The organism is Streptomyces sp. NPDC048600 (genome assembly GCF_055587025.1).
In genome coordinates, this window is sequence record NZ_JBVJGZ010000006.1 from 140,161 (window position 1) to 254,579 (window position 114,419).

Here is a 114,419-nt window from a genome sequence, read left to right on the forward strand (position 1 = left end):
GCCCGGGAGGGGAGACACCGTCCGGGCCCCGCACGTGCGCCGTTCCTCCTATGGACCTACGGAAGGTGACCGCGCGGGGCGGACGGCGGTTACCGGTGCGGGGTGCACACGGCACCCCGAACCGGACGAGGAGAGCGCGATGGTCGTTGGTGTCGGCGGAGTGGCGGTCGGGGCGGAGCAGGGTCCCGCGAGACGGGCGAGCGGAACCCGACGCGACATGCTGCGCGGGCTGGCCGCGTCGGCGGGCGCGCTGGCGCTCGCGCCGGTGGTCGCCGCCTCCCGGCCGGTGCGCGCTGAGCCGGCCGACGGCCGCCCGGGCGAGGAGGCGTTCGACGAGGTCTACCTGGGCCACCACATCCGCGGGATCAAGACGCTGCCGGGCCGCACCTTCGGCGACGGCGAGTGGCACGTCACCGTCGACGGCCGGCCGCTCCAGCTGATGCGGCGCGCCGACGGCACCTGGCTGACCATGGTCGACCACTACGCCTCCTACGCCACCCCGCTGGAGGCGGCCCGCGCCGCCGTCGAGGAACTCGGCCCGGCCCAGAAGCTGCGGGAGACGACCCGCCACCACCATCACGACACACAGCAGGGGGGACACGGCCATGGCGTACGTCCGTAAGGACGTCAGCACCCTGACGAGCGCCGAGCGGCGCCGGTTCGTCAAGGCGATGCTGGAGCTCAAACGGCGCGGCGAGTACGACGAGTTCGTACGGATGCACATCGAGTACTACGTCGCCGACGGGGAGGGCGGTCTGCGCACCGCCCACATGGCCCCGTCCTTCCTGCCCTGGCACCGGCAGTTCCTGCTGGACCTGGAGAGGGCGCTGCGGCGCGTCGACCCGTCCGTGACGCTGCCGTACTGGGACTGGACGCGCAACCGTGCCGCGAACTCCGTGCCGTGGACGTCGGACCTGCTCGGCGGCAACGGGCGCAGCTGGGACCGGCAGGTGACCACGGGGCCGTTCGCGTACCGGACGGGCGCGTGGACGCTCAAGGAGGGGGTGACGGACGCGGAGTTCCTCACCCGGGACCTGGGCCGGGCCCGCGCCCCGATCGCGCTGCCGACGGCGAGCGACGTGGAGTGGGCGGTGAAGGACCCGGTGTACGACGTGGCGCCCTGGAACTCCACGTCCGCCCGGGGCTTCCGCAACAAGCTGGAGGGCTGGGGGACCGGCTCCGGCAGCGCGGCCTGGCGCAACCACAACCGGGTACACCGCTGGGTCGGCGGGGTGATGGTCGGCGGGGCCTCGGTGAACGACCCGGTCTTCTGGCTGCACCACGCCTTCATCGACCTGCTGTGGCAGCGCTGGCAGCGGCGGCACAGTGTGCACCGCTATCTGCCCGCCCGTCCGCCGGGCCCGGGCGATCCGCAGCGGGGCCGGGTCGTGGCGCGGCTGGAGAAGCTGCCGCCGTGGGAGGTGACACCGGACCGGCTGGAGGACGTCAGCCGGATCTACCGCTACGCCTGAGCGGCGGTGACGTCCTCCGCGGGACAGGTGAGAGCCCCGGCGCTCGGAGTGCCGGGGCTCTCGTGTGCGGTCGCGGACGAACCGTCAGCCGCCGTAGCCGTAGTCGCCCTCGGCCTCGGGGCCGTCGACGTTGGCGCAGGTGTTGCCGAACGCGGGGTTCAGCAGACCGACCACGTCGATCGTGTTGCCGCACACGTTGACCGGCACATGGACGGGGACCTGGACGAGGTTGCCCGAGAGCACGCCGGGCGACCCGACGGCCTCGCCGGCGGCGCCGGCGTCCGCCAGGGCCAGGCCGGCCCCGCCGATGGCCATGGCACCCGTGCCGAGGGCCACCACGGCCGCCTTCGCGATGCGAGACATCACGTTCTCCTTCTTGCTCGACTGAAGAGGGCGACGGCAGGTCTCGCCGCCGCACTTCCCCTTCAACGCGGGGGGTGGGGGCGGGTCACGGTGGAGACGGCCGGATCACTCTTTCCGAACAGTGCGGACCGTTCCGTGCGAGCGGACGCGCAGGGCTCCGCGCGGGGTGGGCTGCGCGGAACGCCTCCTTCGGGCGGACGCTTCGGGCGGACGCGGGAGCGGGCGTCACGCCCCCGCGTGGCCCCGGTAATTCACCTCCGGCCCGGCGGCGGCCTGCACTAGCCTCGCGGGATGACGACGAGCGCGCGGACGGCGCAGGACGCGACAGCGGGCCCCGGACCCGGCACCGGCCTTCCCGGGGAACGTTCCCCCGAACGGCTGATCGGGCTGTTCGCCGAGGAGAGCCGGGTACGGGCCTTCGCGGCGGTGGCCCTCGGGGCGGCGAGTCCCGCGGAGGTGGCCGAGCGGGCCGGACTGACCGCCAGGGGCGCGGCCACGGCCCTGGCGCGGCTGCGGGAGCACGGCGCGGTGACCGGCGGACCCGACGGGGAGCTGGGCGTCGCGTACGACGTCTTCCGCGACCTGGCCCGCGCGGGACGGCCCAGGCCCGCCGACGGCCCCGGCACGGGGGACACGCGCACCGACATGGTCCTGCGCACCTTCGTCCGCGAGGGCCGGCTGGTACGGCTCCCGGCCCGCTGGAACCGCCGGGAGCTCGTCCTGCGGCACATCGCCGAGCAGAGCTTCGTGCCGGGCGTCGCCTATCCGGAGCGCGTGGTGGACGAGAAGCTGCGCGCCTGGTGCGAGGACGGCGAGGTCGACCATGTGACCCTGCGGCGATATCTGGTCGATCTGCGGCAGCTGAGCCGCAGCGAGGGCGTGTACAGGCGCTTGGCCTGACAACGTTGTGCCTTGCCCCGTACCAGCGAGAAGACCGGCGTTTTCGCTGGTCGAAGGGAACTTGCGCCCCCGGCAGGACTCGAACCTGCGGCCAAGCGCTTAGAAGGCGCCTGCTCTATCCACTGAGCTACGGGGGCCGGGTGTGGCCTCGGTCGTGGGTGCCCGGGTGCGGGCTGAACCCTGACGTCGCCGGGGACAAGGATAGGGCTCCCCGATCCGTGTCCCTGCCGCCTCTCCTCCGTGGCTCGATGTGGAGGTTCGGTGAAGCGGTCCTGATAATCGCAGGCAGTGACGAATCGTGCATCGCTTTTGACGTCTCGGACCACGGGTGTTGTGCACTCGTTATGCCTGGACTCGACCGGTGTCCCGGACGTCCCTTCCGCCCCTTCTGTCCTGTCGGCACGCAGAGATGCCTATATGCTTCAGAATTCCCCTGAAATTGGGCATTCTTCGCATGTGGTGACCTTGGACGTACGGCCTCAGCTGCTCGACGCACTCTCCGCCCTGCGCGACCGTGTCGCCGCCGCACGCTTTCCGCTGCCCCTGGCGGGGGCTCCACGCGCGCGTGCCAACCGCGACGAACTGCTCGCGCAACTGGACGACTATCTGGTGCCCAGGCTCAGAGACCCTGAAGCACCCCTGCTCGCGGTCGTGGGCGGATCCACCGGGGCGGGCAAGTCCACCCTGGTCAACTCCCTCGTGGGACGGCGGGTCAGCGAGGCGGGCGTGCTGCGGCCGACGACCCGGACACCGGTGCTGGTGTGCCACCCGGAGGACCATCACTGGTTCAGCGGCATGCGGGTGCTGCCCGACCTCACCCGCGTCTGGGTGCCCCACCAGGAGCCGGAGGACCTGCTGCTGCCCGGCGAGCATCCCGCGCGCGTGCTGCGCATCGAGACCGCCGACACCCTCCCGCGCGGCCTCGCCCTCCTCGACGCCCCCGACATCGACTCCCTCGTCGCCGACAACCGGTGCCTGGCCGCCGAGCTGATCTGCGCCGCCGACATCTGGATCATGGTCACCACCGCCGCCCGCTACGCCGACGCCGTGCCCTGGCATCTGCTGCGCACCGCCAAGGAGTACAAGGCGACCCTGGTGACCGTCCTCGACCGGGTTCCCCACCAGGTCGTCTCCGAGGTGTCCCGGCAGTACGGCGCCCTGCTCACCAAGGCCGGCCTCGGCGAGGTGCCCCGGTTCACCGTGCCCGAACTGCCCGAGTCCGCCTGGGGCGGCGGTCTGCTGCCCGCCAGCGCGGTGGCCCAGCTGCGCACCTGGCTGGTGCACCAGGCCCAGGACCCGGGCGCCCGCCAGTACGCCATGGCCCGCACGGCGTACGGCATCCTCGACTCGCTCAAGGCCCGGATGCCCGAGCTGGCCGGTGCCGCCGCCGCGCAGTACGCCGCCGCCCTGCGGCTCACCGCCGCCGTCGACTCCGCCTACGACAGCGAGCACACACGCGTGCGCAGCCGGCTCCAGGCCGGAGCCGTGCTCGCCGGAGGCGCCCTCAAACGCTGGCGGGCCTTCCCCCTCGACTGCACCGCCGCCGAACTGCTCGACGCGCTCGTGGACAGCCTCGGCGCCCTGCTGCTGTGCGCCGTCACCGCCGCCGACGAGCGTTCCGACGACGCCTGGCGCCGCGAGCCCGCCTCGGGCGCCCCGGAGCTGCTCGCCGCCCGCGAGCCGCAGGCGGAGAGCGCCGAGCACCGCATCGGGATGGCCGTACGGCGGTGGCGGCGCGAGCTGGAGGAGTTCGCCGAGGAGGAGATCCGGGGCGTCGAGCGGAGCCAGGCCCCCGACCCCGAGGCGATCGCGGCGCTGGTCGCCACCGCGCTGCTCGGCGGACGCCGGGCGCGCTCCGCGGGCGAACGGCTCGCCGAGCGGCTCGGGGCGCACGGGGCGCTGCGGCTGCGAGACCGGGGCGGACGGCTGCTCGCCGAGCACGTCGACCGCGTTCTGCACACCGAGCGCGAGCGGCGCCTCGCCCCTCTCGACGGCCTCGACGTCCACCCCGAGCCGCAGGCCGAGCTCATTGCCGCGCTGTCCGTACTTCAGAAGGAGAGGTGACCGGTGACCGCCGTAGCTGACCAGGACCACACGGATCACTCGGATCGCTCGGATCGCTCGGACCGGACGGGCCGCGCGGAGCACGACGCTCCCACCGGCGGCCCCGGCGAGTCCGCCGACGGTGACCGGGGCGGTCACGGCCGGGACACCGCGGGGGAGGCCCCGCGCGAGCCGGCCGCCGAGGAGACCGCACAGGCGCCCGGCGAGGTGCCTCGGAAGGCTGCGGACGGCGCCCACGCGCGCGTGCCCGAAGAGGAGACCGCGGGGGCGGGTCCCGCCCGGCGTACGAACGACCCACGGGGTGCCGACGGCGGTGAGGCGCGGCCCGATGAAGGCGCGGGCGGCTGGGACGACGGGCTGATCGCGCGGCGCGTCAACGAGGACGAGCAGGCGGCCGCCGCGGCGGAGAGCAGGGTGTCCGTACCGCTGACCTCGGCCCCGCTGGCGTACGACGGCGCGCTGCGGTCCCGTCTCGACGCCCTGCGCGAGCTGGTGGGGCTCTCCCGCACCCGGCTGGACAGCCGCACGCTCGCCGAGGCCGGCCGCGTGCTCGACGAGGCGGCCGCGCGGCGCAGGCTCTCCGGGCAGCACACGGTCGTCGCCGTCGCGGGCGCCACCGGCAGCGGCAAGTCGCAGCTGTTCAACGCGCTCGCCGGGGTGGCGATCTCGGAGACCGGCGTACGACGGCCCACCACGGCCCTGCCGATCGCCTGCACCTGGAGCGACGGGGCGGCGGCCCTCATCGACCGGATCGGCATCCCGGGCCGGCTGCGCCGGCGGCCGGTGCAGAGCGCGGAGGCGGAGGAGCAGTTGCGCGGGCTGGTCCTGGTCGACCTGCCCGACCTCGACTCTGCCGCCGTACAGCACCGCGAGCACGCGGAACGGGTGCTCGCGCTGGTCGACGCGGTGATCTGGGTCGTGGACCCGGAGAAGTACGCCGACGCCGTGCTGCACGAGCGCTATCTGCGGCCGATGGCCGGGCACGCGGAGGTGATGTTCGTCGTCCTCAACCAGGTCGACCGGCTGCCCGGGGAGGCCGCCGAACAGGTCCTCGACGATCTGCGCAGACTGCTCGACGAGGACGGGATCGCGCTCGGCGAGTACGGCGAACCCGGCGCGCACGTGCTCGCGCTGTCCGCGCTCACCGGGGACGGAGTCGGTGAACTGCGCGAGGCCCTCGGCCAGTTCCTGGCCGAGCGGGGTGCCCCGGCGCGGCGGATCGCCGCCGATCTGGACTCCGCCGCCGTGGGACTGCGGCCCGTGTACGCGACCGGGCTGCGGACGGGGCTGAGCGAGGAGGCGCGCGACGAGTTCGCCGCCCGGCTCGCGGACGCCGTGGGCGCGACCGCTGCCGGCGAGGCCGCCGAACGGGCCTGGCTGCGCAACGCCAACCGGGCCTGCGGGACGCCGTGGCTGCGGCTGTGGCGCTGGTACCAGGACCGGTACGACCCGGTGACCGGGCGGCTGGCGCAGCGTTCCCCGGCGGACGAGGAGGCGACCGCGCGGCAGCGGGTGGAGCAGGCCGTGCGGATCGTCGCCGAGCGGGCGGCCGTCGGGATGCCCGCGCCCTGGGCGCAGGCGGTCCGGGAGGCGGCGGCGCGCGGCGCCCACGGACTGCCCGAGGCGCTGGACGAGCTGGCGGCCCGTGCGGGGCTGCCGTCCGGGAAGCCGCCGCGGCCGGGCTGGTGGCCGGTGGCCGTGCTGTCCCAGGCGGCGATGACGATCCTTCAGGTGGTCGGCGGGCTGTGGCTGGTCGCGCAGATCGTCGGAGTCATGTCGCCGAACCTGGGTGTGCCGGTGCTGCTGATGGTCCTCGGGATCGTCGGCGGACCGCTGGTCGAGTGGGGCTGCCGGATGGCCGCGAGGGGGCCCGCCCGGCGCTACGGGCAGGAGGCCGAGCGCAGACTGCGGGAGGCGGCCGCGGGGTGCGGGAGGGCGCGGGTGCTGGATCCGGTGGCGGCCGAGCTGCTGCGGTACCGGGAGGTGCGGGAGCAGTACGGGAGGGTTGTGGGGGTGGGGTGAGGGCTTGAGGCCTGAGGGCTCGGGAGTCTGCGGGGGCGTGGGTCACCCGGACGGGTGGCGGGGTTGTCCACAGGCCGGGGACGGGTCCACAGGGCGCGGCGGGCCTCGTGCGGGGCGGGCAGTCTGGCATCGCAGCCGTACGGGAGCGGCCCGTACGGGAGTCCGCCCGGCGGAAGACGACCGGGCGCGGGAGGGGTTCGCGATGAACGAGACGATGATCTGCGCGGTCGGCCGGGTGGCCACTCAGCCGGTGTACCGGGAGCCGGCGACGGGGCCGTCGGCGCGGTTCCGGCTGGCGGTGACCGCGCGGTACTGGGACCGCGAGAAGAGCGTGTGGACCGACGGGCACACCAACTTCTTCACGGTGTGGGCCAGGCGCCAGCTGGCCACCAACGCGGCGGCGTCGCTGAACGTCGGCGATCCGGTGCTGGTACAGGGCCGGCTGAAGGTGCGCCAGGACGTGCGCGAGGGACAGAACTGGACCTCGGCCGACATCGACGCGGTGGCGATCGGCCACGACCTGGGGTGGGGCACGTCGGCCTTCCGGCGGGGCGGCGCGAAGGCGGAGGCGGGCGAGGAGGGCGCGGCGGGGCGGCCCGAGCCCAACTGGGAGACGCCGGTGGCGGATTCGGTGCGGGGGCCGGACGAGCCGGACCCGGCAGACGGGCCGGAGACCGGGGACCCCTCCCACTCGGCCCAACGGACACCCGAACCGGCAGCGGTGACATGACGTCAGCCGCCTGAGACGGACCCGGCCCGAACCCCGGCCCACCGGCCGGAACGCCGTGCGCCGTGCCGGACGTGACACCGGACGTGACGCCGAACGCGCGGTCGGCGCGCGGTGAACGAACCGGTGGATTTGTCGATAAGCCCTGCTCGCGGGCCGGTTCCGGCGATAACGATTGCGAGTCGGATCACCGGTCCGACGATATGACGGGGCGGAGCGGGCGCGCGGCCTACCTAGGATGCCGAGAGTAGCTCTCGGGGCTGCTGATGCTGCTGGTGGGACCCGGGGCCGGTGCGACCGCCGGCCCAACCGGCCCCGCGAGAAGGGGAATCGCGTGATCTCTTCGCTCACCGCGCCGGTCGCGGTGTCCGTGCGCGGGCGGGGCGCGGTGCGCCTGGCCGCCGCGACGCTGGTGTCCGGGCTCGTCGCCGCCGGTGCGCTGGCCGCCGCGCAGCCGGCCGCCGCGGACGAGGCGCCGCAGCGAGGGCAGGGCGGGGCCGTCGCCACCATGGGCGGCATGGAGACCTACGGCACGGCGGTCATCCACGGCGAGGCCGGGGACCAGGAGGTCCCGGCGGGCCTGTTCGAGATGTCCGTCGAGGGCGGCGGCACGCTGCGCACGTACTGCGTGGACCTCTACCACCCGACGCAGCGGGAGGCGAAGTACCGCGAGGCGTCCTGGAGCGGGACCTCGCTGGGGGCCAACAGGAACGCGGGCAAGATCCGCTGGATTCTCCAGAACTCCTATCCGCAGGTGAACGATCTCGCGGAGCTGGCCCGGCAGGCGGGCATCGGCGGCGGCCTGACCGAGCAGGACGCGGCGGCCGGCACCCAGGTGGCGATCTGGCGCTGGTCCGACGGCGCCGACGTGGTGGCCCTCGACCCGCAGGCGGAGCGGCTGGCCGACCATCTGGAGAAGAGCGCCCGTTCCCTGGCGGAGCCGAACGCCTCGCTGACGCTGGACCCGCCCGCGGTGTCCGGGCGGCCCGGGGGGCTGCTCGGCCCGGTGACCGTGCACACCAACGCACGGAGCGTGACACTGACGCCGCCCGCGGACTCGGTGGCCGGCGGGGTGCGGATCGTCGGCAAGGACGGCGAGCCCGTCACCACCGCGCGCAACGGCAGCCAACTGTTCTTCGAGGTGCCCGAGGACACCGCGCCCGGCTCGGCCGAGCTGACCGTGCAGGCCTCCACCACCGTGCCGGTCGGCCGGGTCTTCGCCGCCGAGAGCCGCAGCCAGACGCAGATCCTGGCCGGTTCCAGCGAGTCGACCGTCTCGGCCACGGCCAGCGCGACCTGGGCGGACAGCGGGGCGATACCCGCCCTGTCGGCCCGTGAGAACTGCGCCGAGGGCGGGGTCGACCTCACCGCCGCCAACACCGGCGACAAGCCGTTCACCTTCGAGCTGATGGGCATCGAGCACACCATCCCGGCCGGGACCACACGCACGGTGACCGTCCCGCTCCAGGAGGACCAGGCCTACGACTTCACGATCACCGGCCCGGACGGCCACGCCAAGCGCTTCAGCGGCGTCCTCGACTGCCGTACCCAGGGCGACACCACCACCGACGAACGCACCCAGCTGATGACCGAGCCGAGCCCGGCCACGGTCGGCGGTACCCCCGCCGACGTCAACCTCGCCAGCACCGGCAGCACCGACGCCACCCCCCTCATCGGCGGCACGGCCATCGCCCTCGTCCTCATCGGCGGCGCGGTCCTCGTCCTCCTCCGCGGCCGCCAGCCGGACCCGGACGCCTGACCCGGGCCCCCGGGAGCCGGCACCCCGGGGCGAGAGCGGCCCGCGGCGACCCGGCGACCGGCGGGAAAGCCCAGGTCAGAGGGTCACAGGGTTACGTATTTCCGCCCGAGGGTGGCCGTCGGGCAAGATGGGGTGTATCTGCCCACTGCCAGATTTCAAGCTGCCGGACGGTTTCTCTTGGCTGAGTACATCTACACCATGCGCAAGACGCGCAAGGCACACGGCGACAAGGTCATCCTTGACGACGTAACGCTGAGCTTCCTGCCCGGCGCGAAGATCGGTGTGGTCGGGCCGAACGGTGCCGGTAAGTCCACCGTTCTGAAGATCATGGCGGGGCTCGAGCACCCCTCCAACGGTGACGCGTTCCTGTCGCCCGGCTACAGCGTCGGCATGCTGCTCCAGGAGCCGCCGCTCGACGAGTCCAAGACCGTTCTGGAGAACGTGCAGGACGGCGCCGCCGAGGTCATGACCAAGCTCAAGCGCTTCAACGAGGTCGCCGAGCTGATGGCGACCGACTACTCGGACGCGCTGCTCGACGAGATGGGCAAGCTCCAGGAGGACCTCGACCACGCGAACGCGTGGGACCTGGACACGCAGCTGGAGCAGGCCATGGACGCCCTGGGCTGCCCGCCCGGCGACTGGCCCGTCACCAACCTCTCCGGTGGTGAGCGCCGCCGCGTCGCGCTGTGCAAGCTGCTGCTCGAGGCCCCCGACCTGCTGCTCCTCGACGAGCCCACCAACCACCTGGACGCCGAGTCCGTGCAGTGGCTGGAGCAGCACCTCGCGAAGTACCCCGGCACCGTCGTCGCCGTCACCCACGACCGGTACTTCCTCGACAACGTCGCCGAGTGGATCCTCGAGCTGGACCGCGGCCGCGCCCACCCCTACGAGGGCAACTACTCCACCTACCTCGACACCAAGGCCACCCGCCTCAAGGTCGAGGGGCAGAAGGACGCCAAGCGCGCCAAGCGGCTCAAGGAAGAGCTGGAGTGGGTGCGGTCCAACGCCAAGGGACGCCAGGCCAAGTCCAAGGCCCGCCTCGCCCGCTACGAGGAGATGGCCGCCGAGGCCGACAAGATGCGGAAGCTGGACTTCGAGGAGATCCAGATCCCGCCGGGCCCGCGTCTGGGCAGCATCGTCGTCGAGGTCAGCAACCTCTCGAAGTCCTTCGGCGAGAAGGTCCTCATCGACGACCTCAGCTTCACGCTCCCGCGCAACGGCATCGTCGGCGTCATCGGCCCGAACGGCGCCGGCAAGACCACGCTCTTCAAGATGATCCAGGGCCTCGAGACCCCGGACTCCGGCGCGATCAAGGTCGGCGAGACCGTCAAGATCTCGTACGTCGACCAGAGCCGCGAGAACATCGACCCGAAGAAGACGCTGTGGGCCGTCGTCTCCGACGAGCTCGACTACATCAACGTCGGCCAGGTCGAGATGCCGTCCCGCGCCTACGTCTCCGCCTTCGGCTTCAAGGGTCCCGACCAGCAGAAGCCGGCCGGCGTGCTCTCCGGCGGTGAGCGCAACCGCCTCAACCTGGCGCTCACCCTCAAGCAGGGCGGCAACCTGCTGCTCCTCGACGAGCCGACCAACGACCTCGACGTCGAGACCCTCAGCAGCCTGGAGAACGCGCTGCTGGAGTTCCCCGGCTGCGCCGTCGTCGTCTCCCACGACCGCTGGTTCCTCGACCGGGTCGCCACGCACATCCTCGCCTACGAGGGCGAGTCCAAGTGGTTCTGGTTCGAGGGCAACTTCGAGTCGTACGAGAAGAACAAGATCGAGCGGCTCGGCCCGGACGCGGCGCGTCCGCACCGTGCCACCTACAAGAAGCTGACCCGGGGCTGATCTCTTGCGCCACCTCTACCGCTGCCCGCTGCGCTGGGCGGACATGGACGCGTACGGCCACGTCAACAACGTGGTGTTCCTTCGCTATCTGGAGGAAGCCCGGATCGACTTCCTGTTCCGTCCGGAGAAGGACTTCCAGCAGGGGTCCGTGGTGGCGCGCCACGAGATCGACTACAAACGGCAGCTCGTCCACCGGCACAGCCCCGTGGACATCGAGCTGTGGGTCACGCAGATACGGGCGGCGTCCTTCACCCTCACCTACGAGGTGAAGGACGACGACCAGGTGTACGTGCGGGCCTCGACGGTCATCGTGCCGTTCGACTTCGAGGCTCAGCGGCCGCGCCGGATCACCGCGGAGGAGCGGGAGTTCCTCGAGGAGTACACGGACGACGACGCCTCGGCGGACGCCGTCCCCGTCGGCTCCGGTTCCGGTGACAAGGAGGAGGCCGTCGCCGCATGACGGTGCTCCATCCCGCCGACGAGGGGGAGGCGGCGGATCTCGCGGCCTTCCTCTCGCGGCTGCTGCACTACGACCGTGCCGCCGCGGTGCGTCTTCAGGCCGCGGGCACGGCACTTGCCGTCTTCGGGCGGCCGCCGTCCTTCGAGGTGCTGGCGATCCGCGCGGTGCGGCTGGCCAAGCCGTACGAGAACGGGCTCGACATCACGCTCGACGTGACCGTCTCCGTGGGTGAACTCCTGGAGGGGGTCGACGAGTCGGCCGCCACCGTGACCGTGCCGGGGGCGGTGACCGGGCCCGCCTGGGCCGGGGTGCTGCCGCCCCGGGGCGGGTGGGAGCCGGTGAGCGGGCTGCCGGCGGCCGACGCGCTGCGGGGGTTGGTGGCGGCGGGGGTCGCCGAGTTCCGTTCCCGGAGTGATGAGTTGGGCGCGGAGGGGCGTACGCGGGGGGAACTCGACCGGATCGGGCGGGAGATCTGGTCGCGGACCGTGGGCGACACGGGGTTGCCTGTGCGGGTGGTGCATGCCGCGCAGGCGCTTGGGTTTTTGCGGGGCGGCGATCCCGTGCTGTTCTCCTCCGGGGGGTGGCTTCGGTTGCGTACGCCGTACGGGTCGGTGGCTCTGCGGAGGGGTGGGGTCGGGGTGCTCGGTGTGAGCGTGCGGTAGCGCGCCTGCGGGGGGTTCGGGTTCCGGGGTCCGGTTTTTCGGGGTTCCAGGGGCTTGGCTCGGTGGGTGGGTGCGGGTGCGTCGTGGCTTGTCGCGCAGTTCCTCGCGCCCCTTGGGCCGTGCCGGGTTCTGTGTGTGGCGTGGTGCGGGTTCGCTGTGGTTGTTCGCGCAGTTCCCCGCGGCCCTTGGGGGCGTGCCTGGTTCTGCGCGCGTGTCATGGTGCGGGTTGGCTGTGATGTCTCGCGCAGTTCCCCGCGCCCCTTCCCGGAAGTGTTTGCGCAGTTCCCCGCGCCCCTTTAAGGGGGGTCAGGGGGTTTCGGTTTCTGGCCAGATGGAGACGTGGTCTTCTTCCAGTTCCAGGGCTACTCGGTCTCGCATGTCGAGGGCCTTGGTGTATTCGGCGGGGAGTTGGAGGCGGCCGGCTCGGTCGAGCATGGCGTACTCGCGGGCGACGACCGTCTCGTGGCCGGTCTCCTCGTCGATGCGGCTGCGGCGCAGGACCTCCGTGGAGGTGCGGCCGTCGCGGATGGCGACCGTGCGGCGGACTTCGTCGGCGACGGTCTGGTCGTGGGTGACGATGACGACGGTCGTGCCGAGCTGCTCGTTCGCGGTGCGGAAGGCGCTGAAGACCTGCTCGGCGGTGTGGGTGTCGAGCTCGCCGGTGGGCTCGTCGGCGAGCAGTACGGCCGGGTTGTTGGCGAGGGCGACCGCGATCGCGCAGCGCTGCTGCTGACCGCCGGACATCTGGTGCGGGCGGCGGTCGCGCAGCTCGGCGATCTGAAGCAGCTCCAGCAGTTCCAGGGCACTCCGGCTCTGCGCGCGGCGGCCTCGGAGCGAGCCGGACAACCGCATGGGCAGCAGGACGTTCTGCGCGGCCGTGAGATACGGCAGGAGGTTGCGGGAGGTCTGCTGCCAGACGAAGCCGACCACCTCGCGGCGGTAGGCGAGCCGGTCCCCGGCGGTCATGGCGAGCAGGTCACGGCCCGCGACCCGGGCGGCTCCGGCGGTGGGGGTGTCCAGGCCCGCCAGGATGTTCATCAGCGTCGACTTGCCGCTGCCGGACGCGCCCACCAGTGCCATCAACTCGCCCTCGCGGACCAGCAGATCGAGACCTTGGAGGGCCTGCACCTCGACGCCGTCCGCGGTGAAGACCCGCACCAGCCGGTCGCAGGTGATCAGTGCGTCGTGGCCGTAGGCGGGGGTCTCGCGGGCTGCCGTGACCCGCTGGGCCAGGTCGGCGAGGGTGGGGTTGGTCGTCATCGTCGCCCTCCTGGGGAGCCTTCGGATCTTCCCGGACGTCCCGGGCCCGGCGGGCTCGCCGGTCTTCCGGGACTTCCCTGACGTCCGGGACCTTCTGCACGTCGGCCGCTCATCGCGCGTCCCCCGCCCTCAGTTCCGTCACCGAACCGCGGCGGCCCGTCCACCAGGCCTGGACCGCCGCCACGCCCACCGTCACCAGCAGTACCGCCAGCGCCGGTACGGCGAGGGAGACCGGGTCGGTGCGCAGTTCGGCCGGGACCGGCACGGCGCCGGCGGTGGGTAGGGCGAGGTCCGTCAGGTCGACACCCGGGGCGAGGAGCCGGATCGTGGCCCAGCCGGTGAGGACACCGCCGAGTGCGGCGAGGCCCGCCTGGGGCAGGGACTCCAGGACCAGCAGCCGGCGCCCCTGGGCCCGGGTGAGGCCCATCGTGCGCAACCGGGCGAGCAGCGCGCGGCGTTCGGGCGCCGTGCGCATCAGGGACAGCAGCAGGGTGAGGACGGCGTACCCGGCACCGGCGGCGACCGCGGCGGCGTAGACCCGCTCGGCGCCGGACTGGAGGGGCGAGTCGACGTTCGCACGCCGTTCCTCCGTCCGCAGCCGGACGTCGATCGCCGGCCCGGCCGCCTTGCGCAGCGCGGCCCCGTCGACGCCCCGCCCGGTGATCAGCACCATGGTCGGCCGGGCGGCCTCGCGGCTGAGGCCCGCACGGTCCACCAGCAGGAAGTCGGTGCCGGACAGGGCCGGGGTGCGGTCCCGCACGAGGACGATCCGGACGGTGATCCGGGTGCCGTCCTGCATCCGGACCGGGAAGGGCCCGGTGCCGTAGGTCGCGGCGGCGGCGGGGGAGGCGACGGCGGGCAGCGGGCCGCCGGCGGCGGGCGCGCGCAGGGTCCGCGCGGGGAAGGCGCCGATGCCGGTCGCGTCGGCGAGCTCGGCGTACGGGGCCGGGTCGACGCCCACGACGGGCAGGCTCTGCCGGTCGTGCGGGCGGGCCTGGTAGGCGATGCTCAGGTCGGTCGTCCCGCGCACCCCGGGCACCCTTCGGGCCTGGCCGGGCAGCCGGTCCGGCAGGGCCTCGACCGACTCGACGCGGGCGTCGGCGCCGACGGAGAGCAGGGCGGCCTCGTCCCGGGCCTCGGCCACCCCGGCCAGGACCGAGCCGCCGAACGCGGCCGTGGTCAGCGCGGTCGACAGCGCCAGCAGCGGCAGTACCGCGGAGACCGTGGTACGGCCCGCACGGGCGAGGGACAGATGGCCGATCGCGCCCCGCAGCCGCGCGGCGGGACGGGCGAGACCGCGCAGCGGCAGCGGATAGAGACGGACCAGGACCAGGGCGGCGATCACGGCGACCAGCACCGGCGCGGCCGACATCAGCCGGTCCCCGGTGCCGCTGTCGCCCGCCGTGCCGCGTCGGCGCAGGGTCTCCACCGCGCCTGCCGCCAGCACCAGCAGGGTGAGTTCGGCGACCGTGCGGCGCCGGGAGGGCCGTACGGAGGTCAGGTCGGTGCGGGCGGTGTGCACGCCCACGGTGAGATGGGCGGCGGCCGCGCGCAGCGGCAGGGCGAGACAGCCGACCGCGAGGACGGTGAGCGCGGCGAGGGCCGCGGGGGCGAGGCGGGCCCCGGGCAGGGCGAGCACGGCCGCGGCCAGGCCGGCGGCCGCGGCGGGCACGGCGACGGCGGACGTCTCGCCGAGCAGCCGGACGGCCAGGCCGGCCACGGAGGCGCCGCGGGCGCGCAGCAGAGCGAGTTCGGCGCGGCGCCGGTCCGCGGCGAGGCCGCCCGCCATGACCAGGACGACCGCGGCGACCGTGCCCGCGCCGACGGCCGCCACCGAGATCAGCGGTGCGATGCTGTCGCGCTGACGCTCGAAGGACCGGAGGACGTCGTCGAGGCCGGAGGTGGCCTCGGTGCGGGGGTCGGTGTAGCCGCGGGAGTCGCGCAGGGCGGGGCCGGACTCCAGCGAGGCGATCGCGGACTTCAGGCCGGACAGGTCGTGGCTGTGCAGGGCGTCCGGTTCCGGGGCCAGGTTCCAGTAGCGGGCCGGGGTGCCGGGGGTGCCGAGGAGGACCGGGCCGGCCGCGGGGTGCAGCAGCAGGGCGCCGAGCCAGTAGGCGTTGTGGTCGGGGTCGTTGGGCAGGTAGACGAGGGTGGGGGTGCGCAGCAGCGGCACGGTCGACCAGTAGGCGCCGGACGGCTCGCGCGGGGTGACGATGCCGGTGATCCGGACGGCCACGGGGTCGCGTTGCAGGCCGGGCACGTGGATCACCGAACCGACGCGGATGTGCAGGCTCCGGGCGGTGGCGACGGTCACGGCGGCCTCGACCTCGGCGGTCGCGGAGGTCGTCGCGCGGGCCCGCGGCAGCCGGCCCTCGGCCGGGCGCGTGTGGGCGGCCAGACCGTTCTGGGCGTTCAGTGTGACCCGCGCGGGCAGTCCGCTCGGGCGGGCCAGGAAGCGGTCGGGGACCTCCATGGGGGTGTCGGTGCGCACCCCGTGGGAGGACTGGGCGGGGTCGACGGCCAGGGGCGCGCGGACGGTGCCGAGCACGGCGTCGAACTGCGCGTCCAGTTGCTCGGGCCGCATCGCCTCTTCCTGGTGGGCGGTGGGCTGGTCCGTCCAGGGCTGCGGGGCGGAGAGCTGGACCGTGGTGCGGTCGGGCCGGGCTTCGGCGACGGCCCGGCGCAGGCCGGCGTCCTCCTGGCGGTCCAGGGCGCGCGGGAACGCGGCCGCCAGGCACGCGGTCAGCGCCACCAGCGCCGCCAGTGCCCAGGCGGCGCCCGGCGCGGCCCGCAGCCGGGTCCGCACCCAGGGCGCCACGAGGGACTCGCCCCCGGGCACCGTGGCCCCGCCCGGCTCTTCCTCGGCCTCCGGCCGTCCGGGTCCCTCCGTACGCACCCTCACTCACCCCCCTGCCGCAGCGCGGTCGCCGGATCGGCCCGGCGCAGCGCGAGTACGGCCGTCACCAGCAGCGGGGTGACGATCACCGCCGCGAGCAGGAGCGCCACCCGGCCGGGCGGCAGCTCCACCAGCAGTCCGGGGACCGGGCGCGTGGCCTGCGAGGTCAGCACGATCAGCGGGACCACGGCCCGGGTCAGGACCGTGCCGAGTGCCGTGCCCACGAGCAGGGCGAGCCCGACCAGGACGCCCTGTTCGACGGCGATCGTGCGGGCCAGCCGGCGGCGGCCCGCTCCCAGCGCCCGCAGCACCGCGAACTCGGCGTCCCGCTCCCGCAGCGATCCGGCCGCGCTCACCGCGAAGCCCACCGCGGCGAGGGCGGCCGCCACCAGGGCCGCGGCCGCGAACGCGGCGCCGGGGCCCGCGCCGAACGGGTCGTCGCGCAACTGCTCGGCGATCTCGTCGCGCACCAGCACCTGGGTGGGGTCGATGTCGGGCCGGGCGCGCAGCTCCGCCGCCGCGGCCCCGGGGTCGGCCGTCGTCAGCCACCACTCGGTCGGTTCGACGCCGGTGGCGTAGCGGGCTTGGAGGACCCGGTTGGCCGACCGGAGGTCGACGAGGATCGCGCCGCCGGTGCTGTCCTCGGGCGTGGTCGGCAGGGCGCGCACGGCGGCGACGATCCGGACCGTCAGTCTCTCGACGCCCAGGGCGATGTCGACGCGGTCGCCGGTGTGCGCGCCGACGGATTCGAGGTAGCGGTCGGTGGCGACGGCGGTGAGCTGGGGCGTGTGCGGCTGCCGGACCTCCAGCCGCACGCTCAGCGTCGCGGGGAACACGTAGCCGTCCATCGGCAGATGCCCGTGCCGTAGGAGACGCTCAGGTCCGGCCGGGTGGTCAGCCTCGGCCTGGTCGGGTTGGCGAGGGAGTCGGGCAGGAGGTCGGGGTTGTCCGTGCGGACGGTCGCGCGCCAGTCGGCCGACGTCGCGACACGCCGTACGGTGCCGTCCGCGGACTCGGCGGTCAGCTCGCGCACGGTGAGACGGTGGTTCTCGTCGACGGCGTAGGGCTGGGGCAGGGTCATCTGCACGGCGGTGAGCCGCACTTCGGCGGTCGCGGGGAGGTCCAGGGTGAAGGTGCGGGGCCTGCCGTCGGCGGGGAGGGAGCCGGCCTGGAACTCGTACGGTGTGCCGTAGAGGTCCTCCACGGAGACCGTGACGTCGCCCGCCTCGCGGGAGCGCGGGCTCGCGGCCAGGACGGCCGTCAGACGCAGCCGGGTCGTGCCGACGGGGACCTGCACGCCGTTGCGGGCGCCGTCGGGCGCGAGGCCCGACAGCAGCGGGCGCACCGGCTCGGACGCCAGGTCCGGGCGCAGCAGCATCGACTTCGACGCCTGGGCGGTGTCCAGGGCCAGTACGGTCGCGATGCGGTCGCCGGACAGGGACTGGGTGGTACGGACGGCCGGGGCGAGCGCGGCGACGTGGGGGAGGGTCGCGTACTCCTCGGCGCGGCCGAGCCCCGCGTCCCCGGCGGCCAGCACGCGCACCGGGGCCCCGGCGCGGAAGTCGGCCTGGTCGTCCTGCGAGCGGTCCCACGAGGCGCCCTGGCCGATGGCGAGCATGCCGAGGGCGATGGCGAGCACCAGCAGCAGCACGGGGCCCGCGCCGCGCATCGGGCGGCGGCTGAGCTGCCAGCCCGCGAGGGCGGCCGCCAGGCCCCGGCCGCCGGCCGCCCGGTGCTCGGCGAGCCGGGCCATCGGCGGCAGCAGGCGCAGGGTGAGCACGGTTCCGGCGAGCAGGGCGAGGGCGGGCGCGGCGACCAGCAGGGGGTCGACGCCGAGGGTGCCGGAGGAGTCGCCGGTGACCGCGCCGGACTCCTGGTGGTCGAGCTGCCAGTAGGCGACGGCGGCGACCACCAGCAGGCCGAGGTCCGCGCCTGCGCGCAGCGGGGCGGGCAGGGCGGCGGCCCGGCCCGCCCGGAAGCCCTGCGCGGTCAGCGCGGGCAGGGTGACCGCCAGGGCGCAGCCGAGTGCGGTGCCGCCGGCCACCAGCCAGACGCCGAGCCGGTCACCGGCGGGGCTGTCCAGACGCAGCCCGATCCGGGCCAGCTCGCCCTGTCCGGCGAGCAGCCCGGTCAGCCGCGGGGCGAGCAGCGGTCCGACGACCACCGCGGGCAGCGCGAGGAGCAGGGCCTCCAGGGCGGCGTGGCCGGCGATCCGGGTGCGGGAGGCGCCGCGGGCCCGCAGCACGCGGGTCTCGCCCGCGCGCTCGGTGCTCAGCAGGCGGGCCACCAGCAGCAGCGCGTACAGGGCGAGCAGGACCAGTTGGAGGGCGATGATCAGCAGGGTGGAGCGGGAGACGAGCTGCGAGCGTTCGACGTCGTCCAGGACGGCGGGCAGTTCGGTGGTGGCGGCGGTGGTGCCGCGCAGCGCGGTGCCTCTGCGCAGGGCGTCGCTGCCGGTCTCGGCGGACGCGCGCAGGGCGTCGATCCCGCCGGTGGTCAGGGTGCGGAAGTCGGCGGAGGCGACCCAGGCGGAGGGCCCATCGACGAGCTTCCCGCCGGCCAGGGTCCCGGGGGCGGCCAGCAGCGGGCCGTAGGTGACGAAGCCGCCCTTCTTCACGCCGCGTCCGCCGAGGTCGTCCAGCTCCCAGTACGGGTCGGTGGCCGTCGCGGGGCGGTAGACGCCGGTGATGTGGAGCCGGACGTCCGGGCCGCGGAGCCGGGAGGTGAGGGTGAGCCGGACACCGGGCCGCAGCCCGAGGCGTTCGGCGGCGGTCTGCGGCACGGCCGCCTCGACGCTCCCGTCGCCGCCGGGAGGACCGGGCAGTCGTCCGGACACCAGCCGTACCGCCGCCGGGTCCAGGGCCGCGAAGTAGGTCAGGTCCGGCTCGGTCTCCTCGTCGTCGGCGCCGGGCAGCGCGTAGGAGCCGGAGCGGGTCATCGTGCGCACGGTGACCGGGTAGCCGTCGAAGGTGCGGCGCGCGGCCTCGCGTACGGCGGTGTCGGCGGCGGCGCGGTCCTCGCGCGGCACGTCCGCCTTGACGACGAGGGCGACGTCGGCGGCGTTGCGCGGGTCGCGCAGGGAGTGCCGCAGGGCGGCGTCGCCGATCGCGCCCGAGTACGCGGTGAGGGTGGCCAGTACGGCCGTGGTCAGCAGGACGGTGAGCAGTGCGGCGGCGAGCAGCAGCCGATGAGCGCGGGCGCGCAGCAGCACGAAACCCGCAGCCCCCGTGAACCCCGTCACCCGGCCCCCCGCCGTTCGCGTCCCCGTTGCGGTCCGTTTCCAGACCTTCGGGCGATGCTGGCAGAGGTTGGGCGGCGGGGGTAAGCGGTTGTGGATCAGGCTTGACCTGATCGTGACCGGAATTCGACGTCCGGCGACCGGAATCCGGGCTTCGGCGCACGCGCCTGGGCGCCGGGTGGGGCCTGGGCTTCGATGCGCGGGCCGGGATGCCGGGTGGGCTCCAGGCTGCGGCGCGCGGCGGACCGTCGGCCGGGGCGGGCCGGTCGGCGGGGGTCAGTCCGCGGTGTTGACCATCGAGGCGGCCGCGTACTCCAGGTAGTTCCAGAGCGTGTGCTCGTGCTCCTCGGAGAGGCCGAGCTCGTCCACGGCGACGCGCATGTGCCTCAGCCAGGCGTCGTGCGCCGCGCGGTCCACGGTGAAGGGGGCGTGGCGCATCCGCAGCCGGGGGTGGCCGCGGTTCTCGCTGTATGTGGTCGGCCCGCCCCAGTACTGCATGAGGAACAGCGCCAGGCGCTCCTCGGCCGGGCCCAGGTCCTCCTCGGGGTACATCGGCCGCAGGAGCGGGTCCTCGGCGACCCCCTCGTAGAACCGGTGCACCAGACGGCGGAAGGTCTCCTCCCCGCCGACCTGCTCGTAGAAGGTCTGCTCCTGAAGCGTGCCGCGCCGAATCTCTCTCACGCCCCCATGCTCTCAGACAGGGGGACGGAGGACTCAAGGCCTAGGACCGGCCCGGAAAGGCCCGGGTCGCGGCTCCCTCCGGCGGGTGCCCGGCCCGGAGGGACCCCGGACCCGGGCCCCTCCGGCGGAACTCCGGTCAGCCCCGGCGGACCGTGATCGTCGTCCACGCCCCCACGTGGACCCGGTCGCCGTCCTGGAGCGGGATCGGGACGAACGGCTGGATCGGCTCCTCCGAGCCGTTGACCGTCGTGCCGTTGGTGGAGTTCTGGTCGACGATCGCCCAGTTGCCGTCGGGCTGCTGGACCAGCACCGCGTGCTGGTGCGAGACGCCCGGGTCCTCCGGCGGCACCGACAGGTCGATGTCGGGGGTCTCGCCGGTGGAGTGGCGGCGGCGGCCGATGGTGACCTGGTTGCCGGTCAGCGTGCGCTGCTGCTCCGGCGAGTACGCGGGCAGGTTCAGCCCCGCGGCCTCGGGGCCGGAGCGGTGCATCATCGCCATGAAGTACTCGCGGTCCGGGCCGACCGTCGCCGTCCAGATCGCCGGGCGCGGGGGCGCGGGCGGAGCGCCCTGTCCGGGGCCGCCGGGCTGCGGGTAGCCGTAGCCGCCAGGCATGCCGGGAGCGCCGTGGCCACCGGGACCGGGCATGCCCGGACCGCCGTGGCCGCCGGGACCGCCCGGGGCGCCGGCCGACGGCGGCGAGAGCACCCAGTCGTCGTCACCGCCGGTCGCCGGGCCCTGCGGGTACCCGGGGGCGGGCGGGGGCGGGGCCGGCTGCTGGAACGCCTGCGGGGCGCCGGGCACACCGGGGCCGCCGGGACCCATGCCGGGCATGCCCGGGGTCGGCCCCGGCGGGGGCGGCACCGGGCGGGACGGATCGGCGCCGTAGGGCGGGCTCGGCGGGATCGGCTCGGCGGGGCGGTTCATCTGGGACGGCCGCGAGTCGCGGTAGTCGAAGGAGTCCGTGCCGCCGAACGACGGCCCCGCGGGCGGCCGCTGGTACGGCGCGCCCTGCCCGCCGGCCGGCGGACGCGGGGCGGCCGGGGTGTACGAGGTCGCCGTGTTGGTCAGGAAGTTCCACCGGCACTCCTCGCAGAACGGCGCGCCGCCCTCACGGGGCGTACGGCACTGCGGGCACAGCTCCGGCTGCCGGTCCGGTACGCCGGACAGGTGCGGTGCACCCGGGCCGCCGGGCGCAGGGGGCGGTGACGGGAAGCCGTAGCCGCCGGGCGCCGGGGGCGGCGGGGGCGGCGGCGGAGGTACGGCACCGGCCATGCGGTGACCGCACACCTCGCACCAGTCGTCGGAACCCGACTGGTGTCCGTTCGGGCAGGTCGGCATGTCGGCGCGTCCCCCTTTCCTTCACAGTCCTGCAGCGGTCGTACTGCGTCACTTCTTGACACGAACGGTCTTGGTGGACCGGGTTTCGAGAGTCATCTCGTCGGCCTCCGCGACCTTCGCCTTCAGTCGCACAGTACCCGCCGCCGCGTCGACCACGTCCACCACCTTCGCAAGCAGTTTCGCAGTATCGGCATTTCCGGAGGCGCTCGCGAGCTGAACGGCACGGCCCAGTTTGGCCGTTGCTCCGTCCATATCGCCCACTTTGCGTGCGTCCAGTCCCTGTTGGATGACCTGTGCCAGTTCGGCCTGGCCGGTGTAGTGGGCGACCTGAGGGTTGATCGACGTGGAGGCGGCCATGTCGTCGGTCCACACGGCCCGCACCAGACCCTGCGCGCCGAGGTTGCGGACACTGCCGTCGGGCTCCGGGATCACCAGCGAGACCCGTGCGGCCAGCATCTCCTGGCCGACGTTCGCGGCCGGGACCTCGACGCAGACGTGGTAGTCACGGGACTCGTCGCCCCAGGAACCGGTGGGGTAGTCGCCCGCGCGCGGGCCCGCCTCGGTGCGCCGGCCCGTCAACTCCTCGACGGTCGGCGCGACCTGCTTGACGAACCGGATCGTCGTGCCGACCGGCGTCCACAGCCGCAGGGCCACATCGGCGACTTCCTTGCCCATCGCCGTCTCCATCATCCCCGTGAAGTCGGCGGCGAGCGCGGCCGGGTCGGCGACGATGTCGGCGGTGCCGAGCAGCGCCGAGGCGATCCCTGTGACTTCTTTCACTTCCCAGTCGGTGCCCACGCCCCGCGCGTCACAGGTGAACCGGCCGGCGCAGTCGTCCAGCGCGGCGCGCAGATCCTCGGGTGACTCGTGTTCATTGCGGCCGTCGGTGAGCAGGATGCCGTGCCGGATGGCGACGTCCGCCGAGGACAGCAGCCGGTCGGCGAGCCGGAGCCAGGTACCGATCGCGGTGCCGCCGCCCGCGCTCAGCCGGCGCAGCGCCTCCTTGGCCTCGGCGCGGGTGCCGGCGTCGGCGACCGCGAGCCGCCCGCCGCCCGGGTAGACCTCCTTGGCGACGTGCGTGCCGCCGATCACCGCGAAGTGCACGCCGTCGCGCAGGGTGTCGACCGCGGCGGCGGTGGCGTCGCGGGCGTTGCGCATCTTGGCCGGCGGGTAGTCCATCGAGCCCGAGCAGTCGACCATGACCGCCACCGCGGCCGACGGGCCCTGGCCGGGCGTGTAGACGTGCGGTGCGGTGACCGCGCTGCCGATGGTGCCGCCGCCGGTGGCGGTGACGGTGACGATCGCGTTGACCTCACGGCCACCCTGGGGCAGGTACTCGTTCTGGTACACGTCCACCGAGAACTGCGGCACGTTCGGTTTCGAGAAAATGGCCATGCCTGTCACATCCCCCTCGACGACCCCGCCGCGGCGGGGCGATGACTGTGGGCGGACCGGTCCCCTCCGGCCCGCCTCGCTTCCCCGATGTGTCCGGCCGTGTGCGGCCTTGTGCGCTGTCGTGTGCCCGGCCGTGTTCCGGCCTCAGGCCGATCCTGCCCCCTGGGGCGGTGCCGGGAACGGCACGACGGCCACTGTTACGTTGTCGTGGCCCCCGCCGTCCAGGGCGTGACCGACCAGGACCCGGGCACTGTGCAGCGGGCGTACGGCGGCGTCGAGCGGGACGGCGGCGGCCATCTCCTCGGCCGCCTCGGCGTAGTTCCACAGGCCGTCGGTGCACACGATGACCACGCCGGGCCGGTCCGGCTTGAACGAGGCGGTGTGCGGCTCCAGTTCGTAGGCGTCGGCGCCGAGCCACCCGGTGATCGCGTGGGCGCGCTCGTCGGCGTACGCCTCGGCCTCGTTCATCAGGCCCGCCGCGACCATCTGCGCGGCCCAGGAGTCGTCCTCGGTGAGCCGGGCCGCGGGCGCGGAGCGATCCACCGGCACCCAGTAGGCGCGGCTGTCGCCGACCCAGCCGACGACCAGCAGACCGGCCGTCACCACGGAGCCGACCAGGGTGCAGGCCGGGGCGTTCTGGTGCGGGGCGTGCTCATGGCCCGGCTCGGGCTCGTCGGCGAGGGAGTTGACCGCGCGGGAGGCCGCCAGGATCGCCTCGTGCATCGCGGTCTGCGGGTGCGTGCCGCGCGGCAGGGCCGCCAGCAGGGCCTTGCTCGCCGCCTGCGAGGCGGCCGCCGAGGCCTCGTCGGGGCGGGTGGCCGAGGAGACGCCGTCGCAGACGATCGCCAGCACGGCCGGGGAGCCGTCGGGCAGCGCGGTGGCGGCGACCGCGAAGGCGTCCTCGTTGCGGTGGTGGCGCAGACCGCGGTCGCTCACCGCGGCGAGCGGGCCGCACTCCTGCTCCATGTGGTCGCGCTCGCGCGGCTGCGCGTGCCCGCAGTTCTCGCAGTACCCGTCCCCGTCGACCCGGCCCGCCCGGCACGCCACGCACAGCGTGGGCTCGCCGCCCGGGGCGCCCGGCTCGGCCACCCGGGGGTCGGGGGCCTGCCGGGGGTCGGGGGCCTGGAGGGGGTACTCGTCGGGCTCGGCCCGGTGGTCGAACCGCACACCCTCGGCGGGCGCCGCAGGTGCTGGGGGCGCGGCCGGGGCCGCGGGTGCCGCGGCGGGCACCGGCGGGGCACCCTCCGGGACGTGCGGCGCCGGTACGGCAGGACCGGCGGGACTCCGCGGGCCCGCCGCGACAGGGCCCTGCGGCGCCGGTACGACGGGACTCTCCGGGTGCGGTGCCGGGTGCAGCGGACCGCCGCCCGAGTCGGTGCCCTGGATGTCGGCGGGCACATGCACCCCCGGTGGCGTGTCGGAGGAGCCCGGGGCGGCGGCCGACGGCCAGCCCGGTGCGGCGGCCGGCGCGGCCGGCGCACCGTTCATGGTCAGCGTCGGGTGGTCCTCCGGCCGTTCGGGCACGGCGGACAGGTCGTAACCGCACGCGCCGCAGAAACGGTCACCCGACTCCAGCGGCTCCGCGCAGCTCGGACACGTCGACAACGAGGCCTGCTGGGACATCTGCGACATCAATTACACCCACGTCCGGGGGCGGTAACGGTTGGCACGTTCCACCAGGTCGATCCTCTCCTCGCCGCCCCGCGCCAGCCGGGCCAGCGCGCGGTACGAGCGTTCGAGGCCGAACCTGAGGCCCCGCTCGTCCAGTTCGCTGCCCAGCAGCGTCCGGCCCCCGGCGGCTTGCGGGACGGAACCCTGGCCACCGGAGAGTATCCAGTCCAGGGCGCGACCGAGGACTTCGGCGGACAACTGCTCCCGCCGCGTCGGGTCCAGACCGTAGGCGTCCAGCGCCTCGACCTGCCCCGCGGCGGCCGTCAGATCGTCCAGCGACGGCGTGTCGGCGGCCGTCGCCGTCCGCTGGCGCAGCCGCGCGCGCACGGCCGCGACCCGGGCCGCCGTGTAGTGGATGGACGACTCCGGCACCGACTCCAGCGTGGCCACGGCCGCTCTGCGGTCACCCGTCGCGAGCTGCACCCGGGCCAGCCCGAACGCCGCGCTCACATGGCCCGGGTCGGTCGTCCACACCAGCCGGTAGTACTCGGCGGCGTTGTCCGCCTGCCCCAGCAGCTCCGCGCACAGGCCGAGCGCCAGCTTCGGGGCGGTCTCACCGGGGAAGGCGTCGTACAGCGCGTCGAAGGCCGGGGCCGCGCCCTCCAGGTCGCCGGTCACCAGCGCGGCCACGCCGCGGTACCACACCACCCGCCAGTCGTCGGGCCGTTCCGCCTCCAGCCCGGCGAGGGCGTTCAGCGCGGCCGCCGCGTCGCTGTTCTCCAGCAGGGCGCGGATCTGGCGCAGCCGGGTCTCGATCGACGGGGCCGGAGCGCCCGCCAGCGCCCCCAGCAGTTCCGTGGGCGCCGTCGCCAGCAGACCCGCCAGGAAACCGGCGTTGGGGTCGGCGGGATCGACCCGGGGCACGGGCAGCGCCAGCGCGGCGGCCGGACTGTCGACCGGCTTGACCAGCCCGGTGGCCAGGGCGGGCGAACCGAGGGTGGTGCCGGGCGCCCCGCCGGCGGGGGTGAACGCGGGCGCGGGTGCGACGGCCCGGTCCGGCGCCGCCCGCCGGCCGCGGACGTCCCGTGCCCCGAGCCGCGACACCTCACCCGTCAGCCCGGGCACCAACTCGGTGTCCGTGACGCGCAGTTCCGGCCCGAACAGCGTCGAGAGCGCCGGACGGGCGCGGCCCGTCTGGAGCGAGACGACCTCGCGCAGCACACCGGTCAGCTGCTCGCTCATCTCCTGCGCGGAGGCGAACCGGCGCGCCGGGTCCGGGTCGGTGGCGCGGACCAGCAGCCGGTAGAACGACTCGTACTGCCGGAACACCTCGATGGTGTCCGGGTCGGGCAGCGAGTCGGCGTAGACGCCGGTGTAGCCCTGGAAGTCGAAGGTGAGGACGGCGAGGGTGCGGCCCACGGTGTACAGGTCGCTGGCCACCGACGGGCCGACGTCGGCCACCTCCGGCGCCTGGTAGCCGACCGTGCCGTAGATCGCGGACTCCTCGTCGTCCATGCGGCGCACCGCGCCCATGTCGATCAGCTTGAGCTGGTCCTCGGTCTGGATGGCGTTGTCGACCTTGAAGTCGCAGTACAGCAGATTGCGGCTGTGCAGATGGCCGAGCGCCTCCAGCGCCTCGATGCCGTAGGCGCAGGCCTGCTCCACCGGCAGCGGGTCGCGCCTGCCGTCCGGCGTGCGCCGGGAGTTGGCGATCTCCTTGAGCGCCTTGCCGCCGACGTACTCCATGACGATGTAGCCGTCCAGGGAGCCGGTGCGCTGGTCGAGGTGCTCGACGAAGTTGTAGATCCGCACGATGTTGGCGTGCTCGATCTCCGCGAGGAACCGCCGCTCGGAGATCGCCGCCTCCATCGCGTCCTGGTCGCCCGTGTCCAGCAGGCCCTTGAGCACCACCCAGCGGTCGGAGACCGCCCGGTCCACCGCCAGATAGATCCAGCCGAGACCGCCGTGCGCCAGACAGCCCGCGACCTCGTACTGGCCGTGCACCACGTCCTTGGCCTTCAGCTTCGGCACGAAGGAGTACGGGTGGCCGCACTTGGTGCAGAAGCCCTCCGTACGGCCCGGCCGGTCGCCGCGGGAACGGCCGACCGGCGCCCCGCAGTCCGAACGCGAGCAGAACCGCTTGCGCTCGGGCACCTCGGGATTGTCCAGCACCATCTCGCGCGGGTCCGGCCGCGGGATCTGCGGCACCTGCACCAGGCCCGCGCCCAGCCGCCCCCGGGCCGAGGAGCCCGAGGCCGACCCCGAGCTGCGCACGGACACCGAACGGCCCGTGGACACGCCCGACAGCGAGCGCGACAGCCGCCCCGACACCGAACGCCGGGACTTCGACGACTGCGAGGACGTACGCGAACTGCCCCGGCTGCCGGAGCGGGCGCTCCCGCTGCCCGCCGAGTCCTTGCCGCCGCCCGTCTGCCCGGTCGGCACCGAGCCCGCCCGGCGGCCCGCCGACACCACCGGCGCCAGCCCGCAGGTGTCGCAGTACAGCTCCCCGCCGCCCACGTCCTCGTACGTCCCGTCGCACGCCGGCCGCTGGCAGGTGCGCTGCGCCTGACTCATGACAACCCCCCTCTGCGGTCCTCGGGCCCGCCCTGCCCGGGCACCCTCGGCCCGCCGCCCAGCAGTTCGGCGGCCGCGTGCTGGTAGCGCAGCACGGCCTGTTCGGCGACGCGCAGATCGCACGGGGCGCTCCACAGCATCCGCCGCGCCGCGTCGTAGCGCTCGATCAGCTCCGGGTCCTCCGCCATGCCGTGCCGGGCCACCTTCGCCTTGTACGCGTCCAGCCGGCCGCGCAGCTCCGCGCGCACCGCCAGCGGCGCGGTGACCGCAGTCAACGACTCGCGGGCGCGCAGCAGTTCGTCCTCCGCCTTCTCCTCCAGCGACTCCAGCAGCGGCGACAGCCGGTGCCACTGGGCCTGGCGGCGGTACTCGGCGGCCGCGGCGAGCTGCTCCTGGAGCACGGTCGGCGGGCCGCTGACCACCGGCACCTCGGTCGCCGCGATCTTCGCGAGGACCTCGCCGCGCGCGGTGCGCGCCTCGGCGAGCGTGCGGTCGGCGCGCGAGAGCACGTCCCGCAGCCGGATCAGCCGCTGCTCGGCGTCCTGGCGGACGGTGAGCACCGCGTCGATCTCCCGGCGCACCTCCTCCAGGGCCCGTGCCTCACGGTCGTACACCGTGGTGTCCGGGCGGCCGCCGCCGGGCGCCGAACTGCCCTCGGCCGGCACCCAGTGGCCCAGCGGATCCGACACCACCTGCTCGCGCAGCTCGGTGAGCGTCCGCGTGATGCGCTCCAGGTCGTCGCCGGACGGATGCTCGCCGGGGCGCACCCCCACGGAGTGCGCGAGCTGCCGGGTGCGCTGGAGCTCCGCGGCCAGTAAATCGATCCGGGCGGGCAGCGCCGACCACACCGCGTCGGCGGCCACGACCATGTCCAGGGACCGCGCGTACAGGTCGTTCATCCGCTCCACCAGCGCGGCCAGGGTGAAGCTGTGGCTCAGCCGTCCGGCGCTCTCGGCGCCGGGCGCGACCACGGCGGAGCCCGCGACGGTGACGGACTCGCCGCGCAGCAGCTCGGTCAGCTCCGCGAGGTCCTCCCGGCTGGACCAGCGGCGGCGCGAGCGGATCTCACGCGCGGAGCGCAGCGTGCCGCTGTAGGCGTCGAAGTACGCCCACAGCAGGGTTATCGAGGCCTCCGTGGCCTGCCAGCGCTCCTTGGTCGTGCCGGTGAGCTCCGCGCCTTCGAGGAGTCTGCGGCCCGCGTGGTCCTGGAGGGCGAGGAGCGAGGTCTCGATCGCCTCGTGCTCCGCGCCGAGCCGCGCCAGCGCACGGTCCACATCGTCCCGGTCCAGCACCGGCCCGGTGGGTCCCGCGCCCATCGATCACCTCTCGTCGCTGTCGTGCTTCCGTGTTGTCGTCCGCCGTCCCTCTAGGTCGGCCCGCCGCAGGTCACTTGTACTTCGGCACGGGCGGGGTCGCCGATTCGGAGTCCGCGCCCAGGGTGGGCCCGAGCCATTTGTCGTAGGAGGCCCGCCAGCCGTCCGGGTCGACGCGGTACTGCTCCAGTATCCGGTTGACCCGGCGGACCAGATCGGTGGCCTTGCGGTTCATCGCCACGCCGTAGTACTCGGTCGTGAACCGTTCGCCCTTGAGCTCCACCGTCGGGTCCTGCGCGGCCTGGCTGGCGGCGAGCGCGCCGTCGGTCACCACCGCGTCCACCAGGCCGAGCTGGAGCCGCACCAGGCAGTCCAGCTGGTTGGGCACGGTGGTGGAGATGTCGGCGGAGGCGTCCAGCTCGCCCGACCTGCGGTCCGCGTCCAGCTTGTCGTACGCCGTGGAGCCGGCCGCCGAGCAGACGCGCGTGCCCGCGAGCGTGTCGTCGTACCCCTCGACGGTGGAGCTGACCGGGGCGAGGACCTGCTGCCCGGTGAGGAAGTAGGGGGCGGAGAACGCCACCTGCTCCAGCCGGGAGCAGGTGATGGTCATCGTGCGCACCACCATGTCGACGCGGCCGCTCTGGATCGCCGGGACGCGCTGGTTGGTGGGGATCGCCTTGAAGCGGATCTTGTCGGGGGAGCCGAGCAGGTCGTCGGCTATACGGCGGGCCAGGTCGATGTCGAAGCCCTCCAACTGCACGTCCTTCTCCGTGCTGTTGGGGTTGCGGTAGCCCCAGCGGTAGCTGTTCTGGTCGACGCCGACCGAGAGATAGCCGCGCTTGCGTATCGCCGCGACGGACGCGCCCTCGGCGGCCGACGGGGCGAGGCTCAGGTCCTGGGGGTCCTCGCACTCCTCGGCCCGCACCCGGGTGCCGTCTGCCAGGCCCGGTCCGCCGACGCCGGTGCTGCCGTCGCCGTCCCCCTGGGTGAGCGGCAGCAGCAGCGCGAACAGCGCCGCGAGGGCGCACACGACCGCCATCGCGCCCACACCGCCCCAGCCCCTCAGGCCGGCCCGCAACCGTCGTGCCCGCATCGTCACGCCCCCTCTCACCGGTACTCCGACAGCCTGCGCCCGATGCCCAGGAGCGCGCCGGCCGCGCCCAGCACGGCGAGCACGGCCGCGCCGACCGTCAGCCCGGTCATGGCGCCGAGGCCGTCTCCCGCGGCCTGCCGGAACTCGCCCTGCTCGTGCTTCAGGGCCACGTCCAGGTTGTGGTCGACCGCGTCGAAGCACTCCCCGGTCGGCTTGTCGGCCTTGGCGCCGATGATCCGGTCCAGTGCGGTCTGGTAGTCGCCCGAGTCGTCGGCGTCCCGGGCCTCCTTGTGGCGCTCCTGCCACACCTTCATGTTGCCGCCCGCCGACTCGACGGGCTCCCGGCCCGCCGCGTCGTCGGCGAGGTCCCCGGCCGCGGCCAGACCGGCGGCGAGGTCCTTCATGGAGTCCTTGAAGGCGACGTCGAACTTGTCCTGGAACTGGCCCGGTTCGACCTCGACGGTCTCGGCGCCGCGGTTGACCAGGGTCAGGTTCTCGTTGCCGCGGGCCTTGAGGGAGGCGATCCGGGCGTCGTTGAGGACGTTCAGCGAGCGCACGCCGTGGTCGTACGAGTCGTTCAGGTCCGCGCGCGCCACGCTGTGGCCGATCACCAGCCACAGCAGCACGCACGTGGTGGCGGCCGTGCCGGCGACCAGGCCGTGGTTGAGGACACGGTGGGTGCGCCGGTAGTTGCGGCGCTGGGCCCAGCCGAGGGCGCCGAGCGCGGCCACGCCGACGGCTATGGCGATCCACGGGTAGGGCGTGGCGTCCGCGTAGTCGGCGCGCAGCCGCGCGTTCTGCGAGACGTACAGCTTCTCGGCCGCCGGGAGCATCTTCGTCTGCATGGTGTCGTTCGCGTACCGCAGATAGGCGCCGCCCAGCGGGTAGCCCAGCCGGTTGTTGGCGCGGGCGCGCTCGATCAGGCCCTTGTACTCGGGCAGCAGCTGGTTGAGTTCGGCGATCGTCGCGGCCGCGGAGGAGTCGGGGTCGGAGTTCTCGGCGGCCTGGACCAGGCCGGCCGCGGCGGTGCGGATGTCCTTCTCGTAGCGCTCGCGGGAGGCCCCGGTCTCCTGGCCGCCCGCCAGGAAGCCGCTGGAGGCCGCGGTGTTGGCGTCGGCGAGCGAGCGGTAGATGTCGGCGGCGGCGGAGCTGAGCGGCTGGCTCTCGTGCAGCACGGCGTCGGCGGCGGCCGCGCGGTCGCTGGTCTGCACGGCGGTGACGGCGCCGAACGCGACGACCAGGGCGGCCAGCACCGCGCCGATGATGCGCAGCCGGCCCGGCTCGGTCGTGGCGGCGGCCCGCACCCGGTCGACACCCTCGGCGAACGCGGTCCGCCGCGCCGGACCGGAGCCCGCCGGGGCCGGGGCCGCGCCACCGCCGCCAGGCCCCGCCTGCGGCGGCACGACGGCGGCCGTGACCGTGCCGGGGCGCGCCGGTGGCGCCGCGCTGCTCTTCGGCGGGTGTGTCACTGTGACCTCCCCCTGGTCATCCGTCGCCGCAAGTATCGCTGCCGGGACCGGCATTCGCACCGGCCTTGCTGGATCTTGATCGGATCGCAGCACGGCTCCGATTCCGCACCACCCCCCGCTCATGAATACGCCCCGCGAGCCGGTTCGGTTCCCTCGATGCGGGAGTGCCGTACGCGGCGTTCGCGAGGCGTGGCGCGGGGGGTTCAGCCGAAGTGCGTCCGCAGCCTCACCTGCGCCTCGGCGGTCACTCCGGTGCGGTCCAGGCCCAGCAGGGCCGCGCCGAGGACCGGACGTGCCGTGACGACGTGCGCGACCGCCTTGGGGGCGCGGGCGGCGAGCAGTTCGCGCACCCGGTCGTCCAGCAGGGAGTGCCGGGCGGCCAGGACGCTGCCGCCGAGGACCACGGGCGTCTCCTCGTCGAGGAGTTCCAGCCGGGTCAGCGCCACCGCGGCCATCGCGACGACCTCCTCGGCGAGCCGGTCGACCAGCGAGCGGGCGACCGGGTCGCCGGCGGCCGCGGTCGCGAACAGCACCGGCGCCAGCTCGTGCCGGCGGGCCTGCGCGATGTGCTCCAGATGCAGCGCCTCGATCAGCGCGTACATGCTGTCCAGCCCGAAGTGCGCGGGCAGCGTGGACGCCAGCTCGGTCGGGCCGCCGCGCCCGTCCTCCGCGCGCGCCGCGTGGTACAGGGCCTCCTCCGCGAGACCCCAGCCGCCGCCCCAGTCGCCGGACATCCTGCCGATCGCCGGGAAGCGCGCGGTACGCCCGTCGGGGCGCATCCCGACGCAGTTGATGCCCGCCCCGCACACCACCGCCACCCCGCGCGGCTCCGCCACCCCGGCGCGCAGGATCGCGAAGGTGTCGTTGCGCACCTCGACGGACGCGCCCCAGTCGCGCGCCTGCAGCGCCTGCGCCAGCTCGCGCTCCTCCACGGGGAAGTCGGCGTTCGCCAGGCACGCGGAGACATGCTCCACCCGGTCCACGCCGGCCTCGGCGAAGGCCCGCGCCACCGCCCCGGCGACCTCGTCCACCGCCGCCCGCACCCCCACCACGGGCGGCCGGAAGCCGCCGCCGCGTGCGGTGGCGAGCACCTCCCCCGCGGCGGTCACGACGGAGACATCGGTCTTGCTGTTGCCCGCGTCGACGGCGAGCACGGCCGCTCTCATGCCCACGCGAGGTGCTCCCGGTTGTGCGCGAGCAGCGAGTCGGTGAGCCGCTCGGCGTACTCGTACTGGCCGACCAGCGGATGCGCGAGCAGCGCGCGGAACACCCGCTCGCGGCCGCCGTGCAGGGCCGCCGTCAGCGCGAGGTCCTCGTACGCCGTCATGTTCGCCATCAGGCCCGCGTACAGCGGGTCCACGGGGGCGACCGGCAGCGGTGCCGCGCCCTTGGGTCCGACGGCGGCCTGCACCTCGATCACCGCGTCGTCCGGCAGGAACGGCAGCGTTCCCCGGTTGAGCGTGTTGACCACCTGGTAGGGGCTGCCTCCTCCGCCCAGGAGGGAGGCCGCGAGGTCCACGGCGGCCTCCGAGTAGAAGGCGCCGCCCCGCTTCGCCAGCAGCTCCGGCTTGGTGTCCAGCTGCGGGTCGCCGTACATGGTCAGCAACCGCCGTTCCATCTCGGCGACCTCCGCGGCCCGCGAGGGCTTGGTGCGCAGTTCCTCCACGACCTCGTCGTGCGCGTAGTAGTAGCGCAGGTAGTACGACGGGACGACGCCGAGCCGTTCCAGCAGCGGGCGCGGCAGCCGCAGCTCGGCGGCGACGGTCTCGCCGTGCTCGGCCAGCAGCCGGGGCAGCACGTCCTCGCCCTCGGGCCCGCCGAGGCGCACCCCCGTCTCCCAGGTGAGGTGGTTGAGGCCGACGTGGTCGAGGTGGATGTCGCCGGGCCCGGTGCCCAGGAGCGCGGCGAACTTGCGCTGGAGGCCGATCGCCACGTTGCACAGCCCGACCGCCTTGTGGCCCGCCTGCAGGAGCGCGCGGGTGACGATGCCGACCGGATTGGTGAAGTCGATGATCCAGGCACCGGGGTTGGCGCGGCGCACCCGCTCGGCGATGTCCAGGACGACCGGCACGGTGCGCAGCGCCTTGGCGAGGCCGCCCGCGCCGGTGGTCTCCTGGCCGACGCAGCCGCACTCCAGCGGCCAGGTCTCGTCCCGCTCGCGGGCGGCCTGTCCGCCGACGCGCAGCTGCAGCAGCACGGCGTCCGCGCCGTCCACGCCCGCGTCCAGGTCGGAGGTGGTGACGATCCGGCCGGGGTGGCCCTGCCGGGCGAAGATCCGCGCGGCCAGCCCGCCGACCAGCGCGAGGCGTTCGGTGTCGGGGTCGACCAGCACCAGTTCCTCGACGGGCAGCGTGTCGCGCAGACGGGCGAAGCCGTCGATCAGTTCGGGTGTGTAGGTCGAACCGCCGCCGACCACGGTGAGTTTCACGTGTCTAACCCTTCACTCCGGTGAGCGTGACACCCTCGACGAACGCCTTCTGGGCGAAGAAGAACACGAGGATCACGGGGGCCATGACCAGGACGGTGGCGGCCATGGTGAGATTCCAGTCGGTGTGGTGTGCGCCCTTGAAGGACTCCAGGCCGTAGGACAGCGTCCAGGCGCCGGGGTTCTCGGAGGCGTAGATCTGCGGGCCGAAGTAGTCGTTCCAGGCGTAGAAGAACTGGAACAGCGCCACGGCCGCGATGCCCGGCCTCGCCATCGGCAGCACCACCCGTACCAGCGTGCGCAGTTCGCCGCAGCCGTCCACCCGGGCGGCGTCCAGGTACTCGTCGGGGATGGTCAGCAGGAACTGGCGCAGCAGGAAGATCGAGAACGCGTCCCCGAACGCCATCGGGATCAGCAGCGGCCACAACGTGCCCGACAGATCGAGCTGCTTGGCCCAGAACAGGTACATCGGGATCACCACGACCTGCGGGGGCAGCATCATCATCGCGATGACCAGCATCAGCGACAGATTCCGGCCCCGGAAGCGGAACTTGGCCAGCGCGTAGGCCACCGGGAGGGACGAGGCGACGGTGAGGACCGTGCCGAGGCCGGCGTACAGCAGAGTGTTGCGCCACCAGGTCAGGAAGCCGGGGGTGTCGAGGACCTTCCGGTAGTTGGCCCACTCCCAGGTGTCCGGGACGAGGTCGCGGCTGAGCGCCTGGCTGTCGCTCATCAGCGAGGTCAGCAGCACGAACACGAACGGCAGCGTGAAGAACAGCGCGACCGCCACCCCGAGGGAGTGCACCGCCACCCATTCCAGCGCGGCCCGGCGGCGCGCGACGCGCCCGTCCGCCGCGACGGGCGCCGCGGCGACGGTCTTCTCGAGGACCTGGGTCATCGGTCACCTGCCTGGATCAGACCGCCCCGGCGGCGCATCAGCAGCGCGGTGAACGCCATCGACAGCGCGAACAGCACCAGGGCCACCACGCACGCCGAGCCGTAGTCGAAGCGCTGGAAGCCGAGGTTGTAGACGAGCTGGGGGAGGGTGAGGGTGGACTTGTCGGGGAAGCCGGGCTCGAACTGGGTGCCCGCGCCCTGGATCACTCCGGAGGCGACCTTCCCGGCCACCAGCGGCTGCGTGTAGTACTGCATCGTCTGGATCACGCCCGTGACCACAGCGAACATCACGATCGGGGAGATGTTCGGCAGCGTCACGAACCGGAACCGCTGCCAGGCGGAGGCTCCGTCCAGCTCCGCGGCCTCGTACTGCTCCTTCGGTACGTCGAGCAGGGCGGCCATGAAGATGACCATCAGGTCGCCGACGCCCCACAGCGCCAGCAGGGTCAGGGCGGGTTTGGACCAGTCGGGGTCGCCGAACCAGCCGGGAGCCGGGAGGCCGATGCCCTCCAGAACGGAGTTGACCGGCCCGGTGCCGGGGTTGAGCAGGAAGGCGAAGGCCATCGTGGCCGCGACCGGCGGGGCGAGGTAGGGCAGGTAGAACAGGGTGCGGAAGACGCCTGTGCCGGTCTTGATCCTCGTGATCAGCAGGCCCACGCCCAGCCCGAACACGACCCGCAGAGCCACCATGACCAGCACCAGCCACAGGGTGTTGCGCAGGGCGGGCCAGAACAGCGGGTAGTGCTCGAAGACATAGACCCAGTTCTTGGTGCCGCTCCACACCGGCGGCCGGAAGCCGTCGTAGCGCATGAAGGAGAAGTAGAGAGTGGAGATCATCGGGTAGGCGAAGAACACCGAGAACCCGATGATCCAGGGCGACATGAACGCGGCGGTGCGCAGCGCCGCGCGGCGGCGCCTCGCACCCGGGGTGTACGTGCTCATCCCTTACTGCGCCTGCGCGATGTCCGTGTCGATCTGCTCGGCGGCCTTCCTCAGACCGGCCTTCAGATCGGTGACCTTGCCGCTCTCGTAGTCGTAGCCGAGCTGCTGGACGGTCACCAGGTACACGCCGCCGTTGACGGAGGCGGGTGTGGTGCTGGAGTCCGGGTGCGCGGCGATGTCCAGGAAGGTCTTGAAGCGCGGGTCGTACTTCAGCTTCGGGGACTTCAGCGCCTCCAGGGTGGAGGGCACGTTGTGGATGTTGTTGGAGAAGTCCACCACCGCGTCGGTGTCGGTGGTCATGTACTTCACCAGCTCCCAGGCCGCGTTCTGCTTCCGGCTGGTGGCGGCGATGCCGGCGATGGTGCCGCTGAGGTAGCCCTTGCCGTACTGGTCGGCCTGGTCGTCCGGAACGGGCAGCGGGGCCACCCCGATCTCGAAGCCGGGCTTCGCGTCCAGGGCCATGGCGAGGCGCCACTCGCCGTCGAGCTGCATGGCGACCTGGCCGGTGTGGAAGGGGTGCTTGGGGCCCCACTCGTCGCCGAGGCCGGTGCGGTACTTCTCCAGCTTCGCGAAGCCGCCGAGGTCGTCGACCAGCTTCTTCTGCATCGTGAACCCGGCCTCGAAGGCGGGGTCGCCGGCCAGGTTGGACTTGCCGTCGGCGGTGAAGTAGGTGGGGGAGAACTGCCCGAAGTAGTGCTCGGTGGTCGACTCCCAGCCGTGGTAGTTCGGCATGAAGCCGAGCTGCTTGTACGAGCTGCCCTGAGGGATCGTCAGTTTCTTGGCGACCCGGGCGAATTCGGTCCAGGTCTTCGGCGGCGCGGTGATGCCGGCCTTCTCGAACGCCGTCTTGTTGTAGTAGAGGCCGTAGGCGTCGCCGAGCAGCGGGACCGCGCAGCGGTTGCCCTCGAACTGGGTGTACTCGTTCATGGCCTTCGGGAACGTCGCCGCCGGGTCGATGTCCGACTTCTCGAAGAACGGGTCGAGGTCGACCAGGGCGCCCGAGGAGCAGAACCTGCCCACGTTGTTCGTGGTGAACGACGAGATGACGTCGGGGGCCTTGGAACCCCCCGCCCGCAGCGCCTGGTTGATCTTGTCGTCCGTCATGTTGCCGGTGACCCGCACGTGGATGTCGGGGTGCGCCTTCTCGAAGCCGGCCACCAGGTCCTTGACGGCCTTGACCTCGGACGGCGCGCTCCAGGCGTGCCAGAAGTTGAGGGTGGTCTCCTGCTCGGGGTCGTCGGAGGCGCCCGTGTCCGAGGAACCGGTACAGGCGGTGGCGAGAAGGACGAGGGACGCGGACGCGGCCATCGCGAGCGCGACTCTTCTGGGTATTCCGGGCATGGCGAGGCTCCCATGGGGCGGTCGGGGCAGGGAAGGGGAAGGTGCGGGGAGGGAAGCGGTCGGAAAGGGCGGCCGAGGGGTCAGCGAGAGGTGTCGAAGACCTCGTCGCGGGTGGTCGCGAGCGCGCTCTCCAGCGCGCCGCGCAGAACCGGGTGGTCGGTCACGTCGCCGACGACCAGCCGGGGCCGGGCGGCTGCCAGTTCGGCCAGCTCCGCCTGGACCAGGCCGCGCAGCACCTCGCCGCCCGCGGTCAGACAGGAGCCGCTGAGGACGACGAGCTCGGGGTCGAGGACGGAGACCAGCGAGGCGAGACCGGTCGCGAGCCGGGTCGCGTACGTCTCCAGCAGCCGGCGGTAGGGGCCGCCCGCGTGATCGGCCGCACGGGCGAGAAGCTCCGCGGCGGCGTCGGCGTGCGGCCCGGCGGGGACGTCCTCGATGCCGAGCTCGCGGGCGAGCCGCGGAACGGCCTGGGAACCGGCCAGCTCCTGGTAGCCGCCGCTGTTGGCCTTGGTGACCTGGCGGACCAGGGGGGTGCCCGGCACCGGCAGGAAGCCGACCTCGCCGGCGCCGCCGGTCCAGCCGCGGTGCAGCCGGCCCCCGATCACCAGGGCGGCACCGAGGCCCTCCTGGTTCCACAGCAGCACGAAGTCGCCGTGGCTGCGGGCCGCGCCGCCGCGCTGCTCGGCGACGGCGGCGAGGTTGACGTCGTTCTCGTACTCCAGCGGCATCGGCAGTGCCGCGGCGATCTCGTCGAGCAGCGTGGGGGAGTGCCAGCCGGGCAGATGGGAGGCGTAGCGCAGCCGTCCGGTGGAGGGGTCGAAGGCGCCGGGGGTGCCGATGACCAGCCGGTGGACGTCGTCGCGGGTCAGCCCGGCCGCCTTCACGGCCCCGTCCAGCGCGGCGGTGACCTGCTGGGCGGCGCCCTGGGCGGAGCGGCGGGGGGTGGTCAGTTCGAACTCGCCGACCGTACGGCCGGTGATGTCGGCGACGGCGGCGCGGATGCGTTCGGGGGTGACGTCCAGCCCGGCGGCGTGGGCGGCGGCCGGGTTCACGGCGTACAGCTGGGCATTGGGGCCCGGGCGGCCTTCGCTGGTGCCGGTCACCCGCACCAGCCCGGCGGCCTCCAGCCGGGCCAGCAGCTGCGAGGCGGTCGGCTTCGACAGCCCGGTCAGCTTGCCGATCCGGGTCCGGGTGAGGGGCCCGTGCTCCAGCAGCAGATCCAGGGCGGCCCGGTCGTTCATGGCACGCAGCACGCGCGGAGTGCCCGGCGTACCGGCTGTACCTGCCATGGTCGACACCTGCCTTTCGGGCGCCCAGCCTTTCACGCGGCGCGCTGCCGCGGAAGGTCACTGTTAGGAAGGTTTCCTATCAATGACAGGACCGTATGCCCGGCGTGAAGGGGGCGTCAATAGGGGGGCGGCATTCACGCTGCCGGGTCGTTCCCCGGGGAGGTCAGGGCTCCAGGAATGGGGCCGTGTCCAGGGCGGGGTACGGGGCCGGGAGGGGGAGCGGCCTGCCGAGGCTGACCTTGGTGTCGGTGTCGTAGTAGGCCTCGGTGGGGTCCTGGCCGGGGAGGGTGGGGTTCGAGTAGCAGTGCGCCGAACCGGTGTTGCGGTTGATCAGCACGTAGAGCGGGACGCCTGCGGCCGCGTAGGCGGCGAACTTGGCGCCTGTGTCGATCGCGTGGTTGGTGGACGTGACCTCGCCCACGAGAGCGATCATGTCAGCCGGGTACCGGCCCTTGTGCGCCCCGACGTAGGCCATGTCCAGGTCGGTCGGCTCGCGGTGCAGAACGTAGAAATCGGGTACGACGAGCGCCAGCGTGCTGCCGTCCTTGTAGGCCGCGCGAAAGCCCATGCCCATGCCCGCCAGGTCGAATCCGGCGACGGTGAACTGGACGGTGAGCCGGTAGGCGCCCTTGCTGTGGTGGTAGTTCGGCTGTGGCGGCACGACGACCGTCCCCTCGACGTACTCGGGCCGAATCGGCATCGGTGACGCCTCTTCGATCGCGCTCAACAGGTCGATGGGGTCCATCTGCGTCATGACCGGCTCCGGGATGGGTTCGGCGCTCATCGCTCGTTCTCCTCGCCACGCTGCTGCCAGGCTAAGCCCGCGTCGCGTGCCCCGGTGTGACGATGGGGCACCCGACGCCGGGTCGGCGTCCGATGCCCCGTCTCTTCACTCGAACGAGTGTGCTGAACCGTTCCGCTCCGGTGGCCGCCCTCGCGGCTACTTCGTGGTGCTCGGGGGCGACAGCGGGGACGCCGCCGCCGACTGCGGGGACGAGCTGTTGGCGTAGACCGACGGGGCCGCCATGCCGGCCGTCGGGTCGTCCTCCGACGCGGCCGCGGGCTGGGCCGGCAGACCGCCGACGATACGGATGCCCTCGGCGTCCAGGGCCTGCTTGATCCGCCAGCGCAGCTCGCGCTCGATCTTCAGGGCCTTGCCGGGCATCGTCTTGGCGGAGACCCGCACCACCATGGATTCGAGCAGCACGCTGTCGAGGCCGAGGACCTCCACCGGGCCCCACAGCAGCTCGTTCCAGGGCTCCTCCTTGCTCATCCGGTCGGCGGCCTCGGTGAGCACCGTCTTCACCCGGTCCAGGTCCTCGCTCGGCCGGACCGTGACATCGACACCGGCCGTCGCCCAGCCCTGGGAGAGGTTGCCGACCCGCTTGACCTCGCCGTTGCGGACGTACCAGATCTCGCCGTTGTCGCCGCGCAGCTTCGTCACCCGCAGGCCCACCTCGATGACCTCGCCGGAGGCGACCCCCGCGTCGATCTGGTCGCCCACGCCGTACTGGTCCTCGAGGATCATGAAGACGCCGGAGAGGAAGTCGGTCACCAGGTTCCGCGCGCCGAAACCGATCGCCACACCCGCGACACCCGCCGAGGCCAGCAGCGGGGCCAGGTTGATGTCGAAGGTCGACAGGATCATCAGCGCGGCCGTGCCGAGGATCAGGAAGCTCGCCACCGACCGCAGCACCGAGCCGATCGCCTGCGACCGCTGCCGACGGCGCTCCACGTTGACCAGCAGTCCGCCTATCGCGGTCCCGTCCACCGACTCCGCGGTGCGGCTCATCCGGTCGATCAGCTTGGTGATCGCCCGCCGCACGAACACCCTGAGCACCGCCGCGACCACCAGGATCAGCAGGACGCGCAGCCCGATCGCCAGCCAGGTCGACCAGTTCTGCTCGACCCAGCTCGCGGCCTGGGTCGCGCTCTCCTGGGCGTCCTGGATCGACGGCACCGCGGGCGCGGTCTCCGACGGCGACGGGGACGGGCTCGCGGCGGCGAGCAGGGCGGACAGGGACGTCACGTCGGGTACCTCCAGGTGCAGCGGTCCGCCCCCCGGCCGGCGGTCAAGTATTTCAAGGTCACGAAAGGGTCACCGGAGGGCGGGTTCACCACACTATCGGTGCATCGTGTGTGGATCGTTGCGGTGTTCGAGGGAGAAAAGACACGAACCCGGGGATGAACAGGGGGGATCACGGCTTCGTAATCCCGGGGATGAATGAGATGTGGTCGAAAACACTCCCAGCCCGTTACCGGGACATGGTGGCGCGTTCACCAGGCATGAGGGGAGACTGACTGCAGATCGTCCCGGCGCGAGCCACGCGCCGCCGGCGTACAAGGAGGCATCCGTGCCGCATGTCCTGGTCCTCAACGCGTCGTACGAGCCCCTCGGCGTCGTACCGCTCCGCCGCGCGCTCGTCCTCGTCCTGGAGAACAAGGCCGTATGCCTTGAGGAGTCCGGCGCCTTTCTGCACAGCGCAACCGTCACAGTCCCCGCACCCAGCGTGGTCCGGCTCAAGCGATTCGTCCGGGTTCCCTATCGGGGGCCCGTTCCTCTTACCCGCCGGGCGCTGTTCGCGCGTGACGGGGGCCGGTGCATGTACTGCGGTGGCGTCGCAACCAGCGTCGACCACGTCATCCCGCGCAGCCGCGGGGGCAAACACGTCTGGGACAACGTGGTGGCGTCCTGCCGCCGCTGCAACCACGTGAAGGCCGACCGTCACCTCGGTGAGATCGGCTGGCGGCTGCGCCACAAACCCGCCCCGCCCACCGGACTGGCCTGGCGCATCATCGGCACCGGCCATAGGGACCCGCGCTGGCTGCCGTATCTCCAGCCGTTCGGCGCGGACGACGCTCTGGCCCGGATCGACGGCATCTCAGCCTGACGATCCGGGCCTTCGCATTCCCCGTAGGGGACCGGGGAGACCCCCGTCCACCCCGGTCCCACGGGTGATCCGGCCTGCGCGGCGCGGGCACGGCAGCCCGCTTCGCGCTGCCCGCTTCCGGGCACGGCACTGCTTCACGGCCGTGCCCGGCGAGGGCCTCGGACCTGGCGCGGCCTGCCCTGCCGTACGGACTCAGACGTAGCGCAGCTCGCCCGGCCGGACCGAGCGGCGCAGCAGCGGCAGCGAGGTCGCCGCGGCCGACAGACAGACGGCGTAGACGCCCAGCGGGACCAGCAGCGCCTCCCACGGCACCGACCAGGTATCGGCCAGCACGAGCGCCGAGTACCAGGTGCCGATCGCCAGGCCCCCGGCCCCCGCCAGCAGCAGCGCGGGCGCCAGCGGCAGCGCGGTCTCCAGCAGCAGGGCCCGGCCCAGCACCCGCCGCGGCACCCCGGCGGCGGTCTGCGCGGCCAGGCCCCGGCGCCGCGTGGACAGGGACTCCGCGGTGCCCACGGCCAGCGCGCCCAGCACGATCAGCAGGGCCACCCCGATCGCGGCCGCCGTCAGGTTCAGCCCTGTCGTGTAGAAGGACATGTCCGCCGCCAGCTGCTCGCGGTGCGTCGCCAGATCGTCCAGCAGCCCGCGCCTGACCCCGACGAACCCCGTACCGACGACCGTCACCAGCAGCACCGCCGCATGCGTACGGGCCGCCGCCCAGGGGTCGTCGCGCAGCCGCTCCGCCGCGATCAGCACCGCGGCGTCGCCGGTGCGCGCCGCCAGCAGCCGGCCCAGCAGCCGGGACGCCGCCCCCACCAGCCACAGCGCGCCCACCCCGACCACGACCACCCCGGCCAGCATCGTGAGCGGCCGCTCCGGTCCCGGCTGCGGGCCGTCGGCCGTACGGATCAGCGAGACCACCGCCAGGGCCCCGAACGCCGACACCGCCAGCAGGAACGTCAGCCCCGGCCGGGTCTGGCGCCGCACCCGGCGCACCTCGCCCAGCGGCGAAGCCACCACCCGGCGCAGCGCCAGCACGCTCACCAGCGCCCCCACCACCGGCACCGCGACCGCCACCAGCGCGATGCCCGCCCATGCCAGGCCCGGCGCGGACTCCCAGGCCCGCAGCAGGAACAGCACCGAGAACACGGTGGCCACCGCCGAGCCCACCGCGCACGCCAGCCCCGTCTCCGCCGCCGCGATCCGCCGCACCTGCCAGGGCGAGGCACCGGCCAGCCGCAGCCCCGCCAGCCGCCGGTCCCGGTGCACGGCACCGATCCGCGCGCACTGCCCGAGCAGGCCAAACACCGGCACCAGCAGAAGCAGCAGCGCGACGATCGCCCCGGAGCGCTCGCCGGGCTGGTCGAACAGGCCGTTGCCCACGGACATCCGGACCTGGCCCTCCACCGTGGCCAGCACCGCCGCCGCCAGGGCGAACCCGGTCGCGAGCAGCGCCCCGAACGAGGTCAGCGCGATCCGCCACCACTCATGGCGGTCCGAGCCGCTCACCAGCAGCCGCGCGAGCCGCAGATCGGCCCTGGTCCCGTGCACCACCGCCCTCACCGCCCTCACCGCGTCACCGCCGGTGCCTCCGAGTCCTCCGCCACCGCGCCGTCCCGCAGCGCCACCTCGCGGTCGGCGTACGCCGCCACCCGCGCGTCGTGCGTGATCAGCAGGACGGCGATGCCCGACTCCCGGACCGTGTGCGCGAGGGCCGTCATCACCTGCTCCCCGGCCAGCGAGTCCAGCGCGCCGGTCGGCTCGTCGGCGAAGACCACCTTCGGGCCGGTCACCAGGGCGCGCGCGAGGGCCACCCGCTGCGCCTGGCCGCCGCTCATCTCGCCGGGCCGCAGCTCCTCCTGGCCGCGCACCCCGAACCGCTCCAGCCACTCCGCCGCCACCGTCCGCGCGGCTTTCCGGCCGCTGCCGGCCAGGAGCAGCGGCAGCGCCACGTTGTCCAGCGCCGTCAGCTCCGGGATCAGCTGCCCGAACTGGAACACCACCCCGAACTCCGTGCGCCGCAGCTCGCTCAGCCGGGCCTCGGGCAGCCGGTCGACGCGCTCACCGCCGTACGTCACCTCGCCCCCGTCGGGACGGACGATCCCCGCGAGGCAGTGCAGCAGGGTCGACTTGCCGCTGCCGCTCGGCCCGGTGACGGCGAGGATCTCCCCGGCCGCGAGCCGGACCGAGGCGCCGCGCAGGGCCGTGGTCCGGCCGTGGGTCTTGACCAGGCCGGACGCCGTGAGCAGCGGGTCCGGACTCGTGTCGGTGGTCATACCGTGTCTACCTCCGCGGTGAGGGGGGCGAGCCGGGCGCCGGTCGTCGTCATCCAGCGCAGGTCGGCGTCGAGATGGGTCAGGGCGTAGTCCGCCGACAGGACCGTCGACAGATCCGCGCCGGGGGCGGTCTTCACCGCCGTGAGCTCGCGCATACGGCCCATGTGCGCGGCGCGCTGGTCGCGCAGATACGTCTCGGGGTCGCCGGCCGTCAGGATCGACACGACGACCTTCGCGAAGATCTCGTTGGCCACGAAGGGCGCGGGCGGGGTGACCTCGGCCGCCCAGCGCGTCAGTTCGCGGGCGCCGTCCTCGGTGGCCCGGTACAGGGTGCGTTCCGGTCCGCCCTCGGAGCCGGTGCCGTCGACCTCGGCGAGGCCGTCCCGGACCAGGCGCTGAAGGGTCGTGTAGACCTGCCCGTAGGCGAGCGGACGGGCCTGCGGGAAGCGTTCGTCGTGCCGTCGCTTGAGGTCGTAGCCGTGGCTGGGACCCGTGGCGAGCAGCCCGAGCAGGATGTGGCGGGTGCTCATGGCGATCATTATGTACCGAGTACATGTACTGAGTGAATAGTTGGCGGCGGGAATCTTCGCGCGGCGGATGGGTGCGCTGCCGGAGGCCGGTGATTCACGTGGCGGGAGGGCGCGGGTGGGTTGCCGCCGGAGGCGGCTCGCGTGGTCGGCGGGCCGCCACAGGAGGCCCGGCGGCTCGCCGGAGAATCTTGCGTGTCTGGGCGCGGAGTCGACGGAGATTGTGGCGACACGCGGTATTCGTCTTCCGATACGTCTGCCGCCGTGCCCACTGGGTAGGGCTGTGTTGTCCCGTGCCGGCCGTCCGGCCGTCCCGTCACCGACGAAGGAGCCACCATGGCCGCCTCGACCCGCCCGCTGATCCCCGCCCCCTCCAAACGCCCGGCGGAGCCCACCGCCGAGTGCGTGCGCGTGTGCTCCGCCGAGAGCGCCTACGCCCAGACCCCGCTGACCAGCGAACCCCCGCTGCCGTACGCCGAACCCCTCACCAGCGAGCCGCCGCTCGCCGCCCCGGACGCCGACACGACGAGGCCGTAGATGACCGCACCCCGCCCGGACCGGCCCCCGACCGCGGACCTGGCCCGCCTCGCCGAACTGTATGGCGTCGCCACGTCCTACCGCCCCGCCCCCGACCGCACTGTCACGGCCTCGCCCGTCGCCGTCACCCGCGTCCTGGCCGCCCTCGGCGTCGACGCGAGCACGCCCGGGGCGATCCGCGCAGCCCTCACCGCCCGCGAACGGGAACTCGGCGCACGGCTGCTGCCGCCGACCGTCGTGGCCTGGCAGGGGACCGAGCCGGCCGCGCTCGGCGCACTGCCCGCGGGGACCCGGCTGCACGTCGAGACCGAGCAGGGTGCGACCCGCACCACCGTCGAGGGCCTGCCGCCCGGAGTGCACCGGCTGACCGCGACCGCGCCCGGCGGACGCACCGCCGAGGCCCACCTCGTCGTGGCCCCCGCCCGGCTGCCCGCACCGGCCGGGCGGTCGTACGGCTTCCTCGTCCAGCTCTACTCCCTGCTCTCCCACCGCTCCTGGGGCATGGGCGACCTGGGGGACCTCGGCGAACTGGCCGCCTGGGCCGGCCGGGTGCTCGGCGCCGGGTTCGTCCAGGTCAACCCGCTGCACGCCGCGGTGCCCGGCACACCCACGGACCCCTCGCCCTACCGCCCCTCCTCCCGCCGCTTCCCCGACCCCGTGCATCTGCGCGTGGAGAACGTCCCCGAGTTCGCCCACGTCGAGGACCGTGAGCGCGTCGCCGGACTCCTCGAACGCGCCGCCCGGCTCCGGGAGTCCGTGCTCGACAAGGGCGCCCTCATCGACCGGGACGCCGTATGGGAACTCAAGCGCGAGGCACTGGAACTCGTCCGCGCGGTACCGCTCGGCCCCGGACGCCGCGCGGCCTACGACGACTTCCTCGCCGCCCACGGCAGCGCCCTTCAGGACCACGCCACCTGGAACGCGCTCGCCGAGGCGTACGGCGGCGACGTCGAGCAGTGGCCCGACCCGCTGCGGGACCCCCGGTCGGCCGGGACCGCCCGCGCGCGGGCCGAACTGACGGACCGTGTGGACTTCCACACCTGGCTCGCCTGGCTCACCGACAGCCAGCTCGTCGCCGTGCAGCGCACCGCGCGCGAGGCCGGGATGCCGGTGGGGATCGTCCACGACCTGGCCGTCGGCGTGCACCCCGGCGGCGCCGACGCCTGGGCCGGGCGGGACCACTTCGCCACCGGGATGTCGGTCGGCGCCCCGCCCGACGCCTTCAACGCCCGCGGCCAGGACTGGGGCCTGCCGCCCTGGCGCCCCGACCGGCTCGCCGAGTCCGGTTACGCGCCCTACCGGGCCCTGCTCCAGGCCCTGTTCCGCAGCGCCGGAGCCCTGCGCATCGACCATGTCATGGGGCTGTTCCGGCTCTGGTGGGTCCCGCAGGGCCTGCCGCCCACCGACGGTACCTACGTCCGCCACGACGCCGAGGCCATGCTCGCCGTGCTCGTCCTGGAGGCCTCGCGGGCGGGCGCGATCGTCATCGGGGAGGACCTCGGCACGGTCGAGCCCGGCGTCCGCGAGGCGCTGCGCGAGCGCGGGGTGCTGGGGACGTCGGTGCTGTGGTTCGAACGCGACTGGGACGGGGACGGCCTGCCGCTGCCGCCCGCGGCCTGGCGCCCGGACTGTCTGGCCACGGCCACCACCCACGACCTCCCGCCCACCGCGGCCCGGCTCACCGGCGAGCATGTCGAACTCCGCGACCGGCTGGGCCTGCTGACCCGTCCGCTCGCCGAGGAACGCGCCACGGCCGCCGCCGACACCGCCGAGTGGCTGGCCCTTCTCACCCGGCTGGGACTGCTGGACGGGGCGGGCTTCACCGCGGGGGAGCCGGAGGGGGTGGCTGTGGCCTCTGGTGGGGCCGCGGAGTCCGGAGCGGCCGGGGGCGAGGCTGGGGCCGACGTGGCCGACGTGGCCGACGTGGCCGAGGCGGCGGAGGTGGCCGAGGTCCTCGCCGTCCATCGCTTTCTGCTGCGTACGCCCGCCCGCCTCGTCGGGGCCTGGCTCCCGGACGCGGTCGGCGACCGTCGCCCGCAGAACCTCCCCGGCACCTGGGACGAGTACCCGAACTGGCGTCTGCCCGTCGCCGACGCCGAGGGCCGGCCGGTCACCCTGGAGGAACTGACGTCGTCCGCCAGGCTGCGGGCGCTGGCGGAGGTGCTGCGGGAGGGGACACGGGAGGGTGGCCCCTGAAGGCCGGGTGTCGGGTGCCGTGCGCCGGGCGTCGGGCCGTCGCGCGGCCGCTGGTGGCAGGACCGCCGGCCGGGGATCGGGAAGGGGCGGGGCGGCGGGCCCGCCGGCGCCCGCGAGCGACCCCCGCTGACGTGCCGTATCGCCATAACGGACCCCCGGGCGCGCGGCCCCGACCGGCGTTCGCTACTTTTGCACCGTGGACAAGAAGAACGCCCTGCGCGTCGGCGCCCTGGCCGCCGGTACGACGCTGATGATGCTGCTCATGTCGTCCCCCGCCCTCGCGCTGACCCGCGACGACGGTGACGACCCCGGCACGGGCCTGAGCGTCATCGAGACGCTGGGTCTGTTCGTGCTCGCCCCGATCGCCCTGTTCGCCGTCACCGCAGGTCTGGTGATGGTCCTCGACCGGTCCTCGTACCGGGTGACCAAGCCCAAGGCCAAGGCCGGCGCCTGACGGCCCGAACCCAAGCTGTTCCCCGAGGGCGCCGCTCCCGCCGTACACGGCAGGGAGCGGCGCCCTCGGCGTTTCACCCGGCCCGGCTCAGGGATGCGCGGCCGTCAGATACCGCTGAACCGTCGGCGCCAGCCACGCCACGACCTCCTCCGGCCGCAGCGCCACGGCCGGCGGCAGCCGCAGGACGTACCGGGTGAGGGCCAGCCCCAGCAACTGCGTGGCGCAGAGGGCTGCCCTCGCGGGCACCTGCTCGGCGTCCGGGCACACCGCGCGCGCGACGGGCAGCAACTGGTCGCGGAACACGCCCTGCACCCGCTCCGCCCCCGCCTGGCTCGTGGCACCGACCCGCAGCAGCGCGGTGAGCACCTCGTTCTCCTCCCACATGCCGAGGAAGTGCGTCACCAGGGCCCGGCCGACGTCCTCCCGGGGCAGCGCGCCCACGTCGGGCAGCCGTAGATCGACCGAGACGACCGCCGCGAACAGGCCCTCCTTGTTGCCGTAGTAGCGCATCACCATCGAGGGGTCGATCCGTGCGTCGCGGGCGATGGCGCGGATGGTGGCCCGCTCGTACCCGTCCGTCGCGAAGCGTTCGCGCGCGGCTTCGAGGATCGCGGCGCGGGTGGCGTCGGAGCGGCGGGCGGGCGCGGGGTCGCCGCTACCGCCGCCGGTCGTGGTGGTGTCGGGTGTCTGTGCGGTGCGGTGGTTCATGTCAACGAGCGTAGGCCAACGAGTGTGGGTCTACAAGTGTTGGCCTACGGGTGTTGATGCGGGTGTGCTGGGTGGCCCACGGCTGCTGGCCGCCTCGGTCTGCTGCTGTCTGCGCGTCCGGACCCACGCCTGTTGGCCCACGCCTGTTGGCCCAGGCCCGTTGGCCCGCGCCTGTTGGTCCATGCCCGTTGCCGCCCCTGCGCGCCACCCCGCCCGACGCGTCGGCCCACGCCTGTTTGCCAACACCCGTTGACAATCCCCGCCCCCACTCCCTACCTTTGTCAACAAGCGTTGGTCAACGCACGTTGGCCAACCGGCGTAGGCATCCAGGAGGCCTCTTATGACCGGCACCGGAACCACTGGCCCCATCCGCCCTGTCCGCCCCGCCCGTCACCCGCGCCCCGCCGTGGTCGTCGTCGGCTCCGGCCCCACCGGCCTCCTGCTCGCCGGTGACCTGGCCACCGCCGGCGTCCCCGTCACCCTCCTGGAGAAGCGCCCCGAGAAGATCAGCAATCTGTCGCGGGCGTTCGCGCTGCACGCCCGTTCGCTGGAGCAGCTCGACGCCCGCGGGCTCGCCGACGAGCTGGAGGAGGCCGGGCAGCGGCTGGAGCGGCTGCGGCTGTTCAGCCGGCTGACGCTGGACCTGTCGACGCTGCCCTCGCGGTTCAACCATCTGCTGGTGATCCCGCAGTACGAGGTCGAGACGTCGTTGCGGCGGCGGGCGGAGGAGGCCGGGGTCGACTTCCGGTTCGAGACCGAGGTGACGGGGCTGGAGCAGGACGCGGACGGGGTCACCGTGCGGCTGCGGACGGCCGCGGGGGAGGGGGAGCTGCGGGCGGCGTACGTCGTCGGGACGGACGGGATGCGCAGCGTGGTGCGGGAGGCGGTGGGGCTGCCGTTCCCGGGGCACTCGGTGATCCGTTCCGTGGTGCTCGCGGACGTCAGGCTGGCCGAGCAGCCCGAGACGCTGCTCACCGTCAACACCGCCGGGGACGTCTTCGCCTTCATCGCGCCCTTCGGGGACGGCTACTACCGCGTCATCGGCTGGGACCGCCGGCGCGACGTCCCCGACCACGAGCCGCTGGAGCTGGCGGAGGTCGAGGAGATCACCCGGCTCGCGCTCGGCCGGGACTTCGGGATGCACGACCCCCGCTGGATGTCCCGCTTCCACAGTGACGAGCGCCAGGCTCCCCACTACCGCGTCGGCCGTGTCTTCCTCGCCGGGGACGCCGCCCATGTGCACACCCCGGCCGGCGGTCAGGGCATGAACACCGGCCTCCAGGACGCGGCCAACCTGAGCTGGAAGCTGGCCCAGGTCCTCGCCGGGCGCGCGGGCGACGAACTCCTCGACACCTACGAGGCCGAGCGCCACCCCGTCGGGAAGGCGGTGCTGCGCAGCAGCGGCGGCATCGTCCGGCTCGCCATGGCCAAGCGGCCCTGGACCCTCGCCCTGCGCGCCGGGCTGACCGCCCTCCTCGGCGCGGCCGCCCCGGCCCGCCGCAGGGCCCTCGGGCAGATCACCGGCGTCGGCTACCGCTACGCGGCCCCCAAGGGCGCCCACCGGCTGACCGGCACCCGCGTCCCGGACCTCGCGCTCGCCGACGGCGGCCGGCTGTACGAGGCCCTGCGCGGCGGGCGGTTCGTGCTGGTCGCCCCGGGGTCGTACGAGCCGGGCGCCGGACGCGAGGACCGCCTCACCGCCGCCCGCTGGGCGAGCGACCGGCGCACGACCCTGCTGGTGCGCCCCGACGGCTATGTGGCCTGGGCCGCCGAGAACGCCACCCCCGCCGCGATCGAGGCCGCCCTCGCCGCCCACGTCGGGTGAGCCCGCAACCTGCCCCGGCCCGACCTGCCCCGGCCCGCCCCGACCTGCCCCGGCCCCGCCCGCCTCGGGCCGGTGCCAGACCGCCCGGATCAGCCTCCGGCCGCCCCCGCCGGCTCGCGGACCATGAAGACGTCCACCGGGTCCTCGCTCTCCACCACGAAACCGTGCCGCCCGTAGAGCCGACGGGCGGCACTGCCGTTGAGGACGTTCAGCCGGACCCGGACGCCGTCGGTGTCGCAGCGTTCCAGCAGGGCGGCCAGGACGGACGTGCCGACGCCCCGGCCGTGCAGGGCGGGGTCGAGGTAGAAGTGCTCCAGCCAGTGGGCGTCGTCGGCGGGGCGCAGGGCGACGCAGCCCGCGAAGGCGCCGGCCACCTCGATCACCCAGGTGTGCGCGGGCTCGAACGCGTCGCGCAGGCGCTGCCGGACGCGTCGGTCGTCGTAGCGTCCGAGCCGTTCCAGGTCCGGCCGCATGACGACGGCCCGCAGTTCCGCCACCGCCTCGACGTCTGCCGCCGTGGCCTGCCGTATCTCCCAGTCCGCCATGATCTCCCCTCCCGCTCGCGCGGCCTCAGCGGCCCGGCTCGGACGTGCCCGCGAGCAACTTGCGCAGCAGGTCGGCCAGTTGTCCGGACTGCTCCTCGGTGAGCTCGGACAGGCCGTCGGTCTGGACGGCGACCCCGGCGCCGACCGCCTCGTCGATGAGGGCGAGGCCCTCGTCGGTGAGGGTGACGTGGAGGCCGCGGCGGTCGTGCGGGTCGGGGGAGCGGCGCAGCAGGCCCGCCCGTTCCAGCTTGTCCAGCCGGCCGGTCATGCCGCCGGTGGTGAGCATGAGGGTGGAGGACAGCTGGCGCGGGGAGAGGGTGTACGGCTCGCCGGCGCGGCGCAGGGTCGCGAGGACGTCGAACTCGCCGCGGGAGATCCCGAACCGGCCGTACGTGCGCTCCATCCGGTCGCCCATCGCGCGGGCGAGCCGGTAGATCCGGCCGAAGACCTCCATCGGCAGGGTGTCGAGGTCGGGCCGCACGTCCGCCCACTGGCCGATGATCGCGTCGACCGCGTCCGGACGCTCCTGACCGGCCTGACCGGCCTGACCGCCCTGGCGGTCCCGGGGCTCGGGGTTCGGGTTCATGGCAGGAGTATCCGCTTCCGTTCGGTCGGCCGCAAGAAAGTGGCTTGACGGAAAGTTGCTTAGCGCTAAGCTACTTTCTATCAAGTCACTTCCTGGTGGGTCATCGCCCGTTCCCGGCGAGCCGCCCCACCGGAGGGAAACCGGAAACAGCAGGGGGGCCGCCATGCGTCAGAAGGACCAGCGCGTACCGGGGGAGTGGGCGCTGCCCGTCGCAGCCGCCGTCAACGGCGTGGGCATGGGCATGTACGTCCCGTTCACGCTGGTGTTCTTCCACTACGTCACCGGGCTGTCCTTCGCCGTCGTGGGCGTGGTCCTCACGGTGACCGGGCTCGCCGGACTCGGCGCCCTGCCGGTGGCCGGCACCGCGATCGACCGGTACGGCGCCAAGCGGGTGCTGTACGTGCTGTACGGCGTCCGGGTCGTCGGCTTCGCGCTCTACCCCTTCGCCCAGTCGCTCGCCGCCTTCGCCGCGGTCGCCCTGGTCACGGCGGCCGCCGACCGGGCCTTCCCCGCGGTGAACCAGACGCTGATCGCCGAGGTGGCCCGCGGTGAGGGCCGTGACCGCCTCCAGGCGGCCACCCGCGCCCTCCAGAACGGCGGCAACGGCGCCGGCGCCCTGCTCGCCACCCTGGTCCTCGCCCTCGCCGGACCGGCCGGCTACACCTACGCCGCCTGGGGCAACGCCCTGTCCTTCGCGCTGGCCGCGCTGCTGGTGCGCCCGCTGAAGCCGGTGCGGTCCGCCGAGCCGGGCCCCGCGCGCCGGGCCGGGGCCGGATACCGGCTCGTCCTCGCCGACCGGCCCTTCCTGGTCGTCACCGGCGCCAACTTCCTCAACGCGCTCAGCTACTCCGCGCTGTCGGTGCTGTTCCCGCTGTTCATCGTGCAGTGGCTGGCCGGGCCGGCCGTTCTGACCGGCTCCGCCTTCACCGTCAACACCGTGCTGTGCGCGGTCGCCGGGGTGTACGTCGGCTCCCGCGTCCGGCGGGCCGGGGCCCGGCGCACCCGGGCCGCTGCGCTGGGCGGGGCGCTGTTCGCCGCCGCGTTCGCCGCGCAGATCGTGCTCGGCACGCTCCGGCCGCAGAACGACACCGTGCTGGGCGGCGCCCTGATCGCCGTCGTCGTCCTCTACACCGTCGGCGAGCTGATCCACAGCCCGGCCGCCGAGGTGCTGGCCGTCTCCGCGGCGCCCGAGGCCGTGCGCGGCCGGTACATGGCGGCCTACCAGATGTCCTGGTCACTGGCGAAGGCCGTCGCGCCCTCCCTGTTCACCGGACTGCTCGCCCTCGACGGCCGCGCGCCCTGGGCCGTCCTCATCGTCACCTCCGCCGTCGCGGCCGCCCTGCTGCTCCGTGTCGAGCACCGGCTGCCCGCCGAGGCGGTACGTCCCCTGCCGGTCACCGTCGCCCGCGGCGCCGAGTCCGGCGACGGCGCCCAGTCCGGCGACGGCGCCGAGTCCGCGGAGTCCGCGGAGTCCGCGGAGTCCGCCCAGGCCGTCCCGCCCGCCGCGACCGCCAGGCCCGCCAACGCGGCGGCCTGACCCCGGTGGCCCGCCCCCACGCCTCCTCCCGCCCCCCGCCCCCCGCCCTCCCGACTTCGCGAAAGGCCCGGCCATGAAGCGGTCCGCGACCGTCCTGCTCACCGCCCTCGCCCCGGTCTCCTGGGGCACCACCTACGCCGTCACCACCGAGTTCCTCCCGGCCGACCGGCCGCTGTTCACCGGGCTGATGCGGGCGCTGCCCGCCGGGCTGCTCCTGCTGGCCCTCGCCCGGGTGCTGCCGCGCGGCGCCTGGTGGTGGAAGTCGGCGGTGCTGGGCGCGCTGAACATCGGGGCGTTCTTCCCGCTGCTGTTCCTGTCGGCGTATCGGCTGCCCGGCGGTATGGCCGCGGTGGTGGGCTCGGCGGGCCCGCTGTTCGTGGTCGGGCTGTCGGCGCTGCTGCTGGGGCAGCGGGCCACGCTGCGCTCGGTGCTCGCCGGGATCGCGGCGGCGTTCGGGGTCAGCCTGGTCGTGCTGAAGGCGGCCGGGGCGCTGGACCTCGTCGGGGTGCTGGCGGCCGTCGCCTCCACCGCGTCGATGTCCACGGGCACCGTGCTGACCAAGAAATGGGGCCGCCCCGAGGGGGTCGGCCCGCTCGCCCTGACCGGCTGGCAGCTCACCGCGGGCGGTCTGCTGATCGCCCCGCTCGCCCTGCTGGTCGAGGGCGCGCCGCCCGTCCTGAACGCCCCGGCGGTCGGCGGCTACGTCTACCTCGCGCTCGGCAACACGGCGGTGTCGTACTGGCTGTGGTTCCGCGGTATCGGCCGGCTCTCCGCCACCCAGGTCACCTTCCTCGGTCCGCTCTCCCCGCTCACCGCGGCGGTCATCGGCTGGGCCGCGCTCGGCCAGACGCTGAGCCCGGTCCAACTGGCGGGCATGACGCTGGCGTTCGGCGCGACGGTGGCGGGACAGCTGGGCGCCGGCCGCGGGCCGGAGAAGACCCGGTCGTTCAGGTCCGCCGAAGGGAAGGGGGAGAAGGCATCTGTGGAGGTGACGGGTCCGGCGGTGCGGCGGTAGATCCGCCTCCGCTCAGGCTCTCGACCCCGTCACTTCCCCCGCCCCGCCCGTCTCCCCCGCCACCACGTCCGGGCCCACAGCACGTGCACGCCGCCCAGCGCGAGGGCCACCGCCGTGGCGTCCAGGCGTTCCGCCGGTGAGGCGTCGGGGCGGGTGAGCGCGTCGGCCGCGCGGGCGAGCAGGGTGATGTCCGCGGGCAGGGTCACCGTGGCGAGGAAGGCCAGGCACAGCGCGGTGCCGGTGACGAGGACGACGGCGTAGACCCGGACCGCGCGGCGCTCGTGCGCGGGGAGCGCGCGACTGGGGTCCGTGCCCGCGCGGCCCAGCAGCCTCCGGGCGGTGTGGCGGGCGTAGGCCCTGCCGTCGCCGTACAGGTCGCGGCAGCGCAGCAGGTCCTGGAGGACGAAGTAGACGTCGGTGCGCATGAAGACCATCAGCTGGAACGGCAGCGGCAGCAGCGCGAGGACGGTCAGGGCGGCCAGCAGCCGGTGCGGGGTGCCGTGCAGCGCGCCCGCGGCGAGAGCGGCCGCCGCGGCGACGGCGAGGTTGGTGACGACGCCCGCCAGATACGCCGTCAGACGGTGGCGGCGCGGGGCCAGTTCGATGCCGCTGATGTCGGTCTGCATCACCAGGAACTGCAGCCGGGTGCCCAGCCGCATCCGGGCCGGTACCCCGGTCGCCCGCGCGGTGACCAGATGCGCGCACTCGTGGAGGAACAGCAGCGCCCAGCCCGCGGCCGCCCCGAACACGACGACCAGGCTGCCGTGGCCGCTCCACAGCAGCGTGCGGTAGCCGAGGGCGACATCGGGCCGGGCCAGCAGGGCGGCGCCGATCAGCAGCACGACCAGTACGGGCAGGACCGGGCTGAGCGTGAAGCGCACATGGCGGGGCCGCAGCCGGGCCAGCGTCGGCCTCGGCGGGCCGGGCTCCGGCACCGGGCGGCCGTCCAGCTCGGCGACGAAGCCGAGACCGAGGAGCGCGTCGACGAAGTCCGCCACGTCGAGGTCCTGCCCGGTCTCCGCCAGCAGCCGCCGCGCCGCCTCCTCGCTGTCCAGCCCCTCGCCGAGCAGGTCCAGGGCGCGCTTGCCGGACTCGGGCAGGGCGACGAAGCGGCCGGTGGCCATGCGCCCCACGATCCACTCCGGCCCGTCGGCCCGGGCGGCCAGTTCATGCAGCCGGACCCGGCTCACACGGGCACCTCACCTCTCCGTTCCTCACACTCCGCCGCAGGCCGGACAGTCCGGGCGGCGGGGGTGGCGCTGTACGAGCGGATCGCCGGGGACCATCAGGTTCAGGCCGAAGCGGACGCCCGGCTCGAGCGCCGGCACCCCGGTCAGCAGGGCCAGCGCGGCATGGGCGAGCAGGGCCCCCGACAGGCTCGCGGTGACCGCGGTGGCCGGGTTCCAGGGCATCCGCGGCGAGGCCACCTCCTCGTCCTGACCCGGCGCCAGCCGGAGGTCACGCCGGGCCGCCTCGCCCTCGCGCAGACACTCCCAGCAGGCGCCCCGCCCGGGGGCGTACACCCCGGCCGTCACCAGCGGGCCGCGATAGCCGGCGTCCACCCAGGGCAGGCCCAGCGCGAGACAGCCCCGGTTGGCCCAGCGGCGCAGATCGGCCGGGCGGTCGGCGGCCAGCACCAGCAGATCGGGACGGGCCCGGCCGAGCAGCGCCCGCAGCCCGTCCGGGCCGCGCACCTCGGCGCGCTCGCCCGTCACCGTCACGTCCGAGTTCAGCGCCCGCAGGGTGGCCAGCGCCGCGTCCACCTTGGGCCGGCCGATGTCCGCCTCGCGGAACAGCGGCTGCCGGTTGAGGTTGGACAGCTCTACCACGTCCGGGTCGACGCAGTGCACATGCCCCACCCCGGAGGCGACCAGACACTGCGCCGCGTGCCCGCCGGTGCCGCCCACGCCGAGCAGCAGCACCCGGGCCCGGCCGAGGGCCAGTTGAGCGTCCCAGGCGCTGGCCCGCGGCCCCAGGTCCATCCAGCGCAGCAGTGGCACACCCCGGCTGTAGCGCTCGCGCTCGCGGTCGGACACCGGCACCGGCGCGGCCGCGTCCTCCACGAACCCGGCCGCCTGCAGATCGGCCATCGCCCGGAGCACGTCGTCCCCGCTCACCCCCGGATGCCCGGCCACCACCTCGGCGACCACCCCGGAGGGGTCCCGGGAGCCGTCCATCACCTCCATCAGCCGCCAGATCCAGCCTTGCGGATCGGCGATCTCCGCCCCGATGCCGAACACGACACCGCCGATCCGGACATGGCCGTCGACGGTGCGGTAGGGCCGGTGCTCGGGTTTGACGCGGGGCCGCCGTAAGGACGCCGTCTCGGATGTCACGCGGTCACCACCCCCGTGGTCGTATGCGCCGGACTGGCGTGAACACCTGCCCTTGACACTGTTGTTCACCCGCGTGACTCTTGGCAAGAAGCCCGTGTAGAGGCTTTTGTTCAGCCAAGTCCGTTGTGTCGTGCGCGCGTTGATGGAGGGGAGTCTCACATGGCCGAGAAGATCGTCATCCGCCCGCTGGACAAGAAGGAGACCACGGGGGACAGCAACTCCCAGGGTGCCTGAGCGGAGCCCCGGCGTGCGGACCTCGTCGTATCCCACCGTCGTCGACCTGGAGCGGCAGGCCCGCGCGCTGGCCGCCGCGGCGCCCGGGGCGATCAGCCTGCGGGCGGCCGGAGCGAGCCGCGCCGGCCGCCCCCTGTGGCTGCTGACCGCCGGCCACGGCGACCGGCACATGCTCACCGTCGCGGGCGCGCACGCCAACGAGCCCGTGGGCGGCGCCTCCGCGCTCCGCCTGGCCACCGTGTTCGCGCGCCGGCCCCAGCTGCTGAGACGGCTCGGCTGCGCCTGGCACTTCCTGCTCTGCCTCGACCCCGACGGCGCCCGGCTGAACGAGGGCTGGCAGCCCGAGGAGCCCGCGCCGTCCCTGGAGGAGTGCCATCTGCGGCTGTACCGGCCCGCGTTCGCCCGGCAGCCCGAATCCCTGCCCGCGCTCGGCGAGAGCCGTCCGCCGATGCCCGAGTCGGCGACCCTGGTGCGGCTGCTCGACGAGCTGCGCCCGGCCGCCCAGTTCACGCTGCACGGCATCGAGTTCGGCGGCGCCTTCGCGATGATGACGCGCTCGCTGCCCGGCGCCGGAGAGTCCTTCCGCCGCAGCGCCGCCCTGCTGGACGTGCCCCTGGACGACCACCCCTGCGACGGCCCCGACTGGCGGCCGGACCGGCCGGGCCTGCTGCTGCTGCCCGACGGCCGGGCCGGCAGCGAGCGCGACCCGAGCGGCTTCGTCGCCGAGAGCACCTGGCTGTACCCGCGCCGCCACGGCACCCTCACCACCCTGATCGAGGCACCCGCCTGGGGCGTCGCCGCGGTCGCCGACCCACGCCCCGCCACCGACCCCGAGCGGGCCGTCGCCGGGATCGGCGGGCTCCTGCTGGCCCGCAACCGCGAACTGGCCGCCGTACTGGACGGGCGCGCGGACACCCGGGCCGTGCCGGAGGAACTGGCCCCGCTGCGGGACGCCGCCCTGGAACTGGTCGACGTGGCGCCCTCGGTCGCCGCCACCTGGGCCGCGGAGGAACGCTCCGGGTCCCGGGGCCACTACGCCACCCTCGGCATCGCCGCCCGCCGCATCCCGCTGCGCGCGGCGGCCATGATGCGCCGCGCCCTGGCCGGCACCGACCCCGGCACCGCCGAGGCGCTCGGCGACCTGGTCCGCGAGTGGTGCCGGGAACTCGAGAAGGCCTACAGCCCCCGCTGGGTGCCGGTGTCGGCCCAGACGGGCCTGCATGTGCGCACGATGCTCGACATCGGCCGCCGGGTGTGCGCCGAGCGGCCGTGAGGGCACATGCGTGAGGACATGCGCGAGGGGCGGGCGACCACGTCGGTCGCCCGCCCCTCGGCGGCTGCTGTCCCGCGTGCGTCAGACGGACGCGGCGGCGTCCGCGGCCTGAGCCTTCAGCGCCCGCTCGACACCCGAACGCGACTCCGAGACCAGACGGCGCAGGGCCGCGCCCGGCTCGGCGGAGGCCAGCCAGGCGTCCGTACGGTCCAGGGTGTCCTGCGAGACCTGGAGCGACGGGTAGAGGCCGACCGCGATCTGCTGGGCCATCTCGTGCGAACGGGAGTCCCACACGCCCTTCACCGAGTCGAAGAACCGCTCGGCGTAGGCGGCCAGCAGCTCACGCTGGTCGGTCTGCACGAAGCCGACGATCACGGCCTCCTGAAGGGCGTTGGGCAGCTTGTCGGAGTCCACCACCGACGCCCAGGCCTCCGCCTTGGCCTCCTCGGTCGGGCGCGCCGCCCGCGCGGTCGCGGCGTGCCGCTCACCGGCGGCCGTCCTGTCGCGCTCGTACTCGCCCGCGATCTCCGTCTCGTCGAACCGGCCGACCGCCGCCAGCCGCTGGACGAACGCCCAGCGCAGCTCGGTGTCCACGACCAGGCCCTCGACCGACTGCGAGCCGTCCAGCAGCCCCTCCAGCAGGTCCAGCTGCTCCGGCGTACGGGCCGTCGCCGCGAAGGCCCGCGCCCACGCCAGCTGGTGGTCGCCGCCCGGCTCGGCCGCGCGCAGGTGCGCCAGCGTGGCGTCCGTCCACCGGGTCAGCAGCGCCTCGCGGGCGGCCGGGTCGGCGTACAGGTCGACGGCCAGCTTCACCTGGCGGTGCAGCGACTGCACGACACCGATGTCGGACTCCTTGCCGATGCCGGACAGCACCAGCGACAGGTAGTCCCGGGTGGCCAGCTCGGCGTCGCGGGTCATGTCCCACGCGGACGCCCAGCACAGGGCGCGCGGCAGGGACGCCTCGAAGTCGCCGAGGTGCTCGGTGACGAAGGCCAGCGACTCCTCGTCGAGGCGGACCTTGGCGTAGGACAGGTCGTCGTCGTTGAGCAGCACCACGGTCGGGCGGCGGCGGCCCACCAGGGCCTCGACGTGCGTCAGCTCGCCGTCCACGTCCAGCTCGACGCGGTCGGTGCGCACCAGCTTGCCGGCCTCGGTCAGGTCGTACAGGCCGACCGCGATGCGGTGCGGGCGCAGCACCGGCTCGCCCTGGGCTCCGGCCGGGAGCGCCGGGGCCTGCTGGCGGATGCCGAAGGAGGTGATCACCCCGTCGGCGTCGGTGGTGATCTCCGGGCGCAGGACGTTGATCCCGGCCGTCTCCAGCCACTTCTTCGACCAGGTCTTCAGATCGCGGCCGGAGGTCTCCTCCAGCGCGCTGAGCAGGTCGCTGAGGCGGGTGTTGCCGAACGCGTGACGCTTGAAGTACGCCTGGACGCCCGTGAAGAACTCGTCCATGCCGACGTAGGCGACGAGCTGCTTGAGGACCGAGGCACCCTTGGCGTAGGTGATGCCGTCGAAGTTGACCAGGACGTCGTCCAGGTCACGGATCTCGGCCATGATCGGGTGCGTGGAGGGCAGCTGGTCCTGCCGGTACGCCCAGGTCTTCATCGAGTTCGCGAACGTGGTCCACGAGTGCGGCCACTTCGAGGCGGGGTGGTACGCCTGGCAGGCGATGGAGGTGTAGGTGGCGAACGACTCGTTCAGCCAAAGGTCGTTCCACCACTCCATGGTGACCAGGTCGCCGAACCACATGTGGGCCAGCTCGTGCAGGATGGTCTCCGCGCGCAGCTCGTACGACGCGTCGGTCACCTTGGAGCGGAACACGTACTGGTCGCGGATGGTCACCGCGCCCGCGTTCTCCATCGCGCCCGCGTTGAACTCCGGCACGAACAGCTGGTCGTACTTCGCGAACGGGTAGTCGTAGTCGAACTTCTCCTGGAACCACTCGAAGCCCTGCCGGGTCACCTCGAAGACGGCGTCCGAGTCCAGGTACTCGGCCAGCGACGGCCGGCAGTAGATGCCGAGCGGCACCGACCGGCCGTCCTTCTCGTACACACTGTGCACGGAGTGGTACGGGCCCACGATCAGGGCCGTGATGTACGTCGAGATCCGCGGGGTCGGCTCGAAGACCCAGACGTTGTCCTTGGGCTCCGGGGTCGGCGAGTTCGACACGACCGTCCAGCCCTCGGGCGCCTTCACGGTGAACTGGAAGGTCGCCTTCAGGTCGGGCTGCTCGAACGACGCGAACACCCGCCGGGCGTCCGGCACCTCGAACTGGGTGTACAGGTAGGCCTGGTCGTCGACCGGGTCGACGAACCGGTGCAGGCCCTCACCGGTGTTGGTGTACGCGCAGTCCGCGACCACGCGCAGGATGTTGCGGCCCTCGAGAAGGCCGGGCAGCGCGATCCGGGAGTCGGCGAAGACCTCGGCCGCGTCGAGCGCGTCGCCGTTCAGGGTCACCTCGTGGACGGCCGGCGCCACCAGGTCGATGAAGGACTCCGTGCCCCCGCGGGCCACGTCGAAGCGCACCGTGGTCACGGACCGGTAGGTGCCGCCCTCCTGCGCGCCGGAGAGGTCGAGATCGATCTCGTACGAGTCAACGGTGAGCAGCTCCGCCCGCTGCTGCGCCTCTTCGCGAGTCAGGTTTGTGCCAGGCACGCGGTCATCTCCTCGGTCACCTCGTATGTGTCGGTCCGGTCATCCTTCCATGCGCATGAGCCGATCCGGGCTGGCTGAGGCCCGCCTCGGGCGAGGCGAGGGGAAACCCTCTGCCGGGCGGGGCACCCCGCGGCCGGGGACGCGGGCGGGGACGCGGGCGGGAGCGTGATGTCCGGATTCCGCCGGTGCGGGGGGCGCGGCGGGGCGAGTCTGGGCGCATGACGACCTACATCGCACGACCCGTCGAGGCACCGGTCCTGAAGGAGCTGCGCCACGTCGACGACTCTGGACGCCGGACGTCTCCGTTCACGGACGAGGAGGGCGGCGCCCCGCTGCGCTGCTGTCTGCGCAGGAGCCGGCCGGGGGAGCGGATCGCGCTGGTCGCGTACGCCCCGCTGCGGCGCTGGGCGGCGGCGACGGGCGTGGACCCGGGCGCGTACGACGAGCAGGGCCCGGTCTTCGTGCACGCCGGGGAGTGCCCGGGTTTCGAGGGCGGGAGCCTGCCCTTCACCCAGGCCCGCCGGGTGCTGCGCCGCTACTCCGCCGACGGCCGCATCCTGGGCGGACTGCTGGTGGAGACCGGCTTCGAGGACGCCCTGCGGAAAGCGTTCGACGACCCGGCCGTGGCACTGGTCCACGTCCGGGCCGTCGAGTACGGCTGCTTCCTCTACGAGGTGCGCAGGCCCTGAGGCGCCTACTGGGCCCGGGCGGCCTTCAGCTCGGCCGCCACCAGCTCCGCGATCTGCACCGCGTTCAGCGCGGCGCCCTTGCGGAGGTTGTCGTTGGAGATGAACAGGGCGAGACCGTGCTCGACGGTCTCGTCCCGGCGGATGCGGCCGACGAACGACGGGTCCTTGCCGGCGGCCTGGAGCGGGGTCGGGATGTCGCTGAGCACCACGCCGGGGGCGCCGGCGAGCAGCTCGGTGGCGCGCTCCGCGCTGATCGGGCGGGCGAAGCGGGCGTTGACCTGGAGCGAGTGGCCGGAGAAGACCGGGACGCGCACACAGGTGCCGGAGACCTTCAGGCCCGGGATCTCCAGGATCTTGCGGGACTCGTTGCGGAGCTTCTGCTCCTCGTCGGTCTCGTTCAGGCCGTCGTCCACGATCGAGCCCGCGAGGGGCAGGACGTTGAAGGCGATGGGCCGCTTGTAGACGCCCGGCTCGGGGAAGTCCAGGGCCTCGCCGTCGTGGGTGAGCTTGTCGGCGTCGGCGATCACCTTCTGCGCCTGGCCGTGCAGTTCGGCGACGCCCGCGACGCCCGAGCCGGAGACCGCCTGGTAGGTGGCGACGACCAGCGCCTCGAGGCCGGCCTCGTCGTGCAGCGGCCTGAGGACCGGCATCGCGGCCATCGTGGTGCAGTTCGGGTTGGCGATGATGCCCTTGGGGCGGTCCGCGACGGCGTGCGGGTTGACCTCGGAGACCACCAGGGGCACCTCGGGGTCCTTGCGCCAGGCCGAGGAGTTGTCGATCACGACGGCGCCCTGCGAGGCGACCTTCTCGGCCAGCGCCTTCGAGGTCGCGCCGCCCGCGGAGAACAGCACGATGTCCAGGCCGGAGTAGTCGGCCGTGGCCGCGTCCTCCACCGTCACGCCGTCCAGGACCGTCCCCGCGGAGCGGGCCGAGGCGAACAGTCGCAGCTCGTCCAGGGGGAACTCCCGCTCGGCGAGAATCCTGCGCATGACCGTGCCGACCTGGCCGGTGGCTCCGACGATTCCTACCTTCACGGGGACTCCTCTGCGTGACGTGCCTGTGTGTGCCCATACGGCCGGGACCCTTCCATCATGCGGGTGACCCGGGCGTATGTGTCCAATCGTTTGCCCGATGGGTGGACGCTCACTCCTTTCGGCCGGGTCCCTCGACCGCCCACTCGCCGTCCGAGCGGACCTGGAGGAATGTGCCCGGGACACGGTGCCGGCCGAAAGATGAACCGACCTTGTGCGCCGGGAACAGGTTTTCGTCCAGCGCGAAGATATGCATCAGCGGGCGCGACTCCGGGTCCCCGGAGGGCACGAACCGCATCTCGGTCTCGGGCCCGGTGTGACGTACGACTCCGTATCCGTGACCCTCGGTCCGCTCGCCGAGCACGGGCGCCGCGTCGGACGGAGCCGGTTCCAGCCGCCACGTCGTGTCGTCCTGCGCACGGACGATCAGGAAGCAGGTTCCGCCCGGATCGACCCAGACGGGACCGAGGACGGGCCGGTCGGCGCCCCAGGTGCCGGCCACGATCGCGGACTTTCCGTGCGGGTGGTTGTAGGCCCGCACGGTCATGTTCCAGTCGGAGGGCGACGAGGTCTGCCGCACGGTCATCAGGGTCGGCGGGCCCTGGTAGCGCAGGACCGTGCTGCCCCGGCCCTCCACGGGGCCGGTGAACAGGGGCGCCTCCTCCTCGGGCAGCAGCCGCAGGGACCAGCCGCCCTTGTGCCGGATGCGCAGGTTCTGCCGGTCCTGGCCGGCGCCGAAGAGCACGGCCGTGCCGCCGACGCCGTTGGAGCCGCCGGTGAGCAGGTCGGTGACCTCGTCGACGTCGGTCACCCTGATGGTGTACTGGTCGTCGACGTCGGTGAACTCGTACCGGACCAGCGCCGGGCGGCCGGGCCTGGGGTTGAACAGCGGAAGTTCCCTGCTGCCCCGTCCCTCGTAGTGTCCCGTGCGCCTCATCTCCTCCGGGGCGCGCACGGGCAGCGGGCGGGTGGTGAGCCGCCAGTCGCCGTCGCCCTTGCGCACGAAGAGCAGAAGCGGGCCGTCGGGGACGGCGAGGGTTTGCTCGAACGGGCCGGTGTGCTTGTCCATGAGCCGCTCGGCGCTTTCGCGGTCCCCGAGGAGCCGGGCCTCGTGGCACTCCAGCTCGAACCAGATCTGCTTGCCGTCGGCGAGGTCGAGCCGGACGTCCAGATCGGCGGAGGGGCCCGTGTAGGCGAAGACCTCGGGTCCCTTGCCCGTGACCGTCGCCCCGGCTCCCAGGGGGAGTGCCGCGGACAGCGGCCGGATCGAGACCGTCCACTTCCCCTCGTGGCGGACCTTCAGCCGAAAAGGGCGGTCGGGTCGCGGGTGGAACAGGGCGCGGCCGTGGAACGCGTGCTCGTCGTAGACGTCCAGGACGGTGTCGGGACCGAAGCGGTCCTGTTCGACGGCCTGGACCTCGAACCAGCCGCCTTCCGTGGCCTGCCCTTCCACGATCACGGGCCCCTCCGAGAGCCCCGCGCGCACAGTGAACGTCTGCTCGCCCTTGCCGCGGCGGACGAACGGCTTGAAGTCCTTGCCCCAGGTGAACGGGGCGGCGGGTACGGGGGACGCGGCGGGCACGGGAGACGCGGACGCCCCGGCGGGCACGCCGTCCGGCTTCCCGGCTCCGTGCGGCGGGAGCGGGCCGGTGGGCCCCGGCGCGTCCGCCCGCGTGTCCGTCCGTACCGGCGGGGGCGTCCGTATCGGCGTGGCCGCCCCCGCGGGCGCCGCTCCGGTCTTGGACACGCCGGTCAGCGGCACCGGGCCCGAGGACACCGCCGCCCCGGGGGCCGCCCCGAAGTCGGCTGCGAGCGCGGTCAGGCCCGAGTCGTAGCCCTGTCCCACCGCGCGGAACCTCCACCCGCCCTCACGCCGGTAGAACTCGCCGAGGACGAAGGCCGTCTCGGTGGACGCGTCGGTCACCTCGTAGTGGGCGACGATCGTGAGGTCGGCCGTGATCGCCTGGACGTACAGGCCGGGCACCTGGCCGAAGATGCCGTCGGCGCAGGAGCCCGCGATCACCACGCGCCGCACGTCCGGTTCGACGGACGGCAGGTCCAGCTCCAGCCATTCGGCGAACTGTCCGCCGCCCTGTCCCACGCCCCCGTGCCGCACCGCGCCCGACGGGTGCGCGGGACGGCCGCGCAGGACGAGGTCGGCTTCCCCGCGCACCCGGCCTTCGGCGTCGAGGAGCAGCGCGGAGGCGTTCACGGCAGGGGTGCCCGCGACGGCGGCCCGGCCGACCGCGACCCGCAACGGAGCTGCGGGGACAGGCGTGTTGGCGCCTTTGGTGATGTGGCTCATGCGGCCCATGCTGACAGTGGGACCGTGTGAGGAAAAGATCGACGGATGCACCGGTGCGGGGATCGGTGAAGATCGATGACGGGATTCCGGAAACCGGGCCGAACGTTTCCGCTCCCTCCCGCGTCATAGGGGAAACGCGGCAGGAGAGGGGTGGCTGTGCTGCGCAGAAAGGCCCGCCGCGGCCAGGGGGCGGACCACGCTGTGGACGACCCGCTGGACGCGGCGCAGGAGCGCCGGGTGCGGGCGGTGCTCGCACTCGGCGGGGTGCCGCAGGCGGACTTGCTGGACGGGGTGCAGCAAGTCCGCCTGCGGCTGCTGGAGCGGGCCGCCAGCGGCCGCGAGGCGCCGCGGGACGTGTCCGCGTGGGCGGCCGTGGTCGCCTCCAACCTCGCCATGGACTGGCACCGGTCCAAGCGCCGCCAGGAACGCATCGGGGAGCGGCTGGCCTCCCTGCGGCAGACCGAGCACCCCTCGGGCGAGGACACCAGCGTGCTCTCCCTCGCCGTCGCCCAGGGCCTGGACGAACTGCCCGACGCCCAGCGGCAGGTGCTCGTGCTGCGCTTCTTCGCCGATCTGCCCGTGCGCGGCATAGCGGAGGAGCTCGGCATCCCCGAGGGCACGGTCAAGAGCAGGCTGCACACCGCGGTCCGGGCCCTGCGCGCCCGGCTGCACGAGGACGAGGTGGTGTGACGTGACCGTCGAACACGACAGCTTCGACGGAGGCGAGGGCTTCGACGGCGACCGCCCCGACCCGCTGATGGTGGTGCTCACCGGCGGACCCCTGCCGGACGAGGCCCGCGCGGACGCCGCCTTCATGGCCGAACACCGCTGCGCCGAGGCCGATGTCGCGCTGCTGCGCGAGCAGTTGGGCCTCCTCGGCGAGGCCCTCGCCGGACCCGTCGCCGAACCTCTCGCCGAAGCCCCGAAGCGCCCCGCCCCGCGACCGGCGGTCGTGCCTACGCCCGTGCGCCGGCGTCGGCCCTTCGTCCTCGCGGTGCGTGCCGTGGGAGTGGCCTGCGCGATCGGGGTGTTCTCCGTGACGGGCTGGGCCGTGCTGCGGGCGGGAGGCGGCGTCGGCACGTCGTCCGACGCGGGTAGCAAGGCGGCGGCCTCCGACGAGAAGTCCGCCTCCGAGGCGCAGGCGGACATGAGCGCCCCCGGCTATCTGGCCTGCGCCCGGCTCGTGGCCGAGGGCGACGTCACCGCCGTCGACCCCGTGCCCGGCACCGCCCGGGACCGGGTCACCCTGCGCGTCACCCGCTACCTCAAGCCCGACAAGGGCCGGGCCGTGGTCACCTTCGTGATGGACCGCGACTCCGATCCCCGGCTGCGGGTGGGCGACCACGCGCTGGTCTCGATCCCGAGCGGCTCGGCCGCCCCCGACGTCTGGAGCGTGGGCGACCAGGACGTGGCCCGCAGCCGCGCCTGGATCGACGAGGCGCTCCCGCAGTCGCGCGCGATGGCCTGCCGGTGACGGGAGGGCGGCCGCCCGCACGGTGACAGGCCGAAGGAGCGGGGGTGCCCTCACGGACACCCGCCGCACGGTCAGGGACACCCGCCGCACGGTGACAAGCCGAAGGGGCGGGTGCCCTCACGGACACCCGCCCCTCATGACCCGTTCGGATCGTCAGGCCGTTACGGCGTGACCTTCTCGATCTTCACGTTGCCCAGACCCGCGACCGTGCCGCGGGCGTTGACCAGGGAGACCTGGCCGAAGAACTCGCGGCCCTCGGGGGCCGGAGCGGCGGCGACCACGTCGCCGGAGACGGTCGCCGTGGCGCCCGTGCCGAGCTTGACGCCCGCACCGGCGTCGACGGTCACCGAACCCAGGGCGGCGGAGAAGAACACGTCCAGGTAGTCGTACGCGGTGGAGCCCGCGGGCACCGCGTAACCGGCGACCTCGATCGTGTAGGTGCCGGCCGCCGGGTTCTTGACGGACACGGCCTCCTCCGAGTCACCGTCGGCGGCGGAGCCGACGACCGTGCCGGCCGCGTTCTTGACCGTCAGGTCCAGGTCGGCGGCGGCGTCGGAGACGTTGCCGATCGCGACGTCCAGCGACGCGGCGCCCTCGGGCACCACGACCGTGGAGATCTGCGTGTCGCCCTCGGCGATGGTCGGGCGAGCGGCCTTGGAAGAGCCCAGCGGACCGCCGACCAGCTTGCCGTCGATCGCGGCGAAGTTGTTCTTCACGGTCCAGGACGCGGCGGTCGGAACGCCGACCTTGGCCTCGGCGACGGTCACCGTCTCCGGGTCGAAGGCGGCACCGAGGACGGAGACGTCCAGCTTGAACGGGTTGTTCAGCACCGGCGACGTGCGGCGGGACTCGACCTCGATCTCCCAGACGCCCGGCTGCGGGTCGGCGTAGGAGCGGACGCCGGGCTTGCAGCCGTTGCCGTCCAGGTAGTTGTTGTAGCAGTACGGGGTGCCGGTCGTGTCCGCCGGGACGCCGTAGGGGTGGATGGCGATGAAGCGTGTCTGGCTCTTGTCGGCCAGGTCGCCGATCGCGACCTCCAGGGACTTCGCGCCCTCGGGCACGGTCACGAAGTAGGACTTGTGCGCGTTGCGCTGGACCGAGGACGACGCCGAGTAGCTGAAGCCCAGCGGGGCCGAGACGACGACCGTGGAGAGGACCTGCTTGTCGATGCCCTCGGTGCGCGGGTCGTCCACCTCGAGGATCGCGCTCTTGAGACCGGCGGAGCCCGGGGCGGCCTGGACCTTGACGGTGACCGGCTTGTTCAGCGGCAGACGGACCTCGTCCGAGCCGACGATCCGGAAGGTGCGGTCCGCGTTGTTCTCGAACCACAGCTCGTGACGGATGTCGCGGTCGGCGCCCGTCGTACGGGTGATGGTGACCTCGTACGTCTTCTTCTGGCCGGCCTTCAGGCCGCCCTCACGGTCGTACAGGCCCGTGCCGAAGCCCGGGGTCTTCAGGAACTGGTCGATCGCGGTGTCGACCGGCGCCTTGACCGTGTACTGGTGGGCGGTGGCACCGTCCAGGATCGAGTCCCAGGCGTCCGGGATGTTGATCAGACCGGCACCCTCGGCGTACGCCTGCACACCGGGGATGTGGTCGGCGGTCGAGGTCAGCGCGGTGCGCAGGGTGGCCGGGGTGAGCTCGATGCCCTTGCGCTTGGCGGCGGACAGCAGCAGCGCGGAGGCGCCGGCGGCCTGCGGGGAGGCCATCGAGGTGCCCTGGAGCATGGAGTAGCCGGCCGGCAGCTGGTAGCCCGCCTCGGTCACCGGGCCGCCGGGCAGCCAGGTCTGGGTGGTGTTGATCGAGGCACCCGGGGCGACCAGGGTCGGTGTGAAGCCGCCGTCCTCACGCGGACCGCGCGAGGAGAAGGGCAGCATCGCGTACCTGGACTCCACGGCCGAGCCGTAGTTGGCTGCCCAGGTCTCCTTGGAGATGGACGCGCCGACCGAGATGACCTTGTCGGCGAGGCCGGGGTCACCGATGGTGTTGGCGCCGGGGCCGGAGTTGCCCGCGGAGATCACCAGCTGGACACCGTAGGTGTCGATCAGACGGGTGTAGAGCTCGGCGCGCGCGTTGTTGCCGTCGTTCAGCGCGGGCAGACCGCCGATGGACATGTTGACGATGTCGACGCCGCGGTTGGCGACGAGGTCGATCATGCCCTCGGTGAGCGCGACGTTGGTGCAGCCGCCGGTCCAGGTGCAGGCGCGCGAGGAGACGATCTTCGCGCCGGGGGCCGCGCCGTTCATCCGGCCGCCGAACAGGCCGTTGGCGGCGGTGATGCCCGCGACGTGGGTGCCGTGCTCGGACTCGATGACGCCGATGTTGACGTAGTCGGCCTTGTCGCCCGCCGCGTTGAAGACGACGTCCTTGCGGATCTCGACGACGAACGGCTGGCGCTCGGCGACGTCGGTGGCCGGGTTGTCGGTGCCGAACCAGCCGATCTGGAAGCCGTCCTTGTACGGCTTCATCGCTTCGTCGTCGCCGAAGTCGTTGTTGTTGTTCAGGTCGACCCGGACGGTGCCGGCGGCCGCGTCGTAGAGCACGCCCCAGACATCGGTGGTGTCGCCGTCACGGTTGGCGTCGCCCTTGGCGTCACCGCCCGCGGTGACCGACTCGCGGAAGAGGTTGAACTGGTAGCTGCCCGCGGGGGCCTGCCAGGTGGCGCCCGCGATGGCGAAGGTCGGGCCGCTGACCGGGTTGTTCATCCGCCGCCAGGTCGCGTCGCCGTCGGCGACGGGGTCGGTCGCGGTGACCCAGTCGACGATCTTGCGCTCGCCGGTGGTGGTCTTCTGCAGGGCCGGGTGGCCGAGGTCGACGCCGGAGTCCAGGACACCGATGGTGACCCCGCGGCCGTCGGCCTTCGGGTGGTCCTCGACGAAGTCGACCGCGCCCGTCTCGAAGGACGGGTTGTACGGGTTCTCGGCGGGGGTGTTCTTCCCCGGCGCCGGGTAGCTGCCCGCGGTCGCGGCGGGGGCGCCCTTGGCCCGGTCGGCGGCCGGCGTCGGGTCGTCCAGCGCGATCTCCTGGCGCAGGTCGATGCCGTGCACGGAGGAGAGCTTGGCCGCGGCGGCGATGGCGGCGTCCGCCTTGCCGGTCGGGACGGTGGCCCGGACGTAGCCGAGCTTGTCGTGGGTACGGCCGACCAGGCCGCCCTCGACGGCGTCCAGCTGGTCGGCGACCTGCTCGGTCTGGCCGGGCGCGGTGGCGACCATCAGCGTGACGGTCTTGTCGCCGTCGGCCTTGGCCTCGGCCAGCAGGTCGGCGTCGTCCGAACCGAGCTTGGCCTGGGCGGACTTGACACCGGAGTCGGCGACGAGCGGGCCCGAGTCGTCGGCGAGGGCGACGGGGATCGGCGCGCACAGAGCGGCCACCAGACCGGCGGCCACGGCGATGCGGGCCGTGCGTCTGGTGGCCGATATCGACTCGCGCTGGGGGGTGTTGGTCATCGGCATCCCTTGCACGTAAAGGACAGAGGAGTCCGGAATGCGATCCCGGACGGTCGCTCAGCCTTACGCAAGGGACTGGTCTTTGGGGAGAGTTGACCGAACCGAAATGGATGTGTGGGGAAAACCCGCGATGCGGTGTGCGGCGTTTGATCCCCTTAAGTCCTCTTGTGCTCAGGCGTCCTTGCCGCGCGCGTAGTGGCGGGACGCCTTCGCGCGGTTGCCGCACACGGCCATCGAGCACCAGCGCCGGGTGCCGTTGCGCGAGGTGTCGAAGAAGTGCAGGACGCAGGCCTCGTGCGCGCAGGAGCGGATGCGGTCCGGGGCGGTGGTCAGCAGGCGGAGGTAGTCCCGGGCGGCGAGCCAGGCCGGTCCCCAGGCCGGGTCGGCGAACTCGGGTTGCTCGCCGGGTCCGTCGGCGCCGAGGGTCGGCCGGATCCGGCCGTGCGCGAGGACGGCGTCCACCGCGGCGGCCCCGCGCTCCAGCGAGCCGTCGACCGCGTTCGCCAGCGCGTCCCGCGCCCGCAGGGTGTGCCGCAGGGTCGCCGCGTCGGCGGTGAAGCGCTCCTGGAGCCCGTTCGCCGTGAGCCACACCGTGAGCCCGTCGGCGCCGGTCAGCAGGTCCTGGAGCTCGCCGTCCCGCATCCACCGCGTGTTCAGCAGGTCGAGGGCGAGCGGCTCACCGGTCAGGGGGCGGGGGTCGGCGGACATCGGGGGCTCCCTTCGGGCCGGCCGCTCCTTCGAGCTAACCGCTCAAGAGTACGTGACCGGTTGACACTCCTGGATTCTAACCACTAACGTGATGTTCACAGGTTATAGAAAGTCGACTGAAGGGGAACAGTCATGACCACGAAGATCCTGCGCACCGGCCACATCGGGCTGAGCGTCACCGACCTCGACCGCTCGCTCGCCTTCTACCGGGACGTCCTCGGCTTCACCGTGACCGGCGAGGGCAAGGAGGGCGACAGCCGCTTCGCCTTCCTCGGCGACGGGGAGCGGCTCCTGCTCACCCTCTGGGAGCAGGCCGGCGGGTCCTTCGACCCCTCCCGCGCCGGGCTGCACCACCTGGCCTTCGAGGCCGACTCCGTCGAGCAGGTCCGGGAGTACGAGACGGCCCTGAAGGCCTACGGAGCCGACTTCGCCCACGACGGCCTGGTCGCCCACCGCGAGGGCTCCGCCTCGGGCGGCATCTTCTTCCACGACCCGGACGGCACCCGGCTGGAGATCTCCGTGCCGACCGGCGCCGAAGAGGCCCCCGCGCCCAGCCAGACGGCGCCGACCTGCGGGTTCTTCTAGTCATGGCCGTCTACCACGCGGGCTCGCGCACCCTTCAGGACCGCCTCGGGGTGCGCGAGGCCGCCGACCACGTCGGCCGCTCCGTCGGCTCCGGCATCAAGCCGGTGGCCGCGGCCTTCCTGGAGCTCCAGCCGCTGCTGATCGCCGGGGCTGCCGACCCGGCGACCGGCGAGGTCTGGGCCTCCCCGCTGACCGGTGCGCCCGGTTTCGTCCGGGCCACCGGCCCGCACTCCGTCTCCGTCGCGGGCCGGCCCGCCCCCGCCGACCCGCTCGCCACGGCCCTCACCACAGCCGGCACCGCCGTCGGCACCATCGCCCTCGACCCGCGCACCCGCCGCCGGATGCGCCTCAACGGCCGCGTCACGACCGCGGAACGCGGCCTCGCGATCGAGGCCGACAAGGTCTTCTCCAACTGCCCGAAGTACCTCCAGAAGCGGGACACCTACGAGGTCGTGCCCGGCCGCACCCCCGGCGCCGGCCGGCACGGCGACGCACTGACCGCGGCGCAGCGGGCGTTCGTCGCGGCGGCCGACACCTTCTTCCTGGCCACCGTGCACGAGGACGGCGCCGACGTCAGCCACCGCGGCGGCAACCCCGGCTTCATCGAGGTCGTCTCCCCGCGCGAACTGGCCTGGCCCGACTACCCGGGCAACTCCATGTTCCTCACCCTCGGCAACCTCGCCGCCGACCCCCGCGCCGGGCTGCTCCTCCTGGACTGGACAGACGGCACCGCGCTGCGGCTCACCGGCGAGGCCCGCACCGAGATCGCCGAGGACGGCGGGCGCACGGTCCGCTTCACCCTCACGGAGGTGATCGAGACACCCTCGGCCGTGCCGCTGCGCTGGTCCGCGCCCGCATACTCACCTGCCAATCCCGTTCCGGCGCGCTAACTTCCCCGGATGCGGAGAAAGCTGAGGGTGGCGGCCTACGCCGTATGCGTACGCGACGGACAGCTCCTGCTCGCCCTCTCGCGGAACGACGAGGGCACGCCGGAGTGGGTGCTGCCCGGCGGCGGCACGGAGCACGGCGAGGACCCGTACGACACCGTCCGCCGCGAGGTCACCGAGGAGACCGGCTACCGCATCGAGGTCACCGGTCTCCTCGGCACGCACTCCAACCGCCGCACGCTGCCGCGCCGCGGTCTGCGGCGCGCCGTCGACCACCACGGCGTACGCCTCGTCTACGAGGGCCGGATCAGCGGCGGCGAACTCCGCTTCGAGGAGAACGGCTCCACCGACCTGGCCGCCTGGCACGACCTCGACGCCGTACCCGGACTCACCCGCATCCCGCTCGTCGACATCGCCCTGCGGCTGTGGCGCGAACGCCCGGCCGGGGGACAGGGCAACCACCCCACGAAATGAACTCCGAGTGACCGGTTCCGGGCCGCCGCGCGAGCGGCTCGGGTCCGGCAGGCCGGCGCGTGATCCACGTACGAGATCGGCGCCGCTCGTTGCCGCCGCGTTCACACGCAGGCCATTCCCGATGCCAACGATCCGAAGCGAGCGGGAGGTCCGCCCTGCGGACCACCCCGCGTTCCCTGCCGACGCGTTCGCACTCCGGGAGATCGCGCCATGCCGCGCTCACGCTCCGTCGCCGCCTCCGCCGTCTCCGCCCCGGCGGTCGACCGCCGCACCCTCTTCGCCGCCGCGGGCGCGGTGACCGTGTCCGCGGGCATCGGCTACGCCCTGCGCCCCCTCGACGGCCAGGCCGCCCCCGCCGTACCCGCCCAGCGCGAGGCACCCGTCGCCGCCTCCTCCAGGCGGGCCCCCGCCGCGCCCCTGACCCCGTACACCCGCGGCACCACCGCCGCCGGCGTCGCGGCACCCCGCACCGCGACCGGCTACCGCCGCCTGGGCGACGGACCCGGCTGGAGCCGCGTCGTACGCGAGGAACTGGCCGCGCCCCAGGCCGACCGTGCCGCCCGCCGCACCCCGCTGGCCGCGTTCGTGCAGCTCACCGATCTGCACCTGACCGACGTGCAGCACCCGCTGCGGCTGGAGTTCCTGCGCTCCGCCGACATCCGCGCCTGGCGGCCGCACGAGGCGCTCACCGTGCACGGCGCGGTGTCCCTGGTGGAGCGGGTCAACGCCCTGCGCGGCGGCCCCGTCACCGGCAGCCCGCTGCACTTCGCGATGACCACCGGCGACAACACCGACAACAACTCCCGTACCGAGCTGGACTGGTACCTGACCGTGCTGAACGGCGGCCGCGTCACCCCCGACTCCGGCGACCCACGCCACTACGAGGGCGTCCAGAACAGCGGCCTGAAGCAGTTCTGGCACCCCGACTCCGGCCTGCGCGACACCGACAAGCGGCTCGGCTTCCCGCAGCTGGACGGCTTCCTCGCCGCGGCCCGCCGCCAGGTCCACAGCCCCGGCCTCAACCTGCCCTGGTACTCCACCGTCGGCAACCACGACTCCCTGCCGCTCGGCTGCTACGGCCACGGCGACCCCTACCTCACCGAGTTCGCCGTCGGCGGCAGAAAACTGATGGACCTGCCCGCCGCCGAGGCCCGGCGGCTCCAGGCCGCCATCCGCTCCGCCCGCGACCCGCGCGGCACCGCCTTCCGCGACCTGCTGAAGGCCCACGCCCGTGACCTGCGCCCCGTCACCCCCGACGAGCGCCGCGCCCCCTACACCCAGGCCGAGTACCTCCAGGCCCACCTCGACCCTGCCCGCACCGGCCCCGGACCCGTCGGGCACGGCTACTCCTCGGCCAACCTGGACACGGGCACCCAGTACTACAGCTTCCGCGTCGCCGACGACGTCATCGGCATCAGCCTCGACACCACCGACCCCGGCGGCCACTACGAGGGCTCCATCGGCACCGCCCAACTGCGCTGGCTGGACAGCACCCTGAAGCAGAACGCCGACTCCTGGGCGATCGTCTTCAGCCACCACACCAGCGCGTCCATGGACAACCCCCTGCCGGACCCGGCCCGCCCGCACGAGCGCCGCCACGGCGGGGCCGAACTCGTCGCGCTGCTCGGCCGCCACCGCAATGTGCTGGCCTGGGTCAACGGCCACATCCACCGCAACGAGATCCTCGCCCACCACGCCCCCGACGGCGGCTCCTTCTGGGAGGTCTCCACCGCCTCCCACGTCGACTTCCCGCAGCTCGCCCGGGTCGTCGAGCTGGCCGACAACAAGGACGGCACCCTGTCCCTCTTCACCACCCTGGTGGAGTCCGCGGCCCCCCACCGCACCGACTTCGCCGACCTTTCGCAGACCGGCCTCGCCGCCCTCTACCGGGAGATATCGTTCAACGCCCCCGGCGGCCGCACCGATCTCGCGGGAGCCGCCCGCGACCGCAACACCGAACTGCTCCTGAAAAAGGGCTGAAACCCGCCCAACCGGGCCGGCCCCACGCAACCCTCCCGGCCCGCCCCGGGTTTTCCCCCGCGACCGAGCGATCACCGCCCGCTCCGGCGGGCGGACGAGAAGCGAGACACGGGGAGACACACATGAGCGCACGAGCACGCCGCGTACGGCCCACCCGCGCCCGCGCCCGGGCGACACTGCTCGCGGCCACCGCCCTCGCCCTGACCGCCGCCCTGGCCGGCCCCGCCGTGGCCGCCCCCGACCACGACCGGCCCCGGCACCGGGCCACGTACGACGCAATGCGCGCCGCGGTGAAGGACGGCGTCCCCGGGGTCACCGCGACCGCCAGAGACTCCCGCGGAACCTGGCGCACCACCGTGGGCGTCGGCGACCTGCGCACCGGCGCTCCGCGCTCCACCGCCGACCGCTACCGCGTCGGCAGCATCACCAAGACCTTCGTCTCCACCGTCCTGCTCCAACTGGAGGCGGAGGGACGCCTCTCGCTCGACGACACCGTCGAGAAGTGGCTGCCTGGCCTCGTCCGCGGCAACGGCCACGACGGCTCGAAGATCACCCTGCGCCGGCTCCTCAACCACACCAGCGGCGTCTACAACTTCACGGCCGACAAGGAGTACGGCCGCAAGTACTTCCTCAAGGAAGGCTTCGACCAGCACCGCTACGACAGCACCACCCCTGCCGAGATCGTCGCCGTCGCCATGCGCCACCGGCCCGACTTCGCCCCCGGCACCGGCTGGAGGTACTCCAACACCAACTATGTGTTGGCCGGCATGGTGATCGAGAAGGTGACGGGCCGCCCGTACGGCGCCGAGGTCCGCGACCGGATCATCAGGCCGCTGCACCTCACCGCCACCTCGGTCCCCGGCAACCGCGTCACCGTCCCGCGGCCCAGCAGCCGTGCCTACGGCAAGCTGGCCGAGGAGCCCACCGGTCCCACCTACGACGTCACGGAACTCAACCCCTCCCTCGCCCACGCGGCGGGCGAGATGATCGCGGACTCCGCCGACCTGAACCGCTTCTACCGGGCCCTGCTCACCGGCCGGCTGCTGCCGCCGGAGCAGCTGAAAGAGATGAAGACCACGGTGAAGGCCGACGCCATCCCCGGCGCCGGCTACGGCCTCGGCCTCATCGAGCGCGAACTGAGCTGCGGCGTCCACGTCTGGGGCCACGGCGGAGGCATCCACGGCTCCACCACCGAGGCGGTCACCACCGCCGACGGCCGCCACTCGCTCGCCTTCAACTTCAACGGCGACTGGTCCGGCGACACGGAGGCGGTGATCGAGGCGGAGTTCTGCGGCGGCCGCTGACTGGGAAACGGGGGGCCGGCTTCTGCGGCGGCCGCTGAACGGGAATCGAGAGTCGAGCCCTGCGGCGGCCGCTGAAAGAGAAACGAGGAGGGGCCACCCGGCACGACCCGGTGGCCCCTCCTCTCCCCTCCTGATGCCCGCCCGCTGCCTCGCTAGCGGGGCAGCACCACGACATAGGCGGCCGGTTCCCGGTCGCGGGAGGCCATCAGGGCCGTGCGGACCACCGCGGCCTGCTGCTCGAGGCCGTCGCGCAGCTTCCTCGGCGTGACATGGACGACCGTGATGCCCAGCCGCTCCAGATGCTCCCGCTTACGGGCCGACTCCGACCACATGGCGTCGTCGTCCCGCCGAAGGCCCTGCCGGGCGGCGCGCGTGTCGAGCTCCACCGCGACCGCCTGCTCCGGCCAGAAGGCGTCGACCCCGCCGAGGTGGGGGCCGCCCGGCAGCCGCAGGTCGACGTTCCACAGCGGTTCGGCCAGGCCGTGCTCGCGCACCATGCGGTACAGCCGGTCCTCCGCGACGGCCCGGCCCTCCGCCACCAGGGAGTCCACCGCGTCCACCACGTGCGAACGGCCCAGCAGCCTGGCCTGGTTGAGCTCACGCACCACCGAGGAGGCCTCGCAGTGGCCGCCGCGCACCGCCTCCGTCAGCAGCCGCCGGACCGTGGCCGCGTCCGACAGCTGGGCCACCGCGTCGGCCAGCGCCCGCGGCACCGGCGCGACCGGCAGGCCGGTGACCTGGCAGGGGTCCGGCAGGGCCGGCGTGCGCACCACGCGGGCGCAGCCCGTCGACCGCAGCCGCCGCAGCCGCGGCACCAGCACGTCGATCCGCTCCAGCTGCGGCAGCGGCGGCGCGCAGGCGAACCCGTGCAGGTTCAGCGCCGCCAGCCCCGTGATCATCGCCTCGGGGTACCCGGTCCGCGGCTCCACCGACCCGGGCTGCGCCGGCACGCCCGCCGCCCTGGTCTCCCGGTCGGCGTACATCAGCACCGCGTGCAGCCGTTCCTCGCTGGTGGGGGGTCCGGGGTGGAGCAGGAACACCCCCGGAAGGATCTGCTGCCAGGGCCCGTCGGCCCGGCACCGCGCGGTGAGGTCGGCCGCCGTGATCCCGTGCGCACGCAACTGGGCTGTGCTCAGCACACCGCGGTGCACCTCGGACAGCCGACGCAGGGGGTGGGGGGAGAGCGGGGTGTCGTGGTTCATGCCGTGCAGATTCCCGCCTGCGGAGCGCCTGCGTACCGTTGTTACAAGCCCGTCGACAAAGCCGGACAAGCCTGCACTAAAGGACGGGTGTTCGGATGCCGACAATGCGCGGAAAACCCCTGGTCCCGACATCGGGAACCAGGGGTTACGGTCGTGCGTGCCCGGATTCGGTAACGGTCACCTTCCGCCGAATCCATGGCCAAGGCTCAGGCTCCGGAGCCCCGCCCCCGCGAACGGGGGCGGGCACTCCCGACAGACGCTCGGGCGGCGGGCCCGTCAGCCCTCGGACGGGCTGCCGGGCGTCAGGCCTCGGCCTTCCGGCGGACCACCGCGCCTCAGCCCGCCGCGGCGTCGCACGCCTGCCCGCGCAGCCCGCGCGCCAGGTCGTCCCGGGCCTCCAGCACCAGCCGCCGCAGCGCGGGCGGCGCGTCCTCGTGCTCCGACAGCCAGGCGTCCGTGGCCGCCAGCGTCTCCGGCGTGTCCTGGAGCGACGGGAACAGCCCCTTCACCACGTCCATGCCGATCTGGATCGACCGCTCCGCCCAGATCCGCTCGATCACGGCGAAGTACTTCGCCGCGTACGGCGCGGTCAGCTCCCGCTGCGAGGCCGGGGCGAAGCCCGCGATGGTCGCCTCCACCAGCGCGTTGGACAGCTCGTCCGACTCCACCACCTGCGCCCAGGCCTGCGCCTTGACCGCCGCCACCGGCCGCGAGGCCAGGCAGCGCACCTGATGCCGCTTGCCGGACGCGGTGTCGTCCCGCGAGAGCTCCTCGGCCAGCTCCTTCTCACCGGCCACGTCGTGCACGGCCAGCGCCTGGAGGAACGCCCAGCGCAGCTCCTGGTCGACCTCCAGCCCCGGCAGCGACCGCGTGCCGTCCAGCAGCGCGCTCAACAGCTCGAAGGCGTCCGGGACATCGGCCGCGTGCGCGAAGAACCGCGCCCACGCCAGCTGCTGCTCACTGCCGGCCTCCGCCGCGAACAGCTCGGCCGTGGCGCCCTCGCACAGCTGCCGCCCGGCCTCCTCGCGCCGCTCGGGCGCGACGTAGTGCACCGCCGCCGACTCCGCCCACGCGTGCAGCATCTGCAGGACACCGATGTCGGTCTCCCGCCCCGCGAACCTCAGCACCAGACCGATGAACTCCCGCGCCGGCAGCAGCGCGTCCCGCGTCATGTTCCACAGCGCCGACCAGCACAGCGCCCGCGCCAGCGGATCGGTCATGGAACCGAGACCGTCCCGCAGCGCCGCCAGCGAGGTCTCGTCGAACCGCGTCTTGCAGTACGTCAGGTCGTCGTCGTTGACCAGCACCAGGTCCGGCGCCTCGGCGCCCGCGAGCTCCGCCACCACCGTGCGCGCCCCGTCCACGTCCGTCTCGGCGCGCGCGTACCGCTCCAGCACCGGGCCCCCGGGCCCCTCGCTCCGCCGGTACAGACCGATCGCCACCCGGTGCGGCCGCAGCTCGGGGTAGGCCTCGGCGGCCTCCTGGACCACCGCCAGCTCCTCGACGCGCCCCTCGGGCGTCAGCAGCACCTGCGGGGTCAGCGAGTTCACCCCGGCCGTCTGGAGCCAGGACCGCGCCCAGGCGCCCATGTCCCGCCCGCTGGTCTCCTCCAGCGCCGACAGCAGGTCCCCGAGCCGGGTGTTGCCGTACGCGTGCCGCTTGAAGTACCGCCGGGCACCCTCCAGAAACGCGTCCTGGCCGACGTACGCCACCAGCTGCTTGAGCACGGACGCGCCCTTGGCGTAGGTGATGCCGTCGAAGTTCAGCTTGGCGTCCTGGAGGTCACGGATGTCCGCCGTGACGGGATGCGTGGACGGCAGCTGGTCGGCCCGGTAGGCCCAGGCCTTGCGGCGGTTGGCGAAGGTGATCCAGCCGTCGGTGAAGCGGGTCGCGCCCACCAGCGCGAACGAGCCCATGAAGTCCGCGAACGACTCCTTCAGCCACAGGTCGTCCCACCACTCCATGGTGACCAGGTCGCCGAACCACATGTGCGCCATCTCGTGCAGGATGACGTTGGCCCGCGCCTCGTACGAGGCCTGCGTCACCTTGCCGCGGAAGATGTACTCCTCGCGGAAGGTCACCAGACCCGGGTTCTCCATCGCGCCGAGGTTGTACTCGGGCACGAACGCCTGGTCGTACTTGCCGAACGGGTACGGGTAGTCGAAGTGGTCGTGGAAGAAGTCCAGACCCTGCTTGGTGACCAGGAAGACGTCGTCGGCGTCGAAGTGCGGGGCGAGCCCCTTGCGGCACATCGCGCCGAGCGGGATCTCCAGCGTGGTGCCGTCCTCGAAGGTCCGCGTGTAGCTGTCGGTCACGTAGTGGTACGGCCCCGCCACCACGCAGGTGATGTACGTCGAGATCGGCTTGGTCTCGGCGAACCGCCACACCCCGTCGGCGAGCCTGCCCTCCCCGTTGCTCCACACCGTCCAGCCCTCGGGCGCGCGCACCTCGAAGCGGAACGGGGACTTGAGGTCGGGCTGCTCGAAGTTGGCGAAAACCCGCCGTGAATCGGCCGGCTCGTACTGGGTGTACAGGTACACCTCGCCGTCCTCGGGGTCGACGAAGCGGTGCATTCCCTCACCCGTGCGCGAGTAGGCGCACTGGGCGTCCACGACCAGCTCGTTGTCGGCGGCCAGGTCCTCCAGCGTGATGCGGGACCCGTCGAAGACCTCGCCCGGGTCCAGGTCACGGCCGTTCAGCGAGACGGCCGTCACACTCGGGGCGATGAGGTCGGCGAAGCTGTTGGCGCCGGGCTCGGCGCAGCGGAACCGGATCGTCGTCACGGACCGGAAGGTCCGTGGCCCGTCCCCGCTGTGCTCACCGACGGCGGTTCGCAGGTCGAGCGAGACCTCGTAGCCGTCGACGGACAGCAGCGCGGCCCGCTCGCGGGCCTCGTCGCGGGACAGATTCTCACCGGGCACGGGCGGCACTCCCTCGGGTCGTTACGGATCTACGTCGTCCTCGGCGCCGGTCGTCGTCGGCCGGTCGTCTCGGATGCTGAACAGCACCGATCCTGCCATGCGCCCCTGACGCGGGACAGCCGGGAATGGGGCAGCCGCACCGGGGTGTTGCGAGGTGAGAAGCCCGTACGAGTAGGAGAGCCATGTCCGAGACAGCGCCCGCGCCCGCGAAGACCCCCGTCGACTTCTGGTTCGACCCGCTGTGTCCCTGGGCGTGGATGACCTCGCGCTGGGTGCTGGAGGTCGAGAAGCACCGGGACATCGAGGTCCGCTGGCACATCATGAGCCTCGCCGTCCTGAACGAACCCAAGCTCGACGAACTGCCCGAGGACTACCGGGGGATGCTCGCCACCAAGGCCTGGCAGCCGGTGCGCGTGGTCACCGCCGCCTGGCAGAAGCACGGCGAGGACGTCCTCGGCCCGCTCTACACCGCCCTCGGCACCCGCATCCACAACCAGGGCGAGGGCGCCACCCTCGAGGCCCTCGCCGGCGCGCTCGCCGACGCGGGGCTCCCCGCCGACCTGATCGAGTACGCCGATCAGGAGAACTTCGAGTTCGACGCCGAGCTGCGCGCCTCCCACAAGGAGGGCATCGACAAGGTCGGCCAGGACGTCGGCACCCCGGTCATCGCCCTGCCCGGCCCGAACGGCGAGCAGATAGCGTTCTTCGGCCCGGTCGTCACCCCCGCCCCCAAGGGTGAGGACGCGGTCCGTCTGTGGGACGGCGCGGTGGCGGTCGCCTCGGTGCCAGGCTTCTACGAGATCAAGCGGACCCGTACCAAGGGCCCGGATTTCAGCAACCTCTGACCCGGAGCCGGGAGGGCCCCCGCGAGTCCTGTCCTCGCGGGGGCCCTCCCTTTTCCACGCGCCTGCCCGATCAGCGGTGAGAAGACGATCACGAGCAGGACGTCTCGTCAGGGCGCGAGCAGCAGGACGTCCCCGCGCTCCCTGGCGGAGGCGTAGCGCCTGGCCACGTCCTGCCAGTCGACGACCGCCCACATCGCGTCGATGAAGTCGACCTTCTGGTTCCGGTACTGGAGATAGAAGGCGTGCTCCCAGGCGTCGAAGACCAGGATCGGGGTGGAGCCCTGGCCGACATTGCCCTGGTGGTCGTAGACCTGCTCGACGATGAGGCGGCCGCTGAGCGGCTCGTACGCCAGCACGCCCCAGCCCGAGCCCTGGGTGGTGGCGGCGGCCTTGGTCAGCTGGGCCTTGAAGGCCGCGAACGACCCGAAGGACTCGGCGATGGCGTCCGCGAGCTCGCCCACGCCGTCCTTCTCCAGCGGCTCACCGCCGCCGTCACCGGTCATGTTGTGCCAGTAGATCGAGTGCAGGATGTGGCCGGAGAGGTGGAAGGCCAGGTTCTTCTCCAGGCCGTTGATCGAGCCCCACGCGTCCTTGTCCCGCGCCTCGGCGAGCTGCTCCAGGGTGTCGTTGGCGCCCTTCACATACGCCGCGTGGTGCTTGTCGTGGTGCAGCTCGATGATCTCCGGGCTGATCACGGGCGCCAGCGCGGAGTAGTCGTACGGCAGTTCAGGCAGCGTGTACACGGGCATGAGGGCCCCCTCCGACCTCTTATTGCAAGTATTTCGCAACAACAAGCTAACAGCAAAAAGCCCCCGGGTGGATCACCCGGGGGCTTTCGAGCCGAAGCGGCGGGTCCGCGGTGGGCCAGGCGTGCGGCGGGGTGTCAGCCCCCGGCCGTGCGGGCCCGCTGCCAGGCGTACCCGACGGCCGGTTACCCCGCGACGGCCGTGTAGTGCGCCGCGTCGCCCTCGATCGAGCGGCTCTCCTCGCCCCCGATGCCGACCGGCACGTCACCGGCGACCGTCACCCGGTGCAGCCGGCGCGGCAGACCGTCGTAGTTGTCGATGGCGTAGTGCTGGGTGATGCGGTTGTCGAACAGCACCAGCTGCTCCGGCGACCAGCGGTGCCGCAGGACGTTCTCCGGCCGGGTGACGTACGCCTGGAGCAGGTCGAGGATCCTGCGGGACTCGCCCACCGACAGGCCGACGATCCGCTGGGCGAACCCGCCGATGAACAGCCCCCGCTCGCTGGTGAGCGGATGGACGCGGACCACCGGGTGCGCGGTGCGGTACGTGATCGACGTGAACTGGGCGCGCTGGGCGGCCCGGTCCTCGTCCACGTCCTCCTCGGGCACCGCGTAGTCGTAGTCGTTGGTGTGCTCCGCCCACAGGGTGTCCGCCAGCTTCCGCAGCGGTTCGGGCAGGTCGCGGTAGGCGGCGGCCGCGTTCGCGATCAGTGTCTCGCCGCCGTAGGGCGGGACCGTGATGCTGCGCAGGGTGCTGGCCTGCGGCGGGTTGAGGACGAAGGTGACGTCCGTGTGCCAGTGGTTGGCGCGGCCGGCCTCGCTGTCGACGGGCAGCACGTTCGGCGCGCCGTCGACGGCCGGCACGGTCGGGTGGGCGGTGGTCAGCTCGCCGAAGTGCCGGGCGAAGGCCTGCTGGCCCTCGTCGTCCAGGCCGGCCGCGTCGAACACGAGCGCCTTGTGGACGTTCAGCGCCTCCCGGATCGCGGTGACGGTCTTCTCCTCCAGCGGCCCGGTGAGGTCGACGCCGGTGACCTCGGCGCCGATACGGGCGGTGACCTTGCGGATGTCGATGCTCATGGGGACGGTTCCTTTCAGACGAGGGAGTCGGCGAGGGTGTGCTGGTTGGCGGGGCGGGGCAGGCCGTAGCGGTCGCGCAGGGTGCGGCGCGGGCCGTACTCGGTGCGCAGCAGGCCGCGGGCGCGCAGCAGCGGGACGACCTGGTCGACGAAGGTGTCCAGGCCGGAGGGCAGCACGGCGGGCATGATGTTGAATCCGTCGGCGGCGCCCCGGGTGAACCAGGTCTCGATGGTGTCGGCGACCTGGTCGGGCGTGCCCGCGAAGGTGAGGTGGCCGCGTCCGCCGCCGAGCCGTCCGATCAGCTGCCGTACGGTCAGCCGCTCGCGCCGGGCCAGCTCCACCACGAGGGTGTAGCGGCTGCGGGCGCCCTCGATCGCGGAGTCGGGGGGCAGGTCGCCGGGCAGCCGGCCGTCCAGCTCCAGGGTTCCGGCGGGCAGGTTCAGCAGCCGCTCCAGGTTGGTCACGCCGTGCGTGTGCACGATGTGGTCCTCCAGCACCTGCTCCTGGGCGCGCGCCTCGGCCTCGGTGGAGCCGACCACCGGGACGATGCCGGGGAGCACCTTGACGTGGTCCGGGTCGCGGCCCGCGCCCGCCGTGCGGGACTTGAGGTCGGCGTAGAAGGCCTGGGCGTCCTCGATCGTCTGCTGCGCGGTGAACACCGCCTCCGCGTAGCGGGCGGCGAAGTCCTTGCCGTCCTCCGAGGAGCCCGCCTGCACCAGCAGCGGGTACCCCTGGGGGGAGCGCGGCACGTTGAGGGCTCCCTCGACGCTGAAGTAGGTGCCCTTGTGGCGTGGCGGATGGATGCGGTCGTCGTCGCCCCACACGCCCGCCGCCTTGTCGGCGACGATCGCGTCGTCCTCCCAGCTGTCCCACAGCTTCAGCGACACGTCGAGGAACTCCGCGGCGCGCGCGTACCGTTCGGCGTGCGCGGGCTCGGCGTCCAGGCCGAAGTTGCGGGCCGCGTCCGCCCCGGCGGTGGTGACGATGTTCCAGCCGGCCCGGCCGCCGCTGACGATGTCCAGGGAGGCGAACCTGCGGGCCAGGTTGTAGGGCGAGTTGTACGAGGTGGACGCGGTGGCGATCAGCCCGATGTGCTCGGTGGCCGTCGCGAGCGCGGTCAGCAGCGTGAGCGGCTCCAGCGCGCCGGCCGGCCGCTGGCCCACACTGCCCCACAGGTGCGGCCCGTCGGCGAGGAACAGCGAGTCGAAGGTGCCCCGCTCGGCGATCCGCGCGAGACGTATGTAGTGCGCCAGGTCGACATGGGCGTAGGGATCGCTCTCCGGGAGCCGCCAGGACGCCTCGTGGTGGCCGGTGCTCATCAGGAACGCGTTGAGATGCAGCTGTCTGGTCATCAGTGGTCCTCCGTGACACCCAGGGCGGCCAGCAGCCGCTCCCGGTACTCGCCGAGCCGTGGATCGCGGTACGAGCGCGGATGCGGGCGCTCGATGGTCAGGTCGAGGCCGATGCGGCCGCCGTCGAGCACGAGCACGCGGTCGGCGAGCACGATCGCCTCGTCCACGTCGTGCGTGACCAGCAGCACCGAGGGCTTGTGGCGTTCCCACAGCTCCCGCAGCAGGCCGTGCATCCGGATGCGGGTGAGCGCGTCGAGAGCCCCGAACGGCTCGTCCGCCAGCAGCAGTTCGGGCTCGCGCACCAGCGACCGGGCGAGCGCGGCGCGCTGTGCCTCACCGCCGGACAGCTCGTTCGGCCAGGCCCGCTCGCGTCCCTTCAGCCCGACCTCGTCGAGGGCCGCGCGCCCCTTGTCCGCGGCGTCCGCGCCCTCGGTGCCCAGCAGAACGTTGTCCAGCACCCGGCGCCAGGGCAGCAGCCGGGAGTCCTGGAACACCACGGAGACCCGCTCAGGGGCGGTGAGCTGTCCGCTCCCGGTCACCTCGTGGTCCAGTCCCGCGACGGCCCGCAGCAGCGTGGACTTGCCGGAGCCGCTGTGCCCGAGCAGGGCGACGAACTGCCCGGCCGGGATGTCCAGGTCGATGCCGTCGAGCACCGTCCGTCCGGCGAAGGACCTGGTCAGGCCGCGCAACTGGACGGCGGGACGGGTCAGCTGCTCAGTGTGCGTCGCCATGACAGCACCCTCCGTTCGATGAGGCGGACCGCACTGTCGGAGGCGAGGCCGAAGATCCCGTAGACGACCAGGCCGACGAGGATGACGTCCGACTGGCCGTAGTTCTGGGCCTGGAACATCATGTAGCCGAGTCCGCTGGTGGCGTTGATCTGCTCCAGCACCACCAGGCCGAGCCAGGAGCCGGTGACGCCGAGCCGGAGTCCCACGAAGAATCCGGGCAGTGCGCCGGGGACGACGATCTGGCGGATGAACTGGAAGCGATTCAGCCCCTGTACTTCGGCGAGTTCGACGAACCGGCTGTCGATGCCGGACAGTGCGGCGTGCGTGTTGAGGTAGATCGGTATGTAGACGACGATCGCGATGATGGCGATCTTGAAGGTCTCGCCGATGCCCAGCCAGAGGATGAACAGCGGGATCAGACCGAGGGTGGGGATGGCCCGGTTGAGGTTGACCGTCCCGTCGATCAGCGCCTCCCCGACCCGGCTCAGCCCGGACGCCAGGGCCAGCGCGACACCCGCGGCGAGTCCGATGGCGAACCCGGAGGCGGCCCGCTGGAGCGAGGTCAGCACGTCGTCGGTCAGGGTGCCGTCGGTCCACAGCCGGGCCCCGGTCTCCACCACCGTCCAGGGGGCCGGGACCGCTCCCGGGTCCAACTGCCCGGCGGCCGAGGCCGCGGCCCACAGGGCGAGCAGCAGCAGGGGGCCGACCAGCCGTGCGGCGGGCAGGCTCTTGCCGGGGGAGAGACCACGGCGACGCCTGCGGGTGCTCGTCGGTGTCTCTTCGGCTGCGGGCGCGGGCGTCGTCGTGAGCGTGGTCGCGGCGCTCACTTCCGGTACTCCGCTGTCACGGACCGCGCGGCGATGGCCTCGAAACGGTGGTCGAACAGCGAGGAGACGTCGAACTTCTTCACGAAGCCGCCCTCCGCCAGCAGATCGGCGGTCTCCTGCTCCCAGCGGATGGCCTCGGTCCAACTGGGCGGGAACAGCGGCTTGTTGGCGAGATCGCTGATGCTCTTGGCCTGCTGGGCGGTGAGGTTCTGCGTCTTGACGTAGAACTCCTCGTTCCAGATGCCGGGGTTCTCGTACGCCCAGACGGTGCCCCTGGCCCAGTGCGGGATGTACGCGGCGACCGCGGCAGCCTTGGCGGGGTCGTTCAGCACGGCGGCCGGCGCCCACAGCAGGTTGAGCAGGTCGACCACGTCGGTGGTGATGATCCGGGCGCCCTTGGACTCGTACTGCGCCAGATAGGCGGGCGACTGGGTGTTGCCGAGCGGCGCGATGTCGACCTGGCCGGACTGCAGCGCGGTGAGGAACTGGTTGCTGGTCAGCGGCACCAGCTGGACGTCGTCGTAGGCCAGGCCGGCCTTCTTCAGCGCCCGCAGCAGGACCACTCCCTGGGCCTGGCCCTGGGAGAAGGCGAGTTTGCGGCCCTTGAAGTCGGCCACGGTGCGGAGGTCGCTGCCGGGCTTGGTGGCGAAGACGTAGTTGGGCCTGCGGGTGATGTTGATCGCGACGATCTTCGCGTCGAAGCCCTGGTAGTGCGCCTGGATCGGCGGGATGCCCGCGTTGTTCGCGAGGTCCAGGGAGTTGGCGCGGAAGGCGTTGATGACATCGGGCCCGGCCGCGACGTTCACCCAGCTGGACACCTCGAAGGGCAGCTCGCCGAGCTTCGCCAGCTCGAACTGGAGCTGCTGGGTGCCCTGGAAGGAGCTGACCTTCAGGCTGGTGCCCGCCGGGACCTTGTCGGCGAGCGGGGCCGTGGAGGAGCCCTTCGAGGCGGTGGCTGCGCTGCTCTCGGCGCAGCCGCTCAGCCCGGCGACCGCCGCGGCGGCACCGAGCGCGGAGGTCAGGAAGAGGCGGCGATCGAGGCCGGACAGGGTGGGAGAAGGCATGGCGGACTCCTTTGTGCATGGAGTGAGAAACGCAGGAGAAAATACGGACGCGGACGGCCCGAAAGGGAAATTCACGCAACAGGAAATGAGCGCTTCACACGGGGCAACGTGTCAGCAACAAGAGGCACAACAGTGCAGGCGAACGCTCATGAACAGGATGTTCCTTGCTTTCACCGGCCGCTGTCAACATTCGGAGTTTCTGAATTAATTCGTCTCGGGCGACACGGTCAGCGGGTCTCGATAAAGGGCGTCGAGAATCACCGAGCCGCCCGCCACGGCCAGCACGGATCGTGGAAAGCTGGTCGGGAGCACGGCGGCCGCACGCTCCGGCCCGGCCTCCTCGCGCAGGGCCGCCAGACAGTCCTCGCGGTGCATCACGCCGACCTCGGTGACGACGACCGTCTCCGGGTTGAGCACGTCCAGCAGCAGTCCCGCGGCACGCCCCACCAGCCGGGCCCGCCGCACCAGCAGCCCGGCCGCCACCCCGTCGCCGGCGGCCGCCGCGGCCACCACGCGCATCGGGTTCGTGCCCGCCGCGACCCCGGCCGCACGCGCCCGGCGGCACAGCGTCCGCTCGCTCAACTCGGCCTGGAGGCAGCCGGTCCGGCCGCACTCGCACGGCTCCGTGCCGCCGGGCAGCGGCAGATGGGCGATCGCCCCGGCCTGGGAGCGCGGGCCGTGGTGCACCTCGTCATGGGTGGCGAACGCCGCGTCCACCATGTTGCCGGCGAACAGATGCAGCAGACTGCGGCTGCCGCGGGCCCGGCCGAACAGCCGCTCGCCGTCGACCAGCGCCCGCGCGTGCCCGTCCACCCGGACCGGCAGCCCGGTCAGCGCGCCGAGCCGCTCCCGTACCGGCACGTCCCGCCAGCCCAGCAGCGGATGGTCGACGACCGTACCCGCCTGCCGGTCCACCCAGCCGCCCACCGCCACCCCGACGCCCAGCGGCCGGGTGCCCGGCGCCCCGGCGAACAGGGCCGCGAGCGCGGTGGCGGCCCGCGCCAGCACACGGGAGGGCTCGGTGCTCTCGTGCGGCAGCTCCCGCTCGGCCAGTACCCGGCCGCGCAGGTCCAGCAGGGCGACGGTGGTGTAGGGCACGGCGATGTGCACCCCGGCCACCAGGAACCGCGAGAGGTCGAGGTCGACCGGCACATGCGGCCGCCCGGCCCCCCGGGTGCGGGGCGGGGCCACCGTCTCGCGCAGCAGGCCCAGTTCGGCGAACCGGGCGCAGTAGTCCGTCACCGACGCCGGGGACAGCCCGGTCAGCCGGGCGACGGTGCTGCGGGCCACCGGCCCGTGCTCCAGCACCGAGCGGAGCACGACGCTGGCACTGGTGCGCCGCCGGTCGCTGTCGGCGGCGCGGGGCACGGGGGAGACGCGGGCGGGTGCCGCGGTACGGGGCATGACAGTTCCTCAGGGGCCGGTCCGACACTGTGCCGTGCACCGGGCGAGGAGAAGCCGAAGCGGTCGGTGCCGCCTCACCCGGGGAGTCGGCGACAGGTGGCCGTGCCCTGGCGGCGCAGGTCGACATAGCGACGCGACGTGAGGTTCCGAGCCTGGGCGACCATGGCTGGAAGGGTAGGCCCTGTCCGCCGCGTCCGGCCAGGGCGTGACATGGTGTTTGGTGAGTCTCTACATAAACCTGAAACACTCCGCGTGTGACCGGATCGCCACTGCCTCAGTGACTGTCATCACCTCCACTCGCATGTACAGGGCATCCTTTGTCGGGACTCCACCAAGCCCGCCCTCCGGCCTTTGTCGATCACTGACGGTGATCGACTCCGGGGCGCTGGGATAGCGTCACGACGTCCCCAACTGCCCCCACTCTTCGCGGAGTCCCCATGAGCACCGCTGCCGCCGCCCCTGTCCGCCCCGGGCAGGTCCTCGCCGACCTGCTGCCGGCCTCGCGCGTCCGTGACATCGCGCTCGTCGTCGTCGGCGCCGCGCTGACCGGTCTCGCGGCGCAGATCGCGGTGCCCGTGCCCGGCTCCCCGGTCCCGGTGACCGGCCAGACCTTCGCCGCGCTGCTCGTCGGCACGACCCTGGGCGCGGGTCGCGGCTTCCTCTCGCTCGCGCTGTACGCGCTGGCGGGCATCGCGGGTGTGCCGTGGTTCGCAGGGGCCACCTCGGGCGGCACCGCCCCCTCCTTCGGCTACATCCTCGGCATGATCCTGGCCTCCACCGTCGTGGGCGCGCTCGCCCGCCGCGGCGCCGACCGCAGCGTGCCGCGCACGGCCGCCGCGATGCTGCTGGGCGAGGCGGTCGTCTACGCCGTCGGCGTGCCCTACCTCGCCCTCGCCACCGGCATGTCCGCCTCGGCCGCGATCGCCGCGGGCCTCACGCCGTTCCTGCTGGGTGACGCCCTCAAGGCCGCCCTCGCGATGGGCCTGCTGCCGACCGCCTGGAAGCTCGTCAAGCGCTGAACGACCGCCGTACGCGGACGAAGAGGCCCGCCGGACCTCCCGGCGGGCCTCTTCGCGTCCCGGAGGCGATGCCGCACCTGCCGGGCGTCCCGTCGCTCACCGATCCACGGCGGGCTCACGCGCCCCGGGCGGCCTCGCGCGGCCGGCGTGACCACCACAGGCCCGCCGCGCCCGCGGTGAGCAGTCCCGCGCCCGCCGCGCCGAGCGGCAGCACCTCGCGACCGGCCGCCCCGGTCCTCGGCAGTTCGCCGCCGCCCGCCCCCGGCGTGTCGCCGCCCGGCGCCACCGGCTGGTTGTCGGTGCCGAGCAGCAGCGGTGTGGTGGGCGCGTTCGGCGAGGGGTTCGTCGTGCCGAACGGCACCGGCCCCTGCTGCCAGTAGGTCTTGGCGCCGTCGGCGGTCTGCACCGGCAGACAGATCTTCCCGGCCCTGCCGAGGTCGAACGTCGCGTCCACGGCGTACGACTTGGAGGCGCCCGCCGCGAGATTCCCCACGGCACAGCTGAAACCGCTGTTCGAACCCTTCGGCAGATCGCCTTCCGGAATGGCCGAACAGCCTTTCACTCCTTTCACTTCGAGGCCGTCGAAACCGACGACCAGAAGCCTGATGTCACCGCTTTCCGCGGTTCCGCCGTTCTTGACGGTTGCGGTGATCGCGGTTTTCTTCGAACTGTTGTCGACGGAGATCTTCTCCGGCAGCAGAGTCGTCAACCCGACGCCCTCCGGTGCCGTGTCGACCGCCTTTCCCCCCTTGTCGCTGCCCGGACCCTGGTCGTCCGCGGCGGCGTTCGGGGAAAGCATCATCACCGCCGAGAAAGCTGCTGTGACCAGCGATCCCGCGATGACGGTCGTGCGACGAGAACTCATGTTCGCCCCCCTTGCCCGTGCCTGAAACAGGCTCACTCGAAGAGGTACCACAAGATTTCCGCACCCTTGGCTGATATGCCTCCATGTGTGACCGTAGTGTTTCAATAGGGGCTGTGCGAGGCGTCGTTGAGGGGGTGCAGCGAATTGCCGGGAAACACGGGAGACCTGGGAGATCCGGGAGACGCGGGAATCACGGGAACCGCGGGGAATGCGAGGCGCGGCGGTCTTCCCGGACTGCTGGTCGGCGGCCGTTACCGGCTGGTGGAATCCATCGGCCAGGGCGGAATGGGACGGGTGTGGCGGGCGGCCGACGACATGCTCGACCGGACCGTCGCGGTCAAGGAGATCCGGATCGACGGCCGGGCCCCCGACGACCCCGAGGACGCCCGCACCCGCCGCGAGCGCACCCTGCGCGAGGCCCGGGCCACCGCCCGCATCGACCACCTCAACGTGGTGCGGGTGTACGACGTCGTGGACGACGGCGAACGCCTCTGGATCGTCATGGAGCTGGTGACCGGCCGCTCCCTGGAGCGGATCACCGCCGAGGACGGTCCGCTGCACCCGGGGGAGGCCGCCCGCATCGGACTGGGTCTGGTCGCCGCGCTGCGCCAGGTGCACGAACGGGGCGTCCTGCACCGCGACATCAAACCCGGGAACGTCCTGATCGAGGCCCCCGGACAGCGCGTGGTCCTCACCGACTTCGGCATCGCGGCGATCCAGGACGCCAAGGCGCTCACCATGGTCGGCATGCTCGTCGGCTCGCCCGACTACATGGCCCCCGAGCGGGTCTCGGGCCGCCCCCAGGGCCCGCCGTCGGACCTGTGGTCCCTCGGCGCCACCCTCGCGGCGGCCCTCAGCGGCCGCTCCCCCTTCTCCCGCGGCACCACCCTGGCCACCCTGCACGCCGTGCTCTACGAGGAGCCCGAGATCCCGGCCGCCGCGGGCCCGTTGCACCCCCTGCTGACCGCGCTGCTGGCCAAGGACCCGCAGGCCCGGCCCGCGCTGGACGCCCTGGAGGCGGCACTGCGGCCGATCGCACACCCGGAGCCGGCGCCGACGGTGACGCTGCTCCGGCCCGCACCGCGCCCGCCGCACCCTCGGCCGCAACCCGGACCGCACCAGCGGCCGGAACCACCCGCGCCCCCACCGCCGCGGCCGCCCGGCCCCGGTCCGCGGTGGCACCGCCGCCGTACCGCTCTGGCCGCCGCGGCCGGGGTCGCGGCGGTGGGGGCTGTCGTCGCCGTCGTGCTCGCCACGGCGGCGACGACGGCCAGATCGCCGCGGGACGACGACGGCGACCGGGCGGGCGGCGGCAGCGACGGCTCCTCGCCCACCGTGACGGCCACCGTGGAGGGCACCTACCGGCCGCCGAGCCTGCCCCCGGGTACCCGTCAGGAGGCGGGCGGCTACGCCTGGGCCACACCCGAGGGCTGGCGGCGGGACGTGAAGACGGGCGCGGAGGTGCACTACACCTCGCCCGACGGCGCCCAGGAACTCGTCGCCAAGTCCTCCCTGGCCCGCGGCGACCTCATGGAGACCTGGAGGACCTCGGAGGAGAACGCCCACCAGGGCCGGGACTACCGCAAGATCCGCCTGGAGGAGACCACGTTCCGCGGCGGGCCGGCCGTCGTGTGGGAGTACACCTTCACGCTGGAGGGCGTCGCCTGGCACGCCCGGCTGCTCGGGTTCAACGTCGACGGCAAGTCCTACCAGGTCAACACCTGGTACCAGCCGGCGATCGAGGAGCAGGCGCTCGCCACGTACGAGGACGTCAAGAAGAGCTTCACGGTCCTCTGAGAACGCCGAAGGGCCCCGCGGCAGCTCTGCCGCGGGGCCCCGTGAGGCGGGAGATCAGCCGGTCGTGACCTTGTCCGCCGGCTCGGCCGGGGCCGCCTCGGCGGCGGCCGGACGCCCGGCGCCGGTCCGCTGCCGGATCACGGCGATCACCAGCACGACCGCGGCGACCATCAGCGACAGCAGCACCGTCTCGCGGCCGTTGTGCTCGGTGTCGGTGAGCATGTAGCCGAGGACGAAGACGATCAGTGCGGCCGCGGCCCAGGTCAGGTACGGGTACAGCCACATCTTCACGACGAGCTTCTCCGGCGACTCGGCCTGGATGATCTTCCGCATGCGCAGCTGCGAGAAGCAGATCACCAGCCACACGAACAGCGCGACCGCGCCGGAGGAGTTGACCAGGAAGAGGAAGACGGAGTCCGGGAACTTGTAGTTGAAGAACACCGCGACGAAGCCGAACACCACGGAGACCAGGATGGCCGTGCGCGGCACACCGTTGGCCGTGGTCCTCGCGAAGGCCTTCGGCGCGTCACCGCGCTGGCCCAGCGAGAAGGCCATGCGGGAGGCGGTGTACAGACCGGAGTTGAGACAGGACAGCACCGAGGTCAGCACGATGAAGTTCATGATCTCGCCGGCGTGCGCGATGCCCAGGGAGTCCAGCGCGGCGACGTAGGAGCCGTCCTCCTTGATGGCCGGGTCGTTCCACGGCAGCAGGGAGACCACGACGAGGATCGAGCCGAGGTAGAAGACGGCGATACGCCAGATGATGCTGTTGGTGGACTTGGTGACCGCGCGCTGCGGGTCCTCGGACTCGCCGGCGGCCAGTGTGGCGATCTCGCTGCCCATGAAGGAGAAGACGACCAGCAGCACACCGGTCAGGATCGCGCCGGGCCCGTGGGGCAGGAAGCCGCCGTGCTCGGTGAGGTTGGACAGTCCTGCCTTGTCGGCCTCGACACCGGGCAGCACACCGAAGATCGCGAGGCCGCCGACGACGATGAACGCGGCGATGGCGACGACCTTGATACCGGCGAACCAGAACTCGAACTCACCGTAGGAGCCGACGGAGACCAGGTTGGTGGCGGTCAGCACGACCATCACGATCAGCGCCCAGGCCCACTGCGGGACGGCGGGGATCCATCCCTCCAGGATCGCGGCGCCCGCGGTCGCCTCGACGGCGAGCACGACGACCCAGAAGAACCAGTACAGCCAGCCGATGGAGAACCCGGCCCAGCGGCCGAGCGCCCGGTCGGCGTGAGCGGAGAAGGAACCCGACGACGGGTTGGCCGCGGACATCTCGCCGAGCATCCGCATCACCAGCACCACGAGCGTGCCGACGAGCGCGTACGAGAGCAGGATGCCGGGGCCGGCGGTGGCGATGCCGGAGCTGGAGCCCACGAACAGACCGGCACCGATCACACCGCCGATGGCGATCATGGAGAGGTGCCGGTTCTTCAGCCCCGCCTGAAGACCGGAACCGGGATCGCCGGTTCCGGTCTTTGTCGGGTTCGGCTGCGAGGTCATTGGATGGATTTCCTTTGCGCCGGGGGAGGGGGGAACTCGTGCGCGATCACAGAGCGGTGCACGAGCCGGTCCAGTGAATCGGAGGCTAAGGGATTCGTGAACCTTTGAATCCAGATTGTTACTTGAGGTTTTCCTGAGGTTCTGTAGCCTTACTCACAGTCCCGCCTTCGGTAGCCCCCTCCCGCCGCTACCCGGCCGCGCATGACACACTCCTCCCATGCGCGTGTATCTCGGCTCCGACCATGCGGGCTACGAACTCAAGAACCACCTCGTCGAGTGGCTCAAGGCGGCAGGGCACGAGCCCGTCGACTGCGGCCCCCACATCTACGACGCCCAGGACGACTATCCGCCGTTCTGCCTGCGGGCCGCCGAGCGCACCGCCGCGGACGCCGGCTCCCTCGGCATCGTCATCGGCGGCTCCGGCAACGGCGAGCAGATCGCCGCGAACAAGGTCAAGGGCGTCCGGGCGGCCCTCGCCTGGAGCGAGCAGACCGCCGCGCTCGGCCGTGAGCACAACGACGCCAACGTCGTCGCGGTGGGTGCCCGGATGCACACCCAGGAGGAGGCGACGAAGTTCGTCGAGATCTTCCTGGGCACGCCGTTCTCCGGTGACGAGCGCCACATCCGCCGCATCGACATGCTCGCGGCCTACGAGACCACCGGCGACCTGCCCCCGATCCCGGCGCACCACCCGCAGCAGTAGGAAGGCAGGGCACCGTGCCGGAAGGGCACACGATCCACCGGCTGGCCCAGGACTACGCCGCCGCCTTCTCCGGCACCGCCCCGCGTGTGACCAGCCCCCAGGGCAAGTTCAGCGACGCCGCCGCCCTGCTCGACGGCGGCGTCCTGCACACCGCCGACGCCCATGGAAAGCACCTCTTCCTGGGCTTCGGCGCGTCCTGGGTCCATATCCACCTCGGCCTGTTCGGCAAAGTGGGCTTCGGCGCCGTGCCCGCGCCGCCGCCGACCGACACCGTCCGGCTGCGTCTGGCGAACACCACCTCGTACGTCGACCTGCGCGGGCCCACCACCTGCGCGCTGATCACCGACGCCGAGAAGGACGCGATACACGGCCGTCTCGGCCCCGACCCGCTGCGCGCGGACGCCGACCCGGGGGCCGCGTACCGGCGGATCTCCCGCAGCCGTACGACGATCGCCGCGCTGCTGATGGACCAGAAGGTGATCGCGGGCGTCGGCAACGTCTACCGCGCCGAGGTCCTCTTCCGGCACGGCATCGACCCCTACCGGGCCGGAAAGGACGTCACGGCCGCCGAGTGGGACGCGATCTGGGCCGACCTCGCCGGCCTGATGCGCGAGGGCGTACGCCTCAACCGCATCGACACCGTCCGCCCGGAGCACACTCCCGAGGCGATGGGCCGTCCGCCGCGCGTCGACGACCACGGCGGCGAAGTCTACGTCTACCGCCGGGCGAACCTGCCGTGCCATCTCTGCGGCAAGGGGATCCGCACCGCGGAGCTGGCCGCCCGCAACCTCTTCTGGTGCGCGGACTGCCAGAGGGCCTGACGCCCGCTCAGAACCCGTGCGGCAGCCACGGGGCCACCGCGGAGCCGAAGGCGGTCGCCGCCTCGGCCAGCGCCCCCTCGCGCAGTTCGCGCACCCGCCCGGCCGCCGCCAGTGCGGCGAGGCTCACCCCGCCCAGATAGACGGCGCCCAACTCCCGCACCGACAGGGCGAGATCGGCCCGGTCCGCCGTGCGCTCGCACACCGCGCCCTTCGGGTCACCGGACAGCCGCCAACGGCCCTCGTTCCACGGGCAGAAGTCGTCCTCCACCTCGAACACCACATCCACCGGCGCCTGGTACGTCCGCGCCCCGAGGGCCGCCCCGACGTCCACGGGCCGGACGTACAGCGAGTCCCGCAGCCGCGGCAGACAGCGCCGGATGTCGGAGACCTGGTACTGCCATGCCTCGTCGAGCGGACGTCCGCGCACCACCAGCCGGGTCATCAGGTCGATCCCGAACAGGAACCGCCACAGCGCCGCCTCGGTCGCCGGGTCCTCACCCGCCAGGTCGGCCAGGGTGACGACGCCGTTGTGCCCGGACGCGATCCACTCCGCCTTCGTACGGAAACGGGCGTACCCGGTGATCTCGCCCCGCCGCTCGGCGACGACACACTGCAGCGCCGAGGCCCCGTCGCGGTGCGCCTGCGGGTCCAGCAGACCGAGCCGCTCCCAGCCGGGCCGCCGGGCCAGCATGCCGGGGCGGCGGGGCACCAGCGACGCGTACACCGCCTCGCACGCGTCGAGCACATCGGCGGGCGCCGCGTACCGCACGCGTACGTCGTCCGTCCCGGGCGGCACGGACAGCCGGACCTGGGTGGTGTCGATCTCGGCGCTCAGCTGGCGGGTGGCCGCGGCGTAGCCGTACCGGCCGTAGATCGCCGGTTCCGAGGCCGTCAGCACGGCCAGCGGCTCGCCCCAGGAACGGATGTCGTCCAGCTGCCGCCGCATCATCGCGGTCAGCAGCCCGCGCCGGCGGTGCGTGGCCGCCACGCTCACCATCGTGATGCCCGCCGCCGGCACCGAGGCCCCGCCCGGCACCGTGACCAGGAACGAGTACGCCCCGGCCGTGCCCACGCACTCCGCGCCGTCCCAGGCGCCGATGGAACGGCTGTGCTCGGTGAGCGCGTTGAACAGCTCTCGCTCCTCGGCCGGCTCCTCGGACCCGCCGAAGGCGCGGATCAGGTTGTCGTACCACGGATCCCAGTCCTCGGGGCGCAGCTCCCGGAGCGTCGGCACCGGGCCCGCAGTGTCATTCACCATGCCGCCATCACTACCAGCGCAATGCGGGACGAGCCAACCGATTTCTCCGTGCCCGGGGCGAGCCCGCCCCTGGTGGAGTTCACTGAGAGCCACGGCGAAGTCCGGCCTCGGACGGGGGACAAGTGGGACCTCCCGTGCCATGCGGCCGGTCGGGTGGATAGGGTCCGGACGATGGCAGCAGGACGAGAGCGGCGCACGGCCGCCGAGACGCTCCCGGCCCGGGTGCGGATGCTTTGGCACCGGGTCCGCGTCGGCCTGCGCAGAAGTGCCGTCGACTACTTCCGCGGCGACGGCTCCGACTGGATCGCCCTCGCGGGTCTGCTGCTGACCGTCCCGCTGATCGCCGCCGCCACCCTCGGCAACCCCGTGTGGTGCTCACCGGCCGCGCTGGTCCTGCCCATCGTCGCGGGCGGCCTGCTGCTGCGCCCGGCGAGCCTGCTGGGGCTGTACGCGGCCGCCGCCACCGCGCTGATCGTGGAATCGGTCCAGCTCGGGCCGTACACCGAGGGCCCCGCCCGGGTCACTCCCGGAGTCGTCCTCGTGGTCGCCGCCTGCGGATTCTTCGGCCTGCTCATCGCCCAGTTCCGCAGCCGCGTCGGCGTTCCCTGGCGGCGCGGCGGCACCATGCTGTTCGACCTGCGCGAGCGCATCCGCACCCAGAGCCGGCTGCCCAAGCTGCCGCGCGGCTGGCACCACGAGATGGCGCTGCGCCCCGCGGGCGGCCAGTCGTTCTCCGGCGACTTCGTCGTCGCGGCCCGCACCGGCGGCGGACGCACCCTGGAGGTCGTCCTCACCGACGTCTCCGGCAAGGGCATGGACGCCGGCTCCCGCGCCCTGCTGCTGTCCGGCGCCTTCGGCGGCCTGCTCGGCTCACTGCCCCCGCACGCCTTCCTCCCGGCCGCCAACGGCTATCTGCTGCGCCAGGACTGGGACGAGGGCTTCGCGACCTCCATCCACCTCGTCCTGGACCTGGACTCGGGCGACTACGAGCTCTACTCGGCGGGCCACCCGCCCGGTCTCCAGCTCAGCGCGGGCAGCGGCCGCTGGGAGGAGAAGGCCGCCGAGGGCCCGCTCCTCGGGGTGTACGACGGCGCCCAGTTCGACCCCGTCAAGGGCGTGCTGCGCCCCGGCGACGTGCTGATGCTGTTCACCGACGGGCTGGTGGAGACCTCCGACCGGGACATCGTCGAGGGCATCGACCGGCTCACCGGCGAGGCCGACCGCTATGTCGCCGCCGGTTTCCGCGGCGCGGCCTGGCATCTCATCGAGGCCGTCGCCAAGGACGTCAACGACGACCGGGCGCTGCTGCTGATCTGCCGCGAGGGCCCGACGGCCCACTCGTCCTGAAGGAGGCGCCCGCCGTGCTGACCCTCACAGAGGTGGAGGCCCTGGCCCGCGCGGCCCACGAGGGCCAGACCGACAAGGCCGGGCGGCCCTACGCCGAGCACCTCGCCGCCGTGGCCGCGGGCGTGCGCGAGCTCGGCGGCGACAGCGAGCAGATCGCCGCGGCCTGGCTGCACGACGCGGTCGAGGACCACGCGCTGTCCGAGCGGTGGCTCGAGGAGGCCGCACTGAGCCGCCGTACGAAGGACATCGTGCTGGCGGTCACCAAGCGGGCGGGGGAGGCCCCGCAGGAGTACGCCGGGCGGATCCTCGCCACCCCGGGCGCCCTGCTGGTCAAGCGGGCGGACCTGGCGCACAACGCGGACCCGGCGCGGCTTGCAGTGCTGGACGAGGCGACCCGGGCGCGGCTGACCGGGAAGTACGCGAGGATGCGCGCACTTCTCGGGCTGTGAGGCGGCGCTCTCAGGTTCCGGCCAGTTCCCGCTCGCGGGCCCGCTGCCCGGCGTCGCGCCGGAACGCCCAGGTCATCCTCGGCTCCACCGCGTACCGGAAGACCCGCTGGACGGGCGGTCCGCACAGCAGCGTGACGGCGGCCGCCGCGAGGACTGTCACGGTGAGGGCGCCGAGCGGCCCGTGCAGCCAGGCGGCGTCGTACCAGCCGTAGTAGTCCCCGGCCTTGGTCAGGAAGCCGTGCAGCAGATAGCCGTAGAGCGTGCCCGCGCCCAGCGCGGTGAACCACAGCGAGCGGCCCGGCACCCAGGACAGGAAGCACGCGGCCAGCAGCACCGAGCAGCCGAACAGCGCGAGCACCATCACCGGCCCGCACCACCACGGCGCGCCCAACTCCTGCGCGGAGTCGCGGTGGTAGAACCACCCGGTGTTCATGTGCGGCACGCTCCACCAGGCCACGGCGAACGCGGCGGCCGACACCGGCACCGCGAGCAGCCGCACCGAGCTGCGGCGCACGAGCCGGAAGTGCTCGGGCCTCAGGCACAGTCCGAGCACGAAGTACGGCAGGAACTGGAGCACCCGCTGGAGGTCGAGGTCGTCACCGATCTCGGGGGTGACGGAGGCGAGCATCGCGATGCCGAGCGCGACCGGCAGGGGCCGGCGGATCTGCCTCCACACCGGGGTCGTGAGCCGCCACATGAACAGGGCGATCAGGAACCAGGTGAGATACCAGGGGTCGAGCAGCGAGAGGGGCTGCGCGGGGTCCTCGCCGGCCAGCCGCTCGAAGAGGGAGTACGCCGTCTCGAAGAGGAGGTAGGGCACGAGAACGCCGGTGACCAGCCGTCTGACCCGCTCGGGGCGGAGGTCGAAGTTCCGGGAGAAGTAGCCGGAGATGATGATGAACGCCGGCATGTGGAAGGCGTAGACGAACGTGTAGGCGCCCTCCAGGAGCCGGCTGTCCGCCTTCAGTGGCTCCCAGGCGTGGCCGACGGCGACCAGGACGATCGCCAGGTACTTGGCGTTGTCGAAGAACGCGTCGCGGTGTGGGGGAATGGATGTTCTGTTGTGGCCGTGCTGTCGGAGTGGGGTCGTCACAGCGTGGAACATCTGAGGCACCTTAGCCCGGCCCGCGTGTTTCCGTAAAACCTCCGACGTCAGAGACCAATTTCTCGCTCCGTGGAACGACTTCGGCCCGCCTGCGGTCCGAAGTGTCCGTATTGATCCGGACTAAACCCCCCATAGCGAGCCAATGTCCGGACGGTGCCGCCGTATTCGAATTCCCTGTGCAGTCGATGTGCGGAACCGGAAAACCGAGTATGGAAACGGTGTGTGCGGGGGTCCGGGAATTCCCTCACCGGGAAATCCTCGAATTCCCTTGCGGGGCACGGGAGATCGGTCCGCGCGGTGCGCCGGCCCGCCGCCGGCGCGGCCACGGTTCACCGACGATGCGTCACGGATCGCATAGCCCGGGCCGGTTGGTGGCACGATGGTTCTGGCGGGGGCGCGGCGGGGCGGCGCTTCCGGCGGGAGAGCGCAGACCTACCGAGGGTGTGATCAGTTGTGGCCATTTCGCTGTCCGTGGTGCTGCTGTTGGCGATCATCCTGGTGGTCCTGATGCGCGGAGGCTCGATCAAGCCGGGACCGGCCGTCGTCGCCGTGCTGTTCGGCTTCTTCCTCGCCTCGACCGGCATGGCCCCGTCGATCCAGCGCTTCCTGGACTCGATAGCGGAGACGATCAACTCGATCAGTTTCTGACCCCGGTGCGGCCGAACTTGCCGCAGGCCGGAACGGATACGCTCGTCCCCGACCATGGTCGACGCGGACGGGGGATGTCACGGGGATGGTGCTGCGCGATGCCGACCCGGTGGAAGTGGGCGGTTACCTCATCGAGGACCGCCTCGGCTCGGGCGGCATGGGGGTGGTCTACCTCGCCCGCTCCGCCTCCGGCCGCCGCCTCGCGGTCAAGGTCGTCCACGACCAGTACGCGGACGACGACGAGTTCCGCACCCGTTTCCGCCGGGAACTGGCAGCCGCCCGCCAGGTCAGCGGCGCCTTCACGGCCCCCGTGGTGGACGCCGACGCCGACGCGGGGCGGCCCTGGATGGCCACGCTCTACATTCCCGGGCAGAACCTCACCCACCATGTCCGCGAGCACGGCCCGCTGCCGCCGGCCGAGCTGCGCGACCTCGCCGCCGGTCTCGCCGAGGCGCTGCGCGACATCCACCGGGCCGGGGTCGTCCACCGCGACCTGAAGCCCGCCAACGTGATGCTGGCCGAGGACGGCCCCCGCGTCATCGACTTCGGCATCTCGCGCGCCACCGAGTTCGGGCCCTCCGACGTCCTCACCCAGACCGGCCGTGTCATGGGCACGCCGCCCTTCATGTCGCCCGAGCAGTTCTCCGCCCCGCAGGACGTGGGCCCGGCCGCCGACGTGTTCTCCCTCGGCGCGGTGCTCACCTTCGCCGCCACGGGCCGGGGCCCCTTCGACGGCGCCAGCCCCTACGAGACGGCCGTCCGCGTCGTCGAGGGCGATCCGGACCTCACGGACGTGCCCGCCGAACTGGCCGGGGTCATCCGCCGCTGCCTCGCGAAGCACCCCGGTGACCGCCCGACCGCCCACGACCTGCTCACCCTGGTCGGCGAGCGGGGCACACCGCCGGAGCGCCGGAGCGCAGACCCGGCCGGGCCGGACTGGCCGGACTCGGACACCGTCCTGCGGGCCGATCGGGTCCCCGCCCCGCGCCCCGCCCCCGAACCCGCATCCACATCCGAGCCCGCATCCGCATCCGAACCCTCCTCCGCACCGGCCGGCGACCGCCGCCGACGGCGACGCCGGCTGCTCGGCTGGGGCGCCGTCGCCGTCGCCCTGGCGGCCGTCGCCTCGGGACTGCTCTCCCTGCGCCCCGACGGCGACCAGAGCTCGACGGCGGCCGCCAAGGAGCCCGCGGCCGCGAGCGACCTGCCCTCCGGATGGCAGCCGTGGCGGACCAGGGCCGAGGGAGACTCGGAGGGCTTCGGTGAGCCGCTGGACTGCGAGACGACCCGCAAGACCCTCGTGTGCGCCGGGAGCGACCTGATGGGGGCGGGCTGGAACCTGGCCGACGGCCGCGGGGCCTGGTCCCGGCCCGTCCAGAGCGCGGAGGGCGACGGCGGCCACAGCGACCGGGGCGCCGTCCTCGGCCTCCACCGGGGCAACGTGCTCGTCTACGGCGAGGAGCCCGAGGACGCCGGCTCCGGCAGCCCGTCCCGCGCGCTCCTGCTCTCCCTGGACGCCGTCACCGGCAAGGAGAAATGGCGCACGGTGACCGGCAAGGGCGGCTGGGCGCTCTCGCCCACCCCCGACAACACCGCGGTCGTCCCCGAGGGCGTCATCGCCCGCTACGGCGACTACGCGGAGTCCTACGCGCTGCTCGACCCCGACGACGGCCGGGTCCGCTGGAAGCGCCCGATGCCCGCCGGGGCCAACCAGACGCTGGAGGCGGCCGCCGGAGCCGCGTACTGGCTGGTCGAGCACGAGCCGAACACGAAGTCCGTCAGCACCGACGTGGTCCGGCTCGACCCCGCCACCGGCAAGGCCCGCTGGACCGTCGGGATCACGGGCACCCTGAGACTGCTGGGCGAGAGCGACGGCAGGCTCGTCCTCGCCGACTCGTCCCAGGAGGAGCCGGCCCTCGTCCTGCTCGACCCCGAGACCCGCGTGGTCACCCGCACCGTGCTGTCCCCCGCCCCGGCCGAGGGATTCCGCCCGTACCTGGCCGGCGACACGGTCTACCTCACCTGGGAGAGCGGCACCCTGCGCGCCTACTCCCCGCTCACCGGCCGCCGCGCCTGGGAGAACAACTCGACCGTGGAACACCCCGGTCCCCCCGCGGTCTCCGCCACCCGGGTCTACGTCGCCTCCCGCAGCGGCCGCCTCGCCGCGATGGACCGGCGCACCGGCGAGATCACCGCCAGCCGCCCCGGCTTCGACGACGCCGGCCGGGGCGTCTCCCTGTCCTTCCCCGGCCCCCGCCCCCTCCTGGTGGGCGACGCCCTGTACGTCTCCTACGGCGACCGCTCCGTCTACACCGTCGACGTCAACCGCCTGTGAGCCCGAGCGGGCGAAAAAGACCCCGGAAAACGCTCCGGGGCCGGACGGAGAATCGAATCTCCGTCCGGCCCCGGACCGGAAAAGAGCGGGCGACGGGAATCGAACCCGCGTAGCTAGTTTGGAAGACTAGGGCTCTACCATTGAGCTACGCCCGCACGGCACGCGCCGCAGGTGCGAAGGCCGCGGCACTGCACGCATCGTAGCGGGTCGCACCCCCGGCCCGCACACCCCATTCCCGGCCGTCGTGGCGGACGCGGAAGCGGCTGCGGAAATGCGGCGGCCCCGCTGCCTGCGGGCATGTACCCTACGTGTCGCACCAGACGGGGTGTGGCGCAGCTTGGTAGCGCGTCCGCTTTGGGAGCGGAAGGCCGTGGGTTCAAATCCCGCCACCCCGACCACCCATCCGATCCATCCGCGAGATCGTCGCGGTGATCGCCTTTTGGGGCGTTCGGCGGCTGCGGTTACTATGCAAGCTGCGCGCCCGTATGTCTCATCACTGAAGTACTCCGGGCGGCCAGATCCGCCGGAACCGTCTGGCTCCGGCAGAACCCAGAAGTCAGCCATCAAGGAGACCGAACCGTGAAGAGCGCCGTTGAGAACCTGAACCCGACCCGGGTTCGGCTCACTGTCGAGGTGCCCTTCGAGGAGCTCAAGGACAGCCTCGACGCGGCGTACAAGAAGATCAACCAGCAGGTCACGGTGAAGGGCTTCCGCAAGGGCAAGATCCCGGCCCGGGTCATCGACCAGCGCTTCGGCCGTGGTGCCGTGCTGGAGGAGGCCGTCAACGACGCGCTCCCGAAGTTCTACACGGCGGCCGTCACCGAGGCCGAGCTGGACGTCCTCGGCCAGCCCGAGGTCGACATCACGGAGCTGAAGGACGGCGAGACGCTGAACTTCACCGCCGAGGTCGACGTCCGCCCCGTCATCGAGATCCCGGACTACTCCGGCATCGAGGTCGAGGTCGACGCGGTCGAGGTCACCGAGGAGGACATCGAGAAGGCCGTGGAGCAGCTCCGCGAGCGCTTCGCGTCCACCTCCCCGGTCGAGCGCGCCGCCGAGGACGGCGACGTCGTGACGATCGACCTGGAGGCCAAGGTCGACGGCGAGATCCTCGCCGACGGCATCGCCAGCGGTGTCTCCTACACGATCGGCTCGGGCGAGCTGCTCGACGGCATCGACGACGCCGTGAAGGGCGTGGAGACCGGTGGCGAGGCCACCTTCACCTCCGAGCTCAAGGGCGGCTCGGCGGCCGGCAAGGAGGCCGAGATCACGGTCAAGGTCACCCAGGTGGCCGCCCGTGAGCTGCCCGAGCTGGACGACGACTTCGCGCAGCTCGCCTCGGAGTTCGACACGCTGGAAGACCTCCGCGCCGACAGCCGCAAGCGCCTCGAGAACATGAAGCAGTTCGACCAGGCCACGCAGGCCCAGGAGCGCGTCCTGGAGAAGCTGCTGGAGCTCGTCGAGGTGGCCGTCCCCGAGAAGCTGCTCGAGGACGAGATCAACACCCGCAAGCACAACCTGGAGCACCACCAGCTCGGCCAGATGGGTCTGGACCTCGACAAGTACCTGGAGATCCAGGGCAAGACCGCCGAGGAGTTCGACACCGAGACCCGTGAGGCCGCGGTCAAGGGCATCAAGACCCAGTTCGTCCTCGACGAGCTCGTCAAGACCGAGAAGCTCAACGTCAACCAGGACGAGCTGACCGAGCACCTGATGCGCCGTGCCGCCTCCTCCGGCATGTCGCCCGACCAGTTCGCGCAGGCCGTCGTGCAGCAGAACCAGGTCCAGCTCCTGGTCGGCGAGGTCGCCCGCGGCAAGGCCCTGGCCGTCGTCGTCGAGGCCGCCACGGTCAAGGACACCAACGGCGAGGTCATCGACCTCGACGACGAGGACGAGGTCGAGGCCGCCGTCGAGACGGTCGAGGCCGTCGAGGGCACCGACGTCGAGGCCGCCGCCGAGACCGAGGACAAGCCGGAGGCCTGAGCCGCACGGCAGCCCTGAATCGCTGTGGAACGGACCCCGAGTGCTTCGGACTCGGGGTCCGTTCGCCTACCTGGACCTTGAGGCGCTACGCCCCCGGCGAACACCCCCGTTACCGGGATTCCCCGGGAGGGCTACGGCGTTAGGGTCCATGAATACGTAGTACACGTGAGACGGCCCCGGCGCCGTCGCAAGACGAGCAGGTGGATACGTGACGAATCTGATGCCCTCCGCCGCCGGCGAGCCTTCCATCGGCGGTGGCCTCGGCGACCAGGTCTACAACCGGCTGCTCAACGAGCGGATCATCTTCCTCGGCCAGCCGGTCGACGACGACATCGCCAACAAGATCACCGCGCAGCTGCTGCTCCTTGCCGCCGACCCGGACAAGGACATCTACCTGTACATCAACAGCCCCGGCGGTTCGATCACGGCCGGCATGGCGATCTACGACACCATGCAGTTCATCAAGAACGACGTGGTGACGATCGCCATGGGCCTCGCTGCCTCGATGGGTCAGTTCCTGCTCAGCGCGGGCACCCCGGGCAAGCGTTTCGCGCTGCCGAACGCCGAGATCCTGATCCACCAGCCGTCCGCCGGTCTGGCCGGTTCGGCCTCCGACATCAAGATCCACGCCGAGCGGCTGCTGCACACCAAGAAGCGCATGGCCGAGCTCACCTCGCAGCACACCGGCCAGTCGGTCGAGCAGATCACCCGCGACTCGGACCGCGACCGCTGGTTCGACGCGTTCGAGGCCAAGGAGTACGGCCTCATCGACGACGTCATCCCCACGGCCGCCGGTATGCCGGGCGGCGGCGGCACCGGGGCGGCCTGAGGCCCCCGCCAGGGTCCCCGAGCCCCTCAGAGCCCTTCAGCCGACCGCTCAGCCCCTAGGAGACAGACAGTGAACGACTTCCCCGGCAGCGGCCTGTACGACCGCGCACGCGCCGAGTACACGGGTCCCACGGCGGAGTCCCGTTACGTCATCCCGCGCTTCGTCGAGCGCACCTCGCAGGGCATCCGCGAGTACGACCCGTACGCGAAGCTCTTCGAGGAGCGCGTGATCTTCCTCGGCGTGCAGATCGACGACGCCTCCGCCAACGACGTCATGGCGCAGCTGCTGTGCCTGGAGTCGATGGACCCCGACCGGGACATCTCGGTCTACATCAACAGCCCCGGTGGTTCCTTCACCGCGCTGACTGCGATCTACGACACGATGCAGTTCGTGAAGCCGGACATCCAGACGGTCTGCATGGGCCAGGCGGCCTCCGCCGCGGCGATCCTGCTGGCCGCCGGTACGCCCGGCAAGCGCATGGCCCTGCCGAACGCGCGCGTGCTGATCCACCAGCCGTACAGCGAGACCGGCCGCGGTCAGGTCTCGGACCTGGAGATCGCCGCGAACGAGATCCTGCGGATGCGCGCGCAGCTGGAGGAGATGCTGGCCAAGCACTCCACCACGCCGATCGAGAAGATCCGCGAGGACATCGAGCGCGACAAGATCCTCACGGCCGAGGACGCGCTGTCGTACGGCCTGATCGACCAGATCATCTCCACCCGGAAGATGAACAACAGCTCTGTCCGCTGACGCGGGCGCGGGAGTATCGTCTGCCGCCCCTTGGCATGGTCTCACCCGGTGCCCGACAAGGTGCACGACAAAGTGAACCCTGCCAAGGGGGGCCCGAACGGGGGGCTCGGCAAGGTACCGTCGGAATAAGGCAGCACCAGGAGCCGCTGGAGGCGAAAGCGTCCAGGCGTCTCCCAGGCGAAGGGGAAGCACACCGTGGCACGCATCGGTGACGGCGGCGATCTGCTCAAGTGCTCGTTCTGCGGCAAGAGCCAGAAGCAGGTCAAGAAGCTCATCGCAGGCCCTGGTGTGTACATCTGCGACGAGTGCATCGATCTCTGCAACGAGATCATCGAGGAAGAGCTCGCTGAGACCAGCGAGGTGCGCTGGGAGGAACTGCCCAAGCCGCGCGAGATCTACGAGTTCCTCGAGGGCTATGTGGTCGGCCAGGAGGCCGCCAAGAAGGCCCTGTCCGTGGCGGTCTACAACCACTACAAGCGCGTTCAGGCCGGGGAGAACGGCGGTGGGGCCGGCCGCGACGACGCGATCGAGCTCGCCAAGTCCAACATCCTGCTGCTCGGTCCCACGGGGTCGGGCAAGACGCTCCTCGCGCAGACGCTGGCGCGCATGCTGAACGTCCCGTTCGCCATCGCCGACGCCACGGCGCTCACCGAGGCGGGGTACGTCGGCGAGGACGTCGAGAACATCCTGCTGAAGCTGATCCAGGCGGCCGACTACGACGTCAAGAAGGCCGAGACCGGGATCATCTACATCGACGAGATCGACAAGGTCGCGCGGAAGAGTGAAAACCCCTCCATCACGCGCGACGTGAGCGGCGAGGGCGTCCAGCAGGCACTGCTCAAGATCCTCGAGGGCACCACGGCCTCGGTCCCGCCGCAGGGCGGCCGCAAGCACCCGCACCAGGAGTTCATCCAGATCGACACGACGAACGTCCTGTTCATCGTGGGCGGTGCCTTCGCCGGCCTGGAGAAGATCATCGAGTCCCGCGCGGGTGCCAAGGGCATCGGCTTCGGCGCGACGATCCGCTCCAAGCGGGAGCTGGAGTCCAAGGACCAGTTCGAGGACGTCATGCCCGAGGACCTGGTGAAGTTCGGCATGATCCCCGAGTTCATCGGCCGGCTGCCCGTCATCACCTCGGTCCACAACCTCGACCGCGAGGCCCTGCTCCAGATCCTGGTCGAGCCGCGCAACGCCCTGGTCAAGCAGTACCAGCGCCTCTTCGAACTCGACGGCGTGGAGCTGGACTTCGAGCGCGAGGCCCTCGAGGCCATCGCCGACCAGGCCATCCTCCGCCAGACCGGCGCCCGCGGCCTGCGCGCCATCATGGAGGAGGTCCTGATGTCGGTGATGTACGAGGTCCCGTCCCGCAAGGACGTCGCCCGAGTCGTCATCACCGCCGACGTCGTCCACTCCAACGTCAACCCGACCCTGATCCCGAGGGATTCGCGGGGCCGCGGCTCGGGCGAGGCGAAGTCGGCGTAGCCGCTCCGCGGTTCCCCCAGATGCCCGGCCCGCCCGACGCGAGCCGGGCATCTGCGTGTTGGGTTCGGGCCTTTGCCTGCCCAGAACAAGCCAGCGAACGGCCTTGTGCGGTGCGCGAGTTCCGTTCTGTGATCTAGTGACTCCCGACCAAATCGATCACCAGTTCGTGTGATCAGGTGTGAAACGGGAGGAACAGTCATGAAGATCAGGCGTGCCATCGTGGCACTCGGCGTGGTCGCGGCCGCCGGAGTCGTACCGCTGGTGACGGCTGCTCCCGCCCAGGCAGACCAGATCGACTGCGTCAACTACCTGAGCGGCAAGGGTTACACAGTCGGCCCGCGCGTCAGGGCAGCCTGCGACAACGTGGAGTCGCTCGCTGACAAGATCACCTGTCAGACCCGCCTCATCGGCATCGGCGTTCGCGCGAACCACGCGCTCGAAGCCTGCGTGCGTGCCTGAGCGGGCATGAAGAAGGGCGGGGCTCCCAGGTCGTGTCGACCCGGGAGCCCCGCCCCGTTGCGTGCGCTGGTGTCAGGCCTTGACGCGGATTTCCTCGCGGAACTTGGCCGTGATCTCGGCGGCAGCGGCCGGGTCCGGCGCCTTCTCCGAGGCGAGGTTCGCGAGTTCGATGGGTGCCACCAGGCCGAGGGTGCTGTGGTCCCCCCAGGCGCAGTAGGTGACGTGCATCTCCTTGGGGCCTCCCGACTCGGTGTCGCCCGGCTCCATCTTGGCGTCCTGGCACTTGAGGACCGCACCCTCGGCGTTGTCGTACGCCTTGGGCTCACCGACCATGGTGACCTTCATGCCCTCTTCCTTGTTCGCGTCCTTCTTCATGTACGCGAGGAAGGCGTCGACGACCTTCTCGGGGTCCTCGATCTCTCCGTAGACGCCGCCGAAGCTGAGCATCTTCTGGGAGAGCGGGTTGTCCTCGTTGCCCGCGACGTACTGGGCACTGACGTCGGTGGGGTTCTTCACACCCCACTTCTCGGCGTCCTTGACGTCGTCCTTCGTCATGGAGTCGGACTCGCTGTCGTCCTTCTTGTACTCCGTCAGGACGGTCTCGGGCGTCGTGAGCTTGTGCGGGCCGTCGTCCGCGATGTCCGAGCTCCCGCCGTTGCTGCCGGCGAGGACGAAGTACGCGCCGACCGCGATGGCCGCGACGACCGCGACCGCGCCGATGATGAGACCGGTCTTCTTCTTGCCGCCGCCGGGGGCCGGGGGCTGGGGGACGCCATAAGGAGCCTGGCCGTAGGGCGGCTGCTGGCCGTAGCCCTGCTGCGGGGGCACCGGCTGCTGCGGGTAGCCGTAACCCGGCTGCGGCGGAGCGGGCTGCTGGGGGTACCCGTAGCCGGGCTGCGGCGCCTGCGGCTGCTGGCCGTAGGGGCCAGGCTGCGGGGGCTGCTGGCCGTACGGGCCCGGCTGCTGAGGCTGCCCGCCGTACGGGCCCGGCTGGTTGTAGCTCATTACTGGGTTCCCCTCCAGATACTTATGCGTCTCCGACATCCTGACGCAGGCGCGCGGTACCCAGAGCATCGGGGTCGGCACCGTTACAAAGGAATCGCGTTTCGGGACGGCCCCGTGACACCCCTAAACTGGGCCCGTGACCGACAACACTCAGCAGCAGCCACCAGCGCCCACCACCGAACTGCCGACCCAGTACGCGCCGGCCGAGGTAGAGGGGACGCTGTACGAGCGCTGGGTGGACAAGGGGTACTTCACCGCCGACGCGGGCAGCGACAAGCCCGCCTACACCATCGTCATCCCGCCGCCGAACGTCACCGGTTCGCTCCACCTGGGCCACGCCTTCCAGCACACGCTGATGGACGCCCTCACCCGCCGCAAGCGCATGCAGGGCTACGAGTCCCTGTGGCTGCCCGGCATGGACCACGCCGGTATCGCCACCCAGAACAAGGTCGAGCAGCAGCTCGCCGAGGAGGGCAAGTCCCGCCACGACCTGGGCCGCGAGGAGTTCGTCGAGCGGGTCTGGCAGTGGAAGGAGGAGTACGGCGGCAAGATCCTCGGCCAGATGCGCCGCCTCGGCGACGGTGTCGACTGGTCCCGTGAGCGCTTCACCATGGACGAGGGCCTGTCCAAGGCCGTCCAGACCATCTTCAAGAAGCTCTACGACGACGAGCTGATCTACCGCGCCGAGCGCATCATCAACTGGTGCCCGCGCTGTCTGACCGCCATCTCCGACATCGAGGTGGAGTACCAGGAGGACGCCGGCGAGCTGGTCTCCATCCGCTACGGCGAGGGCGACGACTCCCTCGTCGTCGCGACCACGCGCGCGGAGACGATGCTCGGTGACACCGCCGTCGCCGTCCACCCCGACGACGAGCGCTACCAGCACCTCGTCGGCAAGCAGATCAAGCTCCCGCTGACCGACCGCACCATCCCGGTCGTCGCCGACACCCACGTCGACCCGGAGTTCGGCACCGGCGCCGTCAAGGTGACCCCGGCGCACGACCCGAACGACTTCGCGATCGGCCAGCGCCACGGCCTGCCCGCCATGACGATCATGGACGAGCACGGCGTGATCACCGTCCACGGCCCCTTCCTCGGCCTGGACCGCTTCGAGGCGCGCTCCGCCGTCGTCGGCGCGCTGCGCTCGCAGGGCCGGATCGTCGCCGAGAAGCGCCCGTACATGCACTCGGTCGGCCACTGCTCGCGCTGCAAGACCACGGTCGAGCCGCGCCTGTCGATGCAGTGGTGGGTCAAGGTCGCCCCGCTCGCCCAGGCCGCCGGTGACGCGGTCCGTGACGGCCGGGTCGCCATCCACCCGGTCGACCTGTCGAAGCGCTACTTCGACTGGGTCGACAACATGAACGACTGGTGCATCTCGCGCCAGCTCTGGTGGGGCCACCGCATCCCGATCTGGTACGGCCCGGACGGCGAGATCGTCTGCGTCGGCCCCGACGAGCAGCCGCCGACGGGCGAGGGCTGGCACCAGGACACCGACGTCCTGGACACCTGGTTCTCCTCCGGCCTGTGGCCGTTCTCCACCCTCGGCTGGCCGGAGAAGACCCCGGACCTGGAGAAGTTCTACTCCACCGACGTCCTGCTCACCGGCCACGACATCATCTTCTTCTGGGTCGCCCGGATGATGATGTTCGGCCTGTACGCCATGGACGGCGAGGTCCCGTTCAGGACCATCGCCCTCACCGGCCTGGTCCGCGACGAGCGCGGCAAGAAGATGTCGAAGTCCTTCGGCAACGTGGTCGACCCGCTGGACTGGATGGACAAGTACGGCTCCGACGCCGTCCGCTTCACCCTCGCCAAGGGCGCCAACCCCGGCACCGACGTGCCGATCGGAGAGGACTGGGTCCAGGCGTCCCGGAATTTCGCCAACAAGATCTGGAACGCCACGCGCTTCGCGATGATGAACGGCGCCACGATCGAGGGCGAGCTGCCCCCGGCCGAGCAGCTGTCCGCCACCGACCGCTGGATCCTGTCCCGGCTGAACAAGACGGTCGCCCAGGTCGACGCGTTCTACGACGACTTCCAGTTCGCCAAGCTCAGCGAGGCGCTGTACCACTTCGCATGGGACGAGGTCTTCGACTGGTACGTGGAGCTCTCCAAGACCACGTTCATGGCGGGCGGCGAGGGCGCCAAGGCCTCCGGCCGGGTCCTCGGCGAGGTCCTCGACGTCCTGATGCGTCTGCTGCACCCGGTGATGCCGTTCGTCACCGAGACGCTGTGGACCACGCTGACCGGCGGCGAGTCGATCGTCGTCGCCGAGTGGCCCGCCGACAGCGGCTTCCGCGACGACGCCGCCGAGGCGGAGATCGAGAACCTCCAGCGGGTCGTCACCGAGGTCCGCCGCTTCCGCGCCGACCAGGGCCTCCAGCCCGGCCAGCGCGTCCCGGCCCGCCTCACCCTCGACGGCACCGCCCTCGCCCCGCATGAGGCCGCCATCCGCCAGCTGCTGCGCCTGCAGCCGGAGGGCGACGCGTTCACGGCGACGGCGACCCTGCCGATCGGCGGCGCCGAGGTGGCGCTGGACCTCTCCGGCACCATCGACGTGGCCGCGGAGCGCAAGCGCCTCGCGAAGGACCTCGCGGCGGCGCAGAAGGAGCGTCAGCAGGCCGTGGCCAAGCTGGGCAATGAGGCTTTCCTGGCGAAGGCACCCGACCAGGTGGTGGAGAAGATCCGCACCCGCCTGGCCAAGGCGGACGAGGACATCGCGCGGATCGAGAACCAGCTGGCCGGCCTGCCGGTGGGCTGATCGCCACTCGTCTCCGCGAGAGCGGAGGTGGTCCGGACCTGGCGGCAGCCGATAAGGACAAGACTCAGCAGTCTCTGCGCAAGCGGAGGTCACGCGGGCCCCGGCGTTGCACAACGCCGGGGCCCTGCGCGTCCCTCAAGGGGCGCGGGGCTGTATCGATATGCGGCTCCGCCGCGTGGGCGCGACAAGTCACGACGCACCCGCGCCCGCCGGACGGCAGAAGCTCCCCACTACGTGGGCTCACGGCCTCCCCGCCGGAGGCACAAGGCACACTCAAGCCCCCGCCCGCGATGTCACCCCCGCTCCGTAGACTGGGCACCGTGACCCACCCCAGCGACGACCAGCCCGACCCCTTCGACTCCTTCGACGAGATCGTCGAGGCCGAGACCGACCGCGACCCCGACCTCGCGGTCATCGAGGCCGGCAGCCGCACCCTGCGCACCCAGGGCGGCCGGCCGCAGGCCGACGTACCCGCGCGCCCCGAGGACCCCGAGGTCGACAAGGCCCTGCGCGAGGTCGAGGCGGACCTCGCCACCCGCTGGGGCGAGACCAAGCTGGAGCCCTCCGTCAGCCGTATCGCCGCGCTGATGGACGTCCTGGGCGAGCCGCAGCGGTCGTACCCGTCGATCCACATCACGGGCACCAACGGCAAGACGTCGACGGCCCGCATGATCGAGGCCCTGCTCGGCGCCTTCGAACTGCGCACCGGCCGCTACACCTCCCCGCACGTGCAGTCGATCACCGAGCGCATCAGCCTGGACGGCGCCCCGATCCAGGCCGAGCGGTTCATCGAGACGTACAACGACATCAAGCCGTACGTCGAGATGGTCGACGCCCAGCAGGAGTACCGGCTCTCCTTCTTCGAGGTCCTCACCGGCATGGCCTACGCCGCCTTCGCGGACGCGCCGGTCGACGTGGCGGTCGTCGAGGTCGGCATGGGCGGCTCCTGGGACGCCACCAACGTCATCGACGGGGACGTGGCCGTCGTGACGCCGATCGACCTCGACCACACCGACCGGCTGGGCGAGACGCCCGCCGAGATCGCGGGGGAGAAGGCCGGCATCATCAAGCAGGACGCCGGTGTGATCATGGCCCAGCAGCCGGTCGACGCGGCGCAGGTGCTGCTGAAGAAGGCCGTCGAGGTGGACGCCACGGTCGCCCGTGAGGGCCTCGAGTTCGGCGTCGTCTCCCGGCAGGTCGCCGTCGGCGGCCAGATGCTCACCCTGCGCGGGCTGGGCGGTGAGTACCAGGAGGTGTACCTGCCGCTGCACGGCGCGCACATGGCGCACAACGCCGCCGTGGCGCTCGCCGCGGTCGAGGCGTTCTTCGGCGTCGGGGCGCTGCGGGCCGAGCCGCTGGACATCGACACCGTGCGCAAGGCGTTCGCGGCCGTGTCCTCGCCGGGCCGGCTGGAGGTCGTGCGCCGCTCGCCGACCGTCGTGCTGGACGCCGCCCACAACCCCGCGGGCGCCCGGGTGACCGCCGAGGCGATCGGGGAGGCCTTCGACTTCAGCCGGCTCATCGGTGTGGTCGGGGCGAGCGGCGACAAGAACGTGCGCGGGCTGCTGGAGGCGTTCGAGCCGGTCTTCGCGGAGATCGTCGTCACGCAGAACTCCAGCCATCGCGCGATGGACGCCGACGAACTGGCCGCGATCGCCGTGGAGGTCTTCGGCGAGGAGCGCGTCCAGGTCGAGCCGCGGCTGCCCGACGCTCTGGAGGCCGCGATCACGCTGGCCGAGGAGGAGGGCGAGTTCGCCGGCGGTGGCGTCCTGGTCACCGGTTCCGTCATCACGGTGGGCGAGGCCCGCCTGCTCCTGGGGAAGGGCTGAACCCTCCGATGCGTACGCTGTGCTCCTCGACCCTGATCGGCGAGTTCTTCGTGATCGGCTTCGCCGCTCTGGTCGCGATGAAGGACCCGGACCTGTCCATGGCGACGGTCTGGACGGTCAGTGGTACTGCCATGCTCCTCAGCCTGCTGCTGTGCGGCCTGGTGACCCGGCCGGGCGGCGTCGCCCTCGGCTGGGCGCTCCAGCTCGGGCTGATCGCCTCCGGCTTCTTCGTCCCGCTGATGTACGTCCTGGGCCTGATGTTCGCGGCCCTGTGGTGGGCGTCGGTGCACTTCGGCCGGAAGGTCGACGAGGCGAAGGCGCGGTTCGCGGCGGAGGGCGGACCCTCCCAGCCTGACGCTGCGTAACGGGCGCGGGGGTGCGCCCTGTAGCCTCGTGACACCGCACACCTGTAGGTATGAAGGAGTCCCGTCGTGACCCAGCGCACCCTCGTCCTCCTCAAGCCGGACGCCGTCCGTCGCGGCCTGACCGGCGAGATCATCAGCCGTATCGAGCGCAAGGCCGGCTGGTCGATCACCGCGCTGGAGCAGCGGAACCTGGAGCGGGCCACGCTGGAGACGCACTACGCGGAGCACGTCGGCCGCCCCTTCTACGAGCCGCTGGTCGAGTTCATGCTGTCCGGTCCGGTCGTCGCCCTGATCGTCGAGGGTGAGCGGGTCATCGAGGGCGTGCGCCAGCTGGCCGGTCCGACCGACCCGATCGCCGCCGCGCCCGGCTCCATCCGGGGCGATTTCGGTGTGATCGTCCGGGAGAACCTGATCCACGCGTCCGACTCCGAGGAGTCCGCCGAGCGCGAGGTCAAGATCTTCTTCCCCGGGCGCGCGTAACGGCGTACTCTTCGCCGCAAGCCGCTTGGAAAGTCCGGGGCGACGCCCCGGACTTTTCTGGCATGGGGGCGGCGATCGAGGGAACGAGAGTCCCCGAACGCCCGTCTCCAGAAGCGAACCCGCACATCATCTGCTGACAATGGCAATGACCCTCACGCAGGGTCCGTGAAAGCGCGTCTACGATGGAAGCACTTCACGTCACAGCACCCACCGTGCCGACCTGACAAGCCCTCAAAAGCCAGCGGGAAGGCCAGACGAATCCTGATGGGGAACTCAATGTCGTTCATCGGCCGTGACATGGCTGTCGACCTCGGGACCGCCAACACGCTGGTGTACGTCAGGGGTCGCGGGATCGTACTCAACGAGCCGTCCGTCGTCGCGATCAACACCAACACCGGTGGCATCCTCGCGGTCGGCGCCGAAGCGAAGAAGATGATCGGCCGTACGCCCGGCAACATCGTCGCCGTGCGGCCGCTGAAGGACGGCGTGATCGCCGACTTCGAGATCACCGAGCGGATGCTCCGCTACTTCATCCTGAAGATCCACAAGCGGCGGTATCTGGCCCGGCCGCGGGTCGTCGTCTGTGTGCCCTCGGGCATCACGGGCGTCGAGCGCCGCGCCGTCATCGAGGCGTCGTCCCAGGCCGGCGCCCGTCAGGTGCACATCATCGAGGAGCCCATGGCCGCGGCCATCGGTTCCGGCCTGCCGGTCCACGAGGCCACGGGCAACATGGTGGTGGACATCGGCGGCGGCACCACGGAGGTCGCGGTCATCTCCCTCGGCGGCATCGTCACCGCCCAGTCGATCCGGGTCGCGGGCGACGAGCTGGACAACGCGATCATCCAGCACATCAAGAAGGAGTACTCCCTTCTGCTGGGCGAGCGCACGGCCGAACAGATCAAGATCACGATCGGTTCGGCGTACGACCTCGACGCCGACGAGCACACCGAGATCCGCGGCCGGGACCTCGTCTCCGGGCTGCCCAAGACCGTCGTCATCTCCGCCGCCGAAGTGCGCAAGGCGATCGAGGAACCCGTCAACGCCATCGTCGACGCCGTGAAGACGACGCTGGACAAGTGCCCGCCGGAGCTCTCCGGCGACATCATGGACCGCGGAATCGTTCTGACCGGCGGCGGAGCCCTGCTGCGCGGGCTGGACGAGCGGCTGCGCCGGGAGACCGGTATGCCGATCCACATCGCCGAGGACCCGCTGGACAGCGTGGCGCTCGGTTCCGGAAAGTGCGTCGAGGAGTTCGAGGCGCTCCAGCAGGTTCTGGACGCCCAGCCGCGCAGATGACGTAACTCTTCGATTCCGCCGTACGAGATGATCTCCTCTCGTACGGCGGATCGTTGATATAGAGGCATAAGCTGCCACAAAACGAGCCCCTCGGATTTCCCCAGGGGCTACCCGAATTCCGATCGAGGAAGGGCACGGCCGCCGCACGTGAGGGACACACGAGAGAGCCGGCTGCTCCTGGTGCTGCTGGTTGCCATCGCGTTCGCACTGATCACGGTGGACATCCGTGGTGGGGAGGACTCGCCGGTCGACGGTGCCCGCCAGGCCGCGGCCTCCGTCTTCGGCCCGATCGAGAACGGCGTCGCCTCCGCGGTCGACCCGGTCGGCAACGCCGTCGCCGCCGTCCGCGACTCCGGTGAACGCCACGACCGCGTCGCCGCACTGGAGAAGGAGAACGCCGCGCTCAAGGCCCGGCTCGGCTCCGACGACCGCAACCGCAGCCGGCTGCGCCAGCTCGACCGCATGCTGAAGGTGGCCGGCGAGGGTCAGTACGGCATCAAGGGCGCCGAGGTCATCGCGATAGGAGCGGCCCAGGGCTTCTCCTGGACCATCACTATCGACATCGGCGCCAACGACGGCATCAGGCGCGACATGACCGTCCTCAACGGCGACGGCCTCGTCGGCCGCGTCACCAC

Annotated in this window: 93 protein-coding genes, 3 tRNA genes and 1 pseudogene (1 of these 97 running past the window's edge); 48 read left to right on the forward strand and 49 right to left on the reverse strand. The window is 72.6% G+C overall.

Annotated features, from left to right (window positions below):
- Window positions 1-139: 139 nt before the first annotated feature.
- The gene (locus ACZ6SQ_RS10560; RefSeq protein ID WP_469559075.1) at window positions 140-622 is read left to right on the forward strand and encodes a tyrosinase family oxidase copper chaperone; all 483 of its coding nucleotides are present in this window, start codon (window positions 140-142) and stop codon (window positions 620-622) included.
- Complete coding sequence (locus ACZ6SQ_RS10565; protein ID WP_469559077.1) at window positions 606-1,472, forward strand: tyrosinase family protein; 867 nt, start codon at window positions 606-608, stop codon at window positions 1,470-1,472. The genes ACZ6SQ_RS10560 and ACZ6SQ_RS10565 overlap by 17 nt, the downstream gene beginning before the upstream one ends.
- A gap of 84 nt (window positions 1,473-1,556) precedes the next feature.
- On the opposite strand, the gene ACZ6SQ_RS10570 is transcribed toward ACZ6SQ_RS10565, so the two are convergent.
- Window positions 1,557-1,835, reverse strand: coding sequence for a chaplin (locus tag ACZ6SQ_RS10570; RefSeq protein WP_386385427.1), 279 nt, complete (start codon window positions 1,833-1,835; stop codon window positions 1,557-1,559).
- A gap of 291 nt (window positions 1,836-2,126) precedes the next feature.
- Here ACZ6SQ_RS10570 and ACZ6SQ_RS10575 point away from each other — a divergent pair, with 291 nt between their 5' ends.
- Window positions 2,127-2,735, forward strand: coding sequence for a DUF2087 domain-containing protein (locus ACZ6SQ_RS10575; protein ID WP_469559082.1), 609 nt, complete (start codon window positions 2,127-2,129; stop codon window positions 2,733-2,735).
- A gap of 64 nt (window positions 2,736-2,799) precedes the next feature.
- Here ACZ6SQ_RS10575 and ACZ6SQ_RS10580 read toward each other — a convergent pair.
- A tRNA-Arg gene (locus ACZ6SQ_RS10580) sits at window positions 2,800-2,872 on the reverse strand.
- A gap of 319 nt (window positions 2,873-3,191) precedes the next feature.
- Here ACZ6SQ_RS10580 and ACZ6SQ_RS10585 point away from each other — a divergent pair.
- From ACZ6SQ_RS10585 to ACZ6SQ_RS10615, 7 genes are all read left to right on the forward strand, one after another.
- Window positions 3,192-4,799 carry a dynamin family protein gene (locus tag ACZ6SQ_RS10585; protein WP_469559085.1) on the forward strand — a complete coding sequence of 536 codons (1,608 nt, stop codon included), beginning with the start codon at window positions 3,192-3,194 and terminating at the stop codon, window positions 4,797-4,799.
- Between the two features lie 3 nt (window positions 4,800-4,802).
- Window positions 4,803-6,821, forward strand: a complete 2,019-nt coding sequence (locus tag ACZ6SQ_RS10590) for a YfjP family GTPase (protein ID WP_469559087.1) — start codon at window positions 4,803-4,805, stop codon at window positions 6,819-6,821.
- 202 nt (window positions 6,822-7,023) lie between these two features.
- On the forward strand, window positions 7,024-7,551 hold the full coding sequence (locus ACZ6SQ_RS10595; RefSeq protein WP_469559090.1) for a single-stranded DNA-binding protein: 528 nt from the start codon (window positions 7,024-7,026) through the stop codon (window positions 7,549-7,551).
- A gap of 331 nt (window positions 7,552-7,882) precedes the next feature.
- Window positions 7,883-9,307: a Cys-Gln thioester bond-forming surface protein gene (locus tag ACZ6SQ_RS10600; RefSeq protein WP_469559094.1), complete on the forward strand. Its 1,425-nt coding sequence runs from the start codon at window positions 7,883-7,885 to the stop codon at window positions 9,305-9,307.
- Between the two features lie 177 nt (window positions 9,308-9,484).
- Window positions 9,485-11,149: an energy-dependent translational throttle protein EttA gene (ettA, locus tag ACZ6SQ_RS10605; RefSeq protein WP_469559097.1), complete on the forward strand. Its 1,665-nt coding sequence runs from the start codon at window positions 9,485-9,487 to the stop codon at window positions 11,147-11,149.
- 4 nt (window positions 11,150-11,153) lie between these two features.
- Entirely contained in the window at window positions 11,154-11,609 is a 456-nt protein-coding gene (locus tag ACZ6SQ_RS10610; RefSeq protein WP_469559099.1) for an acyl-CoA thioesterase, read from the forward strand.
- Window positions 11,606-12,271 carry a DUF8185 domain-containing protein gene (locus ACZ6SQ_RS10615; protein WP_469559101.1) on the forward strand — a complete coding sequence of 222 codons (666 nt, stop codon included), beginning with the start codon at window positions 11,606-11,608 and terminating at the stop codon, window positions 12,269-12,271. The genes ACZ6SQ_RS10610 and ACZ6SQ_RS10615 overlap by 4 nt, the downstream gene beginning before the upstream one ends.
- Window positions 12,272-12,577: 306 nt before the next feature.
- On the opposite strand, the gene ACZ6SQ_RS10620 is transcribed toward ACZ6SQ_RS10615, so the two are convergent.
- The 8 genes and pseudogenes from ACZ6SQ_RS10620 to ACZ6SQ_RS10655 form a co-directional block, all read right to left on the reverse strand.
- The gene (locus ACZ6SQ_RS10620) at window positions 12,578-13,531 is read right to left on the reverse strand and encodes an ABC transporter ATP-binding protein (RefSeq protein ID WP_469559103.1); all 954 of its coding nucleotides are present in this window, start codon (window positions 13,529-13,531) and stop codon (window positions 12,578-12,580) included.
- Window positions 13,532-13,640: 109 nt separating this feature from the next.
- Window positions 13,641-16,370: an FtsX-like permease family protein gene (locus tag ACZ6SQ_RS10625; protein WP_469559590.1), complete on the reverse strand. Its 2,730-nt coding sequence runs from the start codon at window positions 16,368-16,370 to the stop codon at window positions 13,641-13,643.
- Between the two features lie 59 nt (window positions 16,371-16,429).
- A pseudogene (locus ACZ6SQ_RS10630) lies at window positions 16,430-19,668 on the reverse strand (ABC transporter permease).
- 273 nt (window positions 19,669-19,941) lie between these two features.
- A complete protein-coding gene (locus ACZ6SQ_RS10635) occupies window positions 19,942-20,346 on the reverse strand; it encodes a globin (protein ID WP_386385452.1) in 405 nt (134 codons plus the stop codon).
- A 136-nt stretch (window positions 20,347-20,482) separates the two neighbouring features.
- Window positions 20,483-21,685: an FHA domain-containing protein gene (locus tag ACZ6SQ_RS10640; protein WP_469559106.1), complete on the reverse strand. Its 1,203-nt coding sequence runs from the start codon at window positions 21,683-21,685 to the stop codon at window positions 20,483-20,485.
- 48 nt (window positions 21,686-21,733) lie between these two features.
- Window positions 21,734-23,080, reverse strand: coding sequence for a vWA domain-containing protein (locus tag ACZ6SQ_RS10645; RefSeq protein WP_469559108.1), 1,347 nt, complete (start codon window positions 23,078-23,080; stop codon window positions 21,734-21,736).
- A 144-nt stretch (window positions 23,081-23,224) separates the two neighbouring features.
- Window positions 23,225-24,712, reverse strand: coding sequence for a PP2C family serine/threonine-protein phosphatase (locus ACZ6SQ_RS10650; protein WP_469559110.1), 1,488 nt, complete (start codon window positions 24,710-24,712; stop codon window positions 23,225-23,227).
- 3 nt (window positions 24,713-24,715) lie between these two features.
- Entirely contained in the window at window positions 24,716-26,989 is a 2,274-nt protein-coding gene (locus tag ACZ6SQ_RS10655) for a serine/threonine-protein kinase (protein WP_469559113.1), read from the reverse strand.
- Between ACZ6SQ_RS10655 and ACZ6SQ_RS10660 the strand changes: the two genes are divergently transcribed.
- Window positions 26,982-27,263: a hypothetical protein gene (locus ACZ6SQ_RS10660; RefSeq protein ID WP_469559115.1), complete on the forward strand. Its 282-nt coding sequence runs from the start codon at window positions 26,982-26,984 to the stop codon at window positions 27,261-27,263. The genes ACZ6SQ_RS10655 and ACZ6SQ_RS10660 overlap by 8 nt on opposite strands.
- A gap of 1 nt (window position 27,264) precedes the next feature.
- Here the strand turns inward: ACZ6SQ_RS10660 and ACZ6SQ_RS10665 are convergent, their stop codons facing one another.
- The 11 genes from ACZ6SQ_RS10665 to ACZ6SQ_RS10715 form a co-directional block, all read right to left on the reverse strand.
- The gene (locus ACZ6SQ_RS10665) at window positions 27,265-28,584 is read right to left on the reverse strand and encodes a hypothetical protein (RefSeq protein WP_469559118.1); all 1,320 of its coding nucleotides are present in this window, start codon (window positions 28,582-28,584) and stop codon (window positions 27,265-27,267) included.
- A gap of 70 nt (window positions 28,585-28,654) precedes the next feature.
- A complete protein-coding gene (locus ACZ6SQ_RS10670) occupies window positions 28,655-29,674 on the reverse strand; it encodes a glutamate ABC transporter substrate-binding protein (RefSeq protein ID WP_469559119.1) in 1,020 nt (339 codons plus the stop codon).
- A 14-nt stretch (window positions 29,675-29,688) separates the two neighbouring features.
- A complete protein-coding gene (locus ACZ6SQ_RS10675; protein WP_469559122.1) occupies window positions 29,689-31,143 on the reverse strand; it encodes a hypothetical protein in 1,455 nt (484 codons plus the stop codon).
- A gap of 203 nt (window positions 31,144-31,346) precedes the next feature.
- On the reverse strand, window positions 31,347-32,309 hold the full coding sequence (locus tag ACZ6SQ_RS10680; RefSeq protein WP_469559593.1) for an N-acetylglucosamine kinase: 963 nt from the start codon (window positions 32,307-32,309) through the stop codon (window positions 31,347-31,349).
- Window positions 32,306-33,571, reverse strand: coding sequence for a 6-phospho-beta-glucosidase (locus ACZ6SQ_RS10685; RefSeq protein WP_469559126.1), 1,266 nt, complete (start codon window positions 33,569-33,571; stop codon window positions 32,306-32,308). The genes ACZ6SQ_RS10680 and ACZ6SQ_RS10685 overlap by 4 nt, the downstream gene beginning before the upstream one ends.
- Window positions 33,572-33,575: 4 nt before the next feature.
- The gene (locus ACZ6SQ_RS10690) at window positions 33,576-34,466 is read right to left on the reverse strand and encodes a carbohydrate ABC transporter permease (protein WP_469559129.1); all 891 of its coding nucleotides are present in this window, start codon (window positions 34,464-34,466) and stop codon (window positions 33,576-33,578) included.
- Window positions 34,463-35,407 (reverse strand): carbohydrate ABC transporter permease, encoded by a 945-nt coding sequence (locus ACZ6SQ_RS10695; RefSeq protein WP_469559131.1) that lies wholly within the window; start codon window positions 35,405-35,407, stop codon window positions 34,463-34,465. Before ACZ6SQ_RS10695 ends, ACZ6SQ_RS10690 begins: the two co-directional genes overlap by 4 nt.
- 3 nt (window positions 35,408-35,410) lie before the next feature.
- The gene (locus tag ACZ6SQ_RS10700; RefSeq protein WP_469559134.1) at window positions 35,411-36,748 is read right to left on the reverse strand and encodes an ABC transporter substrate-binding protein; all 1,338 of its coding nucleotides are present in this window, start codon (window positions 36,746-36,748) and stop codon (window positions 35,411-35,413) included.
- 80 nt (window positions 36,749-36,828) lie between these two features.
- On the reverse strand, window positions 36,829-38,037 hold the full coding sequence (locus ACZ6SQ_RS10705) for an ROK family transcriptional regulator (RefSeq protein ID WP_469559137.1): 1,209 nt from the start codon (window positions 38,035-38,037) through the stop codon (window positions 36,829-36,831).
- A 163-nt stretch (window positions 38,038-38,200) separates the two neighbouring features.
- Window positions 38,201-38,821, reverse strand: coding sequence for a Uma2 family endonuclease (locus tag ACZ6SQ_RS10710; protein ID WP_469559140.1), 621 nt, complete (start codon window positions 38,819-38,821; stop codon window positions 38,201-38,203).
- Window positions 38,822-38,977: 156 nt separating this feature from the next.
- Entirely contained in the window at window positions 38,978-40,066 is a 1,089-nt protein-coding gene (locus tag ACZ6SQ_RS10715; RefSeq protein ID WP_469559143.1) for a mechanosensitive ion channel family protein, read from the reverse strand.
- A 325-nt stretch (window positions 40,067-40,391) separates the two neighbouring features.
- On the opposite strand from ACZ6SQ_RS10715, the gene ACZ6SQ_RS10720 reads away from it, so the two are divergent.
- A complete protein-coding gene (locus ACZ6SQ_RS10720; protein ID WP_469559146.1) occupies window positions 40,392-40,928 on the forward strand; it encodes an HNH endonuclease in 537 nt (178 codons plus the stop codon).
- A gap of 192 nt (window positions 40,929-41,120) precedes the next feature.
- On the opposite strand, the gene ACZ6SQ_RS10725 is transcribed toward ACZ6SQ_RS10720, so the two are convergent.
- Genes ACZ6SQ_RS10725 through ACZ6SQ_RS10735 form a run of 3 tightly spaced genes read right to left on the reverse strand, consistent with a single transcriptional unit; the run spans window position 41,121 to window position 43,731 of the window.
- Window positions 41,121-42,476, reverse strand: coding sequence for an FtsX-like permease family protein (locus ACZ6SQ_RS10725; protein ID WP_469559148.1), 1,356 nt, complete (start codon window positions 42,474-42,476; stop codon window positions 41,121-41,123).
- 17 nt (window positions 42,477-42,493) lie between these two features.
- Window positions 42,494-43,201, reverse strand: a complete 708-nt coding sequence (locus ACZ6SQ_RS10730; protein ID WP_469559150.1) for an ABC transporter ATP-binding protein — start codon at window positions 43,199-43,201, stop codon at window positions 42,494-42,496.
- The gene (locus tag ACZ6SQ_RS10735; protein ID WP_469559152.1) at window positions 43,198-43,731 is read right to left on the reverse strand and encodes a PadR family transcriptional regulator; all 534 of its coding nucleotides are present in this window, start codon (window positions 43,729-43,731) and stop codon (window positions 43,198-43,200) included. The genes ACZ6SQ_RS10730 and ACZ6SQ_RS10735 overlap by 4 nt, the downstream gene beginning before the upstream one ends.
- Before the next feature lie 333 nt (window positions 43,732-44,064).
- Here ACZ6SQ_RS10735 and ACZ6SQ_RS10740 point away from each other — a divergent pair, with 333 nt between their 5' ends.
- From ACZ6SQ_RS10740 to ACZ6SQ_RS10750, 3 genes are all read left to right on the forward strand, one after another.
- A complete protein-coding gene (locus ACZ6SQ_RS10740; RefSeq protein WP_386385483.1) occupies window positions 44,065-44,265 on the forward strand; it encodes a hypothetical protein in 201 nt (66 codons plus the stop codon).
- Window positions 44,266-46,461, forward strand: a complete 2,196-nt coding sequence (malQ, locus tag ACZ6SQ_RS10745) for a 4-alpha-glucanotransferase (RefSeq protein ID WP_469559155.1) — start codon at window positions 44,266-44,268, stop codon at window positions 46,459-46,461.
- 196 nt (window positions 46,462-46,657) lie between these two features.
- Window positions 46,658-46,915 (forward strand): hypothetical protein, encoded by a 258-nt coding sequence (locus tag ACZ6SQ_RS10750; RefSeq protein WP_386385487.1) that lies wholly within the window; start codon window positions 46,658-46,660, stop codon window positions 46,913-46,915.
- A gap of 87 nt (window positions 46,916-47,002) precedes the next feature.
- Here ACZ6SQ_RS10750 and ACZ6SQ_RS10755 read toward each other — a convergent pair whose 3' ends face one another.
- Window positions 47,003-47,623 (reverse strand): TetR/AcrR family transcriptional regulator, encoded by a 621-nt coding sequence (locus ACZ6SQ_RS10755; RefSeq protein WP_469559158.1) that lies wholly within the window; start codon window positions 47,621-47,623, stop codon window positions 47,003-47,005.
- 340 nt (window positions 47,624-47,963) lie between these two features.
- Between ACZ6SQ_RS10755 and ACZ6SQ_RS10760 the strand changes: the two genes are divergently transcribed.
- Window positions 47,964-49,448 (forward strand): FAD-dependent monooxygenase, encoded by a 1,485-nt coding sequence (locus tag ACZ6SQ_RS10760; protein ID WP_469559161.1) that lies wholly within the window; start codon window positions 47,964-47,966, stop codon window positions 49,446-49,448.
- Between the two features lie 89 nt (window positions 49,449-49,537).
- Here the strand turns inward: ACZ6SQ_RS10760 and ACZ6SQ_RS10765 are convergent, their stop codons facing one another.
- The gene (locus tag ACZ6SQ_RS10765; RefSeq protein WP_469559164.1) at window positions 49,538-49,993 is read right to left on the reverse strand and encodes a GNAT family N-acetyltransferase; all 456 of its coding nucleotides are present in this window, start codon (window positions 49,991-49,993) and stop codon (window positions 49,538-49,540) included.
- A 25-nt stretch (window positions 49,994-50,018) separates the two neighbouring features.
- On the reverse strand, window positions 50,019-50,579 hold the full coding sequence (locus tag ACZ6SQ_RS10770) for a MarR family winged helix-turn-helix transcriptional regulator (RefSeq protein WP_469559166.1): 561 nt from the start codon (window positions 50,577-50,579) through the stop codon (window positions 50,019-50,021).
- 163 nt (window positions 50,580-50,742) lie between these two features.
- Here ACZ6SQ_RS10770 and ACZ6SQ_RS10775 point away from each other — a divergent pair, with 163 nt between their 5' ends.
- A complete protein-coding gene (locus tag ACZ6SQ_RS10775; protein ID WP_469559169.1) occupies window positions 50,743-52,116 on the forward strand; it encodes an MFS transporter in 1,374 nt (457 codons plus the stop codon).
- A 73-nt stretch (window positions 52,117-52,189) separates the two neighbouring features.
- A complete protein-coding gene (locus ACZ6SQ_RS10780) occupies window positions 52,190-53,131 on the forward strand; it encodes an EamA family transporter (RefSeq protein ID WP_469559172.1) in 942 nt (313 codons plus the stop codon).
- A gap of 29 nt (window positions 53,132-53,160) precedes the next feature.
- Here ACZ6SQ_RS10780 and ACZ6SQ_RS10785 read toward each other — a convergent pair whose 3' ends face one another.
- Both ACZ6SQ_RS10785 and ACZ6SQ_RS10790 read right to left on the reverse strand, forming a co-directional pair.
- Complete coding sequence (locus ACZ6SQ_RS10785) at window positions 53,161-54,321, reverse strand: hypothetical protein (protein ID WP_469559176.1); 1,161 nt, start codon at window positions 54,319-54,321, stop codon at window positions 53,161-53,163.
- Between the two features lie 24 nt (window positions 54,322-54,345).
- Entirely contained in the window at window positions 54,346-55,467 is a 1,122-nt protein-coding gene (locus ACZ6SQ_RS10790) for a HesA/MoeB/ThiF family protein (protein WP_469559178.1), read from the reverse strand.
- A 247-nt stretch (window positions 55,468-55,714) separates the two neighbouring features.
- Here ACZ6SQ_RS10790 and ACZ6SQ_RS10795 point away from each other — a divergent pair, with 247 nt between their 5' ends.
- A complete protein-coding gene (locus ACZ6SQ_RS10795; protein WP_469559180.1) occupies window positions 55,715-56,974 on the forward strand; it encodes a M14 family zinc carboxypeptidase in 1,260 nt (419 codons plus the stop codon).
- An 81-nt stretch (window positions 56,975-57,055) separates the two neighbouring features.
- On the opposite strand, the gene pepN (ACZ6SQ_RS10800) is transcribed toward ACZ6SQ_RS10795, so the two are convergent.
- The gene (pepN, locus tag ACZ6SQ_RS10800) at window positions 57,056-59,629 is read right to left on the reverse strand and encodes an aminopeptidase N (RefSeq protein WP_469559183.1); all 2,574 of its coding nucleotides are present in this window, start codon (window positions 59,627-59,629) and stop codon (window positions 57,056-57,058) included.
- 218 nt (window positions 59,630-59,847) lie between these two features.
- Between pepN (ACZ6SQ_RS10800) and ACZ6SQ_RS10805 the strand changes: the two genes are divergently transcribed.
- Complete coding sequence (locus ACZ6SQ_RS10805) at window positions 59,848-60,318, forward strand: DUF1203 domain-containing protein (RefSeq protein WP_469559186.1); 471 nt, start codon at window positions 59,848-59,850, stop codon at window positions 60,316-60,318.
- A gap of 5 nt (window positions 60,319-60,323) precedes the next feature.
- Here ACZ6SQ_RS10805 and ACZ6SQ_RS10810 read toward each other — a convergent pair whose 3' ends face one another.
- Window positions 60,324-61,352: an aspartate-semialdehyde dehydrogenase gene (locus ACZ6SQ_RS10810; protein ID WP_469559189.1), complete on the reverse strand. Its 1,029-nt coding sequence runs from the start codon at window positions 61,350-61,352 to the stop codon at window positions 60,324-60,326.
- A 109-nt stretch (window positions 61,353-61,461) separates the two neighbouring features.
- Window positions 61,462-63,654 (reverse strand): TerD family protein, encoded by a 2,193-nt coding sequence (locus ACZ6SQ_RS10815; RefSeq protein WP_469559192.1) that lies wholly within the window; start codon window positions 63,652-63,654, stop codon window positions 61,462-61,464.
- Window positions 63,655-63,804: 150 nt separating this feature from the next.
- Between ACZ6SQ_RS10815 and ACZ6SQ_RS10820 the strand changes: the two genes are divergently transcribed.
- Together ACZ6SQ_RS10820 and ACZ6SQ_RS10825 are read left to right on the forward strand one after the other, a co-directional pair.
- The gene (locus ACZ6SQ_RS10820; RefSeq protein ID WP_386378562.1) at window positions 63,805-64,344 is read left to right on the forward strand and encodes an RNA polymerase sigma factor; all 540 of its coding nucleotides are present in this window, start codon (window positions 63,805-63,807) and stop codon (window positions 64,342-64,344) included.
- A gap of 1 nt (window position 64,345) precedes the next feature.
- Window positions 64,346-65,128 carry a hypothetical protein gene (locus ACZ6SQ_RS10825; protein ID WP_469559195.1) on the forward strand — a complete coding sequence of 261 codons (783 nt, stop codon included), beginning with the start codon at window positions 64,346-64,348 and terminating at the stop codon, window positions 65,126-65,128.
- 161 nt (window positions 65,129-65,289) lie between these two features.
- Here the strand turns inward: ACZ6SQ_RS10825 and ACZ6SQ_RS10830 are convergent, their stop codons facing one another.
- Both ACZ6SQ_RS10830 and ACZ6SQ_RS10835 read right to left on the reverse strand, forming a co-directional pair.
- Window positions 65,290-68,574: a S8 family serine peptidase gene (locus ACZ6SQ_RS10830; RefSeq protein ID WP_469559198.1), complete on the reverse strand. Its 3,285-nt coding sequence runs from the start codon at window positions 68,572-68,574 to the stop codon at window positions 65,290-65,292.
- A 171-nt stretch (window positions 68,575-68,745) separates the two neighbouring features.
- Window positions 68,746-69,282, reverse strand: a complete 537-nt coding sequence (locus ACZ6SQ_RS10835) for a CGNR zinc finger domain-containing protein (protein WP_469559200.1) — start codon at window positions 69,280-69,282, stop codon at window positions 68,746-68,748.
- Between the two features lie 132 nt (window positions 69,283-69,414).
- Between ACZ6SQ_RS10835 and ACZ6SQ_RS10840 the strand changes: the two genes are divergently transcribed.
- From ACZ6SQ_RS10840 to ACZ6SQ_RS10860, 5 genes are all read left to right on the forward strand, one after another.
- Complete coding sequence (locus ACZ6SQ_RS10840; protein WP_469559202.1) at window positions 69,415-69,867, forward strand: VOC family protein; 453 nt, start codon at window positions 69,415-69,417, stop codon at window positions 69,865-69,867.
- A 2-nt stretch (window positions 69,868-69,869) separates the two neighbouring features.
- Window positions 69,870-70,757 (forward strand): pyridoxamine 5'-phosphate oxidase family protein, encoded by an 888-nt coding sequence (locus ACZ6SQ_RS10845; protein WP_469559205.1) that lies wholly within the window; start codon window positions 69,870-69,872, stop codon window positions 70,755-70,757.
- Window positions 70,758-70,766: 9 nt separating this feature from the next.
- Window positions 70,767-71,228, forward strand: a complete 462-nt coding sequence (locus ACZ6SQ_RS10850) for an NUDIX hydrolase (protein WP_469559207.1) — start codon at window positions 70,767-70,769, stop codon at window positions 71,226-71,228.
- 210 nt (window positions 71,229-71,438) lie between these two features.
- Window positions 71,439-73,208 carry a TIGR03767 family metallophosphoesterase gene (locus ACZ6SQ_RS10855; RefSeq protein ID WP_469559210.1) on the forward strand — a complete coding sequence of 590 codons (1,770 nt, stop codon included), beginning with the start codon at window positions 71,439-71,441 and terminating at the stop codon, window positions 73,206-73,208.
- Between the two features lie 122 nt (window positions 73,209-73,330).
- Window positions 73,331-74,512: a serine hydrolase domain-containing protein gene (locus ACZ6SQ_RS10860; RefSeq protein WP_469559213.1), complete on the forward strand. Its 1,182-nt coding sequence runs from the start codon at window positions 73,331-73,333 to the stop codon at window positions 74,510-74,512.
- A gap of 152 nt (window positions 74,513-74,664) precedes the next feature.
- Here ACZ6SQ_RS10860 and ACZ6SQ_RS10865 read toward each other — a convergent pair whose 3' ends face one another.
- Window positions 74,665-75,714, reverse strand: a complete 1,050-nt coding sequence (locus ACZ6SQ_RS10865; RefSeq protein ID WP_469559216.1) for a hypothetical protein — start codon at window positions 75,712-75,714, stop codon at window positions 74,665-74,667.
- Between the two features lie 335 nt (window positions 75,715-76,049).
- A complete protein-coding gene (gene pepN / locus ACZ6SQ_RS10870) occupies window positions 76,050-78,635 on the reverse strand; it encodes an aminopeptidase N (protein ID WP_469559219.1) in 2,586 nt (861 codons plus the stop codon).
- A gap of 182 nt (window positions 78,636-78,817) precedes the next feature.
- Between pepN (ACZ6SQ_RS10870) and ACZ6SQ_RS10875 the strand changes: the two genes are divergently transcribed.
- A complete protein-coding gene (locus ACZ6SQ_RS10875; RefSeq protein ID WP_469559221.1) occupies window positions 78,818-79,480 on the forward strand; it encodes a mycothiol-dependent nitroreductase Rv2466c family protein in 663 nt (220 codons plus the stop codon).
- Window positions 79,481-79,587: 107 nt separating this feature from the next.
- Here ACZ6SQ_RS10875 and ACZ6SQ_RS10880 read toward each other — a convergent pair whose 3' ends face one another.
- The 7 genes from ACZ6SQ_RS10880 to ACZ6SQ_RS10910 form a co-directional block, all read right to left on the reverse strand.
- Window positions 79,588-80,229, reverse strand: coding sequence for a superoxide dismutase (locus tag ACZ6SQ_RS10880; protein WP_469559224.1), 642 nt, complete (start codon window positions 80,227-80,229; stop codon window positions 79,588-79,590).
- A gap of 182 nt (window positions 80,230-80,411) precedes the next feature.
- Window positions 80,412-81,302, reverse strand: coding sequence for a TauD/TfdA dioxygenase family protein (locus tag ACZ6SQ_RS10885; protein ID WP_469559227.1), 891 nt, complete (start codon window positions 81,300-81,302; stop codon window positions 80,412-80,414).
- 14 nt (window positions 81,303-81,316) lie between these two features.
- Window positions 81,317-82,654, reverse strand: coding sequence for an LLM class flavin-dependent oxidoreductase (locus tag ACZ6SQ_RS10890; RefSeq protein WP_469559229.1), 1,338 nt, complete (start codon window positions 82,652-82,654; stop codon window positions 81,317-81,319).
- On the reverse strand, window positions 82,654-83,385 hold the full coding sequence (locus ACZ6SQ_RS10895) for an ABC transporter ATP-binding protein (RefSeq protein WP_469559233.1): 732 nt from the start codon (window positions 83,383-83,385) through the stop codon (window positions 82,654-82,656). Before ACZ6SQ_RS10895 ends, ACZ6SQ_RS10890 begins: the two co-directional genes overlap by 1 nt.
- On the reverse strand, window positions 83,361-84,212 hold the full coding sequence (locus tag ACZ6SQ_RS10900; protein ID WP_469559236.1) for an ABC transporter permease: 852 nt from the start codon (window positions 84,210-84,212) through the stop codon (window positions 83,361-83,363). Before ACZ6SQ_RS10900 ends, ACZ6SQ_RS10895 begins: the two co-directional genes overlap by 25 nt.
- Window positions 84,209-85,276, reverse strand: a complete 1,068-nt coding sequence (locus tag ACZ6SQ_RS10905) for an ABC transporter substrate-binding protein (RefSeq protein WP_469559239.1) — start codon at window positions 85,274-85,276, stop codon at window positions 84,209-84,211. The genes ACZ6SQ_RS10900 and ACZ6SQ_RS10905 overlap by 4 nt, the downstream gene beginning before the upstream one ends.
- 204 nt (window positions 85,277-85,480) lie before the next feature.
- A complete protein-coding gene (locus ACZ6SQ_RS10910; protein ID WP_469559241.1) occupies window positions 85,481-86,680 on the reverse strand; it encodes an ROK family protein in 1,200 nt (399 codons plus the stop codon).
- A 437-nt stretch (window positions 86,681-87,117) separates the two neighbouring features.
- Here ACZ6SQ_RS10910 and ACZ6SQ_RS10915 point away from each other — a divergent pair, with 437 nt between their 5' ends.
- Window positions 87,118-87,699, forward strand: a complete 582-nt coding sequence (locus ACZ6SQ_RS10915; RefSeq protein ID WP_469559244.1) for a biotin transporter BioY — start codon at window positions 87,118-87,120, stop codon at window positions 87,697-87,699.
- A 115-nt stretch (window positions 87,700-87,814) separates the two neighbouring features.
- On the opposite strand, the gene ACZ6SQ_RS10920 is transcribed toward ACZ6SQ_RS10915, so the two are convergent.
- A complete protein-coding gene (locus ACZ6SQ_RS10920; protein ID WP_469559247.1) occupies window positions 87,815-88,564 on the reverse strand; it encodes a hypothetical protein in 750 nt (249 codons plus the stop codon).
- A gap of 285 nt (window positions 88,565-88,849) precedes the next feature.
- On the opposite strand from ACZ6SQ_RS10920, the gene ACZ6SQ_RS10925 reads away from it, so the two are divergent.
- Window positions 88,850-90,361: a protein kinase domain-containing protein gene (locus ACZ6SQ_RS10925; RefSeq protein ID WP_469559596.1), complete on the forward strand. Its 1,512-nt coding sequence runs from the start codon at window positions 88,850-88,852 to the stop codon at window positions 90,359-90,361.
- Between the two features lie 54 nt (window positions 90,362-90,415).
- Here ACZ6SQ_RS10925 and ACZ6SQ_RS10930 read toward each other — a convergent pair whose 3' ends face one another.
- Window positions 90,416-91,879, reverse strand: a complete 1,464-nt coding sequence (locus ACZ6SQ_RS10930) for an amino acid permease (RefSeq protein ID WP_469559249.1) — start codon at window positions 91,877-91,879, stop codon at window positions 90,416-90,418.
- A 217-nt stretch (window positions 91,880-92,096) separates the two neighbouring features.
- On the opposite strand from ACZ6SQ_RS10930, the gene ACZ6SQ_RS10935 reads away from it, so the two are divergent.
- Window positions 92,097-92,582, forward strand: coding sequence for a ribose-5-phosphate isomerase (locus tag ACZ6SQ_RS10935; RefSeq protein WP_386378540.1), 486 nt, complete (start codon window positions 92,097-92,099; stop codon window positions 92,580-92,582).
- 14 nt (window positions 92,583-92,596) lie between these two features.
- Window positions 92,597-93,403, forward strand: coding sequence for an Fpg/Nei family DNA glycosylase (locus tag ACZ6SQ_RS10940; RefSeq protein ID WP_469559254.1), 807 nt, complete (start codon window positions 92,597-92,599; stop codon window positions 93,401-93,403).
- A gap of 7 nt (window positions 93,404-93,410) precedes the next feature.
- Here ACZ6SQ_RS10940 and ACZ6SQ_RS10945 read toward each other — a convergent pair whose 3' ends face one another.
- Window positions 93,411-94,661, reverse strand: coding sequence for a GNAT family N-acetyltransferase (locus tag ACZ6SQ_RS10945; RefSeq protein ID WP_469559257.1), 1,251 nt, complete (start codon window positions 94,659-94,661; stop codon window positions 93,411-93,413).
- Between the two features lie 171 nt (window positions 94,662-94,832).
- Between ACZ6SQ_RS10945 and ACZ6SQ_RS10950 the strand changes: the two genes are divergently transcribed.
- Window positions 94,833-96,008, forward strand: a complete 1,176-nt coding sequence (locus ACZ6SQ_RS10950) for a SpoIIE family protein phosphatase (protein ID WP_469559260.1) — start codon at window positions 94,833-94,835, stop codon at window positions 96,006-96,008.
- Window positions 96,009-96,025: 17 nt separating this feature from the next.
- Window positions 96,026-96,457, forward strand: a complete 432-nt coding sequence (locus tag ACZ6SQ_RS10955) for an HD domain-containing protein (RefSeq protein WP_469559598.1) — start codon at window positions 96,026-96,028, stop codon at window positions 96,455-96,457.
- Window positions 96,458-96,467: 10 nt separating this feature from the next.
- Here ACZ6SQ_RS10955 and ACZ6SQ_RS10960 read toward each other — a convergent pair whose 3' ends face one another.
- On the reverse strand, window positions 96,468-97,562 hold the full coding sequence (locus ACZ6SQ_RS10960; protein WP_469559263.1) for an acyltransferase family protein: 1,095 nt from the start codon (window positions 97,560-97,562) through the stop codon (window positions 96,468-96,470).
- 453 nt (window positions 97,563-98,015) lie between these two features.
- Here ACZ6SQ_RS10960 and ACZ6SQ_RS10965 point away from each other — a divergent pair, with 453 nt between their 5' ends.
- Together ACZ6SQ_RS10965 and ACZ6SQ_RS10970 are read left to right on the forward strand one after the other, a co-directional pair.
- Complete coding sequence (locus ACZ6SQ_RS10965) at window positions 98,016-98,210, forward strand: hypothetical protein (RefSeq protein ID WP_386378533.1); 195 nt, start codon at window positions 98,016-98,018, stop codon at window positions 98,208-98,210.
- A gap of 85 nt (window positions 98,211-98,295) precedes the next feature.
- On the forward strand, window positions 98,296-100,545 hold the full coding sequence (locus ACZ6SQ_RS10970; protein ID WP_469559266.1) for a protein kinase domain-containing protein: 2,250 nt from the start codon (window positions 98,296-98,298) through the stop codon (window positions 100,543-100,545).
- Window positions 100,546-100,629: 84 nt separating this feature from the next.
- On the opposite strand, the gene ACZ6SQ_RS10975 is transcribed toward ACZ6SQ_RS10970, so the two are convergent.
- A tRNA-Gly gene (locus ACZ6SQ_RS10975) sits at window positions 100,630-100,700 on the reverse strand.
- A gap of 166 nt (window positions 100,701-100,866) precedes the next feature.
- On the opposite strand from ACZ6SQ_RS10975, the gene ACZ6SQ_RS10980 reads away from it, so the two are divergent.
- The 6 genes from ACZ6SQ_RS10980 to ACZ6SQ_RS11005 all read left to right on the forward strand — a co-directional run bounded on the left by ACZ6SQ_RS10980 (window position 100,867) and on the right by ACZ6SQ_RS11005 (window position 106,048).
- A tRNA-Pro gene (locus tag ACZ6SQ_RS10980) sits at window positions 100,867-100,943 on the forward strand.
- Window positions 100,944-101,124: 181 nt separating this feature from the next.
- On the forward strand, window positions 101,125-102,528 hold the full coding sequence (gene tig / locus ACZ6SQ_RS10985; protein WP_469559269.1) for a trigger factor: 1,404 nt from the start codon (window positions 101,125-101,127) through the stop codon (window positions 102,526-102,528).
- Between the two features lie 220 nt (window positions 102,529-102,748).
- Complete coding sequence (locus tag ACZ6SQ_RS10990; protein WP_055570713.1) at window positions 102,749-103,357, forward strand: ATP-dependent Clp protease proteolytic subunit; 609 nt, start codon at window positions 102,749-102,751, stop codon at window positions 103,355-103,357.
- Window positions 103,358-103,426: 69 nt separating this feature from the next.
- A complete protein-coding gene (locus tag ACZ6SQ_RS10995; RefSeq protein ID WP_469559271.1) occupies window positions 103,427-104,107 on the forward strand; it encodes an ATP-dependent Clp protease proteolytic subunit in 681 nt (226 codons plus the stop codon).
- A 195-nt stretch (window positions 104,108-104,302) separates the two neighbouring features.
- The gene (gene clpX, locus ACZ6SQ_RS11000; RefSeq protein WP_469559272.1) at window positions 104,303-105,589 is read left to right on the forward strand and encodes an ATP-dependent Clp protease ATP-binding subunit ClpX; all 1,287 of its coding nucleotides are present in this window, start codon (window positions 104,303-104,305) and stop codon (window positions 105,587-105,589) included.
- Between the two features lie 198 nt (window positions 105,590-105,787).
- Window positions 105,788-106,048 carry a hypothetical protein gene (locus tag ACZ6SQ_RS11005; RefSeq protein ID WP_469559275.1) on the forward strand — a complete coding sequence of 87 codons (261 nt, stop codon included), beginning with the start codon at window positions 105,788-105,790 and terminating at the stop codon, window positions 106,046-106,048.
- A gap of 72 nt (window positions 106,049-106,120) precedes the next feature.
- Here the strand turns inward: ACZ6SQ_RS11005 and ACZ6SQ_RS11010 are convergent, their stop codons facing one another.
- Complete coding sequence (locus tag ACZ6SQ_RS11010) at window positions 106,121-107,053, reverse strand: hypothetical protein (protein ID WP_469559278.1); 933 nt, start codon at window positions 107,051-107,053, stop codon at window positions 106,121-106,123.
- Between the two features lie 136 nt (window positions 107,054-107,189).
- On the opposite strand from ACZ6SQ_RS11010, the gene ACZ6SQ_RS11015 reads away from it, so the two are divergent.
- From ACZ6SQ_RS11015 to mreC, 6 genes are all read left to right on the forward strand, one after another.
- Complete coding sequence (locus tag ACZ6SQ_RS11015; protein ID WP_469559282.1) at window positions 107,190-109,814, forward strand: valine--tRNA ligase; 2,625 nt, start codon at window positions 107,190-107,192, stop codon at window positions 109,812-109,814.
- 290 nt (window positions 109,815-110,104) lie between these two features.
- Window positions 110,105-111,643 (forward strand): bifunctional tetrahydrofolate synthase/dihydrofolate synthase, encoded by a 1,539-nt coding sequence (folC, locus tag ACZ6SQ_RS11020; RefSeq protein WP_469559285.1) that lies wholly within the window; start codon window positions 110,105-110,107, stop codon window positions 111,641-111,643.
- Window positions 111,644-111,651: 8 nt separating this feature from the next.
- A complete protein-coding gene (locus ACZ6SQ_RS11025) occupies window positions 111,652-112,008 on the forward strand; it encodes a DUF4233 domain-containing protein (RefSeq protein WP_389320646.1) in 357 nt (118 codons plus the stop codon).
- Window positions 112,009-112,074: 66 nt separating this feature from the next.
- Window positions 112,075-112,488: a nucleoside-diphosphate kinase gene (ndk, locus tag ACZ6SQ_RS11030; RefSeq protein ID WP_469559289.1), complete on the forward strand. Its 414-nt coding sequence runs from the start codon at window positions 112,075-112,077 to the stop codon at window positions 112,486-112,488.
- A gap of 276 nt (window positions 112,489-112,764) precedes the next feature.
- Window positions 112,765-113,784: a rod shape-determining protein gene (locus ACZ6SQ_RS11035; protein ID WP_004931372.1), complete on the forward strand. Its 1,020-nt coding sequence runs from the start codon at window positions 112,765-112,767 to the stop codon at window positions 113,782-113,784.
- Window positions 113,785-113,931: 147 nt separating this feature from the next.
- Window positions 113,932-114,419, forward strand: the 5' portion of a protein-coding gene (mreC, locus tag ACZ6SQ_RS11040) for a rod shape-determining protein MreC (RefSeq protein ID WP_469559291.1). 460 nt of this gene lie beyond the right edge of the window; only the first 488 of its 948 coding nucleotides appear in the window; its start codon is at window positions 113,932-113,934; its stop codon lies off the right edge, out of view.

Excerpts from the sequence above, each read along its gene's own strand:
- ACZ6SQ_RS10680 (WP_469559593.1), bottom strand. The coding sequence starts at position 32,309 with ATGAGAGCGGCCGTGCTCGCCGTCGACGCGGGCAACAGCAAGACCGAT.
- ACZ6SQ_RS10775 (WP_469559169.1), top strand. The coding sequence starts at position 50,743 with ATGCGTCAGAAGGACCAGCGCGTACCGGGGGAGTGGGCGCTGCCCGTC.
- ACZ6SQ_RS10765 (WP_469559164.1), bottom strand. The coding sequence starts at position 49,993 with ATGGCGGACTGGGAGATACGGCAGGCCACGGCGGCAGACGTCGAGGCG.
- ACZ6SQ_RS10960 (WP_469559263.1), bottom strand. The coding sequence starts at position 97,562 with ATGTTCCACGCTGTGACGACCCCACTCCGACAGCACGGCCACAACAGA.
- ACZ6SQ_RS10670 (WP_469559119.1), bottom strand. The coding sequence starts at position 29,674 with ATGCGGGCACGACGGTTGCGGGCCGGCCTGAGGGGCTGGGGCGGTGTG.
- ACZ6SQ_RS10595 (WP_469559090.1), top strand. The coding sequence starts at position 7,024 with ATGAACGAGACGATGATCTGCGCGGTCGGCCGGGTGGCCACTCAGCCG.
- ACZ6SQ_RS11025 (WP_389320646.1), top strand. The coding sequence starts at position 111,652 with ATGCGTACGCTGTGCTCCTCGACCCTGATCGGCGAGTTCTTCGTGATC.
- ACZ6SQ_RS11010 (WP_469559278.1), bottom strand. The coding sequence starts at position 107,053 with ATGAGCTACAACCAGCCGGGCCCGTACGGCGGGCAGCCTCAGCAGCCG.
- ACZ6SQ_RS10945 (WP_469559257.1), bottom strand. The coding sequence starts at position 94,661 with ATGGTGAATGACACTGCGGGCCCGGTGCCGACGCTCCGGGAGCTGCGC.
- ACZ6SQ_RS10915 (WP_469559244.1), top strand. The coding sequence starts at position 87,118 with ATGAGCACCGCTGCCGCCGCCCCTGTCCGCCCCGGGCAGGTCCTCGCC.
- ACZ6SQ_RS10930 (WP_469559249.1), bottom strand. The coding sequence starts at position 91,879 with ATGACCTCGCAGCCGAACCCGACAAAGACCGGAACCGGCGATCCCGGT.
- ACZ6SQ_RS11005 (WP_469559275.1), top strand. The coding sequence starts at position 105,788 with ATGAAGATCAGGCGTGCCATCGTGGCACTCGGCGTGGTCGCGGCCGCC.
- ACZ6SQ_RS10780 (WP_469559172.1), top strand. The coding sequence starts at position 52,190 with ATGAAGCGGTCCGCGACCGTCCTGCTCACCGCCCTCGCCCCGGTCTCC.
- ACZ6SQ_RS10925 (WP_469559596.1), top strand. The coding sequence starts at position 88,850 with ATGGGACGGGTGTGGCGGGCGGCCGACGACATGCTCGACCGGACCGTC.
- ACZ6SQ_RS10935 (WP_386378540.1), top strand. The coding sequence starts at position 92,097 with ATGCGCGTGTATCTCGGCTCCGACCATGCGGGCTACGAACTCAAGAAC.
- ACZ6SQ_RS10990 (WP_055570713.1), top strand. The coding sequence starts at position 102,749 with ATGCCCTCCGCCGCCGGCGAGCCTTCCATCGGCGGTGGCCTCGGCGAC.
- ACZ6SQ_RS10730 (WP_469559150.1), bottom strand. The coding sequence starts at position 43,201 with ATGACCACCGACACGAGTCCGGACCCGCTGCTCACGGCGTCCGGCCTG.
- ACZ6SQ_RS10740 (WP_386385483.1), top strand. The coding sequence starts at position 44,065 with ATGGCCGCCTCGACCCGCCCGCTGATCCCCGCCCCCTCCAAACGCCCG.
- ACZ6SQ_RS11035 (WP_004931372.1), top strand. The coding sequence starts at position 112,765 with ATGTCGTTCATCGGCCGTGACATGGCTGTCGACCTCGGGACCGCCAAC.
- ACZ6SQ_RS10760 (WP_469559161.1), top strand. The coding sequence starts at position 47,964 with ATGACCGGCACCGGAACCACTGGCCCCATCCGCCCTGTCCGCCCCGCC.
- ACZ6SQ_RS10875 (WP_469559221.1), top strand. The coding sequence starts at position 78,818 with ATGTCCGAGACAGCGCCCGCGCCCGCGAAGACCCCCGTCGACTTCTGG.
- folC (WP_469559285.1), top strand. The coding sequence starts at position 110,105 with ATGTCACCCCCGCTCCGTAGACTGGGCACCGTGACCCACCCCAGCGAC.
- ACZ6SQ_RS10650 (WP_469559110.1), bottom strand. The coding sequence starts at position 24,712 with ATGTCGCAGATGTCCCAGCAGGCCTCGTTGTCGACGTGTCCGAGCTGC.
- ACZ6SQ_RS10910 (WP_469559241.1), bottom strand. The coding sequence starts at position 86,680 with ATGCCCCGTACCGCGGCACCCGCCCGCGTCTCCCCCGTGCCCCGCGCC.
- ACZ6SQ_RS10885 (WP_469559227.1), bottom strand. The coding sequence starts at position 81,302 with ATGAGCATCGACATCCGCAAGGTCACCGCCCGTATCGGCGCCGAGGTC.
- ACZ6SQ_RS10850 (WP_469559207.1), top strand. The coding sequence starts at position 70,767 with ATGCGGAGAAAGCTGAGGGTGGCGGCCTACGCCGTATGCGTACGCGAC.
- ACZ6SQ_RS10805 (WP_469559186.1), top strand. The coding sequence starts at position 59,848 with ATGACGACCTACATCGCACGACCCGTCGAGGCACCGGTCCTGAAGGAG.
- ACZ6SQ_RS10695 (WP_469559131.1), bottom strand. The coding sequence starts at position 35,407 with ATGAGCACGTACACCCCGGGTGCGAGGCGCCGCCGCGCGGCGCTGCGC.
- ACZ6SQ_RS10970 (WP_469559266.1), top strand. The coding sequence starts at position 98,296 with ATGGTGCTGCGCGATGCCGACCCGGTGGAAGTGGGCGGTTACCTCATC.
- malQ (WP_469559155.1), top strand. The coding sequence starts at position 44,266 with ATGACCGCACCCCGCCCGGACCGGCCCCCGACCGCGGACCTGGCCCGC.
- ACZ6SQ_RS10700 (WP_469559134.1), bottom strand. The coding sequence starts at position 36,748 with ATGCCCGGAATACCCAGAAGAGTCGCGCTCGCGATGGCCGCGTCCGCG.
- ACZ6SQ_RS10890 (WP_469559229.1), bottom strand. The coding sequence starts at position 82,654 with ATGACCAGACAGCTGCATCTCAACGCGTTCCTGATGAGCACCGGCCAC.
- ACZ6SQ_RS10950 (WP_469559260.1), top strand. The coding sequence starts at position 94,833 with ATGGCAGCAGGACGAGAGCGGCGCACGGCCGCCGAGACGCTCCCGGCC.
- ACZ6SQ_RS10710 (WP_469559140.1), bottom strand. The coding sequence starts at position 38,821 with ATGAGCGCCGAACCCATCCCGGAGCCGGTCATGACGCAGATGGACCCC.
- ACZ6SQ_RS10880 (WP_469559224.1), bottom strand. The coding sequence starts at position 80,229 with ATGCCCGTGTACACGCTGCCTGAACTGCCGTACGACTACTCCGCGCTG.
- ACZ6SQ_RS10705 (WP_469559137.1), bottom strand. The coding sequence starts at position 38,037 with ATGGCAGGTACAGCCGGTACGCCGGGCACTCCGCGCGTGCTGCGTGCC.
- ACZ6SQ_RS10615 (WP_469559101.1), top strand. The coding sequence starts at position 11,606 with ATGACGGTGCTCCATCCCGCCGACGAGGGGGAGGCGGCGGATCTCGCG.
- ACZ6SQ_RS10865 (WP_469559216.1), bottom strand. The coding sequence starts at position 75,714 with ATGAACCACGACACCCCGCTCTCCCCCCACCCCCTGCGTCGGCTGTCC.
- ACZ6SQ_RS10575 (WP_469559082.1), top strand. The coding sequence starts at position 2,127 with ATGACGACGAGCGCGCGGACGGCGCAGGACGCGACAGCGGGCCCCGGA.
- ACZ6SQ_RS10690 (WP_469559129.1), bottom strand. The coding sequence starts at position 34,466 with ATGACCCAGGTCCTCGAGAAGACCGTCGCCGCGGCGCCCGTCGCGGCG.
- ACZ6SQ_RS10770 (WP_469559166.1), bottom strand. The coding sequence starts at position 50,579 with ATGAACCCGAACCCCGAGCCCCGGGACCGCCAGGGCGGTCAGGCCGGT.
- ACZ6SQ_RS10835 (WP_469559200.1), bottom strand. The coding sequence starts at position 69,282 with ATGTCCGCCGACCCCCGCCCCCTGACCGGTGAGCCGCTCGCCCTCGAC.
- ACZ6SQ_RS10645 (WP_469559108.1), bottom strand. The coding sequence starts at position 23,080 with ATGGCCATTTTCTCGAAACCGAACGTGCCGCAGTTCTCGGTGGACGTG.
- ACZ6SQ_RS10620 (WP_469559103.1), bottom strand. The coding sequence starts at position 13,531 with ATGACGACCAACCCCACCCTCGCCGACCTGGCCCAGCGGGTCACGGCA.
- ACZ6SQ_RS10895 (WP_469559233.1), bottom strand. The coding sequence starts at position 83,385 with ATGGCGACGCACACTGAGCAGCTGACCCGTCCCGCCGTCCAGTTGCGC.
- ACZ6SQ_RS10640 (WP_469559106.1), bottom strand. The coding sequence starts at position 21,685 with ATGCCGACCTGCCCGAACGGACACCAGTCGGGTTCCGACGACTGGTGC.
- ACZ6SQ_RS10565 (WP_469559077.1), top strand. The coding sequence starts at position 606 with ATGGCGTACGTCCGTAAGGACGTCAGCACCCTGACGAGCGCCGAGCGG.
- ACZ6SQ_RS10560 (WP_469559075.1), top strand. The coding sequence starts at position 140 with ATGGTCGTTGGTGTCGGCGGAGTGGCGGTCGGGGCGGAGCAGGGTCCC.
- ACZ6SQ_RS10920 (WP_469559247.1), bottom strand. The coding sequence starts at position 88,564 with ATGAGTTCTCGTCGCACGACCGTCATCGCGGGATCGCTGGTCACAGCA.
- ACZ6SQ_RS10755 (WP_469559158.1), bottom strand. The coding sequence starts at position 47,623 with ATGAACCACCGCACCGCACAGACACCCGACACCACCACGACCGGCGGC.
- ACZ6SQ_RS10570 (WP_386385427.1), bottom strand. The coding sequence starts at position 1,835 with ATGTCTCGCATCGCGAAGGCGGCCGTGGTGGCCCTCGGCACGGGTGCC.
- ACZ6SQ_RS10815 (WP_469559192.1), bottom strand. The coding sequence starts at position 63,654 with ATGAGCCACATCACCAAAGGCGCCAACACGCCTGTCCCCGCAGCTCCG.
- ACZ6SQ_RS10665 (WP_469559118.1), bottom strand. The coding sequence starts at position 28,584 with ATGGGCGCGGGACCCACCGGGCCGGTGCTGGACCGGGACGATGTGGAC.
- ACZ6SQ_RS10855 (WP_469559210.1), top strand. The coding sequence starts at position 71,439 with ATGCCGCGCTCACGCTCCGTCGCCGCCTCCGCCGTCTCCGCCCCGGCG.
- ACZ6SQ_RS10735 (WP_469559152.1), bottom strand. The coding sequence starts at position 43,731 with ATGAGCACCCGCCACATCCTGCTCGGGCTGCTCGCCACGGGTCCCAGC.
- ACZ6SQ_RS10830 (WP_469559198.1), bottom strand. The coding sequence starts at position 68,574 with ATGACCAACACCCCCCAGCGCGAGTCGATATCGGCCACCAGACGCACG.
- ACZ6SQ_RS10860 (WP_469559213.1), top strand. The coding sequence starts at position 73,331 with ATGAGCGCACGAGCACGCCGCGTACGGCCCACCCGCGCCCGCGCCCGG.
- ACZ6SQ_RS10905 (WP_469559239.1), bottom strand. The coding sequence starts at position 85,276 with ATGCCTTCTCCCACCCTGTCCGGCCTCGATCGCCGCCTCTTCCTGACC.
- ACZ6SQ_RS10845 (WP_469559205.1), top strand. The coding sequence starts at position 69,870 with ATGGCCGTCTACCACGCGGGCTCGCGCACCCTTCAGGACCGCCTCGGG.
- ACZ6SQ_RS10840 (WP_469559202.1), top strand. The coding sequence starts at position 69,415 with ATGACCACGAAGATCCTGCGCACCGGCCACATCGGGCTGAGCGTCACC.